At 68.0% G+C, this 112,415-nt stretch carries 110 protein-coding genes, 3 tRNA genes and 2 pseudogenes (2 of these 115 only partly in view); 73 read left to right on the top strand and 42 right to left on the bottom strand.

What is annotated here, in order from left to right; genetic code table 11:
• The 3 genes from AC1MGR_RS17215 to AC1MGR_RS17205 all read right to left on the bottom strand — a co-directional run.
• On the bottom strand, positions 1-20 hold the start of the coding sequence (locus AC1MGR_RS17215; protein ID WP_480234826.1) for a c-type cytochrome. Its footprint begins 301 nt before the window's first position; 20 of the gene's 321 nt are visible here — the first part of the coding sequence; it begins with the start codon at positions 18-20; the stop codon falls past the left edge of the window.
• 31 nt (positions 21-51) lie between these two features.
• Positions 52-1,341 carry a PQQ-dependent sugar dehydrogenase gene (locus tag AC1MGR_RS17210; RefSeq protein WP_108037405.1) on the bottom strand — a complete coding sequence of 430 codons (1,290 nt, stop codon included), beginning with the start codon at positions 1,339-1,341 and terminating at the stop codon, positions 52-54.
• 136 nt (positions 1,342-1,477) lie between these two features.
• Positions 1,478-1,894: an MAPEG family protein gene (locus tag AC1MGR_RS17205; protein ID WP_108037403.1), complete on the bottom strand. Its 417-nt coding sequence runs from the start codon at positions 1,892-1,894 to the stop codon at positions 1,478-1,480.
• A gap of 214 nt (positions 1,895-2,108) precedes the next feature.
• Between AC1MGR_RS17205 and alaS the strand changes: the two genes are divergently transcribed.
• Positions 2,109-4,772 (top strand): alanine--tRNA ligase, encoded by a 2,664-nt coding sequence (gene alaS, locus AC1MGR_RS17200; RefSeq protein WP_480232350.1) that lies wholly within the window; start codon positions 2,109-2,111, stop codon positions 4,770-4,772.
• Positions 4,773-4,820: 48 nt separating this feature from the next.
• Here the strand turns inward: alaS and AC1MGR_RS17195 are convergent, their stop codons facing one another.
• The 5 genes from AC1MGR_RS17195 to AC1MGR_RS17175 form a co-directional block, all read right to left on the bottom strand.
• Complete coding sequence (locus AC1MGR_RS17195) at positions 4,821-5,249, bottom strand: DUF2147 domain-containing protein (protein WP_480232349.1); 429 nt, start codon at positions 5,247-5,249, stop codon at positions 4,821-4,823.
• Between the two features lie 98 nt (positions 5,250-5,347).
• On the bottom strand, positions 5,348-5,902 hold the full coding sequence (locus AC1MGR_RS17190; RefSeq protein ID WP_480232348.1) for a hypothetical protein: 555 nt from the start codon (positions 5,900-5,902) through the stop codon (positions 5,348-5,350).
• Between the two features lie 144 nt (positions 5,903-6,046).
• A tRNA-Ala gene (locus AC1MGR_RS17185) sits at positions 6,047-6,122 on the bottom strand.
• 246 nt (positions 6,123-6,368) lie between these two features.
• Positions 6,369-6,444, bottom strand: a tRNA-Ala gene (locus AC1MGR_RS17180).
• Positions 6,445-6,612: 168 nt separating this feature from the next.
• Positions 6,613-7,005, bottom strand: a complete 393-nt coding sequence (locus AC1MGR_RS17175; protein ID WP_108037397.1) for a TIGR02300 family protein — start codon at positions 7,003-7,005, stop codon at positions 6,613-6,615.
• 256 nt (positions 7,006-7,261) lie between these two features.
• Between AC1MGR_RS17175 and aroA the strand changes: the two genes are divergently transcribed.
• Together aroA and cmk are read left to right on the top strand one after the other, a co-directional pair.
• Entirely contained in the window at positions 7,262-8,611 is a 1,350-nt protein-coding gene (gene aroA / locus AC1MGR_RS17170) for a 3-phosphoshikimate 1-carboxyvinyltransferase (protein ID WP_480232347.1), read from the top strand.
• Between the two features lie 5 nt (positions 8,612-8,616).
• Complete coding sequence (gene cmk / locus AC1MGR_RS17165; protein ID WP_480234825.1) at positions 8,617-9,249, top strand: (d)CMP kinase; 633 nt, start codon at positions 8,617-8,619, stop codon at positions 9,247-9,249.
• Between the two features lie 104 nt (positions 9,250-9,353).
• Here the strand turns inward: cmk and gltA are convergent, their stop codons facing one another.
• Entirely contained in the window at positions 9,354-10,643 is a 1,290-nt protein-coding gene (gene gltA / locus AC1MGR_RS17160; RefSeq protein ID WP_108037393.1) for a citrate synthase, read from the bottom strand.
• 249 nt (positions 10,644-10,892) lie between these two features.
• Positions 10,893-12,314, bottom strand: coding sequence for a glutamate--tRNA ligase (gltX, locus tag AC1MGR_RS17155; protein WP_108037391.1), 1,422 nt, complete (start codon positions 12,312-12,314; stop codon positions 10,893-10,895).
• A gap of 166 nt (positions 12,315-12,480) precedes the next feature.
• Between gltX and AC1MGR_RS17150 the strand changes: the two are divergent.
• A pseudogene (locus AC1MGR_RS17150) lies at positions 12,481-13,350 on the top strand (DUF4131 domain-containing protein); the annotation flags it as partial.
• A 252-nt stretch (positions 13,351-13,602) separates the two neighbouring features.
• Here AC1MGR_RS17150 and AC1MGR_RS17145 read toward each other — a convergent pair.
• The gene (locus AC1MGR_RS17145; RefSeq protein ID WP_480232346.1) at positions 13,603-14,892 is read right to left on the bottom strand and encodes a Y-family DNA polymerase; all 1,290 of its coding nucleotides are present in this window, start codon (positions 14,890-14,892) and stop codon (positions 13,603-13,605) included.
• Positions 14,889-15,317 carry a LexA family protein gene (locus tag AC1MGR_RS17140; protein ID WP_480232345.1) on the bottom strand — a complete coding sequence of 143 codons (429 nt, stop codon included), beginning with the start codon at positions 15,315-15,317 and terminating at the stop codon, positions 14,889-14,891. Before AC1MGR_RS17140 ends, AC1MGR_RS17145 begins: the two co-directional genes overlap by 4 nt.
• 325 nt (positions 15,318-15,642) lie before the next feature.
• Here AC1MGR_RS17140 and AC1MGR_RS17135 point away from each other — a divergent pair, with 325 nt between their 5' ends.
• On the top strand, positions 15,643-15,888 hold the full coding sequence (locus tag AC1MGR_RS17135; protein WP_480232344.1) for a DUF6894 family protein: 246 nt from the start codon (positions 15,643-15,645) through the stop codon (positions 15,886-15,888).
• A 119-nt stretch (positions 15,889-16,007) separates the two neighbouring features.
• A complete protein-coding gene (locus AC1MGR_RS17130; RefSeq protein WP_480232343.1) occupies positions 16,008-16,751 on the top strand; it encodes a Crp/Fnr family transcriptional regulator in 744 nt (247 codons plus the stop codon).
• On the opposite strand, the gene AC1MGR_RS17125 is transcribed toward AC1MGR_RS17130, so the two are convergent.
• From AC1MGR_RS17125 to AC1MGR_RS17110, 4 genes are all read right to left on the bottom strand, one after another.
• Entirely contained in the window at positions 16,726-17,001 is a 276-nt protein-coding gene (locus AC1MGR_RS17125) for a DUF6894 family protein (RefSeq protein WP_056379116.1), read from the bottom strand. The two genes, AC1MGR_RS17130 and AC1MGR_RS17125, sit on opposite strands and share 26 nt — an antisense overlap.
• A gap of 109 nt (positions 17,002-17,110) precedes the next feature.
• Positions 17,111-17,539: a response regulator gene (locus AC1MGR_RS17120; protein ID WP_200930223.1), complete on the bottom strand. Its 429-nt coding sequence runs from the start codon at positions 17,537-17,539 to the stop codon at positions 17,111-17,113.
• Between the two features lie 42 nt (positions 17,540-17,581).
• On the bottom strand, positions 17,582-19,051 hold the full coding sequence (locus AC1MGR_RS17115) for a PAS domain S-box protein (protein ID WP_480232342.1): 1,470 nt from the start codon (positions 19,049-19,051) through the stop codon (positions 17,582-17,584).
• Positions 19,052-19,195: 144 nt separating this feature from the next.
• Positions 19,196-19,366 carry a hypothetical protein gene (locus AC1MGR_RS17110; protein WP_480232341.1) on the bottom strand — a complete coding sequence of 57 codons (171 nt, stop codon included), beginning with the start codon at positions 19,364-19,366 and terminating at the stop codon, positions 19,196-19,198.
• A 304-nt stretch (positions 19,367-19,670) separates the two neighbouring features.
• Between AC1MGR_RS17110 and AC1MGR_RS17105 the strand changes: the two genes are divergently transcribed.
• The 4 genes from AC1MGR_RS17105 (at position 19,671) to AC1MGR_RS17090 (ending at position 23,983) form a co-directional block, all read left to right on the top strand.
• The gene (locus tag AC1MGR_RS17105; protein WP_480232340.1) at positions 19,671-22,214 is read left to right on the top strand and encodes an HWE histidine kinase domain-containing protein; all 2,544 of its coding nucleotides are present in this window, start codon (positions 19,671-19,673) and stop codon (positions 22,212-22,214) included.
• Positions 22,215-22,406: 192 nt separating this feature from the next.
• A complete protein-coding gene (locus AC1MGR_RS17100) occupies positions 22,407-22,760 on the top strand; it encodes a hypothetical protein (protein ID WP_480232339.1) in 354 nt (117 codons plus the stop codon).
• 69 nt (positions 22,761-22,829) lie between these two features.
• On the top strand, positions 22,830-23,111 hold the full coding sequence (locus AC1MGR_RS17095; RefSeq protein ID WP_480232338.1) for a hypothetical protein: 282 nt from the start codon (positions 22,830-22,832) through the stop codon (positions 23,109-23,111).
• A 686-nt stretch (positions 23,112-23,797) separates the two neighbouring features.
• Positions 23,798-23,983 carry a hypothetical protein gene (locus AC1MGR_RS17090; protein WP_480232337.1) on the top strand — a complete coding sequence of 62 codons (186 nt, stop codon included), beginning with the start codon at positions 23,798-23,800 and terminating at the stop codon, positions 23,981-23,983.
• Between the two features lie 443 nt (positions 23,984-24,426).
• Here the strand turns inward: AC1MGR_RS17090 and AC1MGR_RS17085 are convergent, their stop codons facing one another.
• Complete coding sequence (locus tag AC1MGR_RS17085; protein ID WP_480232336.1) at positions 24,427-26,106, bottom strand: methyl-accepting chemotaxis protein; 1,680 nt, start codon at positions 26,104-26,106, stop codon at positions 24,427-24,429.
• 661 nt (positions 26,107-26,767) lie between these two features.
• On the opposite strand from AC1MGR_RS17085, the gene AC1MGR_RS17080 reads away from it, so the two are divergent.
• From AC1MGR_RS17080 to AC1MGR_RS17070, 3 genes are all read left to right on the top strand, one after another.
• A complete protein-coding gene (locus AC1MGR_RS17080) occupies positions 26,768-27,121 on the top strand; it encodes a hypothetical protein (RefSeq protein WP_480232335.1) in 354 nt (117 codons plus the stop codon).
• Positions 27,122-27,738: 617 nt separating this feature from the next.
• Positions 27,739-27,981 (top strand): hypothetical protein, encoded by a 243-nt coding sequence (locus tag AC1MGR_RS17075; RefSeq protein ID WP_480232334.1) that lies wholly within the window; start codon positions 27,739-27,741, stop codon positions 27,979-27,981.
• 253 nt (positions 27,982-28,234) lie between these two features.
• Positions 28,235-28,450, top strand: coding sequence for a hypothetical protein (locus AC1MGR_RS17070; RefSeq protein ID WP_480232333.1), 216 nt, complete (start codon positions 28,235-28,237; stop codon positions 28,448-28,450).
• A 191-nt stretch (positions 28,451-28,641) separates the two neighbouring features.
• On the opposite strand, the gene AC1MGR_RS17065 is transcribed toward AC1MGR_RS17070, so the two are convergent.
• From AC1MGR_RS17065 to AC1MGR_RS17055, 3 genes are all read right to left on the bottom strand, one after another.
• The gene (locus tag AC1MGR_RS17065; RefSeq protein ID WP_480232332.1) at positions 28,642-30,711 is read right to left on the bottom strand and encodes a GAF domain-containing protein; all 2,070 of its coding nucleotides are present in this window, start codon (positions 30,709-30,711) and stop codon (positions 28,642-28,644) included.
• Entirely contained in the window at positions 30,708-31,718 is a 1,011-nt protein-coding gene (locus tag AC1MGR_RS17060; RefSeq protein WP_480232331.1) for a sensor histidine kinase, read from the bottom strand. Before AC1MGR_RS17060 ends, AC1MGR_RS17065 begins: the two co-directional genes overlap by 4 nt.
• A 529-nt stretch (positions 31,719-32,247) precedes the next feature.
• Positions 32,248-33,879, bottom strand: a complete 1,632-nt coding sequence (locus AC1MGR_RS17055) for a putative bifunctional diguanylate cyclase/phosphodiesterase (protein ID WP_480232330.1) — start codon at positions 33,877-33,879, stop codon at positions 32,248-32,250.
• Between AC1MGR_RS17055 and AC1MGR_RS17050 the strand changes: the two genes are divergently transcribed.
• Positions 33,838-34,530 (top strand): hypothetical protein, encoded by a 693-nt coding sequence (locus tag AC1MGR_RS17050; RefSeq protein WP_480232329.1) that lies wholly within the window; start codon positions 33,838-33,840, stop codon positions 34,528-34,530. The genes AC1MGR_RS17055 and AC1MGR_RS17050 overlap by 42 nt on opposite strands.
• 234 nt (positions 34,531-34,764) lie before the next feature.
• Here the strand turns inward: AC1MGR_RS17050 and AC1MGR_RS17045 are convergent, their stop codons facing one another.
• On the bottom strand, positions 34,765-36,552 hold the full coding sequence (locus tag AC1MGR_RS17045) for a recombinase family protein (protein ID WP_480232328.1): 1,788 nt from the start codon (positions 36,550-36,552) through the stop codon (positions 34,765-34,767).
• Between the two features lie 64 nt (positions 36,553-36,616).
• Between AC1MGR_RS17045 and AC1MGR_RS17040 the strand changes: the two are divergent.
• Positions 36,617-38,035: pseudogene (locus tag AC1MGR_RS17040) on the top strand (ComEC/Rec2 family competence protein); the annotation flags it as partial.
• Here AC1MGR_RS17040 and lexA read toward each other — a convergent pair.
• A complete protein-coding gene (gene lexA, locus AC1MGR_RS17035) occupies positions 38,029-38,781 on the bottom strand; it encodes a transcriptional repressor LexA (protein ID WP_108037387.1) in 753 nt (250 codons plus the stop codon). The pseudogene AC1MGR_RS17040 and the gene lexA sit on opposite strands and share 7 nt — an antisense overlap.
• Positions 38,782-38,970: 189 nt before the next feature.
• On the bottom strand, positions 38,971-39,768 hold the full coding sequence (locus AC1MGR_RS17030) for a DUF937 domain-containing protein (RefSeq protein ID WP_480232327.1): 798 nt from the start codon (positions 39,766-39,768) through the stop codon (positions 38,971-38,973).
• A 142-nt stretch (positions 39,769-39,910) separates the two neighbouring features.
• Between AC1MGR_RS17030 and sfsA the strand changes: the two genes are divergently transcribed.
• Entirely contained in the window at positions 39,911-40,618 is a 708-nt protein-coding gene (gene sfsA, locus AC1MGR_RS17025) for a DNA/RNA nuclease SfsA (RefSeq protein ID WP_480232326.1), read from the top strand.
• 31 nt (positions 40,619-40,649) lie between these two features.
• Here sfsA and AC1MGR_RS17020 read toward each other — a convergent pair whose 3' ends face one another.
• Positions 40,650-41,480 carry an FkbM family methyltransferase gene (locus AC1MGR_RS17020; protein ID WP_108037382.1) on the bottom strand — a complete coding sequence of 277 codons (831 nt, stop codon included), beginning with the start codon at positions 41,478-41,480 and terminating at the stop codon, positions 40,650-40,652.
• 345 nt (positions 41,481-41,825) lie between these two features.
• On the opposite strand from AC1MGR_RS17020, the gene AC1MGR_RS17015 reads away from it, so the two are divergent.
• Together AC1MGR_RS17015 and AC1MGR_RS17010 are read left to right on the top strand one after the other, a co-directional pair.
• Entirely contained in the window at positions 41,826-43,103 is a 1,278-nt protein-coding gene (locus AC1MGR_RS17015) for an outer membrane beta-barrel protein (protein ID WP_480232325.1), read from the top strand.
• A gap of 151 nt (positions 43,104-43,254) precedes the next feature.
• Complete coding sequence (locus AC1MGR_RS17010) at positions 43,255-44,019, top strand: alpha/beta fold hydrolase (RefSeq protein ID WP_480234824.1); 765 nt, start codon at positions 43,255-43,257, stop codon at positions 44,017-44,019.
• 17 nt (positions 44,020-44,036) lie between these two features.
• On the opposite strand, the gene AC1MGR_RS17005 is transcribed toward AC1MGR_RS17010, so the two are convergent.
• The 9 genes from AC1MGR_RS17005 to AC1MGR_RS16965 all read right to left on the bottom strand — a co-directional run bounded on the left by AC1MGR_RS17005 (position 44,037) and on the right by AC1MGR_RS16965 (position 50,137).
• Positions 44,037-44,798, bottom strand: coding sequence for an ABC transporter permease (locus tag AC1MGR_RS17005; protein ID WP_480232324.1), 762 nt, complete (start codon positions 44,796-44,798; stop codon positions 44,037-44,039).
• Entirely contained in the window at positions 44,795-45,721 is a 927-nt protein-coding gene (locus tag AC1MGR_RS17000; RefSeq protein ID WP_108037374.1) for an ABC transporter ATP-binding protein, read from the bottom strand. Before AC1MGR_RS17000 ends, AC1MGR_RS17005 begins: the two co-directional genes overlap by 4 nt.
• 128 nt (positions 45,722-45,849) lie before the next feature.
• Complete coding sequence (locus tag AC1MGR_RS16995) at positions 45,850-46,335, bottom strand: F0F1 ATP synthase subunit B family protein (RefSeq protein WP_181259694.1); 486 nt, start codon at positions 46,333-46,335, stop codon at positions 45,850-45,852.
• Between the two features lie 92 nt (positions 46,336-46,427).
• Positions 46,428-46,991, bottom strand: coding sequence for a F0F1 ATP synthase subunit B family protein (locus AC1MGR_RS16990; RefSeq protein ID WP_108037370.1), 564 nt, complete (start codon positions 46,989-46,991; stop codon positions 46,428-46,430).
• Positions 46,992-47,100: 109 nt separating this feature from the next.
• A complete protein-coding gene (locus AC1MGR_RS16985; RefSeq protein WP_018044493.1) occupies positions 47,101-47,328 on the bottom strand; it encodes a F0F1 ATP synthase subunit C in 228 nt (75 codons plus the stop codon).
• A 108-nt stretch (positions 47,329-47,436) separates the two neighbouring features.
• On the bottom strand, positions 47,437-48,192 hold the full coding sequence (locus AC1MGR_RS16980; RefSeq protein ID WP_108037369.1) for a F0F1 ATP synthase subunit A: 756 nt from the start codon (positions 48,190-48,192) through the stop codon (positions 47,437-47,439).
• Positions 48,193-48,307: 115 nt separating this feature from the next.
• Positions 48,308-48,682, bottom strand: coding sequence for an AtpZ/AtpI family protein (locus AC1MGR_RS16975; protein WP_480232323.1), 375 nt, complete (start codon positions 48,680-48,682; stop codon positions 48,308-48,310).
• Positions 48,683-48,909: 227 nt separating this feature from the next.
• Positions 48,910-49,563, bottom strand: coding sequence for a thioredoxin domain-containing protein (locus AC1MGR_RS16970; protein WP_480232322.1), 654 nt, complete (start codon positions 49,561-49,563; stop codon positions 48,910-48,912).
• 88 nt (positions 49,564-49,651) lie between these two features.
• Positions 49,652-50,137 carry a DciA family protein gene (locus AC1MGR_RS16965; RefSeq protein WP_108037363.1) on the bottom strand — a complete coding sequence of 162 codons (486 nt, stop codon included), beginning with the start codon at positions 50,135-50,137 and terminating at the stop codon, positions 49,652-49,654.
• A 159-nt stretch (positions 50,138-50,296) separates the two neighbouring features.
• Between AC1MGR_RS16965 and mutY the strand changes: the two genes are divergently transcribed.
• Positions 50,297-51,652: an A/G-specific adenine glycosylase gene (gene mutY, locus AC1MGR_RS16960; protein WP_480234823.1), complete on the top strand. Its 1,356-nt coding sequence runs from the start codon at positions 50,297-50,299 to the stop codon at positions 51,650-51,652.
• Positions 51,653-51,661: 9 nt separating this feature from the next.
• Here the strand turns inward: mutY and AC1MGR_RS16955 are convergent, their stop codons facing one another.
• On the bottom strand, positions 51,662-52,771 hold the full coding sequence (locus AC1MGR_RS16955) for a DNA methyltransferase (protein ID WP_480232321.1): 1,110 nt from the start codon (positions 52,769-52,771) through the stop codon (positions 51,662-51,664).
• 693 nt (positions 52,772-53,464) lie between these two features.
• Between AC1MGR_RS16955 and AC1MGR_RS16950 the strand changes: the two genes are divergently transcribed.
• From AC1MGR_RS16950 to AC1MGR_RS16920, 7 genes are all read left to right on the top strand, one after another.
• Entirely contained in the window at positions 53,465-53,815 is a 351-nt protein-coding gene (locus tag AC1MGR_RS16950) for a septal ring lytic transglycosylase RlpA family protein (RefSeq protein WP_480232320.1), read from the top strand.
• A 77-nt stretch (positions 53,816-53,892) separates the two neighbouring features.
• Positions 53,893-54,207, top strand: a complete 315-nt coding sequence (locus tag AC1MGR_RS16945; RefSeq protein ID WP_108037357.1) for a polyhydroxyalkanoic acid system family protein — start codon at positions 53,893-53,895, stop codon at positions 54,205-54,207.
• A 103-nt stretch (positions 54,208-54,310) separates the two neighbouring features.
• On the top strand, positions 54,311-54,538 hold the full coding sequence (locus tag AC1MGR_RS16940; protein WP_480232319.1) for a hypothetical protein: 228 nt from the start codon (positions 54,311-54,313) through the stop codon (positions 54,536-54,538).
• An 81-nt stretch (positions 54,539-54,619) separates the two neighbouring features.
• A complete protein-coding gene (locus tag AC1MGR_RS16935) occupies positions 54,620-56,443 on the top strand; it encodes an ATP-binding cassette domain-containing protein (RefSeq protein WP_108037354.1) in 1,824 nt (607 codons plus the stop codon).
• Between the two features lie 101 nt (positions 56,444-56,544).
• Positions 56,545-58,533 (top strand): BON domain-containing protein, encoded by a 1,989-nt coding sequence (locus AC1MGR_RS16930; protein ID WP_480232318.1) that lies wholly within the window; start codon positions 56,545-56,547, stop codon positions 58,531-58,533.
• 22 nt (positions 58,534-58,555) lie between these two features.
• Positions 58,556-58,837, top strand: coding sequence for a hypothetical protein (locus AC1MGR_RS16925; protein ID WP_480232317.1), 282 nt, complete (start codon positions 58,556-58,558; stop codon positions 58,835-58,837).
• A 163-nt stretch (positions 58,838-59,000) separates the two neighbouring features.
• Positions 59,001-61,562: an HWE histidine kinase domain-containing protein gene (locus tag AC1MGR_RS16920; protein ID WP_480232316.1), complete on the top strand. Its 2,562-nt coding sequence runs from the start codon at positions 59,001-59,003 to the stop codon at positions 61,560-61,562.
• Here AC1MGR_RS16920 and AC1MGR_RS16915 read toward each other — a convergent pair.
• Positions 61,559-62,158, bottom strand: coding sequence for a biliverdin-producing heme oxygenase (locus AC1MGR_RS16915; RefSeq protein WP_480232315.1), 600 nt, complete (start codon positions 62,156-62,158; stop codon positions 61,559-61,561). The two genes, AC1MGR_RS16920 and AC1MGR_RS16915, sit on opposite strands and share 4 nt — an antisense overlap.
• Positions 62,159-62,317: 159 nt before the next feature.
• On the opposite strand from AC1MGR_RS16915, the gene AC1MGR_RS16910 reads away from it, so the two are divergent.
• The 47 genes from AC1MGR_RS16910 to rplQ all read left to right on the top strand — a co-directional run bounded on the left by AC1MGR_RS16910 (position 62,318) and on the right by rplQ (position 102,294).
• On the top strand, positions 62,318-62,761 hold the full coding sequence (locus AC1MGR_RS16910) for a DMT family transporter (RefSeq protein WP_108037344.1): 444 nt from the start codon (positions 62,318-62,320) through the stop codon (positions 62,759-62,761).
• Positions 62,762-62,857: 96 nt separating this feature from the next.
• Positions 62,858-63,319, top strand: coding sequence for a tellurite resistance TerB family protein (locus AC1MGR_RS16905; RefSeq protein ID WP_108037342.1), 462 nt, complete (start codon positions 62,858-62,860; stop codon positions 63,317-63,319).
• Positions 63,320-63,463: 144 nt separating this feature from the next.
• Entirely contained in the window at positions 63,464-64,654 is a 1,191-nt protein-coding gene (gene tuf / locus AC1MGR_RS16900; RefSeq protein WP_055949261.1) for an elongation factor Tu, read from the top strand.
• Positions 64,655-64,858: 204 nt separating this feature from the next.
• Positions 64,859-64,935: transfer RNA gene (locus tag AC1MGR_RS16895), tRNA-Trp, on the top strand.
• Positions 64,936-65,151: 216 nt separating this feature from the next.
• Complete coding sequence (gene secE / locus AC1MGR_RS16890) at positions 65,152-65,454, top strand: preprotein translocase subunit SecE (protein WP_108037340.1); 303 nt, start codon at positions 65,152-65,154, stop codon at positions 65,452-65,454.
• A 66-nt stretch (positions 65,455-65,520) separates the two neighbouring features.
• Positions 65,521-66,054 carry a transcription termination/antitermination protein NusG gene (gene nusG / locus AC1MGR_RS16885; protein WP_056218143.1) on the top strand — a complete coding sequence of 178 codons (534 nt, stop codon included), beginning with the start codon at positions 65,521-65,523 and terminating at the stop codon, positions 66,052-66,054.
• A gap of 215 nt (positions 66,055-66,269) precedes the next feature.
• Positions 66,270-66,719 (top strand): 50S ribosomal protein L11, encoded by a 450-nt coding sequence (gene rplK, locus AC1MGR_RS16880; protein WP_018044245.1) that lies wholly within the window; start codon positions 66,270-66,272, stop codon positions 66,717-66,719.
• Positions 66,720-66,731: 12 nt separating this feature from the next.
• The gene (rplA, locus tag AC1MGR_RS16875; RefSeq protein ID WP_108037338.1) at positions 66,732-67,430 is read left to right on the top strand and encodes a 50S ribosomal protein L1; all 699 of its coding nucleotides are present in this window, start codon (positions 66,732-66,734) and stop codon (positions 67,428-67,430) included.
• 187 nt (positions 67,431-67,617) lie between these two features.
• A complete protein-coding gene (locus AC1MGR_RS16870; protein ID WP_480232314.1) occupies positions 67,618-67,887 on the top strand; it encodes a hypothetical protein in 270 nt (89 codons plus the stop codon).
• A gap of 192 nt (positions 67,888-68,079) precedes the next feature.
• Entirely contained in the window at positions 68,080-69,705 is a 1,626-nt protein-coding gene (locus AC1MGR_RS16865) for a B12-binding domain-containing radical SAM protein (RefSeq protein WP_480232313.1), read from the top strand.
• Between the two features lie 566 nt (positions 69,706-70,271).
• On the top strand, positions 70,272-70,802 hold the full coding sequence (gene rplJ / locus AC1MGR_RS16860; protein ID WP_480232312.1) for a 50S ribosomal protein L10: 531 nt from the start codon (positions 70,272-70,274) through the stop codon (positions 70,800-70,802).
• Between the two features lie 57 nt (positions 70,803-70,859).
• Positions 70,860-71,240 carry a 50S ribosomal protein L7/L12 gene (gene rplL, locus AC1MGR_RS16855; RefSeq protein WP_055954704.1) on the top strand — a complete coding sequence of 127 codons (381 nt, stop codon included), beginning with the start codon at positions 70,860-70,862 and terminating at the stop codon, positions 71,238-71,240.
• A gap of 249 nt (positions 71,241-71,489) precedes the next feature.
• Positions 71,490-75,614 (top strand): DNA-directed RNA polymerase subunit beta, encoded by a 4,125-nt coding sequence (gene rpoB / locus AC1MGR_RS16850; RefSeq protein ID WP_480232311.1) that lies wholly within the window; start codon positions 71,490-71,492, stop codon positions 75,612-75,614.
• A gap of 172 nt (positions 75,615-75,786) precedes the next feature.
• Positions 75,787-79,995: a DNA-directed RNA polymerase subunit beta' gene (gene rpoC, locus AC1MGR_RS16845; RefSeq protein ID WP_108037332.1), complete on the top strand. Its 4,209-nt coding sequence runs from the start codon at positions 75,787-75,789 to the stop codon at positions 79,993-79,995.
• A 449-nt stretch (positions 79,996-80,444) separates the two neighbouring features.
• Positions 80,445-80,816 carry a 30S ribosomal protein S12 gene (gene rpsL / locus AC1MGR_RS16840; protein ID WP_018044234.1) on the top strand — a complete coding sequence of 124 codons (372 nt, stop codon included), beginning with the start codon at positions 80,445-80,447 and terminating at the stop codon, positions 80,814-80,816.
• Between the two features lie 105 nt (positions 80,817-80,921).
• On the top strand, positions 80,922-81,392 hold the full coding sequence (rpsG, locus tag AC1MGR_RS16835) for a 30S ribosomal protein S7 (protein WP_056183508.1): 471 nt from the start codon (positions 80,922-80,924) through the stop codon (positions 81,390-81,392).
• Positions 81,393-81,422: 30 nt separating this feature from the next.
• A complete protein-coding gene (gene fusA, locus AC1MGR_RS16830) occupies positions 81,423-83,498 on the top strand; it encodes an elongation factor G (RefSeq protein WP_463779999.1) in 2,076 nt (691 codons plus the stop codon).
• Between the two features lie 70 nt (positions 83,499-83,568).
• Positions 83,569-84,759, top strand: a complete 1,191-nt coding sequence (gene tuf, locus AC1MGR_RS16825; RefSeq protein ID WP_055949261.1) for an elongation factor Tu — start codon at positions 83,569-83,571, stop codon at positions 84,757-84,759.
• Between the two features lie 89 nt (positions 84,760-84,848).
• Positions 84,849-85,157 (top strand): 30S ribosomal protein S10, encoded by a 309-nt coding sequence (rpsJ, locus tag AC1MGR_RS16820; protein WP_018044230.1) that lies wholly within the window; start codon positions 84,849-84,851, stop codon positions 85,155-85,157.
• Positions 85,158-85,207: 50 nt separating this feature from the next.
• Positions 85,208-85,948: a 50S ribosomal protein L3 gene (gene rplC / locus AC1MGR_RS16815; protein ID WP_108037328.1), complete on the top strand. Its 741-nt coding sequence runs from the start codon at positions 85,208-85,210 to the stop codon at positions 85,946-85,948.
• Positions 85,948-86,568 (top strand): 50S ribosomal protein L4, encoded by a 621-nt coding sequence (gene rplD, locus AC1MGR_RS16810; protein WP_108037326.1) that lies wholly within the window; start codon positions 85,948-85,950, stop codon positions 86,566-86,568. The genes rplC and rplD overlap by 1 nt, the downstream gene beginning before the upstream one ends.
• On the top strand, positions 86,565-86,861 hold the full coding sequence (locus AC1MGR_RS16805) for a 50S ribosomal protein L23 (protein WP_018044227.1): 297 nt from the start codon (positions 86,565-86,567) through the stop codon (positions 86,859-86,861). The genes rplD and AC1MGR_RS16805 overlap by 4 nt, the downstream gene beginning before the upstream one ends.
• Positions 86,862-86,888: 27 nt before the next feature.
• The gene (gene rplB, locus AC1MGR_RS16800) at positions 86,889-87,725 is read left to right on the top strand and encodes a 50S ribosomal protein L2 (protein ID WP_056219866.1); all 837 of its coding nucleotides are present in this window, start codon (positions 86,889-86,891) and stop codon (positions 87,723-87,725) included.
• 5 nt (positions 87,726-87,730) lie between these two features.
• Positions 87,731-88,009, top strand: coding sequence for a 30S ribosomal protein S19 (gene rpsS, locus AC1MGR_RS16795; RefSeq protein ID WP_055949278.1), 279 nt, complete (start codon positions 87,731-87,733; stop codon positions 88,007-88,009).
• 2 nt (positions 88,010-88,011) lie between these two features.
• Positions 88,012-88,398 (top strand): 50S ribosomal protein L22, encoded by a 387-nt coding sequence (rplV, locus tag AC1MGR_RS16790; protein ID WP_055949281.1) that lies wholly within the window; start codon positions 88,012-88,014, stop codon positions 88,396-88,398.
• A 10-nt stretch (positions 88,399-88,408) separates the two neighbouring features.
• Positions 88,409-89,149: a 30S ribosomal protein S3 gene (gene rpsC / locus AC1MGR_RS16785; protein ID WP_055949284.1), complete on the top strand. Its 741-nt coding sequence runs from the start codon at positions 88,409-88,411 to the stop codon at positions 89,147-89,149.
• 47 nt (positions 89,150-89,196) lie between these two features.
• A complete protein-coding gene (gene rplP, locus AC1MGR_RS16780) occupies positions 89,197-89,610 on the top strand; it encodes a 50S ribosomal protein L16 (RefSeq protein ID WP_055949287.1) in 414 nt (137 codons plus the stop codon).
• 13 nt (positions 89,611-89,623) lie between these two features.
• Positions 89,624-89,839: a 50S ribosomal protein L29 gene (gene rpmC / locus AC1MGR_RS16775; protein ID WP_018044221.1), complete on the top strand. Its 216-nt coding sequence runs from the start codon at positions 89,624-89,626 to the stop codon at positions 89,837-89,839.
• A gap of 10 nt (positions 89,840-89,849) precedes the next feature.
• Positions 89,850-90,110: a 30S ribosomal protein S17 gene (gene rpsQ / locus AC1MGR_RS16770; RefSeq protein WP_108037324.1), complete on the top strand. Its 261-nt coding sequence runs from the start codon at positions 89,850-89,852 to the stop codon at positions 90,108-90,110.
• 210 nt (positions 90,111-90,320) lie between these two features.
• Positions 90,321-91,697, top strand: coding sequence for an AAA family ATPase (locus AC1MGR_RS16765; protein WP_480232310.1), 1,377 nt, complete (start codon positions 90,321-90,323; stop codon positions 91,695-91,697).
• A gap of 237 nt (positions 91,698-91,934) precedes the next feature.
• Positions 91,935-92,303 (top strand): 50S ribosomal protein L14, encoded by a 369-nt coding sequence (gene rplN, locus AC1MGR_RS16760; protein ID WP_055949294.1) that lies wholly within the window; start codon positions 91,935-91,937, stop codon positions 92,301-92,303.
• On the top strand, positions 92,303-92,617 hold the full coding sequence (gene rplX, locus AC1MGR_RS16755) for a 50S ribosomal protein L24 (RefSeq protein WP_108037321.1): 315 nt from the start codon (positions 92,303-92,305) through the stop codon (positions 92,615-92,617). Before rplN ends, rplX begins: the two co-directional genes overlap by 1 nt.
• Positions 92,610-93,176, top strand: a complete 567-nt coding sequence (rplE, locus tag AC1MGR_RS16750) for a 50S ribosomal protein L5 (protein WP_108037319.1) — start codon at positions 92,610-92,612, stop codon at positions 93,174-93,176. Before rplX ends, rplE begins: the two co-directional genes overlap by 8 nt.
• Positions 93,177-93,216: 40 nt before the next feature.
• Positions 93,217-93,522: a 30S ribosomal protein S14 gene (gene rpsN, locus AC1MGR_RS16745; RefSeq protein WP_056183527.1), complete on the top strand. Its 306-nt coding sequence runs from the start codon at positions 93,217-93,219 to the stop codon at positions 93,520-93,522.
• 12 nt (positions 93,523-93,534) lie between these two features.
• Complete coding sequence (gene rpsH / locus AC1MGR_RS16740) at positions 93,535-93,930, top strand: 30S ribosomal protein S8 (protein ID WP_055881679.1); 396 nt, start codon at positions 93,535-93,537, stop codon at positions 93,928-93,930.
• Between the two features lie 24 nt (positions 93,931-93,954).
• Complete coding sequence (gene rplF, locus AC1MGR_RS16735; protein ID WP_055949306.1) at positions 93,955-94,488, top strand: 50S ribosomal protein L6; 534 nt, start codon at positions 93,955-93,957, stop codon at positions 94,486-94,488.
• A gap of 12 nt (positions 94,489-94,500) precedes the next feature.
• Positions 94,501-94,863, top strand: coding sequence for a 50S ribosomal protein L18 (gene rplR, locus AC1MGR_RS16730; RefSeq protein WP_056171336.1), 363 nt, complete (start codon positions 94,501-94,503; stop codon positions 94,861-94,863).
• 93 nt (positions 94,864-94,956) lie between these two features.
• Positions 94,957-95,544 (top strand): 30S ribosomal protein S5, encoded by a 588-nt coding sequence (rpsE, locus tag AC1MGR_RS16725; RefSeq protein ID WP_055949312.1) that lies wholly within the window; start codon positions 94,957-94,959, stop codon positions 95,542-95,544.
• A gap of 12 nt (positions 95,545-95,556) precedes the next feature.
• Positions 95,557-95,748: a 50S ribosomal protein L30 gene (rpmD, locus tag AC1MGR_RS16720; protein ID WP_055949314.1), complete on the top strand. Its 192-nt coding sequence runs from the start codon at positions 95,557-95,559 to the stop codon at positions 95,746-95,748.
• Between the two features lie 11 nt (positions 95,749-95,759).
• Positions 95,760-96,263 carry a 50S ribosomal protein L15 gene (gene rplO, locus AC1MGR_RS16715; RefSeq protein WP_108037317.1) on the top strand — a complete coding sequence of 168 codons (504 nt, stop codon included), beginning with the start codon at positions 95,760-95,762 and terminating at the stop codon, positions 96,261-96,263.
• Positions 96,264-96,410: 147 nt separating this feature from the next.
• Positions 96,411-97,748: a preprotein translocase subunit SecY gene (gene secY / locus AC1MGR_RS16710; RefSeq protein WP_108037315.1), complete on the top strand. Its 1,338-nt coding sequence runs from the start codon at positions 96,411-96,413 to the stop codon at positions 97,746-97,748.
• Positions 97,749-97,861: 113 nt separating this feature from the next.
• A complete protein-coding gene (locus AC1MGR_RS16705; protein WP_108037313.1) occupies positions 97,862-98,464 on the top strand; it encodes an adenylate kinase in 603 nt (200 codons plus the stop codon).
• 246 nt (positions 98,465-98,710) lie between these two features.
• Positions 98,711-99,079 carry a 30S ribosomal protein S13 gene (gene rpsM, locus AC1MGR_RS16700; RefSeq protein ID WP_019904471.1) on the top strand — a complete coding sequence of 123 codons (369 nt, stop codon included), beginning with the start codon at positions 98,711-98,713 and terminating at the stop codon, positions 99,077-99,079.
• 162 nt (positions 99,080-99,241) lie between these two features.
• On the top strand, positions 99,242-99,631 hold the full coding sequence (gene rpsK, locus AC1MGR_RS16695; protein WP_055949325.1) for a 30S ribosomal protein S11: 390 nt from the start codon (positions 99,242-99,244) through the stop codon (positions 99,629-99,631).
• 44 nt (positions 99,632-99,675) lie between these two features.
• Positions 99,676-100,551 carry an MBL fold metallo-hydrolase gene (locus tag AC1MGR_RS16690; protein ID WP_480232309.1) on the top strand — a complete coding sequence of 292 codons (876 nt, stop codon included), beginning with the start codon at positions 99,676-99,678 and terminating at the stop codon, positions 100,549-100,551.
• A gap of 120 nt (positions 100,552-100,671) precedes the next feature.
• Positions 100,672-101,691, top strand: a complete 1,020-nt coding sequence (locus AC1MGR_RS16685) for a DNA-directed RNA polymerase subunit alpha (protein ID WP_108037309.1) — start codon at positions 100,672-100,674, stop codon at positions 101,689-101,691.
• Positions 101,692-101,883: 192 nt separating this feature from the next.
• A complete protein-coding gene (gene rplQ / locus AC1MGR_RS16680; protein WP_055949338.1) occupies positions 101,884-102,294 on the top strand; it encodes a 50S ribosomal protein L17 in 411 nt (136 codons plus the stop codon).
• Between the two features lie 74 nt (positions 102,295-102,368).
• Here the strand turns inward: rplQ and AC1MGR_RS16675 are convergent, their stop codons facing one another.
• The 7 genes from AC1MGR_RS16675 to AC1MGR_RS16645 all read right to left on the bottom strand — a co-directional run.
• Positions 102,369-104,225: a response regulator gene (locus tag AC1MGR_RS16675; protein ID WP_480232308.1), complete on the bottom strand. Its 1,857-nt coding sequence runs from the start codon at positions 104,223-104,225 to the stop codon at positions 102,369-102,371.
• Between the two features lie 2 nt (positions 104,226-104,227).
• Positions 104,228-105,934: a response regulator gene (locus AC1MGR_RS16670; RefSeq protein WP_480232307.1), complete on the bottom strand. Its 1,707-nt coding sequence runs from the start codon at positions 105,932-105,934 to the stop codon at positions 104,228-104,230.
• Complete coding sequence (gene cheB / locus AC1MGR_RS16665; protein ID WP_480232306.1) at positions 105,931-107,004, bottom strand: chemotaxis-specific protein-glutamate methyltransferase CheB; 1,074 nt, start codon at positions 107,002-107,004, stop codon at positions 105,931-105,933. The genes AC1MGR_RS16670 and cheB overlap by 4 nt, the downstream gene beginning before the upstream one ends.
• Positions 107,005-107,027: 23 nt before the next feature.
• Positions 107,028-109,259, bottom strand: coding sequence for a hybrid sensor histidine kinase/response regulator (locus AC1MGR_RS16660; RefSeq protein WP_480232305.1), 2,232 nt, complete (start codon positions 109,257-109,259; stop codon positions 107,028-107,030).
• A gap of 132 nt (positions 109,260-109,391) precedes the next feature.
• Positions 109,392-111,062 carry a methyl-accepting chemotaxis protein gene (locus tag AC1MGR_RS16655; RefSeq protein WP_480232304.1) on the bottom strand — a complete coding sequence of 557 codons (1,671 nt, stop codon included), beginning with the start codon at positions 111,060-111,062 and terminating at the stop codon, positions 109,392-109,394.
• 104 nt (positions 111,063-111,166) lie between these two features.
• Positions 111,167-111,712 carry a chemotaxis protein CheW gene (locus tag AC1MGR_RS16650; RefSeq protein ID WP_480232303.1) on the bottom strand — a complete coding sequence of 182 codons (546 nt, stop codon included), beginning with the start codon at positions 111,710-111,712 and terminating at the stop codon, positions 111,167-111,169.
• Positions 111,709-112,415, bottom strand: partial view of a CheR family methyltransferase gene (locus AC1MGR_RS16645; RefSeq protein WP_480232302.1) — the final stretch only. The gene runs 787 nt beyond the window's last position; 707 of the gene's 1,494 nt are visible here — the last part of the coding sequence; its start codon lies off the right edge, out of view — the gene reads right to left on this strand; its stop codon occupies positions 111,709-111,711. Before AC1MGR_RS16645 ends, AC1MGR_RS16650 begins: the two co-directional genes overlap by 4 nt.

Here is a 112,415-nt window from a genome sequence, read left to right as displayed (position 1 = left end):
CCGAGGAAAGCCGCCCGGATGCGCCCCGCGGTTCGGGAGACAGGCCGCACGCTACTTGCCCTCGTAGGAGATGCGGTAGATCGCGCCGGCCGTGTCGTCTGCCACGAGGAGCGAGCCGTCGAGGAGCACCGCGACGTCGGTCGGACGGCCTAGGTACTCGCCGTCCTGGGTCAGCCAACCCTCCGCGAAGGGCTTCGGCGTACCGGCCTTGCCGTCCTTGTCGACCGGCACGAACATGATCCGGGCCCCGAGCGGCTGAGTCCGGTTCCAGGAGCCGTGCTCGGCGGTGAAGATGCCGCCCTTGTAGGATTCGGGGAACATGCGCCCATTGTAGAAGACCATGCCGAGATCGGCCGCGTGGGGCGGCAGCTCGGCCTGCGGGAACACCACGTCCTTCGGCGGCGTCTCGTCCTTGTACTCGACCGTGCGGACATGACCGCCCCCGAACCACGGGAATCCGAAGTTCTCGCCGGCCTTCGCGATGCGGTTCAGCTCGCCCGGCGGAATGTCGTCGCCCATGCCGTCGACCTGGTTGTCGGTGAACCACAGCGCCTTGTCGGCGGGGTTGAAGTCCATGCCTACCGAGTTGCGGATGCCGGTGGCGTAGACCTCGCGGTTCTTGCCGTCGGCATCCATGCGGATGATGCCGCCGATGCCGGCCTTGGCGTAAAGGTCGCGCTTGGCGGCCGGGGGCACGTTGTAGGGCTGGCCGAGGGAGATGTAGGTCTTGCCGTCGGGCCCGACCCGGCACATCCGGGCGGTATGGTTGTAGCTCTCCTCGGCGGCCGGGATCAGGTCGCCCTGCTTCACCAGGACGCCGGCGGCGACGTCTGGGCTCTCGTAGAAGAATTCGGCGGCCGGGAAGGACAGGACCCGGTTCTGCTCGACGATGGTCAGGACGCCGTCTTTGGAGAAACAGACGCCGTTGGGGATCTTGAAATCGATGCCGGCCGCGAAGGCGCGAACCTCGTCGGCGACGCGGTCCTTGTCCCGGTCGGTGACCGTGTAGACCTTGCTCTTGCGGGTTCCGACGAACAGCACGCCGGCATTGGGCCCGACCGCGATCGAGCGGGCGTCCGGCACCACGGCGTAGAGGTCGATCTTGAACCCGTCGGGGAGCTTGATCTTGGCGAGCGTCTTGCGCAGGGCGTCGGCGCGCCGGCCGGTCTGGGGGATTTCCGGCGCTTCCGCGGTGCCGGTGCTCTGCATCCCCGTGAGCTTCTCGAGCGCGTCGGCTTTCGCCTTGGTCTCGGCGGGGGCTGCCCCCTGCGCGAGGGCGCCGGCGGTGAACGCCAGGGCGGCGCACCCGGCCAGCAGCGTTGCGGTGAGGACCGATCGCATGGATGTCTCCCGAAGTCCGCCCGCATTGTCGGGGCGGTTGAGCCCCGACGATATGCGCCTGCCGAGCGCGCCGGCAAGGGGAGGGCGAAGGGTCCGGCGACCGGGAGGGTCAGGACGGCGACGGCGCCCGCGCCCCTCAGGGCGTGTAGGGCAGGAGCTTGATGAACAGGCCCCACAGCACGAAGAGGATGCCCACGATCGAGACCAGCCAGACCAGCGAGCGGACCTTCGGGACGCCGAATCCGTAGACGGGCAGGTAGACCAGCCGGGCGAAGAAGTAGAGGTAGGCGCCCAGGACCACCGCCGTGTTGTGTCGGCCCGTCGCCACGCAGGCGAGGACGAGGGCGGCGAAGATCGGGAAGGTCTCGAAGAAGTTCTTGGAAGCCTTCTCCAGCCGGCTCGCGGCGCCCGTCACCTCGGGCGTCGGCCCCTCGCGGTTGCCGGAGGCCCAGCCGAAGCCGCCCCGCTGCTGAACGCCGCTCGCGGAGGCGGCGATGATGTGGACCAGACCGAGCAGGCAGGCCCAGGCAAGGAGGCGGATTTCGACCGGCATGGCGGGTGTCCGTGTTGGGGAGGTGGGAGATGCGTTCCTAGCTCGGCCGTGCGCAAAAGCGAAACGACCGTGACTTGCGCCGGAACGCTCCTTATGAGTGCGCCAGCGCGGGACACTCCCAACAGGCGGGGCGATCCGCGCGCGGCATGCGTGCGCGACCGACCAGCCCGGCGCGTCCGCATCCGGCGGCACCCTACGACAGAGTTGTGATGCGATGAGCGGCGTCAACGAGATCCGGTCGACCTTCCTCGACTACTTCGCAGCAGCGGGCCACGAAGTGGTGCCGTCCTCGTCGCTGGTGCCGCGCAACGACCCGACGCTGATGTTCACCAATGCCGGCATGGTGCAGTTCAAGAACGTCTTCACCGGCGTCGAGAAGCGCCCCTACGACCGCGCCACCACGGCGCAGAAATGCGTCCGCGCCGGCGGCAAGCACAACGACCTCGACAATGTCGGCTACACCGCCCGGCACCACACCTTCTTCGAGATGCTCGGCAACTTCTCCTTCGGCGACTACTTCAAGCCGCGGGCGATCGAGCTGGCCTGGAACCTGATCACCAAGGAGTTCGGCCTGTCGAAGGACCGGCTGCTGGTGACCGTCTATGCCGACGACGACGAGGCCGCCGGCCTCTGGCGCAAGATCGCGGGCTTCTCGGACGACCGCATCATCCGCATCGGCACCTCCGACAATTTCTGGCAGATGGGCGATACCGGCCCCTGCGGCCCGTGCTCCGAGATCTTCATCGACCAGGGCCCGACGCTCCAGGGGGGACCGCCCGGTTCGCCCGAAGAGGACGGCGACCGCTTCCTCGAGTTCTGGAACCTCGTGTTCATGCAGTACGAGCAGGTGGAGCCGGGCAACCGCCTCGCCCTGCCGCGCCCCTCCATCGACACCGGCATGGGCCTGGAGCGCATGGCGGCGATCCTCCAGGGCGTGAAGAGCAACTACGACACCGATCTCTTCCGCGCCCTCATCGACGCCGTCAGCCACGCGGTCGGTCGCCCGCCGGAGCCCGGCAACGTCGCGTCCTACCGGGTCATCGCCGACCACCTGCGCGCCGCCTCGTTCCTCGTGGCCGACGGCGTGCTGCCCGGCAACGAGGGCCGCGGCTACGTCCTGCGCCGCATCATGCGCCGCGCCATGCGCCACGCCGAACTCCTCGGCTCGCGCGAACCGATGATGTACCGCCTCGTGCCGACGCTCCTGCGCGAGATGGGCCAGGCCTATCCGGAACTGACCCGCGCGGAGGGGCTCATCGGCGAGACCCTGCGCCTGGAGGAGACCCGCTTCCGCCGCACCCTGGAGCGCGGGCTCGCGATCCTCGACGCCGAGAGCCGCGACCTGAGCACCGGCCAGAACCTCTCGGGCGAGACGGCCTTCACCCTCTACGACACCTACGGCTTCCCCCTCGACCTGACGCAGGACGCCCTGAAGGCGCGCGGCATCGGCGTCGATACGGACGCCTTCGGCCAGGCCATGGAGCGTCAGCGCAAGGCCGCCCGCGCCGCCTGGACGGGGTCGGGCGAGGCCGCCACCGAGACGGTCTGGTACGGCCTCAAGGAGCGCGTCGGTGCCACCGAGTTCCTCGGCTACGAGACCGAGAGCGCCGAGGGCATCGTCACCGCCCTGCTGCGCGACGGCGCCGAAACCGAGAGCCTGCAGGCGGGCGAGACCGGCCTCGTCCTGGTCAACCAGACCCCGTTCTACGGCGAGTCCGGCGGACAGGTCGGCGATACCGGCACCCTGTCGGCGACCGGCCTCAAGGCCCGGGTCACCGCCACCGAGAAGAAGCTCGGCGATCTCTTCGTCCACCACGTCACGGTCGAGGATGGCACGCTGTCGCTGAACCAGGCCGTTGAACTCGCCGTCGACCATGGCCGTCGCTCGGCGATCCGCGCCAACCACTCGGCGACGCACCTGCTGCACGAGGCCCTGCGCCAGGTGCTCGGCGACCACGTCGCCCAGAAGGGCTCGCTGGTCTCTCCCGACCGCCTGCGCTTCGACTTCAGCCACCCGAAGCCCATGGACGAGGCCGAGATCCGCGCCGTCGAGGATATCGCCAACGCGGTGCTGCTGCAGAATACGCCGGTGGTCACCAAGCTGATGGCCGTGGACGAGGCGATCGAGTCCGGCGCCCGCGCCCTGTTCGGCGAGAAGTACGGCGACGAGGTCCGCGTCGTCTCGATGGGCGACCCGATCACGGGCGAGGGCGGCCGCACCAAGGCGTTCTCGGTGGAGCTCTGCGGCGGCACCCATGCCCGACGCACCGGCGAGATCGGCCAGGTCTCGGTGGTGGCCGAGAGCGCCGTCGGCGCCGGCGTGCGCCGTATCGAGGCCCTGACCGCCGATGCCGCACGGCGCCACCGTGCCGAGGAGAGCCGGACGCTGGCCCAGATCGCCGGGCTGCTGAAGGCCGCCGCAGCCGACGTTCCGGACCGCCTCGCGGCCCTTATCGAGGATCGCCGCCGCCTCGAGCGCGACCTCACCGACGCGCGCAAGAAGATCGCCATGGGCGGAGCGGGCTCGGGGGGCGACGACGGCATCGCCGAGATCGCGGGCGTGAAGGTCATGGCCCGGGTGGTCGAGGGCGTCGAGATGCGCGACCTCAAGAGCTTGGCCGACGAGGGCAAGACCCGCCTGGGCTCCGGCATCGTCGCCATCGTGGGCGTCGCCCCCGACGGCAAGGCCGGCCTCGTGGTGGGCGTCACCCCGGATCTCACCGAGCGCTACGACGCCGTGGCCCTGGTCCGGGCCGGCGCGGGGCATCTCGGCGGCAAGGGCGGCGGCGGGCGCCGCGACATGGCCCAGGCCGGCGGTCCGGAGGGTGCGGGGGCCCAGGCCGCCATCGACGCCATCCGCGCCGCCCTCACGGCCTGATGCCTCACGCGCCCGCCCCTCGGCTTCGGCCCGAGGGGCGGCGCGCGCTCATTTCACGCGCTTCCAGGTCTGGCTCTTGCAGAACACGCTCATCACGCAGCCCGAGACCTCGACGACGTCGGGCCCCTTGATGGTCATGGTCCCTGCGTAGGTCTTGCCGTCGTTGGGGTTGTAGAGCGTTCCCTCGTAGCCGCTCGCCCCGGCCGTGCGGGTATTCATGATCTGCACGCCGACGAGGCTGCGGGAACGCAGGGCGGGATCGGGGTTCTTGGCGTCGAGCCCCGGGCCGGCGACGCTCGCCAGCGTCCCGCAATAGCCGTCGCCGCAGCGGCTGATCCGCACCTTCGAGGCGCCGGTCTCGGTCAGCCACAGGCCCGAGGCGTCCCGACCCTGCTGCGCCGAGACCGCGCCGCCCAGCAGAAGCACGATCGCCCCTGCGCCGCCCGCCCTCCGCAACGCCCGTCCCGTGATCGCCATGTCGGAAGTCCTTGCCCTGTGCGTTCGTCGGGCGAGGGGCATAGCCTGCGACGTCCGCACTGGCCAGACCTTCGGTCGGTCATGAGGCTGGCGCGATTTCAGGGACGCACCAGGACGGCCCCGGTATAGACCTCGCCGACCTCGCAGAGAGGCAGGCCGTCCGCCCGCAGCAGGAGCGCCTCGATCGCGAAGAGCGGCTCCGCGCGCCCGGCCGTGGCCGGACGGTCCCCCGCGGGTAGGAGGCGCAGGGACAGGGTCCGGCGCGTGGGCGACAGGTCGTGCACGACCCGGCCGAAGGGCACCTCGCTGGTCTCCAGCAAGCGGTTCATCGCAGGCGTCAGGCGCGACGGGACGTACCAGTTCTCCGCCTCCGACAGGACGAGATCGCCGCAGGTCAGGCGGACCCGGCGGTAGCGCACCGGCGCCTCGCGCGGCACGGAGAGGCGCTCCCGCTGCACCGGGCTCGCCGGCCGCTCCGGTCCCTGGACCGCATGGGCGATGAGGCCTGGGACCTCGGCGAGCCCTCGGGCGCGACACCAGTCCTCCAGGACCGCCGTGGCACTCGGGCCGGCGCTCAGGCGGTCACACAGGTCCTTCAGAAGCGTGGCCGCAGCCGGGATCGTGACCGGGTCGCTGGGGAGGGACGTCGCCATGAACACCGAACCACGCCCAATTCACCTGCACCGCGCGCCGTCGTGGCCGCCGCACGTGCCCACACCGCACCGCCATACGCAGCACGTGCGGAAAGGTCTACGTCGATGTCGGAGAGGGATGCCGGCAAGGGCCGAAAGGAAGTTTGGTGGAGCCTAACGGGATCGAACCGATGACCTCTTCCATGCCATGGAAGCGCTCTCCCAGCTGAGCTAAGGCCCCACTCTCAACACCCTGGGGTCTGGATCACCCGGGGTGGTGGTCCGCAGCGGCGTGGCGTGAGCCGCACCGGCGATGGCGGTGACATACTGGGATCGGGCCGCCGCCTCAACCCCTATTTCGCGGTCCGGACGATTTCCTGACGGATCGCGATCCGACGGCGCAGCGGAGGCCGAACGCCGAAAACCGCACGACGCGGATGCATCGGGCGGAACCAGGCGTGCAGCGATTTCTGAACCGAGCGAGAGTTGGTGGAGCCTAACGGGATCGAACCGATGACCTCTTCCATGCCATGGAAGCGCTCTCCCAGCTGAGCTAAGGCCCCACTCTCAACACCCCGAAATCTGGAAGGCTCGGGGTGGTCTTCGTCGGCGGGTGTGTCGCCCGCCGCCGATAGCGGTCATGTACTGGGGCTTGTCCGCGGCCTCAACCCCCTTTGTGCCCCGCCGGCAAACTTTTTTGCCGGCGGGTGGGCGGAGAGGGCGGCCGGGCGTCAGCTCTCCTCGTCGTTCTCGATATCGCCGTCGATGAGGTCGGCCACGTCGTCGTCGCCGGTGTCCTCTTCCTCCAGGAAGGTGTCGTCCGTATCGTCGTTACTGTCGCCGTCGACGTCCTCGGTCGTCGTATCCGCGTCGTCCTCGGCGGCTTCGACCTCGTCGAGGGACACGATCTCCGGACCGCCCTTCTCGGCATCCGTATCCTCGTCGTCATCCGCGGGGGCGGCGTTGGCACGGGCCGCGAGGGCCGGAGCGGCACGGCTGGAGGCTGCCGCGACCTGATAGATCGTTCCGCATTTCGGGCAGGTCGGCGGGTCGTTGTCGAGGTCGTAGAACTTGGCGCCGCAGCTCATGCATTGACGCTTCAAGCCGAGTTCCGGTCTGGCCACGGGCGAACCTCTAGTACGTGCGATCTTTTGGGAGAGGCGCCCCGTTAGTCGCGTGGGACGCTCCTGTCAAATTCTGTTGCGGATGACGTGCGTTCCGGGTCCACCTTCGGCGTTCCAGGGGCGTTTTCCGGGCGGGACGGACCGAGATGCGCGCCCCTCGGATGACGGCGGCGGCGACGCATGTTAACCGGCGCCCTGATCGGCGCGCCTGCCATGCTCGCAGGCGCCCCTGCGCCCAGCTGAAAAGTCGACGCCCGTGTCCCATGATTCCCAGCCGCACCCCCTGACCGCCCATGCGGGCCTGCCCCTCCAGGGCAGCCTGCGGCCTCCGGGGGACAAGTCCATCTCGCACCGCGCGATGATTCTCGGATTGCTCAGCATCGGCGAGACCAATGTCGAGGGCCTTCTCGAGGGCGACGACGTTTTGCGCACCGCGGCCGCCGCCAAGGCCCTCGGGGCCGACGTGGAGCGGGTGGGCGAGGGGCGCTGGCGCCTGCGCGGCGTCGGGATCGGCGGGCTGAGCGATCCCGAGGACATGCTCGACTTCGGCAATGCCGGCACCGGCTCGCGGCTGATGATGGGCGTCGTCGGCGGGCAGCCCGTCACCGCGACCTTCGACGGCGATGCCTCCCTGCGCAAGCGGCCGATGCGCCGCATCCTGGATCCGCTGGTGCGGATGGGGACCGAGGTGGTGAGCGAGGAGGAGGGTGGCCGCGTGCCCCTGACCCTGCGCGGCCCCCGCGAGGCGATCCCGATCACCTACGAGACGCCCGTGGCCTCGGCCCAGATCAAATCGGCCGTGCTGCTGGCTGCCCTGAACGCCCCCGGAACCACGACGGTGATCGAGGCCGCGGCCACCCGCGATCACACCGAGCGGATGCTGCGCCTGTTCGGCGCAGAGGTGACGGTGACCCCCCACGGCCCCGACGGACACGGGCGGACGATCACGCTCACGGGGCAGCCCAGGCTGCGGGGCACCAAGGTGATCGTGCCCGCCGATCCCTCGTCGGCGGCCTTCCCCCTGGTGGCGGCGCTGATCGTGCCGGGCTCCGAGGTGACGCTGGAAGGCGTCATGATGAATCCCCTGCGGATCGGCCTCATCACCACCCTGATCGAGATGGGCGCCGACATCGAGCGCCTGCGCGAGCGGGAGGAGGGCGGCGAGACCGTCGCCGACCTGCGCGTGCGGGCGAGCCGCCTCAAGGGCGTCGACGTCCCCCCGGAGCGCGCGCCGGCGATGATCGACGAGTACCCGGTGCTCGCCGTGGCCGCCGCCTTCGCGGAGGGCACCACGCGGATGCGAGGCCTGCACGAACTGCGGGTGAAGGAATCCGACCGCCTCGCGGCCGTGGCGGACGGACTCAGCGCCAACGGCGTCGCCTACCTCGTCGAGGGTGACGATCTCGTCGTTCACGGCACCGGCGAGCCGGCCCGGGGCGGCGGCACGGTGGCGACCCACCTCGACCACCGCATCGCCATGGCGTTCCTGGTGATGGGCCTCGCCACCCGGGAGCCGGTGACGGTCGACGACGGCGCGATGATCGCCACGAGCTTCCCGAGCTTCCTGCCGACGATGCAGGGTCTCGGCGGCCGGATCGAGGGGTGAGCGCGATGCCGATGGTGATCGCGATCGACGGCCCCGCCGCCTCCGGCAAGGGCACCCTCGCCAAGCGGCTGGCCGCCCATTACGGCCTGCCGCACCTCGATACCGGACTGCTCTACCGGGCCGTCGCCCTGACGGTGATCGATTCCGGCCACAGCCTCGACGATCATCAGGCCGCGGCGCGGGCAGCCTCCAGCCTGATCGCAGACCGGCTCGCCGATCCGCGCCTGCGCGAGCGCGCCATGGGCGAGGCGGCCTCCCGCATCTCGGCGGTGCCCGCCGTGCGGGCCGCCCTCCTGGCCTGGCAACAGCGCTTCGCCGGCGATGCCAGCGGCGCGGTGCTCGATGGGCGCGATATCGGGACCGTGGTCTGCCCCAACGCGCAGGTGAAGCTCTTCATCACGGCAGCACCGGAGGAGCGCGCCCGGCGCCGCCACCTCGAATTGCTGCGGCGCGGGGAATCGGCGAGCCTCGGCGCCATTCTCGACGATATCGTCGCCCGGGATGCGCGGGACGCGCAGCGGTCCACGGCGCCGCTGAAGGCGGCGGCCGACGCCGTCATTCTCGATACCACCGAACTCGACCCCGACGAGGCCTTCGCGGCCGCCCGGGCCATCGTCGACCGCGCGCGCCCGCACTAGGCGGGCGGCGCCGCGGGTCGCCGCACGTTTCGCGACGGACGAACAAGTCGCGACGGACGGACGAACGCCGCGCCGGAGGGTCTCCGGCGCGGCGCGGGGTCGGATCAGGCGCGCTGATCGATCGGGGTGTATTCGCGCTTGTCGGGACCGATGTAGAGCTGGCGCGGACGGCCGATCTTCTGCGAGGGGTCCTCGATCATCTCGGCCCACTGGGCGATCCAGCCGGTGGTGCGGGCCAGGGCGAACAGCACCGTGAACATCGAGGTCGGGAAGCCCATCGCCTTCAGGGTGATGCCCGAGTAGAAATCGATGTTCGGATACAGCTTCTTCTCGATGAAGTAGTCGTCCTTGAGGGCGATCTGCTCCAGCTGCACCGCGACCTCGAGCAGCGGGTCGTCCTTGATCCCGAGCTGGCCCAGCACCTCGTGGGTGGTCTTCTGCATGATGCGCGCGCGCGGATCGTAGTTCTTGTAGACGCGGTGGCCGAAGCCCATCAGGCGGAAGGGGTCGTTCTTGTCCTTGGCCTTGGCCACGTACTTGGCCACGTTCTCCGGATGCCCGATCTCCTCGAGCATCTTCAGGGCCGCCTCGTTGGCGCCGCCATGGGCGGGTCCCCAGAGGCAGGCGATGCCGGCCGCGATGCAGGCGAAGGGATTGGCCCCCGAGGAGCCCGCCAGACGCACGGTCGAAGTCGAGGCGTTCTGCTCGTGATCGGCGTGGAGGATGAAAATCCGGTCGAGCGCGCGCGCGAAGATCGGGTTGACCTTGAACTCCTCGCACGGAACCGCAAAGCACATCCGCAGGAAGTTCGAGGTATAGTCGAGATCGTTCTTGGGATACACGAACGGCTGGCCGATCGAATACTTGTAGGCCATCGCCGCCAGGGTAGGCATCTTGGCGATCATCCGCATCGACGCGACCATGCGCTGCTGGTCGTCCGAGATGTCGGTGGAGTCGTGATAGAAGGCCGAGAGCGCGCCGACGCAGGCGACCATGATCGCCATCGGGTGCGCGTCGCGGCGGAACCCCTGGAAGAAGCGGTTCATCTGGTCATGCACCATGGTGTGGCGCGTGATCCGGTAGTCGAAATCCGCCTTCTGGGCCGGGGTCGGCAACTCGCCGAACAGCATCAGGTAGCAGGTTTCGAGGAAGTCGCCGTGCTCGGCGATCTGCTCGATGGGGTAGCCACGATAGAGGAGAACGCCCGCATCGCCGTCGATGTAGGTGATCTTCGACTCGCAGGAGGCGGTGGAGGTGAAGCCGGGATCGAAGGTAAACTTGCCCGTCTTCGCGTAGAGCTTGCCGATATCGATCACGTCCGGCCCGATGGTGCCGGTCTTGATCGGAAGTTCGACGTGGTTGTCGCCCACGGTGATCGTGCTGGAGGCGCTCATGGAGACCTGGACCCTTTCGTGGCAGCGGGGCGGCGTCGGCCCGCGTGGCGATGCAATCGACCACCCGGGTCCGGGGTGCAAAGGCAGCGCATGCTGCACTTGCTCACACGAGCATGGGGGTAGCGGATCGGCGGACCGTCATCAACCGACGGCCCGGCTCACCTCGACGTCGAAGCGAAATCCGGGCCGATTTGTCATTCTTCCACCCTGACCGGGGAGACGAACCGGCATTTTGGTGCAGTGCGGTGGTCAGCCGATCTGATCGCCGAGCCGGCCGAGGCACTCCTCCCGGCCGAGCACGGCCATCACGTCGAAGACCGGCGGTGAGGTCGCGCGGCCGGTGAGCGCCGCCCGGAGGGGCTGCGCGATCTGGCCGAGCTTCAGGCCATTCGCCTCGGCGAACTGTCGGACGGCGCCCTCGGTGGCGGCGGCGGTCCACGCGGGCAACGCCTCGAGGGCCGGCAGGAGGGCCGCGAGGCGACCCCGGGCCTCCTCGCCGAGCAGACCCTTCGCCTTCTCGTCGGGCACGAGGGGTCGGGACGCGGTGAGATAGTAGGCGCTGTCCAGGAGCTCGACGAGAGTCTTGGCCCGCTCCTTCAGGCCGGGCATCGCGGCGGTGAGGGTCTCGCGCAGAGCCGGGCTCATGGGCACCGCGATCCCCCGTGCCGGACCGAGCGCCGGCAACACGTCGTCGATCGCCGCCACGAGGTCCGCATCGGCCGCGCCGCGGATGTAGAGGCCGTTGAGGTTTTCCAGCTTCGCGAAGTCGAAGCGTGCGGGCGATCGTCCGATGGCCTTCAGGTCGAAGGCGGCGATCATCTCCTCCGTGGAGAACACCTCCTGATCCCCGTGGCTCCAGCCCAGGCGCACGAGGTAGTTGCGCAGGGCGCTCGGCAGGTAGCCGAGGTCGCGGTAGGCATCGACGCCCAGGGCCCCGTGGCGCTTCGACAGCTTGGCGCCGTCCGCCCCGTGGATCAGCGGGATATGCGCCATGGCCGGCGCCGCCCAGCCGAGCGCGTCGTAGATCTGGCGCTGCCGCGCCGCGTTGGTCAGGTGGTCGTCGCCGCGGATGACCTGGGTGACACCCATGTCGTGGTCGTCCACCACGACGGCGAGCATGTAGGTCGGGTTGCCGTCCGAACGCAGCAGGACGAGGTCGTCGAGATCCTTGTTCTGCCAGACGACCCGTCCCTGCACGCCGTCCTCGACCACGGTCTCGCCATCGGTCGGTGCGCGCAGGCGAATCACCGGCTTGACGCCGGCGGGCGCCTCGGACGGGTCGCGGTCGCGCCAGCGGCCGTCGTAGCGCAGGGGGCGTCCCTCCGCCCGCGCAGCCTCGCGCATCGCCGTCAGTTCGTCGGGCGTCGCGTAGCAGCGATAGGCATTGCCGGAGGCCAGCAGGCCCTCGGCGGCTTCGCGATGGCGGGCGGCGCGGGCGTACTGGTAGATGACGTCGCCGTCCCAATCGAGCCCCAGCCAGCGCATGCCGTCCAGGATCGCGTCGATGGCGCCCTGCGTCGAGCGTTCACGATCGGTGTCCTCGATGCGCAGCAGCATGCGGCCGCCGAATCGGCGGGCATAGAGCCAGTTGAACAGGGCCGTGCGAGCCCCGCCGATGTGAAGGTAGCCCGTGGGCGAGGGCGCGAAACGCGTGACGACGGCTGACGACATCAATCTGGACTTGAGTGGCTCGTGATACGGGCGGGAAGCGGATCGACCGGCCCGGAACCGCGCGTGTAGCATGCGCGCGGGCATGCGTTAAGAAATCGTCCTGTTCCAAAGCGCGCAGGGCGGATCACCGGCCTCGGGTCACGGGCGCAACCCTGGAGGTCTCGCGATGGCGCAGGCGCGTGCGGCGGCGGCGATGGGGCGCATCACGCGCCACCTCGCGGCGCGTCGACCGAGCGCCGGGTCGATCCGCGACTGGCTCCGTGCCGGATGGAACCGTGAGATCGAGCAGCGTCGGCTCTTCGCCTGGCTCGCCGTGGCGTTCGGATGCGGCATCCTCGCGTACTTCCTCGGTACGCAGGGGACACCGTCCCTCCTGGCGCCGCTCTTCGCTGCCGCTTTGCTCGCCGCGACGACGCCGTTCCTCGTTGCGCGCCCGTTCGGTCTGGCCCTGGTGCTCGCGGTCATCGCGGCCCTCCTGGGCTTCGCGGCGGGCGCCGCGCGGGTCCGCTGGGTCGACGCACCGATCCTCGCCCGCACCACGATCGGTCCCATGGTCGGCACCATCGAAGGGCTGGACGAGCGAGAGGCGGGGGCACGCCTGATCATCCGCGTCGAGAGCTTCGCCAATCTCGGCGTCGAGGTCCGCCCGGTCCGGGTGCGCGTCTCCTACCGGAAGGCGAACACCTTGAAGCCGGGCGACCGCATCGCCGCAACGGCGCGCCTGCTCCCGCCCCCCGAGGCGGCCCGCCCCGGAGGCTACGACTTCGCCCGGGATGCCTTCTTCCGTGGGATCGGCGCAGTGGGGTCCCTCGTCGGCAAGGTCGAGTTGCGGCCTCCAGCAGAGATTGCGGACTGGGAGATTCGCCTCGCGGCCGCCGTCGACACGGCGCGAAATGCCCTCACGCGCCGCATCACCGATGCCAATGGCGGGCAGGCCGGAGCGGTGGCGGCCGCCCTGGTGACGGGCAAGCGCGGGCTGATCAGCGCCGAGACCAACGACATCCTGCGTGCCGCCGGCATCTATCACGTCGTCACGTGGTTGCGGATTGGCTTGCACAGATCCGTCGTGCCGGTCGTAGGCATCCAGTGATGGGAATCCGAGGTGAAGAAAGTTTGGGTCATTGAAGCCTCTCGCGTTGGCGGAGGCTGGGCACGAGGCGTCGCTCTCCGGGGTCAGTCGTTCGGAAGCAGCGGCATGCGTTTCATGGTTAATGATTCCTTCGGGTGGCCGTGATCGCCTGGACTTTGGTCAGAGGCAAGTCCTTGCCCCTGGCGTCCACAATGCCAGTCAGGCCGCCAGGACGACCGGGATCTCGTCGACCCTGGTGGTGTAGCGCGGCGAGCGCATCTCGAACTTGGTCGACCATTCGCGCTTGGGCGCGAACCCCGCGGCGGCCGGAACGACGGCCCCGCGCCCGAAGCGGCGATTGCAGGCGTCGAGCGCCTCCATCAGGGCCGCCCCCATCTCGCGGTCGAGCTGGCCCAGCCCCGGCATTGCCCGTTGCGAGGTCGCAAGCGGCGTCAGGTCGGTGGTGACCACGCCAGCCTTGGAATAGCGAAACCCGTCCCGCCAGGTCTTGCGGACGCCATGCGTCGCCGCCTTCACCAGCGCCAGGGTGTCGTTCGTCGCCTCGGGCAGGCTCACCACCGTCGAGACCGAGCGCTGCGGCCGGCCCCGGTCGTGCTCCGACGTATGGAAGAAGACGGTGACGTGGTTCGTCGCCAGGCCCTCGCGCCGGAGTTTCTCGCCGAGCCTGGACGCGTGCGTGGCAACGGCTTCCTCCATCGTCACCCGGTCCTCGACCCGGTTCGAGAACGACCGGGTCACGGCGCAGCCCTTCCGCGTCGGTGCCACCGTTTCCAGGTCGAGGCAGGGCGTGCCCCTGAGCTCGTGCACCATACGCTCGCCCACCACCGTCATCGCCTTGCGAGCCACGCGCGGGTCTAAGTCGCGCACGTCGGCGACGCTGTCGCATCCGAGCGCCTGGAGCCGCCGTGCCGAGGCCGCCCCGATCCCCCAGAGGTCCTCCAGCGGGATGCGCACCATCCAGTGGTCGTACTGGACCGGGTCGGTCAGGTCGCACACGTCCCCGAGCTCGGGCACCTTCTTGGCGATGTGATTGGCGAGCTTGGAAAGTGTCTTGGTCGGGCCAATGCCGACACAGGTCGGGATGCCCGTCCAGGCGCGCACGGTCTCCCGCATGTCCCGGCACAGGGTCTCGCGGTCGGACGGGCGCACGTCCGAGATGTCCAAAAAGCTCTCGTCGATGGAGTAGATCTCGATGCGTGGCGAGAAGCCCCGGTAGATATCATTCACCCGGGCCGACATGTCTCCGTAGAGGGCATAATTCGACGAGTAGACCCGCACGCCTTTCGCCTTGCACATGTCCCGGATCTTGAACCAGGGCTCGCCCATGCCGATGCCGAGCGCCTTGGCCTCCGAGGTTCTGGCAATCGCGCAGCCGTCGTTGTTGGACAGCACGATCACGGGCACCTTGGCGAGCCGGGCGTCGAACACCCGCTCGCACGAGCAGTAGAAGCTGTTGCCGTCCGAGAGGGCGTAGGCCCGGGCGCTCATTCCCCGCGGCGCCTTGGGTTCACCGAGCCCGAGACCACGCCCCAAACCTCGATGACGGCATCGGGCGAGAGCCGGAACTCCGGGAAGCGCGGGTTGGCGAAGTGAAGGGTGATTCGCGGCCCCTGCCGCTTCCAGATCTTGAACGAGCGCTCGCCGTCGATGTCCACCACCACGATGTCGCCGTTGCGCGGGGTCAGCGAGCGGTCGACCACGGCCAGATCCCCGTCGAACAGGCGCGCGAGGATCATGCTGTCACCCGAAACCCGCACCACGAAGGTCGCCGGACGGTTCGCGATCAGCAGGCGCTGAAGGTCGATCTCCTCCTCGATGAAGTCGTCCGCCGGGCTCGGGAAGCCCGCCCGCACCGCCTTTGCCAGAATGGGAACCGGCATGGGCATGCCGATGACGACGTCGATGACCTGCATGCGCCTGCTCCGCGAATCCACGAACAAAACATGAACACGCAGGGCGGGTTCCGTACAAGCGGCCACGCTTGAGCCGGCTCGTGGCGCTGTGGATCCCTGGGGAGAACCGAACATTTTCCTTGCGTTAGAGGGAAGGGTTCGGACGGCCATCGGCAGCCATGTCCTGGGACGGCATCGCCCCGGTTTCGAAGGAACGCCGGCGGGGCCAACGCCCCGGGTGCAATTCCACGAGAACCGTATAGAACCGTACCATCGCGGCCCGATCCTTGGCTCTCCGCGCCTGTGAGACCGCGTGTGCTCCCGCCCGCTGCGTGTGGAGACCGGCATGGCCCGCTATTTCTTCGACATCCATGACGGCTCGTTCCGGCTCGACGAGGACGGCTTGGAATGCGCGGACTTCGATGCCGTCCGCCGCGAGGCAAAGCGCGCCCTTCCTGCCATCGCGGGGGAGATACTCCCCGAGGACGGCGACCACCTCACCCTGACCGTCCGCGTCCGGAACGAGAGGCACGAGACCGTCTACACGGCGACGCTGATGTTCAACGGCCTGATTGTCCCGAGCCAGGAATAATCACTGATCTCGCTTTCGTGATGCCTGTATCATCGAACGCAATTTCGAATAAAATCCTTTCTGAGACGCGCCTGGACATTGTGTCGAGAGGTTCGCGCCAACGGGAGCATTGAGCGGCCTTGGACGAACGCTCGGTGCAGACGAGGCCGAACCCTGCCATCCGGAAGCTGGAACGCTTGGTCGTCCTATCCGCCGCGGACAGGGAATGGCTGGGACGCGTCGAGGCCGAAGCACGGCCCGTCGGCGCCAGGACGGATTTGATTGTCGAGGGGAGCGATCCGGACGGCGCCATCCTCATCCTTGAGGGCATCGCCTGTCGCTACAAGCAGCGCTCCAACGGCCGGCGTCAGATCACGGCGTACCTGCTGCCAGGGGATTTGAGCGATCTCGACGCGGTCTTCCAGGACCGGATGCCACATGGCGTCTCAACGATCACGCCCTGCCGGATCGCGCGCCTGTCGCCCAGGGTCCTGAATGAGACGATCTACCAATCGCAGGCTCTGTCCCAGGCCGCGCGAATGCTGTCGCTCATCGAGGAAGCCACCTACGGCGAGTGGTTGCTCAACCTCGGCTGCCGGTCCGGCGTTGAGCGCCTCGCCCATCTGATCTGTGAGCTCTTCCATCGCCTCCGCGCAGTCGGGCTCACGAACGGCAACAGCTTTTCCCTGCCCGTCACGCAGGTCGATCTGGCCCACACGCTCGGTCTGTCCGGCGTCCATACCAACCGCTCGCTGCAGGAGCTTCGTCATCAGCGCATCATCCGGCTCGCCGAGCGTCGCCTCACGATCCTCGACCTACCGAGGCTGACGTCCATCGCCGAGTTCGACCCGACCTACCTCAACCTCGCTCCCGAGGGCGGCTGACAGGGTCGATGGATGTCGGGTGCCACGTGCCGGTAACCGTCACCGTCGCCGTGTAGGCGACATGCCCATTCGCATCCCGGATGGACGCACGCAACGTCTGCTCGTCCCCCTTGGACAGCGCCTCCCTGGCGACCTCGCCCAGGGTCCTCAGCGCCTCGCGCCGACCGGTCTCAAGGCCCTCCAACTCGACGCCCTCCTCATCGTCGATGCGTGAGGTTCCGTTCTGGAAATCGAAGTAGAATCGGGGCATCGCATGTCGCTCGGAATGGTTCTTCGGCCGGGATCTTAGCCCTGCACGTCCGACGCAATCCGTCCCTGTCGTAGATCAAGTTCGGCGGCTTGTGTCGGATGGAACACCGTCAGTGGCTGGACGCCTGCTTCTCCCTCAGGGGCGCAGGCTTCCGCTCGTCGGGCATGATCCGCTGCAGATGTGCATGGACGATCTCCGCGCTGAAGGGCTTTTCGATAAAGCAGGCGGTGTCCGGCAGCTCGCCCGGACCCGGCCGGTCATGGCCCGAGGCCACCACCACGCTGATGTGCGGGTGGTCCGCCGCGGCTCGGCGTGCCAGCGCGAACCCGTTGTGGGTGCCTTGAAGCCCGACGGCCGTAAACAGCAGGTTCAACTCGTGGCCGTGCCGCTGCAGGACCTGCATGGCCATATCGGCCGTCGCGACGTCGAGGACCCGGAAGCCCGCCTGCTCAAGGATGTCCGCGGCGTCCATCCGCACGAGGATGTTCCCCTCGACCACGAGGGCAAACGGCGGCAGGGAGGCAGGGGAGGCGTCCATGGATGCGATACGTCCGAACCGACAAAAAGCTCCCGCCGTCGCTCAGTCCCGCGTGATCTCCGGCAGCGGCGCCTCGGCCGTGAACACGACACCGCGCGGCCGATACTCGATCTCCGCCTTGCCGCCGATCTCTCGGGCCAGGGCCCGCTCGATCATTCGAGAGCCGAAGCCTGTTCGCGTCGGGGGCGAGACCCGGGGGCCGCCTACCTCCTGCCACTGGAACCAAAGCCGGTCCGGATTGGAGCCGTCCACGACGTCCCAGCTCACGATGACGCGTCCATCGTCCGATGAGAGGGACCCGTACTTGACGGAGTTCGTCGCGAGTTCGTGGATCGCGAGGCTGAAGGCCAGGGCGACGCGCGGCGCGAGGCGCAGGATCGGGCCGCCGATCTTGAAGCGGTGGTCCTGCTCGACGCCGAACGGGTGCAGGGCCGCGATGACCACCTCCGTCAGGGTCGCCCACTCGCCGCTGCCGCGGGCCAGCATCTCCGTGGCGGCCGACAACGACCGCAGCCGGGCCTCCATCGCGACCCCGGCCTCTTCCAGCGAGGCCGCCCCCCGCAGCGTCTGCCGGGCGATGGACTGCACCGTCGCCAGGGTGTTCTGGATGCGGTGGCTGAGTTCGCCCGCCAGGAGGTCGCGGTGCTCCTCTGCCCGCTTGCGGTCCGTGATGTCGAGGCTGATGCCGGCGATGCTCAGGGGCGTCCCGTCCGCCCGGTACGAGGCCTGCCCGCGGAACTGCAGCCAACGGGTCTCGCCATGAGGGGTGATGACCCGGATCTCGACGTCATAATCCGAATGCCCGGCGATGGCCGCGTCTCGGGCCGCGAGCTTCCTCGGGAGGTCCTCCGGATGGATGGCCGCGAGCATCTCCTCGTAGGTCAGCGTATCGTTCGGCGAGCGCCCGAGGTTCTCCTTGAACCCATCCGACGAGATCAGGCGCATGACGCCGAGGTCGAGGGTCCAGGCTCCGAGGCGGCCGGCCTTCAGGGTGAACCGGAGGCGCTCCTCGCTCTGCAGCAGTTCCAGGGACCGGCGCGCGGCCTCGGCTTCGAGCGCATCCCGGTCCTTCTTCAGGAGCACGAGCCGCTCCTTTTCGAGGGTCACGTCGTACTGCGAGGCGAAGAAGTAGGTGAGCTCGCCGTCGGGCGCGAAGACGGGCGAGACGAGGAGGCGGTTCCAGAAGGCCGTGCCGTCCTTGCGCCGGTTCTTCAGGTCGATCTCGATGGTCACGCGCCGCTCGATGGCGTCCCGCACCCGCGCGACGTCCCCGCGGTCCGTCTCGGGGCCCTGAAGGAAGCGGCAATTGCGGCCGAGGATCTCGTCGCGCGCGTAGCCCGTCAGTTTCACGAAAGCGTCGTTCACGTAGACGATGGGATTGTCGGGCAGCCGCGGGTCGGTGATGACCATCGGCATGCGCGTCGCGCGGACGGCGGCGGCGAAGGGGTCGGAGCCGACGACGGTGCTGGTGATCTCGGCGTCGATCCGGGCGCCGTCCTCAGTGTCGTTCAAGCTTCGCCAATCCCGTTGATCGGAATCGTTCTAGTGAACAATCCAGATCAGTCCAGGGGTAAGGAAGTCACATTGGGGTTCGGCGCATCGTTGGTGGAGCAAGGCGTTCCATCTCACGCGAACGTCATCGCGGCTGGCGCCCATTCAACGCAAGGCGATGAAGCTTCGGACCTCTCGCAGGGCCGTGAGGGCATCCATCTCGCCCCACAAGGCCTGGATGGCCTCGGACGCATCGTACCCCGTCCGAGAAAGGATGCGGACCGTGGCGGCCTGGGCGGAGGAGGACGCCTCGGCCTCGGCGATGCAGGCGCTCAACTCCGTCAGGCACGCTGCCCGGTCAAACCCTGGTCGTGAGGGTATCCTGATGGGCATGGTCGCCTCCCGGCACACGATGTGGTCGACTGCATCCGGAGCCGACGCAAGTACAACGTATGAAACTATACAATGGTCCGTTCCCGCATGATTAAACCACGTCCTCGATCCGGAACGAGAGCGTATTGACGGAACGGGCATCTCCGCATTTTCTCTACATTGACCGCCATGGGTTTGCCGTGAATGCCTTGGAAGAGAATTCAAGGCGGACCGAAAGGCGGTCCGCGTGCCCCAAGCTTCCCGAGACATGACCCAGACGATTGACGGCCAGCCCCCCGCATCCGTCGACCTGAGCTCGTGCGACCGCGAGCCGATCCACATCCTCGGGGCCGTCCAAGGCTTCGGCTTCCTGCTGGCCGTGTCCCCGGACTGGATCGTGGCGCGGGCGAGCGCGAATGCATCGGGATGGCTGGGGCGTCCCGTCGAGGCGATGCTCGGCCTGCCGCTGGACGAGCTCATCGACGGCGAGGCCATCCACGTCCTGCGGGGACACCTTCAGACCCTGCGCGGCCCCGATGCCGTCGACCGGGTGTTCGGGGTCCGGTTGCTGCTGGACCAGCCCCTGTTCGACGTCGCCCTACACCTTTCGGGCCGCTCCATCGTCATCGAGGCCGAACCCAGCGCGCCGGAGCACCTCAGTGCCGGCAACCTTGTGCGCAGCATGGTCACCCGTCTCCAACAGACGGCCGGGTTCGAGCCGCTCTGCCGCGAGGCCGCCCGGCAGATGCGGGCGCTGACCGGCTTCGACCGGGTCATGGTCTATCGCTTCGCGCAGGACGGATCGGGTGAGGTCGTCGCGGAGGCGGTGCGCTCCGGCCTCGACCGCTACGTCGGCCTGCACTATCCGGCCTCCGACATCCCGAAGCAGGCCCGCGCCCTCTACGAACGCAACTGGCTGCGCATCATCGCCGATGTCGACGCACCCGGCGCCGCGGTGGTGCCGGCGCGCGACCCCGACGGCGAACCGCTCGACCTCTCCCTCTCGACCCTGCGCACGGTCTCGCCGATCCACCTCGAATACCTGCGCAACATGGGCGTGGCCGCCTCGCTTTCGATCTCCATCCTGCGCAACGGGCGTCTCTGGGGCCTATTTGCCTGCCACCACATGGAGCCGCGCCACATCTCCCTGGAGCGCCGGACCGGCGCGGAGCTGTTCGGGCAGATGTTCTCCTGGATCCTGGAGAGCCGCGAGCGCGAGGTCGAGGCCGCCCAGGAGGGCCGCTCGCGCGAGATCCACACCCGCCTGATGAGCGCGCTCGCCTCGGGCGGGACCAGCCTTGAGGAGCTCTCCGGCTTCCTCGACGAGCTCTCCGGCATCGTGCCCTGCGACGGCATCGGGCTCTGGGTCAACGGCGAGGTCACGCTCCAGGGCGCGACGCCGACGGCGGAGGAGTTCGCCGGCCTCGTACGCTTCCTCAACCGGACCGCGGCGAGCCGACCCTATGCCATCGACGAGATCGGGCGGGTGCACGAGCCTGGACGGGACTTCACCGAACGCGCCGCCGGAATGCTCGCCATCCCGGTCTCCCGTACCCCGCGCGACTTCCTCGTGTTCTTCCGCTCCGAGGTCTCGCGTACGGTGACCTGGGCGGGCAATCCCGAGAAGCCCGCGATCCCGGGCCCGAACGGCGTGCGCCTGACCCCGCGCAAGAGCTTCGAGGCTTGGCGCGAGGTCGTGCACGGGCGATCCCTTCCCTGGGCCGAGGTCGAGTTACGGACTGCCGAAGCACTCCGGGTCACCCTGCTTGAGGTCATCCTGCGGCTCACGGATTCGGCCGAGAAGGAGCGCAAGGGCGCCCAGGAGCGGCAGGAACTCCTTATCGCCGAGCTCAATCACCGCGTCCGCAACATCCTCAACCTGATCCGGGGCGTGGTCACGCAGAGCCGCTCCAGCGAGCTCAGCGGCGAGGAGTTCGCGGCCCTGGTCGGCAGCCGCATCCAGGCCCTTGCCCGGGCGCACGACCAGATCACCACCTCGAACTGGGGGCCCGGCTCCCTGCGCAATCTCATCCTCCTGGAGGCTGGCGCCTATCTTGGTGAGAAGGCTGACCGGCTGGTGCTGGAGGGGGGCGACGTCCTCCTGGAGCCGCAGGCGTTCTCGACGATGGCGCTCGTCGTGCACGAGATGATGACGAACTCAGCCAAGTACGGCGCTCTCTGCGACCGGCACGGCCGGGTCGACATCCGCTGGGAGCGCGACGCGCTCGACTACCTCGTCCTGCACTGGCGTGAGAGCGGAGGACCGACGGTGCGCGCACCGAAGCGGCGTGGCTTCGGTACCACCATCATTGAGCGGTCGATCCCGTACGAGCTCCAGGGCGAGGCCGAGATTCGCTACGAGCTCACCGGCGTCGAGGCGCGGTTCTCGCTGCCACCGGTGTACCTTCGGGCCGCCTCGCCTGTCTCCGCGTCCCCCGTCAAGCGCGAGCAGCCGGTTGTCCCTCTCCAGCTGACCGGCACGGTCCTGGTGGTCGAGGACAACATGATCATCGCTCTGGAAGCCGAGGAGGTGCTGACCGCGCTCGGCGCCGAGACCGTCGACATGGCGGCATCGACCCGGGACGCCCTGCGCCTGATCGAGGCATCGCCGCCCGACCGGGCCCTCCTCGACGTCAACCTCGGTTCCGAGACCAGCATCCCCGTCGCGCGTCGGCTGGCCGAACTCGGCATCCCCTACGCCTTCGCGACGGGCTATGGCGAAAGCTTCAGGATCCCGGCTGACCTCGGAACCGTGCCTGTAGTCAAGAAGCCCTACGACGCCGATGCCCTGCGGCGAGCTTTCGCGGTCTGAGGGCACTTAAGTCTGACGGTTCGTCGCGTCGCCCAATGCAGGGCAGCCCCGCGCCTCATATTGCGATGCAACACAAAGCGCTGGCGAGCCGTTGAGTGGACGCTACCCTCGCATCGCCGCGTGAGGGACGGCATCCGGTTACCCGTTCGTGGAACGAGACTGGGATGCTGCCACCTCCCGGGAAGTCTCAAGATGCGCCCAGCCCACATTCTCGCGACCCTTGCCATCGCCGTCCTGCCGCTTCCGGCGCTCGCCTCTTCCTGCGCCGAGCAGATCGGCACCATCGAACGGCGCCTGGACAGCGCCGGTGCCATCCAGGTCACCGGCCTGCAGGAAGGCCACACGCTCCGCGTCGGTTCGCCCCGAGGCATCCAAGTGGCTCGCATCGACGAGCCGAGCGACCCCGGGATGGTCTCGACGGCCGCTCGCGTGGCGGAGGCCCGAACCCTCATTCTCCGTGCAGGCGGTGAGGACCGCAGCGGCGACAAGCATGCCTGCGAGAACACCATGAGCGAGGCCAAGGGCATGATCGGTGCATTGCCGTAGTCCCGGCAGGACGGGGTCGGTTCGGCATCCGCCGGATCGACATGGCTGTGACCTGGGAGCGCCTTGCCGATGCTCGGACCCGCTGAATTCGAGGACATGCGGCTGGATTTCCTCGCTGCCGAGCAGGCGCGCCTGTACGACGTCGCCTTCGCCAGCCTGAACCGCTACTGGACCAGCCGCGGCGCGACGTCCATTGGGAGCGTCACGCGCATCTGCGAACTCGTCTATGAACGGGCCGCCGAGCGCCATCCTTCGGACTGGAAAGCCATCGTCTCGGAAGCGACCGCCGAGGCCGGCTTTCAGGTGCGGTGGCATGGCGACGAGGTGGTGTCCCTTGAGGCCAGTCCCTGAGCGTACGATCCGTGGGTCGGTACGTCGGTCCACCGGCTTGCGGCCTCGACGGACGCGGAGCATGATCGCCGACGAAAGGGGCGGGCCCATGTGCGCGCACCGCAGTCATCCGCGGAAGGCAACGATGCCCGCCATCTCGGGCGTGGGAACGGCCTTGCCGTGGGGAGGCTGCCCGAATCCCCCTGCGAACGACGACATGCCCATGCCGGGGCGGCGACCGGCATACGTCGGTCATACGTTGGCCCTCAACGTCGTGGGACGTCTCCTGCTCGGCGCCGGGGGCATCGCCCTCATTTCCGTCGGTACGAGCCTGACCGGGTGCGGCCGGTAGACGGCATCCAGGCGGGGACATGGGTTGGGGCCAAGGGGCCGTCCGCGGTGGCGCTCGTCGCATGAGGAGGCCGGCGGGCAGCCTGCGCCTGTGGGACCTATGCGCCGCGCTCCCGCCGGGGCGAGGCAAGGGTCCCGCCGGCGTCGAGCCTGTTGCAGGATGCTTCTGGCATTACGGTCCGGCCGGGATCGACCCTTCGCGCCCCGGGCTTCCCGTTTCGCGCCCATCGCCACCACGATGGCAAGGACGAACGTGCGGACCTTGGCCGAATGGCTGCGGCGAGCCAGATGGACCGCGTGCGCGTCCATGGCCCTCGCGACCGGCTTACCATCACGGTCACACGGAAGGCCAAACCATGGAGGATCCCGTCCTCGCCGCACTCTGCGCTTCCCGGCACTTGAGCCCGGACGACCTCGCCTTCCTTCGCCGTCACGGCAGGGCCTTCGCGGCCCGTGCCCTTCCGAGCGGCATCGGGATGAGGGAGCCGGGGACGTGCTTCGCGGTCGCCCGCGAGCTCGCCCAGGCCGGTTGGGGCGTCTAGACCCGAGGTTTCGCGCTTAGGCCCCGCAGCACGGAACCGCTGGTTCATGCCTGGGTCTCGAATGGGGATGTCGCCCTCGACGCCTCCTGGACGCAAGCCACAGCGTGCTCGTACTGGGGACTATCAGGCATGCGGAACGAGGAAGAGATGAAGAGGATGTCGAAGCCTTTCCTGCGGCGCGACCTCGGCTTCGGGCTTCGCCCCTAGGAAGGTGCCGTCGATGATGGTCATGGCCTCGCGGGGATCCTATCTGCCGGTGCGTCGGGAACCGCGCCGGGCGTGCCCGGGACCGCCACGCGGGCTACGTCGAACAAGGACGCGACGTCGCCCGTCGTCGATGGTCCTCGCGCCCGCTCCGGCTCCGGCAAGGAAGCCGCATCGGCCAACCCTGTCGGATCTTCGAGGTCGGATGGGAACTGGCGTCGTCGGAACGCCGATCCGCCTCAGGCCGCACGCACGGTTGCCAGGAACCGCGCCATCTCGGACGAGAGTTGCTCTGCGTGCCTTGCCACCTCGCCCGACGAGCTCAGCACCTGGGTAGCCGCCGCCCCGGTCTCGCCGGAAGCCGTAGCGACCGAGGTGATGCCTGAGGTCACCTCGCCGGCGCCCTGGGCGGCCTGAGCCACGTTGCGCACGATCTCCTGCGTCGCCGCGCCCTGCTGCTCGACCGCTGTCGAGATGGACCCCGTCGAGGCGTCGATCTCGCGGATGCGCCCCGCGATCTGGGCGATGGCGTCCACCGCCTGGCCCGTCACGGCCTGCATTGCCGCGATTTGGCGCCCGATCTCCTCCGTCGCCTTCGAGGTCTGCGAGGCCAGCTCCTTCACCTCGGAAGCCACGACGGCGAAACCCTTGCCCGCCTCGCCGGCGCGCGCCGCCTCGATGGTGGCGTTGAGCGCCAGGAGATTGGTCTGGCTGGCGATGCCCGAGATCATCCCGACCACGTCCCCGATCCGGGACGCGCCCTGGCTGAGCTCCCGCACCAGTCCGGCCGTCTGATCGGCCTGACCGACGGCCTGGGCCGCGAGCGTCACCGAGCCCTCCACCTGACGGGCGATCTCGGAAACCGAGGCTCCGAGTTCCTCGGCCGCGGCCGCGACGGTGGAAACGTTGGCAGAGGTCTGCTCGGCTGCGGCGGCGACGCTGGTGGACTGGGCCGCCCCTTCCGTGGCGCTGCCCGTCAGGGTGTGGGCGGTGGCGTGCAGCTCGGTGGCGGCCGCCGAGAGCATGCCGGCGATGGAGCCGACGGCCGCCTCGAAGCCGGCCGCCATCTCGTTCAGGCCGGCCTTGCGCCGTGCCTCGGCCTCGATGCGGCCACGCTCGACCTCGGCCTCCAGCGCGCGTCCCCGCAGGAGGTTCTCCTTGAACACCTGCACCGCCCTGGCCATCGCGCCGAGCTCGTCCCGGCGCTCGCGTCCAAGCACCTCGACCGAGGCGTCGCCGGAGGCCAGCCGGTCCATGGTGGCGGTCATACGGTCGAGGGGCCGCACGACACGCAATACGCTGACGAGCACGGCGATGGAGCCGACGAGGAGAAGGACGCCGAGGTTGACGATGCCCACCAAACGGGCGCGAGCCCCGACGATGGCGGCTTCCTCGCTCGCGGCGGCGACCTGCCGCTGGTTGAGCGCGATACCTTCCTCCAGCACCGCCAAGGCGGTATCGTAGGTCTTGCGGCCCTCGCTGCGGAAATGGCGCATGGCTTCGTCATGCCCGGAGCCATCGCCCAATCGCACCACCTCGGCCCATGTCGCCTCGCTCGCCGCCCAGGCGGTACGGAACCGGTCGAGGAGGGCTCTCTCCTCGCTGCTCGTGGCGCGTGCCTCGTACGCCGCGAGCAGCCCCCCCAGATGGTCCGCCTCCTTCCGGAGCAGGCCGGCCGAGGTGGCGCGGATCTCCGGGGTTTCGCTTGTCATGTAGCGGTAGTGCCGGATGCGGTGGGTGGCCACTGAGGTCTCGACGTTGCCGAGGATAACGGCCGCCGGCATGCGCATCCCGGTGACCTCGGCGATCTCGGCGTTCAAAGTGCCGATGGAGTGCAGCGACCACCCGATGGCCCCCGTCGCCACCACGCATAGGGTCAGCACGAGACCGACGAGTGTGATCTTCAGGTTGAGCTTCACGATATTCGTCCCTACGGTTTCCATAGGGCAAAAATACACCGAAGAAGTTTCGGCGCGCCTAGCCCGATGAACGGGAAACTTCGGTAACACGGGAATTGCAAGATACGTTTCACGCCACGTCAAGATGAATATCTCGTTCGCCTGATGCGATTGATCGATTACCTCTCAGTTAGTCAGGCGGCTAAGGCGCGGAGATCGGCGCCGATGCGACGGCACTCCGCCCTCGACATGGATACAGGCGTATGCGGTGTTGAAGCCGGCAAACCGTCTACATGCAATTTCGCGCAATGTATTCAATGGCATAAATTGCATCACGGAGCGCGAAGAATCTCACAATAACTACCGTTATGAAGTCTTTCGTAGCTGGACAAGCGCGGGCGTATTGGTTCTAGTCGCACCGCAACCCACGAACCCCGCCCTGGATTCGGATGCGCCCGACGACGGGCTTCGTGCCGTCCGGCGGACGTCGGCGATGCGTACGAACAACCTCGATCCAACCCCTTCAATGGAGTGACCGTCAGCACGTCAGGTTTCCCCGTCACCTCGGTTCATCCCCGCCGGTCCTCGGCGCGGGCATCACACAGGGGGACGTCGAGGCCGCTTCGGCTCGTCCGTACCCCGACCCCAAGCCAAACGCTCAGTTCCCCCATGGAGAATGACGATGGCACAGAGCATCATCCTATCGCTCGTCGACACGGACCAGAGAGCCGTTGAGGAGAAGGGGCGCGAGGTCGGCGTCGACATCCTGCAGCAGTATCGGCACCTCGCCACGAGGCTACGCCAGCAAGCCTGGTATGAATTCGCAGGGATCGGGTCCGCATCCGACCCGACCGAGCGCGCGTCCCGGCGCTGCGCCTTCCAACTCTACACGACGGCCGCTTCCGAGCTCGACGGGATCATCGCGGACCTGCGCGGCGAACCCGACCATCCGGGGATCGGGGGACCACCCCCAGCGACCCTTCGGATCGCCTACGACGTGCGCGCGGATGCGCTTCGGACCGGGGGGGCGACATGAGCGACGCCTTCCTGCAGACGGTCGCCGACTGGCAACGCTCCGGCCATCGGGGCCTGCGCATCCCACACTGTCCAAGCTGCCGGGTCTCGACCTGGGCCACCTGGGAAGAACTCGACGCGGGCGCTTCGGAAAGCGTCGTGACGGTGGCGCGACGTCTCACGTGCACGATGTGCGGACAGACCCCGGCCGGACTGGCGGTCGTAGTCTGCAGTGGCCCTTTGCAGTAGCACTGCGGAGCTTCGATGAAGCCGTCGCGCCCATGCCGGGCCCAACCTTCGAAGCGTTCGCCCGCCCTTGGGACTGGCGACCACGCGCGGCGGGCCCCGCATCCCTGCCTCGATCCAAGGCGACGCGAGCGCATCGAGCTGATCGCACGCATCCTCGTGGCCTACGTGGCGGAGGACCCGTTCGGGTCACGCCCCCTGCCACCCCTGCTGGACCGTGTGAGGAACGCGCTCGGCGCATTCGAAGCCATAGGCAAGCCGGATCACGGACTGCGGGGTCGTCGCCCGGGCGCGGCCGTGGGCCGTTCCGGAGGGCCTTGACCGTACGGAAAGCCGTCAGGAAGCAATCGACGTTCCCAGGCAAGAAGGGTTCCGACAGGATATGAATTCGCCATGTCCCATGACCCAACCGATCTCCTGACGGTCCGAGCCGAGGCCGTCGGCATCGCCCCCGCGCCATGGGCCTGGGCGATCTATCGTGGACCACCCCGTCTGCTGATCCTTCGGTCGCGTCCGGAATACCACGCGCGCGCGGACGCGGTGCAGGCGGGCCTGAAGGCGGCCGGCGAGGTCGGCCGAAAGCTCCGCGCGCCCGTCATCGTCGAGGACGCCCTCCCGCATGGCGAGGCATCATGAGCCCCATCCTGTCCGTGTTCCGGAGGATGCGCACCCATTGCTCGGCTCGCATCGGCCGCGTCACTTGGTTAGGCTCGGCGCGCCTTGGGATGCCCGGGGTCGCGGAGAACGCCGATGCCAAGTTGAGGTCCGACCGCGGCATCGGCCCCGGGAAGAGTTGCGGTCGCTTGATCTGGCTCAACGAACGTTCGAACCCTTACGTCATGGACCGCCTTGCGGCCTTCCGGCTGCAAGACGTCTTTCGGAGGCCGCCATGAGGCAGACTTTCTCGTTAGACAATCCGACACGGGTCGCCCGGCGCCACAACCTGCGGCGCAGGGTTGCGCTGCGACCGGTACCCTTCCCGGTGCCTTCCGGACTGGCCAAGCCCGATGCCGGTCCCACGCAGGCCAAGGACATGGCGTGGCTGGCGCCCTTGGACGAGGAGGAAACGAGGGCGCTGCGCGCGGCCTGGTCCTTCGTCGAGTAAGGCCCTGCCCGAGACACGTTCGGGAGCCCGCGATGGCGAACGGCACGATACCACCGGACCTCGGACCGTCCCCGGTTCGCGCCCTACGAACGGGAAGGGGCACGGGACCGACGTCGAGCGGCGCGCGAGATTGCCCCGGCCACCGGTGTGCCGGTGTCGGAACCCACGACCCGTAAGACCCATCCCCAGCCTCAGTCCTCGACCTCGAAGGCCGCCACGGAGGCCTCGACCGAGAAGACGAGGCCCGTCGCGGCATAGGAGACCTCGGCGACGGCTCCGACCCGACCGGGAAGCCCACGCTCGATCAACCGGCTCCCGAACCCCTTTCGCGATGGGGGTGAGACGGGTGGGCCGCCGCTCTCGCGCCAAGTCAGGCGCAGCCTCGCCGCGTCGCCCTCGCCGTGCACCTGCCATGACAGGCTGACCCGGCCGGTGTCGTTCGAGAGTGCGCCGTACTTGACGGCGTTCGTGGCCAATTCGTGCAGCATCAGGGAGAACGGCAGAGCGACCTTGGCGCCGATCCGCACCTCCGGTCCCGAGACGTCGAAGCGCGATGCCGCCTCGGCGTGCAGGTCGAGGGCGCGCGTCGCCATGTCGAGGATCGAGCTGCCGCCCATGCGCCCGTCGAGCAGCAGGTCCTGGGATCGCCCCAAGGCCGCCAGGCGCCCGGCCAGAACCTCCGTCGCGGCGGACAGGTCGTTGGCCGAGCGCATGGTCTGGGTGGCGATGGCCTGGACCACCGTCAGCAGGTTCTTGAATCGGTGGCTGACCTCCTGCGTGCGCAGCCGCTGCTGCTCCTCGGCGGCGATGCGTTCCAAGGCGAGGCGGGCCCGTTCCGCCGCGGCCTTGGCGAAGGACAGCTCCTCGTCAGTCCAGGCACGCGGTTCCCCGTCGTGCAGGCAGAGGACGCCGACGAGGCGCCCGGCCGCCATCGCCGGAACGTTGACGAGCGCGCCGATGCCGTAGCGCCCGAGCGCCTCCAGGTTCGACGCCGTCCGCGGGTCCGTCCGTACGTCGGCGATGGCGACACACCGCCCGAGACGCAGGTCGTCGACGTAGCTTCCGTAATCCGTGTAGCGGTGCCGCCCGACCACGCTGGCCTGCCCGGGCCTAGCGTAATCGCGGTTGAAGGCGATGGTGCTCTCGGTAGCGTCGACGGTGCCGTAGGCTGCCCGGGTGAGCCGGAGCGCCCAGGCCGCCGCCTGCGCCACCTCCGCCGCGACCTCATCGGGCTCGTCGAGCTCCCTCAGGCGTTCGCCGAGGCTCGTCAGGGCGTCCTGCCGCCGCCCGGCCTCGTAGGCGTCCGTCTGGTCGCGCGACACGGCGAGGAGACGCTCCGGCCGGCCCTCGGCGTCCTTGATCGGGGACACCACGACCTCCCAGTATTTGGGAACGCCCTTGCGCGTATCGGCCCAGCCCTCGAACCGGCCGACGCCACCCGTGCGCGCCTTCGCGACCGCCGTCCGTGCCTGGGCGGCGTACGGCCCGGTCCAGAACCGATGCCAGGCGGTTCCGGCGACGGTCGAGAAATCGTCGATCCCCATGACGCGCTGGCCGGGCTCGTTCATAAAGGTGAGGCGGCCTTCGAGATCGAGCACCTTGATGCAATCCGGCGACGCCGACAGGATACTCTTCAAGAAGGCTTCGCTCGCTTGAAGCCGGGACGACGTCTCTTGCTGCGTACCCAGGGCACGTCGTGCCTCCATCAGGCTGCGCCGCGCCTGCATCAGGGCCATGACCTGGTCGCCGAGGGATCTCAGGACCTGGGCCTGTCTCCCGCTCAGACCGCCCTCGCGGGGGCTACGGTCGATCACGCATAGCGTACCGAGACCGTGCCCCGATGCGTCCCGCAAGGGGGCGCCGGCGTAGAAGCGCATCGCCGCCGGACCCGTCACGGACAGGTTCGCCCGGGTGCGGGGATCCTCGCTCAAGTCGGGAATGACGAGGAGGGCCGTCTCGGTCAGGGCATGCGCGCAGATCGCGTGGTCCAGCGGCGTCTCGGCATGCTCGACCCCGACGCGGGCCTTGAACCACTGCCGGTCCGCGGCGACGAGGGTGATCATGCCGACCGGCGCCCCGCAGAGCTCGGTCGCCAGCCGGACGATGGCGTCGAAGGCTTCCTCCTGCGCGGTGTCGAGGATGCCGTAGCTCGCCAGGGTCGCCAAGCGGTCCGGATCGGCGATGCCGTCAGGGAGGAGGGAACCTCCATCGGTGCCGGTCGCCCCATCGGGACGGTGGTCGGTTCCGACGTCCCTTGTCATGGGCCGAACGCGGACGACCGCAGCGCTTCCAAGGGAAGGTCGAGATGGCAGCGCAACCCCTTGGGCCGGAAGGTCAGGGCGACGCTGCCACCGAGCTGCCGTCCGAGGGCATCTTCCAGGTAGCGGCGCCCGAACCCCTTCCGGGTCGGGGTGGCGATGGGCCGCTCCAGGCGCTCCAGCCAGTCGAGACGCAGGCACGGGCCGCGCCCGTCGCCGCTGTCGGCCGTCTCCCAGGTCACCGCCAGGCGGCCATCCGGTCCGGACAAGGCACCCGCGGCCACGGCGTTGAGGGTGAGTTCGTTGAAGGCCAGGCCGAGGGACACGGTCGCTTCCGGACCAAGCTGGACCGAGGGGCCACCCATCCGGATGCGCGCGACATCCGCGAGCGGCGCGAGACTGCGCGCCAGCACATCCGCGAGCTCGACCGATGCCCACCGGCCCATCTCCAGCAGGTCATGGGCCCGCGACAGGGCGTTGATCCGCGCCTCGAAGGCGCGCCGGAACGCGGCCGGCTCGGGCGAGTTGCGCAGCGTATGGCTGGCAATCGACTGGACGGTCATCAGGGTGTTCTTTACCCGGTGGTTCAGCTCGTCCTGCAGACGGCGCCGGTGCCGCTCGGCCGCGCGGCGCTCGGAGATGTCGCGCGCGATCTTGGAGGCCCCGACCACCCGTCCGTCTCCGTTACGGATCGGTGAGACGCGCAGCAGGATGTCGATGACGGAGCCGTTCTTGTGCAGGCGCTGGGTCTCGTAGGCCTCCACCCGCTCGCCGTGCCGGATGCGGTCGAGGATCAGCGACGCCTCGCCCAAGCGATTTTCCGGTACCAGCATGGCGACCGGCTGGCCCATGGTCTCCAGGCCGGAATACCCGAACAGGCGCTCGGCAGCCGCGTTCCAGGTCGTGATGCGACCGTCGAGGGACTTCGAGATGATGGCGTCGTCGGAGGACTCGACGATGGCGGCCAGCCAATGCTCGGCGGTACCCAAGTCCGAAGCATCCAGGGGCATCGGTGCCGGCTTCCTGCGTCCCGGGAACGGTAGCCACCCGCCTTCGGGACCGAAGGTCGGTTTCATCGCGAAGCATCGCCCGGGCGCCGACACCAACGGTTCGTCGAGGCGGCGAGGATCCGGAAGGCAGCGTTGCGTTCCCACGACGAAGCCCATCTCGGGCGAGCGTCTCCCATTCAAAGCCCGACCCGACTACGAGGCGTGGACGGGGGCGTCGAAAGGGTTCGGCCCGTCAAATTCGGAGTTCGTTACCCAAGCTCGACATTAGACTGCGTTCGGCCCAACGCAATGGGCTAACGCGCAAAAACTTTCAATCCAAAGCTAAAATGGCATGAAAACTGTCTTTCAGACCACCCCTTGTACCGCAGCGCCGATTTGACAGATTTCATGACATCGGCTTCCAAAACTCGCCGTCGTTTCGATGACCTCACGGCGACCCGGTCACATCGGCCTGCATTCATCGACCGGAGCCTCCCTCGTCCTGGGCGCGGGTCGACCGGCGGCACGGGTCCCGAGACCGCCCGGGGACCTAGACAAGGGCGAACTCGGTGCGCATCCTCGCCTGGTTCCGGGATGCACTCATGGCCGGGGCGGCGTCTTCGATGCGGTCGATGAGGGCCAGGATCTCCGAGGCGGGCCGCGCCGGGCTGTAGAGGAAGCCCTGCGCGATGTCGCAGCGCTTGGCCCTCAGGACGTCGAGCTGCGCCTGGGTCTCCACGCCCTCGACCGTCACGTTCATCGAGAGGGCCCGGGCCATGCGGGCGATGGCGTCGACGACCGCCACCTTCTCGGGCCGTCCCTGCAGGTCGCGCACGAAGGAGCGGTCGACCTTCACCTTGTCGAAGGGGAATTCCGTGAGGTAGCTCAGGCTGGAATAGCCCGTGCCGAAATCGTCGAGGGCGATGCGCACGCCGGTGGCGCGCAGCCGTTTCAGGTTCTCTAGGACCTCCTCGCCGTGGTCGAGCAGCACGGACTCCGTGATCTCGATCTCAAGCCGTTCGGGGGCCAGCCCCGTCTCCCGCAGGATGGCGGCGACCTCCTCGTGGAAGCTCGGCATGCGCACGTGGATGGAGGAGATGTTCACCGCGACACCGAGGTCCGGCCAACGGCGCGCGTCCGTGCAGGCGCGGCGCAGGGCCCAGCGGCCGATCTCGACGATGAAGCCCGTGGCCTCGGCGATGGGGATGATCTCGCCCGGCGAGACCCAGCCGTGCCCGGGCTTGTCCCAGCGCAGGAGCGCCTCGAAGCCGGTGACGCGACCGCTGCGCATGTCGACCAGCGGCTGGTAGTGCAGCTCCATCTGGTCGGCAGCCAATGCATCGCGCATGTCCGTGTCGAGCTCGCGCTGACGCTGGACGCGCTCCTCCAGGGACGGGTCGAAGCGCTGCCAACGGCCCTTGCCTCCGGCCTTGGCGCCGTAGAGAGCGAGATCGGCGCGTGCGAGGAGGGTCTCCGGGTCCATGGCGTCGTCCGGCACCGAGGCGATGCCGATGCTGACCCCGATCTCCAGGCGTGCCTCGTCGATGAGGAAGGGCCGTCGGATCTCGGCCACGATGGCCGTGGCCAGTGTAGCCGTCTCCTCCTTGCCGAGGCCGCGCGCGACCACGGCGAACTCGTCGCCGCCGAGGCGGAACGCGGCGGCATCCGGTCCGCACAGGCCCGTCAGGCGCCGGGCGACCTCGCCGAGGAGGCGGTCGCCGACGACGTGTCCACGCCGGTCGTTCACGGCCTTGAAGCCGTCGAGATCGAGGTAGAGCAGCACGCCCCGGCCTGCGTCCGGTGCCGCCGTGCCGCAGAGGGCCTGAAGCGCCTCCTGGAAGGCGGAGCGGTTCGGCAGGCCCGTCAGGTTGTCGTGACCCGCGAGGAAGGCGATGCGCTCCTGCGCCTCGCGGCTGGCCGTCTCGTCCGATCCGACGCCGCGATACCCGACGAAGGTCCCGTGGCCGTCGAAGACCGGCCGTCCGTTGAGGGTGAGCCAGCGCCGGCCGGCCGGCGTCCGGAGCCGAATCGTGCGGTCGCGGAAGGGCATGCGGCTGCCGATGGCCTCCAAGACGGCATCGACGCCGGTGCCGCCCTTGGTCTCATCGGCGAACTCGCCGAGCAGGCCCTGGAGGGTCCGATGGCGAAGGGCGGCCGGATCAAGGCCGAGCAGGTTGGCCAAGGTCTCGCCGGACTGCCGCAGACGCCCGACGTTGTCGGTCTCCCAGTCATCGCCGCGCTGCAGTCGAACGTCGATTATCGGGGGAAGGCCGACGCGCGCGATTTTTTCGACGTCCTGCTTTTGGACGTCACCCGGTTCGTGGTCTCCCGTTACAACTACAGCACGGCGACCTTTCCTGGGGTCGGCTACCTCTTCAACAGGGACAAGGCCAAACCGCCGCTGGAGGCCGAACTCCAGCACGACTTCGTCAATTACCTGATGGGCTCCCGCCTCGCGGAAATCTGCCGGCCCGAGGCTCGGGATCTCGGTGGAGGTCGCGTCGACGTCTTGTTCTCGTTCAGGTGGATCAAGACGACGTCCGAATTGAAGCGCTCCTTCCCGAAACTCGCCTCGTCCGACCTCGTCGACAGGTACGGGCCGCAAGCGATCTCATACCAAGGCACGAACGTCGCGCTCTCCATGCTGATGGTGCTCGACTTGTACGACCGCGCCGGAGCCCAGCCCGACATACGCGACCAGATCGACGTCCATCACCGGACCGTGGCGGATAGCTCCGTCGAGACTGCGGTGGTCCTCTTCCGCATCCAGGGGAAACGGCACACGCCCTCGGACATTCCCGCGGCGGCCTTGACCTTGCCGCCGGTCCTTTAGCCTGTGCCGGCGCAACTGCGGGTGCCCCATCGCGCGGTCCGCGTAGCGACCATTCGCGCCTTTGGTCCGCCCCCCCGGACACGGAAACCGGTGCGCCGACAGCATCGATGTCGTCGGGATCGGCTGGCGGCCATATCCTCGCCGTCGCGGTGTCCACCAAGGTTCTGGCCTCCGACGGATACCATGGCCAGCCCAGGCCTGACGACCGACGTGGGCCCTGGCCTCGGTGAACGTTCAGTCCTCCGACCCGGCGTCGCGATACTCCTCGGGGCGCCTGAGCTTGCGGGCCTCGTCCTCCGCATCCGTCCAGATGCGGCGCCGGGCCATCTCCGGCCGGGTGGCGAACTGCCCACCATGCATGAGTGCCCTGGAGGAGGGGATCCAAAGATCGTCCTCCTCGTTCCACCAGAAGCCATCGCGAAAGAAGTTGAGTTCGTTGTCGATGGTGTGGACCGAGATGTCCCCCAGCGGGTAGCAGTCCATGTGGACAAAGGTGTCGCGGATCATCTGGCGCAACCGCGACCTGACCGCGTACACATCCTCGGCCGGGGCCCCCATCCTTCTCAGGTCATGGAGGATCCCGACAGCGGTCTCCCGTTCGTCGCGGTTCCCTGCCCCCTTGAGGGCCGTGATCCTGCCCGTGATGTCGGCGATCTCGACGTCCAGGGCCGCCCGTCCGGCCTTCAGTTCGGCGAAGGGCCCCTCGGCGAAATCCATGAAGTCGCTGAGACTGCGAACCATGGCCTCGCCGCGCGCCTTCAATTCCTCCCGCTTGGCGATCTTCCCGAGGAGTTCCTTCTCCTTCGAGGCAAGTTCGCTCTTGGCCCCTCCGGAGAGGTCGACCTTCACGATCCACGACAGGATGACCTCTTCCGTGTCGAGATACGGGAAGCGGTAGTCGTTCTTGCAGGCTCCGACGCGTTGGCTTGAGCAGCGAAGCACCGGCGTCGACCGGGGTCCCCGGTCACGATAAACCATCGGGTTCCGGCAAAGACCGCAGACCGCGACCCCTCCGAAGAGGTTCGAGCACACGACCCCGGTGCGTCCGCCCGAGTTCCTCCCCCGGCCCAGCCGTCGCTTGTCGGCGACGAGGCGAGCGCTGTTCCATAGCTCTTCGCTCACGACGCGCGGGAAGTAATCAGGGATGGGCGGACCTACCGCGACCCTTTTCGAGGTACGGACCCCGTCCACGTCCTTGATGTCGAGCTTGTGCGGCTGGAATTCGCCGATCAGCGCCCGGTTGTCGGTCACCTTCTGGATCGTGCCCCCGTGCCATTGGCGGCCGTGCCCCCAACACTCCGCGCCGTCCGCGTTCAGGACCGCGGCGATGCGGTCGCGACCGTAACCGTCGGCCAGCATGCGCAGGATCTCGCGCACGGTCTCGACACGATGCTCGATGGGTTCGAACTTGCCGTCGACGAGGCGGAGCCAGCCCGGGGCTCGGGCGGTCAGTTTCACCTGGGCGACCTTCTTGCGCTTTTCCTCCCAGGTCGCCTGGAGCCGCCTGGATTTGACCTTGGATTCCTCGTGCGCCCGCATCAGGGTCATCACGGAAAAGAGGAAATTGGCGCCCTGGGCCGGGTCGTCGCCGTCGGCGTCGTAACGCTTATTGTCCGTGAGCGAGACGACGATGATCCCTGCGTTGATGAGCCCAAGCAGCGCGTGCTGCGCGATGTTGACGTCGGCGCGGGAGAAGCGATCCAGGCTTTCGACGAGAAGGTAGCTGCCCCTCGCCACGCGTCCATCCTCGACCGCTCGCTGGAAGGCCGCGAGCTTGCCGCCCTTCTTCGGATTGATGTTGTCGCGGTGGAATGCGGAAACGCCGATGTCGTGCAACACCAAGGTGGTGTCGAGCGTGAGGTGCGGGTTCTCCGCGAGGTAATCCTCACGCATCTGCACCTGACGCCGGAAGCCGTCACGATACTTCTGCTGGTCCTCGGCGTTCGCCTGCCGCTTCGAGCTCAGCCGGATGTAGGAATAGGCAACGGCGGGGGCGGGGGCGCTTGCAGTCTTGGAAGCCATCGGATCGCCCAGGGTTTCGTACCTTCAGCCGTCGTAGCGCCTGTGCAAGCCAATCCGCAACCTCGTGGTCTCGATCTCGGGCCTTCACATGGTCCTGGCCGCCGGCGTGGTGTTCTGGCTCGTGCGGGCACTGCTGGCCATCGTCCCGTTCGCGGCTTTGAACTGGCCCATCAAGAAGATCGCCGCGGCCGTCGCCATGGTGGGCGTGACGGCCTACTGCGTCTTCTCCGGCTGGGACATCGCCGCCGAGCGATCGCTGATCATGACCCTGGTGATGCTCGGCGCGATCCTGGTCGACCGCCCAGCGCTCAGCATGCGCAACCTGGCGATCGCCGCCCTGATCGCCCTGGCCCGGGAGCCGGACGGTCTCCTCGGCCCGAGTTTCCAGATGTCGTTCGGAGCGGTCGCGGGCCTGATCGCCTGCGCGCCGCTCATCACCGGACGCGCGCTGCGACGCGACGGTGCCGGCCCGCTGCCCCGGATCTTCGCCCTCGCGATCACGGCGGTCCTCGGCACGCTGGCGACGACCCTCGTGGCCCAGATCGCCACCGCGCCCTTCGCCACCTACCATTTTCAGACGGTGCAGCCGTTCGGGCTCATCGGAAATGCGCTCACCTTGCCGCTGGTCTCCCTCGCGGTGATGCCGTCGGCGGTTCTGGGCATCCTGGCCTATCCGTTCGCCCTGGATCAGCCGGTCTGGTGGGCGATGGGCCTCGCCGTGCGGGGAATGCTGACCATTTCCACCTGGATCGCGGGTTTCGGAAACGCCGTCGTGGTGGTCCCGGCCTTCGGCACCGGTGCCCTCGGCTGTCTCGCGGCCGCGCTGATCGTCCTGACCCTCCCGGCCTCGTCGCTGCGCTGGCTCGGCCTCATTCCGGCAGCAATCGGCATCGCCTGTGCGGCCCTTCCGGATCGCTACGACGTCTACATCGATCGTGAGGGGACGGGCGCGGCCGTTCGCGAACGCAACGGGCGCCTCGCCACCCTCGGACGGCCGCCCCCCTTCGTGCTCGCACAATGGCTCAAGGCCGACGGAGACGACCGACGAGTGCAGGACGTCCTCGGGTTCGAGGGCTCGCGCTGTAATCGCCTGGGTTGTACCCTGACGACGCCCGACGGCCGCGTGCTCGCCCTGACCACCGACAAGCGTGCGCTCGGTGAGGACTGCGCCAGGGCCGCGATCCTGATCACCCGGCAATCCGCACCGGCAGGCTGTGCCGCCTCGATCATCGTCGACCGGGATTTCTTAGGGTCGCACGGCGCGACGTCGATCCGATTCACCCGCGATGGGCCGTCTCTCGCCACGGCGAAGCATTCCGGCGAAATCGTACCCTGGCGCGCGACACCGTTGCGGAAGCCGATGGAACCGTCGGGTACGCCGGTTCCGCCCTCGACACCGTCGACGGTGGCAGAGACCCTTGAGCGGGCCGGCGATCCGTCGGATCCATCCGGCGACGAACCGGACGGGGAACCCCTTCAGTAGCGGCGTACGAGGCTGACGAGGCGCCCCTGAATCTGTACCCGATCCGGGCCGAGGACCCGGGTCTCATAAGCCGGGTTGGCCGCTTCCAGGGCGATGGACGATCCACGCCGACGGAGACGCTTCAGGGTCGCTTCTTCGTCGTCGATGAGAGCCACGATGATGTCGCCCGTATTGGCCGTGTCCTGCTTACGGATCACCACCAGATCACCGTCGAGGATCCCGGCATCGACCATGGAATCCCCGCGAACCTCCAGGGCGTAGTGCTCGCCACCGGCCAGGAAATCCGGAGACATCGTCACCGAATGGCTCTGCTCCTGAATGGCCGAGATGGGCGTACCGGCCGCGATCCGCCCCATGACCGGGATCGTCACGGCCCGGCCGCTCTCGTCGGTGGCCTGCGTGGTCGGCAGGCGGGACACCGAGGCGCCGGCCGGCAGACCCTTGCCCTTGCCGCCTTCGACGACGCTCGGCGTGAACCGACGAACCTCGGGAACCGGGGCTGCGCGGGGGGCGCCCGCATGACCGCCCAGGCTCTCCGGCATCCGGATGACCTCGATGGCCCGCGCCCTGTTGGGCAGCCGGCGCAGAAAGCCGCGTTCCTCCAGAGCCGTGATCAGGCGGTGGATACCCGACTTCGACTTCAGGTCGAGGGCGTCCTTCATCTCGTCGAACGACGGGGGAACGCCGCTCTCGCGCATCCGGAGCTGGATGAACTGGAGCAGGTCCAGCTGCTTACGCGTCAACATGCGGGACACTCTTCGTTAGCGCCACGGAGCGCGGCGGATGGCACCAGAAACAAACCACGAACACGTTAAACGTTCCGTAAGTGTTCTGCAAGGGTTCCTGCTGGGAGCCTCGAAGAGGAAGGGTGCGATAGCCGAAAATTGCTTCGCTCGGGCCTGCCCCTGCCGACATCGCCGGAAGCGGGGCCCGGCCTAGTGCTGTCCTGTCCGGCCTGCCTTCGGCTGGTCTCCGGAGTCATTCCCGCCCGTCCCGGTGGAGTCGCGGGGCTTCTGCCAGAAGGTGTCGAACAAGCGCTGCATCGCGCGGGCATTCTCCTGCTGCACCTCCAGGCCCGTCTGAAACATCTGCTGCATCATGTCGAACGGCGCCTCCGCGGCTGACCTGTCCGGTGCAGCGGGCTCGGGCCGGGGCGGGGCCGCGAGCCGTGCCGGCGCGGGACGCGACCGCGTCTCGGGTGCGGCGGCCGGGGCACTGGCGCCGGATTTCAGGAACGCCTGCATCATCTCCGACCAGGCAGTGGCCGGGAAGCCGAACGGGTTCGCCTCGGCACGGGGGGCCGGCGCGGCGGCAGGCGCCTGGTTGATCATGACGTGGACGATCCCCGCCACCACCATGCCGGCCATGACCGGCAGCATCTGCTTCAAGGCCGGCATCGCAACGCCGCTGACGGCGGCGGCCTGCTGCAGAACCGCCTGACTCAGATGCGGCGAGCCGAAGAGTTGCTGGACCAGCATGTCCATCTGCGGCGTCGCGCTCGTCGCCTTCGGTGCGCTGGGGCCGACGAGATTGAAGAGATGGGCAAAGCCGGTCGGATCCTGAGCGACGTTCCGCTGCAGCCCCATGGTCAGGGCCGGGAGCAGGGCTTCCATCGCGCGCAGGCTCTGTTCCGGCGACAGGCCGAACTGCCGTCCGAATCCCTGCGCGTTGGCGCCCGCCTGCGCCTGGAGGATGTCGAACAGATTGAACATGGCGGCCTCGCGGACGAACAACGGCTTTCCCGGTCATCGACCCGGGCGCGCCCTGCGAATTCTGTCGCATCCGGTCAGCACTGACCAGCCCGGGCGCCTCATGACCGCCCGATTCCCCGCCGACGGGAGCCCGCATCAACCTGTTTCTTGCCCCGGACCCGCGATGCGCTTCCCTTCGCCCCTGCTCGAGGCGCGCCTGGTGCGTCGCTACAAGCGTTTCCTCGCCGACCTGCAACTCGCCGATGGGTCCCTGATCACGGCCCACTGTCCCAATCCGGGGGCGATGCTGGGACTGGCGGTGCCGGGCGCGCGGGTCCTCCTGGCCGACGTCCGGAGCCCGACGCGCAAGCTCCCCTTCTCGTGGGAACTGGTGGAGGCCGACCTGCCCGGCGGCCGGCAGTGGGTCGGGATCAACACGATGCGGCCGAACGCCCTGGTGGCGGAGGCCTTCGCCGCTGGCGGGCTGCCGTCCCTGGCCGGCTACACCGCCCTGCGCCCCGAAGTCCGCTACGCCCGGGCCAGCCGGGTCGACTTCCTCGCCACCGGGGAGGGGATGCCGCCCTGCCATGTCGAGGTGAAGAACTGCCACCTGATGCGCAGCCCGGGTCTCGCGGAATTTCCGGATTGCGTCGCCGCCCGCAGCGCCCGCCACATGACGGACCTCGCGGCCGTCGTCGCGGCCGGGGGACGCGCCATGGTCATCATCGTGGTGCAGATGTGGGCAGACCGCTTCGACGCCGCCCGGGACCTCGATCCCGCCTTCGACCGCGCCCTTCAGATCGCTCGGGCAGCCGGCGTGGCCGTTTACGCCCATCGCTGCCGCATCGAGCCGGGTGGAATCACCGTGGCCGACGCCATCCCGGTGCTTTAGGGGCGCGTCCGAGAAAGGCGGCGCGAGCCCGTCAGTCCGCCCGCTCGAAGATCAGGTTGAGGCGGGTCCGGGCGATCCGGCGATAGCCGTTCTGCTCGAGCAGGGCCGGCAGGTCGATCTGCCATTGATCGGTGCCGTTCTCGACGATGAGCAGCCGCGGATGGAGGCTTGCGGGTGCGGCCCGCAGGAAGGGTTCGAGGATCAAATCCTCGGCGCCCTCGACGTCGAGCTTCATCGCGTCGATGCGCGCGATGCCCTCTCCGAGCGCGAGATCCAGCAGGGGGACGGCAGGCACACGGATCTGCGCGCCCTCGTTCGTCCCGACGATCTTCAAACTCGATTCGCCGCGGTTGCGCGGGTCCACGAAGAGGGTGAGTTCTCCGGCCTTGTCGGCAATCGCGCAAGCCACAGCCTTGACCGTCCCGAACGGATTCTGACCGATGTTGTAGGTGAGGCGGTCGAACACGTCGGGCTGCGGCTCGACGGCCAGGATCCGGGCCCGGGGCCCGGCGAAGGCCGCCACGAACAGTGCGTAAGCGCCGATGTTCGCACCGATATCCAGGAACGTGCAGCCGGGCTGAAGCTTTGCCCGAAGGAGTTCGCGCTCCTCCGGGTCGAAGAACTGCGGCGTGAAGAGCACCTTCTTCTCGCAGTTGTTGTTGTAGGGGTAGAGCCGCATGCGCGCGCCGTAGCGCTCCACGTCCAAGGGCGCGCCGCGCAAGAGCCCGATCGCCACCCGACGCAGGAACAGGGCGAGGCGTCGCCCTGCCCAGCTCGCATACGAGATCCGTCCCGTCTGCTGAGCGATGCGCGCGACGAGGCCGGTGGGAGCGTAGGTGCCGTAGGGCTGCGTGTCTTTCATCGTGCGTGCTGATGCCAGCGCACGGGCGCGGCGGCAAGCGAAGGCGTCAAGAGATGGCGGCAGGGCGCTGGAAATCCGGCACTGAGTTGCGCGCCGCAGCGGGTTCAAGCGAAGGGAGGCGGTCGCAATCGAGACCGAGCCTGCGAAACGCCTGGGAAGCTGCCGGAAATCCTCGAGGCCGGATGTGGTGGTCAGACCTGTTCCATTGTGGCAACACCACGACTGAAACCAGTTTCGAGCAGCCTAAATTGCCTGAAAAATAGGCGTCTGCACAAAGGATAGCTTTGCCGTAACAGGGAACCTTTGAGAACGTCACGCCAACGCAAATTCTCCTGCAGAGTTCCCATGGCCATGCACCGCTCGCTCCTTGCCCTTTCCGCCGTCCTGCTGTCCTCGGTCTGCGCCTTCGCAGCCGACATGCCGGCGAAGGTGCTGGCGGTTCCCGCCCCGCCCGCGCCCTGCAAGGCCGAGATCACCTTCCCGGCCTATGGCGGCGTCATCAAGCAGAACCCGAACCCATCCTGCCTGACCCTCGGCGCCTTCGGCGACATCTATGTCGGCGGTGCGGTGAGCGGATACTTCTACACGCAGACGAACCAGCTTTCGGCCGCCTTCTCGCCCCCGGGCATTCCGCTCGACCGTGGTGCGCGCGCCGACTTCTCGAACCTCATGGGCTTCATCCAGAAGGCCGACGGTCCGTTCCAGTTCTATGCTGCCTTCGGCGCCTACACGATCCCGGGCCTCGGCGCACCGATCTTCAGCGCCTTCGATCAGACCGACCTGCTCTTCTCCCCGGTTCCGATCGTGTTCGGCAAGTACGTGATCAACGACAACTGGTCGGTCCAGGGCGGCCGCATGCCGACCCTGATCGGCTCGGAACTTCCCTTCACCTTCCAGAACCTGAACATCTCGCGCGGCCTCCTGTTCAACCAGGAGAACGTGATCAACCAGGGCGTTCAGGTGAACTACTCGGACGGTCCGTGGGCCGCCTCGTTCGCCGCGACCGACGGCTTCTACTCGGGTGAGATCAACTGGATCACGGGTGCGATCACCTACAAGATCGATGCCGCCAACACGGTCGGCATCAACGGCGGCACGCACTTCTCCAGCTACACCAACTTCGACGGCCTCACCTCGCGCGGCCTGCGCTACCAGTTCGCCACGCCCCAGACGCTGCAGAACAGTAGCATCATCAGCGCCAACTACACCTACGCCGATGGTCCCTGGATCGTGACGCCGTACGTCCAGTACACGAACGTCGAGAGCAATACCGTTCTCGGCCTCGCCGGTGCCGAGACCGTCGGCGGCGCGCTGCTCGCCAGCTACGCCTTCACCGACAACTTCGCCCTGGCCGGCCGCGTCGAGTACATCACCCAGAGCGGAACCCGCGGCAACTTCGCCGGTCAGTCGAGCGTCCTCTACGGTCCCGGCAGCTCGGCGTTCTCCTTCACGGTGACGCCGACCTTCACCTTCGACCGCTACTTCATCCGCGGCGAGTTCTCGACCGTTCAGCTCTACAACATCAGCACCATCGTCCCGGGTCTCGCCGGCACCGGCTTCGGCCGCACCGGCCTGAAGACCTCGCAGGAGCGCTACATGATCGAGACCGGCATCACCTTCTGATCCGATCCGACGGTCCGGTTCGACGAAACGCGGCGGCAGGGAAACCTGCCGCCGCTTTCATTTGCGGCCTCGCGTCACCGAAGGGCTTCCGTCCGCGCGCGCAGCGGTCCAAGGAGGCGGGACCATGCCCCGCCCGATAAGGCCCGAGCTTATGCAGCGCTTCGATTCCGACGGTATCACCCTCGCCTATATCGACGTCCCGGCCGTCGGCGGGTCGGGTGATCCCGTCCTGCTGATCCACGGCTTCGCGTCGAACCATGCGGTGAACTGGGTCAACACGCTGTGGGTCCGGACCCTGACCCAGGCGGGCTATCGCACAATCGCCTTCGACAACCGGGGGCACGGCGAGAGCCAGAAGCTCTACGACCCCGAGGCCTACGGCGCGGATCTGATGGCCCAGGATGCCCGCCGCCTGCTCGACCATCTCGCGATCCCCAGCGCCGATATCATGGGCTACTCGATGGGCGCACGCATCGCCGCGTTCCTCGCCCTCGATGCGCCGGAGCGCGTCCGTTCGCTGCTGCTCGGCGGCCTCGGCCTGCACCTCGTGGAGGGCAAAGGCCTGCCGGACGGGATCGCGGAGGCCCTGGAGGCGGAGCCCGGTGCCCCGGCCCCGAATCCGACGGCCGCCGCGTTCCGCACCTTCGCCGAGCAGACGAAGAGCGACCTGAGGGCCTTGGCCGCCTGCATGCGCGGATCGCGCCAGGCCCTGTCACGGGCCGAAGTCGCCGAGATCCGGGCACCGGCCCTGGTGACGACCGGCACCCTCGACACCGTCTCGGGCTCCGGTCCGGCGCTGGCGGCCCTGTTCCCGAACGGCACGGCCCTCGAACTGCCAAACCGCGACCACAGCACGGCCGTGGGCGACCGTGGCCACCGGACGGGTGTCCTCGATTTCCTGGCCAAGCGCCCCTGAATGGGCGACGCCGCGCCTCAGCTCTTCAGGCGGTAGCCGGTCCGGAAGATCCAGGTCACGCCGGCCAAGCACAGGATCAGGAAGACCAATGCCATCGTGAGGCTGATGCCGACACCGACATCCGAGGTGCCGAAGAAGGCCCAGCGGAAGCCGCTGATCAGGTAGACCACCGGGTTGGCGAGGCTCACGGCGCGCCAGAACGGCGGCAGCATCTCGATGGCGTAGAAGCTGCCGCCGAGGAAGGTCAGCGGCGTCACGATGAGGAGCGGCACAAGCTGCAGCTTCTCGAAGCCGTCGGCCCAGAGGCCGATCAGGAAGCCGAACAGGCTGAAGGTGACCGCCGTCAGGAGCAGGAACAGCGCCATCACGAAGGGATGCTCGATCCGCAGGGGTACGAACAGGGCGGCGGTAGCCAGGATGATGAGCCCGATGAGGATCGACTTCGACGCCGCCGCGCCGACATAGCCGAGTACGATCTCGAGGGGCGACACCGGAGCCGACAGGATCTCGTAGATCGTGCCGGCGAAGCGCGGGAAGTAGATGCCGAACGAGGCGTTGGCGATGCTCTGGGTCAGGAGCGAGAGCATCATCAGCCCGGGCACGATGAAGGCACCGTAGGCGACCCCGTCCACGGACGCGACCCGCGATCCGATGGCCGCCCCGAAGACCACGAAGTAGAGGGAGGTGGCGATGACCGGCGCCACGATGCTCTGCAGCGCCGTGCGCCAGAAGCGCGCCATCTCGAAACCGTAGATGGCGCGGACCGCGTACCAGTTCATGCGCGTTCCTTCACGAGGTCGACGAAGATCTCCTCCAGAGAGGACTGGCTGGTCTGGAGGTCGCGGAAGCGGATGCCGGCGGCGGCGAGGTCGGCCAGCAGCGCCGTGATGCCGGTGCGCTCGCCCTTGGTGTCGTAGGTGTAGACCAGATCCTGCCCGTCCGGCTTCAGCGTGAGATCGTGCCGCGCCAGGGCCGGGGGCAGGGCGGCGAGCGGCTCCTGCAGGTTCAGCGTCATCTGCTTCTTGCCGAGCTTGCGCATCAGCTCGGCCTTCTCCTCGACCAGAATGATCTCGCCCTTGCGGATCACGCCGATGCGGTCGGCCATCTCCTCGGCCTCGTCGATGTAGTGCGTGGTCAGGATGATGGTGACGCCGGTGTCGCGCAGCGAGCGTACGAGCCGCCACATGTCGCGGCGCAGTTCCACGTCGACGCCGGCGGTGGGTTCGTCGAGGAAGAGGATCCGCGGCTCGTGGCTGAGGGCCTTGGCGATGAGGACTCGCCGCTTCATCCCGCCCGACAGGGTCATGATCCGCGCGTCGCGCTTCTCCCACAGGGAGAGGTCGCGCAGGATACGCTCGATATGCGCCGGATCCGGCTTCAGGCCGTAGAGCCCGCGGCTGAAGCTCGTCGTCGCCCACACCGTCTCGAAGGCGTCGGTGGTGAGTTCCTGCGGTACGAGGCCGATCAGCCGACGGGCCCGGCGGTAGTCCCGGGCGATGTCGTGCCCGCCCGCGAGGATGCGGCCGGCGCTCGCCGTGACGATGCCGCAGACGATGCTGATCAGCGTGGTCTTGCCGGCTCCGTTCGGCCCGAGCAGCGCGAAGATCTCGCCCTCGGCGATATCGAGGTTGATTCCGTCGAGGGCCTTGAGGCCCGAGGCGTAGACCTTGGACAGGTTCTGGATCGAGATGATCGGCTGCATCGGGACTCCGCTGCGGCATGGTGCCGGCGCGATCGGGGCGGCCTTCTAGCACGCCGCCGACGTGGGACGGCCCCAAAAACGAGAAAGCCGCCTCGCGGCGGCTTTCCGTGGTGTCGCAGAGGGAAAAATCAGGCCCGCAGACGGGTCCGGACCTCGCCGAGGCTCTGGCGAACGAGACCTTCGGCCGTCTCACCCTGCATGCGCTCGCGCAGGATGACTTCCGAGACCTTCACGGCTGCGTCGGCGGCGGCGGCCCGGACCTGGGCGGTCGCCTGGACCTCGGCCTGTGCGATCTTGGTCTCGGCCGACTTGGTGCGGCGAGCGATAAAGTCGTTCAGGCGGGCGTGACCCTCGTCGGCGATCCGCTGGGCCTCCTCACGGGCGGACGCCACGATGGCCTCGGCCTCGCGCTCGGCGTCGGCGCGGCGCTTCTTGTAGTCGGCGAGGACGCCGGCAGCCTCCTCACGGAGGCGGCGGGCCTCGTCGAGCTCGTGGCGGACGCGCTTGGCGCGGCCATCCAGTCCCTTGGTGACCTGGTTGAATCCCCCGACCTTCCAGACCACGGCCATGAACAGGACGAAGGCGACTGCGACCCAGAATTCGGCTTCCAACAACATGCTCGTCGTCCCAACTCGATGGTGTCCGGCGGTCCGGCGGGGTCTTCGACCCTCGGGTCCTGCCGGTCAGGTGTGGTTTGGCGTCCGTCTCAGTGCGGGAAGGAGACGCTGTCGAGGGCCTTGGCGAGGGCGGCCTCGTCCGGGCTCCGGCCCGTCAGACGCTCGACGATCGCCGACGCCGTCTCACCGGCGATGCCGCGGACGTTGCCCATGGCCTCGGTGGTCCGCGTGCGAAGGGTCGCTTCAGAGGCGGCGATGCGAGCGTTCAGCTCGGCCTCGAGGGCCTTGCGCTTGGTCTCGGCTTCCTGCGTCAGGGCCGTGCGGGTCTCGAGGGCGATCGCCTGCGCCTTGGCCTGCGCATCGCTCAGGGACTTCTCGTAGGCGGCTCCGGCGGCATCCGCCTCGGCCTTGAGGCGCTGCGCCTCGTCGAGATCACCGGACAGACGCACGGCACGATCATGCAGGATGGCCTGGATGCGCGGCAGCGCGATCTTGTCCATCAGGTAGTAGAGCAGCCCGAAGGCGAGGGCGAGCCAGATGAGCTGGGATGCGAAGGTGTGGCTCTCGAAGGGCGGGAAGCCGCCGCCGTGCTCGGCGGCCGGCGTCGCGGCGAAGCCTTCATGCGTTGCGGTCGAATGGGCCGGCTGAGCCATGACGTCCTTCGCGTAATTTCAAGGAGTGGGGACCGGACGCGCGTGCCATCCCGTCGGGAGGCGGCGTCCGGCCCGGTATCGGTTCGAGATCCGAGACGGCGAGGGTGTCTTAGACGGCGAACAGGAGCAGCAGCGCGACGAGCAGCGAGAAGATGCCGAGCGCTTCCGTGAGGGCGAAGCCGAGGAGCAGGTTGCCGCGCTGGCCATCGGCAGCCGACGGGTTGCGGAGCGCGCCGGCGTAGAACTGGCCGAAGAGGTTGCCGAGGCCGATGGCGGCGCCCGCCATACCGAGACAGGCGAGGCCGGCACCGATGTACTTGGCAGCTAAGGGATCCATCAAATTGCTCCTAGTGTCCGTGTCGTCGTTGCGTGGAGAGAAATCCGGCCGCGATCGCGAACCGGGGACGGAAGGGGGTGTCCCGGCCCTCGGCCGGGATGACCCGGCTCAGTGGCCGGGATGCAGGGCGTCGCTGAGATAGATCGAGGCGAGCGTCGCGAAGACGTAGGCCTGCAGACCGGCGACGAGGAACTCGAGGGCCGTGACGGCCACGCTGAGGGCCAGGGGCAGCGGCGAGATGGCACCCCAGGCACCGGCGGCGAGCAGCGCCGGCACGAAGCCCGCGAAGATCTTGAGCGCGATGTGACCGGCGAGCACGTTGGCGAAGAGACGAACCGCGAGGCTGATCGGGCGCGAGATGAAGGACACGATCTCGATGGCGACGATCATCGGCATGAGCCAGCCGGGCACGCCCGACGGGACGAACACCTTCAGGAACTTCGTGCCGTGGGCCATGAAGCCGTACACGATGACGGTGCCGATCACGAGGAGGGCCAGCGCGAAGGTGACGATGATGTGGCTCGTCACCGCGAAGGCGTAGGGGATCATGCCGAGCATGTTCAGCACGAGCACGAACATGAAGAGCGAGAAGATCAGCGGCATGAAGCGCTCGGAGCCGTGGCCCGCGGACTGGCGCAGGGTCGAGCCGATGAACTCGTAGAAGATCTCGGCCATGGACTGCATGCGGCCCGGCACCACCGAGCGGCGGGCGGTGGCCACGACGGTGATCAGCGCGATGATCCCAACGGCGGCGAACATGTAGAGCGCGGACTGGGTGAACGCGATCTCCTGGTTGCCGATATGACCGAAGGAGACCAGCGGCTTGAGCTCGAACTGGTGGATCGGATCCATCTTTACGGCCATTGCCGCTCCCGCCCTTCTGACTCTCGGCCGGCCAGACGGCCCGCCACCACCGGTGCCGCGCGAGCGGCATGATTCGAATTTGGTTCGCCGCGTGCGCGGCGCTCCCCGAGGACCGCTAGCGGTCCTCTTCCTTCGTCGACGCCTTGGGCAGAGACCCCGAGACGCGCATGACGTTGTAGACGCCGGTGACGAACCCCAACATCAGCAGGACGATCAGTCCCCAGGGTTTCGTCCCGAGGTAATGATCGAACATCCAACCGAGAATGCCCCCGGCGAGGACGCCCGCGATGAACTCGGTCGAGAGCCGCATCGCTTGGCCGAGAGGAGAGGGCCCGGCCGCAGAACCGGGACGCGACGAATGATCGGGAGGGGCACTCGGCCGCTTCCGCTCAATCTGCGTCTCAAGACGTTTGAGCCTCTGAGAGAGGTCCGCGTCCAGTGCTTTCTTCCGCCCGTCCCCGCCTTCGTCCGCAGTTTCGTTGCCGCTCACGGCGAGAACTCACATTGGCGAGAGCGGAGGGAACCGGCGGAACGCCTCCTTCAAGCGGGGCGCACCATAGTTTCGCCCACCTTGGGTGTCAAGGCGCCCCAGACCTCACGTAAGATATTGTCACGTCACGGGAAATCGGTGTTTTGCCGATCCGCCCCCAGGTGTTCTCACACCCGGTCGCCGGCGCCATGCGAGGCCGTTCCCGCTTCGGCCCCGCTTCGCGGGTCTCACGCGCCCAACAGAGGCTTGATCACCTTCTCCATGCCCTCGATGGTCATCTCGCCCTTGAAGCGCTCGCCGTTGATGAAGAACGTCGGAGTCGAATCGACCTTGAAGGTGTCCATGCCCTTCTGCTTCACCGCGTTGACGGCGCTGTAGAGCTTCTGGTCCTTCAGGCAGGCCTCGAACTTCTCCTTGGAGAACCCGGCCTGCCGCAGCATCTGCTCCATGGCATCCACCGGCGATTGCGGCTTCTGCACGTAGGCCCAGGCCTGCTGCTGGTCGAAGAGCAAATCAGTGATGGGATAGTACTTCGCGTCGCCGTCGCAGCGCGCCAGCATGAAGGCGGCGGTGGCCAGCGGATCGAGGGGGAACTCGCGCAGCGTGAAACGCACCTTGTTGGTGTCGATGTAGCGCTCCTTCAGGGCCGGCCAGGTGTATTTGTGGAAGGCGGCGCAGTGGGAACAGGTCATCGAGGCGTACTCGATGATCGTGACCTTGGCGTCCTTCGGACCGAGCCAGACGTCGCCGAGGGGCCCGGGCTCCATCAGAGTCGAGAGGTTCACCTCCTCAGCCAGCGCCGGAAGGCTGAACCGGGGCAGGAGAACCGCGGCGCCGACGGCAAGGCCGGTGGCTTTCAGGGCATCGCGTCGGGTGATCATGATCGGGGAGGCTCCGGTCGCGGACCAAATCGTCTGGAGCGATGCGGTAGAATCCTGCAGGCGTCCTGACAAGGCGGCGCGCGGCGCCCTAGCGCTTGTGTGTTGTCGCGACGATCGCCGTCCCGAGCCGGTCCAGGGCGTCGCGCAGGGCGTCGTGCTCGATCGTCCGGACCGCAAGCGCCACTTCGCCGCGGCGGACGGGATCCACCACCGGCGGTGCAGGGCGGCGCCCGGTTCGATCGACCCGCCCCTGGCGCATCACGATCTTGCCGACGCAGGCCCAGCCGTAATGGGCGTTGATGCGCTGGATCACCACCGGAGCGAGGTGCTGCAGTTCGAGGGCGAACACACCCTCGACCCGGACCACGAGGGTGCCGGGGTCCGGGCGCCCCTCCTCCTCGCGCCGACGCCGGCGCGGCCATTCGAGCTTCGAGGGCTGGCAGTAGCGCGCGAGTCGCTCGCCGACGATCTCGGGCCACGCGGCCAGGATGTCGGTGGAGGCGAACCCTTGCGCCGCGAAGGCGGGGCCGATGCAGCCCTCCAGCAGCTCGGCGAGGGGTTTGACACGCGCCATGCGCAAGGTTTCCGTGTGTCCGACCGGGACGGGACCGAGGCTCCGGTATCGGCCGTAATGGTTAGCACGCCGTTCCGCCCAGCCGAAGCGGGGTGCCCGGACCCTGCTCGAGAAGCACGTCCGGACAGGTCGGCCTTGGACGCACCGGGCCGGCGGTCTATGGACGGGCATCCCCATCACGCGCCGGTGCCCGTGCCCCACACCACAGCTCCAGCCCCCGAGGCCGCGGACCTCCTGACCTGGTACGACCGGCATCGCCGGGTCCTGCCCTGGCGGGCGCTGCCGGGGGAGACGCCCGATCCTTACCGGGTCTGGCTCTCGGAAGTGATGCTGCAGCAGACCACGATCGCGGCGGTCAAACCCTATTTCGCCAAGTTCCTGGCCCGCTTCCCCACCGTCGACGATCTTGCGGCGGCGCCCGAAGAGGCCGTGATGTCGGCCTGGGCCGGGCTTGGCTACTATTCCCGAGCCCGCAACCTTCACGCCTGCGCCAAGGCGGTGGCAGCGGCCGGGCGATTTCCCGACACGGCCGCTGCCCTGCGCAAGCTGCCGGGCGTCGGCGCCTACACGGCGGGCGCCGTCGCGGCGATCGCGTTCGACCGCCGGGAGGCGGCGGTGGACGGCAATGTCGAGCGGGTGATGACGCGGCTCTTCGCCATCGAGACGACCCTCCCGGCGGCCCGCCCCGAGATCCGTACGGAGACCCAGGCGCTCGTACCGGAGGAACGCCCCGGCGATTTCGCCCAGGCGGTGATGGATCTCGGCGCGACCCTGTGCACGCCCAAGCGTCCGGCCTGCGCCCTCTGCCCCTGGATGGCCCCCTGCCGCGCCCGGGCCCTCGGACTGCAGGAGACCTTTCCGAGGAAGGTGAAGGCCGTGAAGGGCAGTTTGCGCCGGGGCGCGGCCTTCGTGGCGATCCGCAGCGGCGACGAAGCGGTTCTGCTGCGCACCCGGCCGCCCGAAGGCTTGCTGGGGTCCATGGCCGAACCGCCCACGAGTCCCTGGGAGCCCGGCTATGATCCGGCCCAGGCCCTCCTGGACGCCCCGCTCGACGCGCGCTGGAAGCGGCTACCGGGCCTCGTCCGGCACGGCTTCACGCATTTTCCCCTGGAATTGACGGTCTTCGTCGCCAAGGTGGCACTCAGCACGGCGCCGCCGCCGGGCCTGCGGTTCACGCCGCGCCGCGATCTCGAGACGGAACCGCTGCCGGGCGTGATGAAGAAGGTGCTGGCACACGCCTTCGATCCGAAGCCCGAGGCGGTGGAACCGCCGGTGGAAAAGGCTGCGAAGCGCGGCCGGCCGAAGGCCATGCGGAGCGTGGCGGATACGCCGCTCTTCGCCGAGCCGGAGCCGGAAGCGCCCGCTCCGTCGCCGCGGTTCCGCCCTGTGCCGAAGCCCACCCCGCGCCCGATGCCGGCTCCGAATCCCGACGAGGCCGCGGACGAGTTCGAGAGCCCGGTCGAGGAGGCGCCCCCGGCCGCGCTCCGCAAGCGGGGACGGCCGAGAACGCGTTGAGCGGCCTCCTCAGGCGGCCGAGCCCATGGCGGAGCGCATCTTGGCCCGGAACACGTCGATGAGGACCGGCTTGCCGTTCCGGGTCGCGTGCCAGAAATCCCAACCGTTGCAGGCGGGAAAGCCCTGCACCAGGGCACCGATCTTGTGAATCGAGCCCGTGGCCGGTCCGGCCATCAGGGTACCGTCGGGGCGCACGATCGCGCTGTGCCGGCCGCGCGCATCGGTCAGGGTCTCCCCGGCGCGGATATGTCCGGCCTCGATGACGCTGAGGAAGGCGACGCGGGGTTCGGCGCGCTTGCTCGGGGCCACCAGCAGGGCGGCCTGCGACAGGGGTTCGACGGCATCGATGCGGGCGCGGGCCGCCTCGGCGTAGACCGTCTCGCGCTCAATGCCGATGAAGTGCCGGCCGAGGCGCTTGGCGACGGCGCCGGTGGTTCCGGTCCCGAAGAACGGATCGAGCACCACGTCGCCGGGGTTCGTCGCCGAGAGGAGCGTGCGGGCGAGCAGCGCCTCCGGCTTCTGCGTCGGGTGGACCTTCTGCCCGTCGGCGCCCTTCAGGCGCTCGTCGCCGGTGCAGAGGGGGATGAACCAGTCGGAGCGCATCTGGACGTCGTCGTTGCCGCCCTTCAGCGCCTCGTAATGGAAGGTGTAGCCCTTCGACTCCGCGGAGCGGGAGGCCCAGATCAGGGTCTCGTGCGCATTGGTGAAGCGCTTGCCGCGGAAGTTCGGCATCGGGTTGGCCTTGCGCCAGACGATGTCGTTGAGGATCCAGAATCCGAGGTCCTGCAGCGTGGCGCCGACCCGGAAGATGTTGTGGTAGGAGCCGATGACCCACAGGGTGGCGTTCGGCTTCATCACCCGGCGCGCGGCCGCGAGCCATTCGCGGGTGAAGGCGTCGTAGGCGGCGAAGGTCGAGAACTTGTCCCAGTCGTCGTCGACCGCGTCGACCCGGCTCTGATCGGGACGCAGCAGCGAGCCTTCCCCGAGCTGGAGGTTGTAGGGCGGGTCGGCGAACACGCAGTCGACGCTGGACGCCGGAAGGGCGTTCATCGCAGCGATGCAGTCTCCGACGAGGATCTCGTCGAGAGGAAGACGCTGAGCGGGGGGTACGAGACCCATCCGCGGCGCCGACACGGGCCGCCCGGTACGCGAGACACTTTTCCGGGCGACGGTGTCGGCAACCGCGGTACGCAGGGAAGCCATGGCAAACACCGGTTACGCGACTGACCGGCAGACCTTGGCCCCGTTAACGTAAAGGGCGGGTTGCCAGGATGAAGAGAAAGCGTCTCGTTTTGGGGCTGCAGTTTTTGCCGGGCTGATCGCGCGAACGGTCCGAAGGCTATTGCGAAAGCATCTCCAAGGAAACGATCTGGTCCTGACAGGTTGCGAGGACACGTCCACTTCGTCTTCGAAAACACAGTAGTATCCCGTACGGCGTCGTGACCGGCTCAAGGGCACGCGTGCCCAAGGCCCACCAACGCCTGGAAGGAGAAGATTCGTCTCCATCGAGGCTTTCCATCTCGCCGCAGACCAGGGTTTCGCTCAGCGCAACGCTGATTTCATTTCTTCGCATCCCGACGTTGTGCGGCGACGCCGTCTGCAACGCGTTCTCGGCGCTTGCAATGGTCTTCCAGCATTGCCGTTTCGTCACCGCAAAGCCCATCGTTCTTCGACAATATGGCCACACACAACCGTTGATTAAGAATTGGTTATAGCCTCAAATTTGGCAGTTCACGCCACATTTGACCGGTCTCATTTTGGCCCTGTTCCGCTTCATTTTGCCGGCCATCCGAAACAACAAAGGGAATGCGGATGACCATCAAGCCTGTTCGTGGGGCCGCTGCTATCATCGGGACCGTTGTGACACTTGCCGCCGTTCAGCCAGCCAGCGCCCAGAGCGGCGCCGCCTCCTGGTACGCGAGCGGCCATCGGACGGCGAATGGCGAGCGCTTCAATCCGAACGGGATGACCGCCGCCCATCGCACGTTGCCGTTCGGCACCCGGGTCCGGGTCGAGAACAAGCGCAACGGCCGTTCGGTGGTGGTACGCATCAACGATCGCGGCCCGTTCGTTCGCGGCCGGATCATCGATCTCGCCAAGGGCTCGGCCCGCGCCCTCGGCATGGGCGGCACGACCTACGTCGCCTTGAGCGTGGTGAACTGAGCTTATCGGGCCGGTCGGCGTTGTGAGAGGGACCGGCCGGCCCCATCTGGACGGCGGAACCGAGAGCTCAGACCCCTATGGCAAAGCCGCTGATCGTCGAAATCCCCCATGAACTCGGCCTGGCCGAGGCCCGTCGGCGCATCGCGGACGGGATCACACAGGCCGACGGACTGTTCGCCAAGGCGGGCGTCGCCGTCGAGAAGATGGCATGGACCGACGACCGCCTCGACTTCGCCATGGCGGCCCTGGGCCAGAAGGTGGACGGTCAGGTGGATGTCCGTCCCGAGACCGTTCGGGTCGAGGTCCGGCTGCCGCTGCTGCTGGCCCTGTTCGCGCAGCAGATCCAGAAGAAGCTCGGCAGCGAGGGCAATTTGCTCCTGACCAAGAAATGACGGGAGGAAATGACGGGAGCCGGCCGTCTTGCGCCCGGAACCTCCTTCGGTGACGGACTGTTCCACCGGTCCGTCCCCCCGAGGCTCCTGAGAGGCGCACGCGATGTCGAATCCCGGTCCGATCCCCGAAGCCCCGGTCCCCGAGACGCCCTACGAGGCGCCTCAGACACCGTCCCCGGGCCCGGATACCCCTGGCATCGATGTTCCGGAGACGACTCCCACTGAGGCGCCCGACGTGACGCCCACCGAGATTCCGGTGAACGATCCGGATATCGGCCCCGCCATCGCCCCTGACCCGATGCCGACGGGCCCCGCCAACCCCACCATGTGAGCAGAGCGCGACCGCGGGTTTAGACAGGCGGCCCGATTCCGGGTTTGTTCGGAAGCGCGGTCGCTGCCATAAGCCGGCCCCATGGCCGCTCCCCCGCTCCTCACCCTCCAAGACGTCGCGCTCACCTTCGGCGGCACACCGCTGATCGAGCGCGCCGAACTCGCGATCTCCCCCGGCGAACGCACCTGCCTCGTGGGCCGTAACGGCTCGGGCAAGTCCACCCTGATGAAGATCGCCGCAGGGCTCGTCGAGCCGGACCGTGGCGTGCGCTTCGTCCAGCCCGGCACGACGATCCGCTACTTGGCGCAGGAGCCCGACTTCTCCGGCTTCGAGACGACCCTGGACTTCGTGGAGTCCGGGCTGACGCACGGGGACGATGCCTACCGGGCCCGCTATCTCCTCGAGAGCCTGGGCATGACCGGTGCCGAGAATCCGAGGAGCCTCTCGGGCGGGGAGGGGCGGCGGGTCGCCCTGGCCCAGGCCCTGGCGCCCGAACCCGACATCCTGCTGCTGGACGAGCCCACCAACCACCTCGACCTGCCCGCGATCGAGTGGCTCGAATCCGAGCTGAAGAGCGTGCGCGGCGCCCTCGTGCTGATCAGCCACGACCGGCGCTTCCTCTCGGCCCTCTCGAAGACCACGATCTGGCTCGACCGCGGCGTCACCCGCCGGATCGAGCAGGGCTTCTCCACCTTCGAGGCCTGGCGCGACGCCTTCTTCGAGGAGGAGGAGCGCGATCGGCACAAGCTGGAGCGCAAGATCGCCGACGAGGAGCACTGGCTGCGCTACGGCGTCACCGCCCGGCGCAAGCGCAACGTGCGTCGCCTCGGCAACCTCCATGCCCTGCGCAAGGAGCGGCGCGAGGATCGCCGGCCGGTCGGCACCGCGACCATGACCTCGACGGAGGCCGAGAGCTCCGGTGCCCTGGTGATCGAGGCCAAGCACGCGGCCAAGGCCTATGGCGCCCGCACGATCGTCGACGATCTCTCGCTCCGGGTGATGCGCGGCGATCGCCTCGGCATCGTGGGGGCCAACGGCGCCGGCAAGACCACGCTGATCAACCTGCTGACGGGACAGCTCGCGCCCGATTCCGGCACGGTGGCGCTCGGTACGAACCTGAAGATGATGCTCCTCGATCAGGCCCGTGCGGTGCTGGAGCCGACCATGACGGTGACGGAGGTGCTCACCGGCGGCAGCGGCGATTCCGTGATCGTCGGCGGCGTCAGCCGCCACGTGATCGGCTACCTCAAGGATTTCCTGTTCGCCCCCGAGCAGGCTCGCACCCCGGTGAGCGTCCTCTCGGGCGGCGAACGCAACCGCCTGCTCATCGCCCGCGCCCTGGCCCAGCCCGCCAACCTCCTCGTCCTCGACGAGCCCACCAACGATCTCGACCTCGAAACCCTCGACCTCCTGCAGGAAATGCTGGCGGATTATTCCGGCACCCTGATCCTTGTGAGCCACGACCGCGACTTCCTCGATCGCGTCGTCGGGAGCGTGCTGGTCAGCGAAGGGGAGGGCCGCTGGGTCGAGTATGCCGGCGGTTACACCGACATGATCGCCCAGCGCGGGGAGGGCGTGCAGGCTCGCGCGGCTGCCGTGCGAACCGAGAAGGCGGAGGCCCGCGCCGACACGAAGGACCGCGCCAAGAGCGGCGATGCCGGTGCTTCGGCCGGCAAGCCCAAGCTCGGTTTCAAGGACCAGCACGAGTTGAAGACCCTGCCGGACCGGATGAAGAAGCTCGAATCCGACATCGCCAAGCTGCGCGCAGTCCTGGCCGATCCGGGCCTCTACGCCCGGGATCCGGCCCGCTTCGCCAAGGCGTCGGACCTGCTCGGCGTCGCCGAGACCGAATTGTCCAAGGCTGAGGATCGTTGGCTCGAACTGGAGATCCTGCGCGACGCCTGAGTGAGGCGCGGGCAGCGCCCGGCCTTCAAGATGCCGCGAACGGCGTGTGAAATGCCGCCCTGGCGTTCGCTCGCGCGCGCCGCCTGCCATCGGGGTCCGACGTGTCCGCCGCTTCCGCACTCCGTGATCGATGCCGCCGTCTCGGCTGGGCTGCCGGCCTGCCTGGCCTCGCCTTGATCCTCGGCCTGTCCGCGGTCTGGTTCACGCCGCGCCTCGAGGCGCAGCTTGGTGCGGAAGCCGATGCGGTGGCCCGGGCGACGGCGACGCCGGGCGCCGAGCCGTGGCTGCGCGTCGCGGTCGAGGGGCGCGACCTCCTGGTGACCGGCGAGGCGCCGGATGCCGCGACGCGCGATGCGGCCCATCAGCGTCTTGCAGCCATCGACGGGGTCCGGCGCATCGTCGGCCCGGTCGGCGTGGTCGAACCGGCTTCGCCCTTCGTCTGGATCGCGACTAAGGGCAGTGACGGGGTCGACGTGACCGGCGTGCGGCCGGCCGAGATCGGCGCCGGCGCCCTGGCCGAGCAACTCGTCCCTGCCCTCGACCCCGGAACGGCCCTGCACGATCGCGCCCGCGCCGCCCTGGGCGCGCCGCCGGACTTCGCCGCGGCGGCCGCCTATGCTCTGGCGCGGCTGCGCGCCCTCGCGCCCGGGGGCCGGGTGATGCTGGAGGACATGCGCCTCTCGGTCATGGGCGAGGCGACGTCCGTCGCCGACGACGAGGCCTTGCGGACGGCCCTGGCCGAACTGCCGACCGGCTATGGTCTCGGCCGGGTCGAGATTCTGCCGGCCGTCGTTCCGGACTTCCGCTTCGTCGTGTCTCGGGAGCCCGGGGGCACCCTGACGCTCTCGGGCTACGTGGTCTCGGATTCGGCGCGCGCCGAGATCCGGACCCTGGCGCCCCAGGCCTCGGAGACGGGACAGGTCGAGGACCGGATGCGCAGTGCGCGCGGCCTCCCGGGCGGGGTCGATGCGGCCGCGATGGCGCGGTTTGTCCTGAAACTCGCGGCGTTGCTGCAGGAGGGCAGCGTCAGCGTCGCCGATGCGCGGATCTCGCTCAACGGCGTTGCCCTCGATGCCCAGGCAATCCCGGAGATCGAGGCCCTGTTGCGCGAAGCGATGCCCGCCGGCCTGAGCCGGGGCGACATCGCCCTCAGTACCCGACCACTCTCGCCGTATCGAATCCTGCTGCGGCGCGACGCGGACGCCGTGACGCTGTCCGGCCATCTGCCGGATGCCGAGGCGCGCGAGGGTCTCCTCGGGACCTTTCGCCCACGGCTGTTCCGTGAGCGCCTGATCGACCGCACCCGTCTCGGCGATGGAGCGCCGCCGGAGCTCGCTCGCGCGCTGCGCGCAACCGCCACGGCCCTGGTCCTCCTGGCGCGGGGCGAGGCCCGGTTCGCCGACCGCTCGATCACCCTGACGGGCGAGAGCCTGTATGCGCAGGGTGGCCGGCGCGTCTCCGATGATCTGTCGGCCGCGATGCCGCCGGGCTGGACGGCGGAGGTCTCGGTGACGACCCCCGACGCAGCATCGGCCGGGGCACCGGAGAACTGCGTCGCCGCGCTCGGTGCCAAGCTCACCGGCCAGACCCTTCTCTTCCCGGCCGGGAGCACGACCCTGGCGCCGGCCTTCTATCTGCTGCTCGATGGCATTGCCGCCCTGGGCAAGACCTGCCCGACCCTGCGCCTGGTGGTCACGGGCCATCCCGATCCCAGCGGAGCCACCGCGGCACCGAAGCCAGTCGTCGAGACCGCAGTGGAGAGCACGGCCTCGCTCGACGCCGGCAAGGATGCGGGCAAAACCCAGAGCAAAGGACCGAGTAAAGGACCGAGCAAGCCACCGACCAGACCCTCCGGCTCGAATGCCCCGGATCAGGGGTCCGGCAAGTCCAACTCTAAGGATAAGACCGTCAAGACCGAGGCCAAGGCGGCTGGCCAAGTGGAATCCGCCCCCGATCTTGCGCAAAGCCGCGCCCTCGCGATCGTGGAGTACCTGCTTCAGGCCGGGCTTCGTCCCGAACAGGTCGCTGCCGCTTCGGCCGGCACGCCGCGTTCGGCTGGCCAGGGTGTCGGGATCGCGCCACGGTCATGACGATGCGACGGAGGCGAACGGCGTGACTCTTCTGGCAACCCTGCTCTGGCCCCTCGTCGCCGCCAGTGCCCTCCTCGGCGCTGCCGTCGGCGGGATGACGGGTTTGCCGCGGACACCGACCGCGCGCTGGACGGCTGTCCTTCTCGTCCTGATAGCGGGTTTGGCCGGTGGCCTCGCCGTCGGGGGGCTTCTGCCGGGCCGGGCAGGCTTCTGGCTGGAGGGCGGGGGGCTCGGACTCGGGTCCTACCTGATCGGAGCGATCCTTGCGGCAGGGGTCGTCGACCGGATCGGCACGCGGCCATGAGGCAACGAATCAAGCCGGCTTCGCGCATGCCTGTGGCATTCGGAACACAATCGACCAGAAACTGTGTTCGTTGCCAGACCATCAAGGAGACTTTCTCGATGGTCTGTCGTTGTTCCCGACGCGCTTCTCCGAACGGACACGGGACTGGCGAATCAGAGACCTGATGATCGAACCTTCAGAACGCACCCGGCCTGTGGACCTTACATCCTGCGACCGGGAACCGATCCACATCCTCGGCGCGGTTCAGCCCTTCGGTTTCCTCATTGCGGTCTCCCCGGACTGGATCGTGGTCCGAGCCTCGGAGAATGCCGCCCGATGGTTAGGACAGGCGGACCTCGACCTGCTCGGGCTTCCCCTGGCCGACCTGATCGACGGTGAGGCAATTCATCTGATCCGTGGTCACCTTCAGGCCCTGCGCGGGCCGGATGCCATCGACCGGATTTTCGGCACCGTCCTGCAGCCCGGTGGGACTCCCTTCGACATTGCGCTGCACATTTCGGACGGCATCATCGTCCTCGAGGCCGAGCCGAGCGTCAGCGAACACCTCAATGCCGGCAATCTCGTGCGCAGCATGGTCGGACGCCTGCAGCAGACGGTCGGCTTCGACCCGTTCTGCCGCGAAGCCGTGCGCCAGATGCGCGCGCTGACCGGCTTCGATCGCGTCATGGTCTACCGCTTCGACCCGGACGGCTCGGGGGTGGTGATCGCCGAGTCGGCCCGGTCCAGCCTGCCGCCCTATCTCGGGCTGCACTACCCGGCCTCCGACATTCCGAAGCAGGCGCGGACCCTCTACGAGCGCAACTGGCTGCGCATCATCGCCGACGTCGACGCCGAGGCCGTCGCGGTGCTGCCGCAGCGCGATCCCCACGGACGTCCCCTCGACCTGTCGATGAGTACCCTGCGGACGGTTTCGCCGATCCACCTCGAGTACCTGCGCAACATGGGGGTGGCCGCCTCGCTCTCGGTCTCGATCCTGCGGGGCGGCAAGCTCTGGGGCCTGTTCGCCTGCCACCACACGGAGCCGCGCCACATCTCGCTGGAGCGCCGCACCGGCGCGGAACTGTTCGGACAGATGTTCTCGCTGATCCTGGAGAGCCGGGAGCGCGAAGCCGAGGCCGCCTACGAAGGCAGTTCCCGCGCATTGCACGACCGACTGATGGGCGCGCTCGCCTCGGGCGGAACGAGCCTGGAGAACATCACCGATTTCCTCGACGACATCGCCGGGATCGTCACGTGTGACGGTATCGGCGTTTGGGTCAACGGCGAGATCACCCTGCGGGGGGCGACCCCGACGGCGGAAGAGTTTACCGGCCTCGTGCGCTTCCTCAACCGGACGGCCACCAGCCGCGCCTTCGCCACCCACGAGATCGGCGCGGTCCATCCGCCGGCCGCCGACTACACCGAGCGGGCCGCGGGCCTCCTGGCGATCCCGATCTCGCGGGCGCCGCGGGATTTCCTGGTGTTCTTCCGTCGCGAGATCGCCCGCACCGTGACCTGGGCCGGCAATCCGGAGAAGCCGGCGAGCCTCGGACCGAACGGTCTGCGCCTCACGCCCCGCAAGAGTTTCGAGGCCTGGACCGAGGTGGTCCGCGGGCAGGCCGCACCCTGGAGTCCGGTGGACCTGCGCATTGCCGAGGCCCTGCGCATCACACTCCTCGAAGTCATCCTGCGCCTCACGGATTCCGCCGAGAAGGAACGGAAAACCGCGCAGGAGCGCCAGGAGCTGCTCATTGCCGAGCTGAACCATCGGGTGCGCAACATCCTCAACCTGATCCGGGGGATCGTCGCGCAGAGCCGCTCGGGGGCCGACAGCGTCGAGGATTTCGCCGGCGTCGTCGGTGCGCGCATCCAGGCCCTGGCCCGGGCCCATGACCAGATCACCACGACGAACTGGGGACCGGGTTCCCTGCGCGACCTCATCACCTTGGAGGCGGAAGCCTACCTCGATCAGCAAGCGGGCCGTGTCCGTCTGGAGGGCACCGACGTCCTCCTGGATCCCCAGGCGTTCTCGACCCTCGCCCTGGTCATTCACGAGCTGATGACGAACTCGGCGAAGTACGGCGCCCTGTCGGAGGCAGTCGGGCAGGTGGACGTCGCCTGGGAGCGCGACGTCTCGGAGTGCCTCGTGATCCATTGGCGCGAGAGCGGCGGGCCGCCGGTGAAGCCGCCGCGCCGGCGCGGCTTCGGCACCACGCTGATCGAGCGCTCGATCCCCTACGAGCTGAAAGGCGAGGCGGAGATCAGTTACGAGCTCACCGGCCTGCGCGGCCGCTTCACCGTGCCGGCGCGCTACGTGCGCGCCGCCCCGACCATCGCCGTCCCCCTGTCGCGGGAGCGCGACCGGACGCCCGAGCCCGATGCCGCGGCGTTGTCGGGGACCGTCCTGGTGGTCGAGGACAACATGATCATCGCCCTTGAGGCCGAGGAGATCCTGGCCACCCTCGGAGCCAGCGCGGTCGACATGGCGGGATCGGTGCACGAGGCCCTGCGGCAGATCGAGGCGGCGCGTCCGAGCTTCGCCCTCCTCGACGTCAATCTCGGCGCCGAGACGAGCCTGCCGGTCGCCCGTCGCCTGATCGCCGCCGACGTGCCCTTCGTCTTCGCGACGGGCTACGGCGAGAGCTTCCGAATCCCGCCCGAGCTCGGCACCGTGCCGATGATCAAGAAGCCCTATACGGCGGATACGTTGCGCCGGGCCCTGGCAAGCGCGCCCATTCGGGATTAGCCCCGCGCCTGGGCCGCCTCGAACAGCGCGAAGGCGCGCTGCGCACCGCGGATCGCGGCCGCGTGGTCGGAGGCCGGGCGGGTGCCGAGCCAGGTCGCGAAACTCGGCCAGAGGCGGAGCCCCGCGCCGTGCTGGAGAAAACCGGCGTTCCCGCGCACCAACGGGTCCGGGCTGGCCAGGACCTGGCGGAGGAGAACCTGGCCGCCGAGGCGCGACCCTTCCAGAACGTAGAGGAGACCCGGCGCCTCGGCACCCGACAGGGTGCGGGGCAGGGGAGTGGGGGCAACCTCCGGAGCAAGGATCGCCAGCCCGCCCAGGTCGGCCTGCAGGACCGCGGACCGGCGACGGGACGGCCAGTCCGGCGGCAGGTCGGCAGCATCGGCCCCATCGAGCCAAGTCTCGATCTGCACGAAGGGGTCCCGCATCGCCGACAGGAAGCGGATGTAATCGTCCCGCCGACTCAAGTCATGGGTGGTAAATCCCAGATCAAGGCGCCGATGGGCGGCATCGGTCGCGGCGCGCAGGGCGAAGCGAAGATCGCGCGGAGCATCCGCAGCAACGTCCCTCGGCTCGGGTTCTCCTGCATCGACGGACATCCTGGCCGTCCCATCCATACCGAGTTTCCCTGCTGTTCGGCACCGTCGCCGTTCTTAGACGATCTCGAACCCTCGCCAAGGACTTATCACAGGCTACCTCCCAGACGCCGGCCTCGCCCTCGCGGCTCGGCCCACCACGCTGAAGACCCAGGATCGCCCATGTGGTTCCTCTACGGTTTCGCCCTCGTGGCCGGCATCGCGAACGCGGTGCAGTCGGGCGTGAACGCGACCCTCTCCAAGAACCTGGCGCAGCCCTTCGCCGCAGGCATCGTCGTCTCGCTGGCCGGCGGCGCGACGCTGCTCGTCATCGGGCTGGTCCTCGGTCGTTTCGCCCTGCCGAGCCTTGGCGACATGCGGGCGGTCCCGCTCTGGGCTTGGTTCGGGGGCGTGGTGGGGGCTTTCCTCATCCTCTCCCAGCTGTTCGTGGCGCAGCAGATCGGGGCCGCGCCCTATCTGGGGCTTCTCATCACCGCCGGCGTCATCACCTCCATCCTGCTCGACCATTTCGGCTGGATTGGGTTCGAGCAGCATCCGCTGACCCTCTGGCGCGCCCTCGGGGGCGTCCTGATGATCGGCGGTATCGCCCTGGTGGCGCTGTTCTGACCCGGCGGACGCTTGTCATCGGTGCGCGGAACCGCGATGCCTGCCGCAGCGTCGATGCCGCGCCCCGCAACGATCCCGTCCGTGTCCAGAGCCCCCATGAACATCTTCCAGGACATCGTCAGCCGCTTCAGCCAGACCGTGACGGCCTATGCCGGCGACAAGATCCTCATGCAGGCGATGGTCTCGGCCGCAGCCAACGTGATGGTCGCGGACGGGGAGATCGCCAGCGCGGAATTCGATACGGCGCTGGCCGGGCTGCAGGCCAATCCCATCCTCGAGAAGGGGTACGACCGGCTGATGCTCGAGAGCGAACTCTATGACGGGATCGCCCGCGCCCGGACCCGCGCCGGCCGGGCCGAGAACCTGCGCCGCGTCGCGGCCATCGACGGCCGGGGGCAGGAGGAGCGCGAAGCGACATTCCTCGTCGCGGCCGACGTCGCCGACCTCGACGGCATCGCCGACGTGGAGGCGCAGGCCCTCGAAGAAATCGCCGCCGCACTGGGGCTGGACCGGGCCGCGCTGCTCGCCGCATCCCCTGTCCGGCGTCCGGTTCCGTAGGGCGCCGGAACGCCTTATCCTGCAAGGCCCTTGATCAAAGGACGGCAAGCCTCTAAGCGGGCCCCCGTCTTTCGCCCGGCTCGACACCTCGTCGAGCGACAGCCCGGGCGACCGCTCGTGTGAGCTTGCCGCAGGAAAGAGACGATGGCCAAAGAGAAATTCGCGCGTACGAAGCCGCACTGCAACATTGGCACGATCGGTCACGTGGATCACGGCAAGACGTCGTTGACGGCGGCGATCACGAAGGTTCTGGCCGAGACGGGCGGTGCGACGTTCACGGCCTACGACCAGATCGACAAGGCGCCGGAGGAGAAGGCGCGCGGGATCACGATCTCGACGGCGCACGTGGAGTACGAGACCACGAACCGGCACTACGCGCACGTGGATTGCCCGGGCCACGCCGACTACGTGAAGAACATGATCACGGGCGCGGCGCAGATGGACGGCGCGATCCTGGTGGTGTCGGCGGCCGACGGCCCGATGCCGCAGACCCGCGAGCACATCCTGCTGGCCCGTCAGGTCGGCGTGCCGGCGCTGGTGGTGTTCCTCAACAAGGTCGACCTGGTCGACGACGCCGAGCTCCTCGAGCTCGTCGAGATGGAGGTGCGCGAGCTTCTCTCGAAGTACGACTTCCCCGGCGACGACATCCCGATCACCAAGGGCTCGGCCAAGGTGGCGCTGGACAACGGCGACAAGGCGATCGGCCACGACGCCGTGCTGGCGCTGATGGCGAGCGTGGATGCCTACATCCCGCAGCCGGAGCGTCCGATCGACAAGCCGTTCCTGATGCCCATCGAGGACGTGTTCTCGATCTCGGGCCGCGGCACGGTGGTGACGGGTCGCGTGGAGCGCGGCATCGTCAAGGTCGGCGAGACGGTGGAGATCGTGGGCATCCGCGACACCCAGACCACGACGGTCACGGGCGTCGAGATGTTCCGCAAGCTGCTCGACCAGGGCCAGGCGGGCGACAACGTCGGCGTGCTGCTGCGCGGCACCAAGCGCGAGGACGTGGAGCGCGGCCAGGTCGTGTGCAAGCCCGGCTCGGTCAAGCCCCACACCAAGTTCAAGGCCGAGGCCTACATCCTGACCAAGGAGGAGGGCGGCCGCCACACGCCGTTCTTCACCAACTACCGCCCGCAGTTCTACTTCCGCACCACGGACGTGACCGGCGTGTGCGTGCTGCCCGAGGGCACCGAGATGGTGATGCCTGGCGACAGCGTCACCATGGACGTCACCCTGATCGTGCCGGTGGCCATGGAAGAGAAGCTGCGCTTCGCCATCCGTGAAGGCGGACGCACCGTCGGCGCCGGCGTCGTCGCCGCCATCAACGAGTAATCCCCACGCCGATCGGGCTACCCGACGGGTGACATGAGAGGACGCGGCGCCCCGGATCGGTCCGGGGCGCCGTTGTCGTTTTCAGGGTCCGTGCCGGCCTGAGAGACGCCGCGAAGGTTCTTCGCCGACGATGCTGTTTGACCATTGCGAAGCCGCCGCGAGCGGTCTATAGCAGCGCCGCGGCGGAGGACTCGTCCTCTGCATAGGAGTGTAGCTCAACTGGTCAGAGCGCCGGTCTCCAAAACCGGAGGTTGCGGGTTCGAGTCCCTCCACTCCTGCCATTTGGCCGCGTCAGACCTGTCGACCCTCCCAGCTCTCTTCCCTTCCAGTAGATCGCTCCTCAGCGAAGTCCGGCCGGGCGTAGTCGACAAGCCCGACGACTTGCGTTAGAGCGGTCGCCTTCCGAGATCGATGAAGGCCGTCGATGCAGGCTCCTCCCCGGAGCCGCCGCGTCGCGCTTTCCCGAAGCTCGGGCCGATCTCCCTGTTGTTGGCGCCATGGCATCGAACGAAGCATCGAAGAAAGTGGACCTCGCGCGCGCCCCGCAGCGCGGCTCCACCACGCCGACGCCCCCTCGGGCGACCCCGCCCGCGCGTCCCGCACAGAAGCGCGTCGGCCCGGCCGAGTTCCTGGCTCAAGTTCGCGACGAGGGCCGCAAGGTCACGTGGCCGACCCGCAAGGAGACCGTCGTGACCACCGTAATGGTGTTCATCATGGTGGTGGTGGCGAGCATCTTCTTCACGGTGGTGGACCAGGCGCTGCGCTATCTCGTGACCCTGATCCTCGGGGTCGGCGCGTAACAACTTCTCGGCCCGGGCGCGCTGCGGCGTGATCGGGCTGACTGACGTCAGGATTTGGTGAGAACCGTGTCGAAGCGCTGGTACATCGTCCACGCCTACTCGAATTTCGAGAACAAGGTCGCGCAGTCCATCAAGGATCAGGCGGCCCAGCGTGGCCTGATGGAGCTGTTCGACGAGGTCATGGTCCCGACCGAGAAGGTCGTCGAAGTGCGCCGCGGCCGTAAGGTCGATGCCGAGCGCAAGTTCTTCCCCGGCTACGTCCTGGTGAAGTGCGACCTGACCGACGAGGTCTACCACCTCATCAAGAACACCCCGAAGGTGACGGGCTTCCTCGGCGCCGACAAGTCGAAGCCGGTGCCGATCCCGGATGCCGAGGCCGAGCGCATCAAGGGTCAGGTCGCCGAGGGCGTCGATCGCCCGAAGCCCTCCGTGTCCTTCGAGATCGGCGAGACGGTCCGCGTTTCCGACGGTCCCTTCGCCTCCTTCAACGGCACCGTCGAGGAAATCGACGAGAGCCGCTCGCGCCTCAAGGTTGCCGTCTCGATCTTCGGCCGCGCCACGCCGGTCGAGCTGGAATACGGCCAAGTCGAGAAGGTCTGATCCAATCCATTTCGGGTGAGCCGTCGCTGGCTCACCGGCTTCGTCCCGCCCGGCCCTGGCCGGGCGCGAAACCACCGTCCCTCGCGACGGTGTCACACGCGGGAGGCCTGCCCGGTTCGCCACCGGGGTTCACGGGCCGAACCGCGACCTGCAACCGCCCGTTCCGTCCGCGCTGAGGCCAGCCGGGGACCGGGCATTCTTTGGGAGCAGTCCCTATGGCAAAGAAGATCACGGGCTACGTGAAGCTTCAGGTTCCGGCCGGCGCCGCGAACCCGTCGCCGCCCATCGGCCCCGCGCTCGGTCAGCGCGGCCTCAACATCATGGAATTCTGCAAGGCCTTCAACGCGAAGACCTCCCAGATCGAGAAGGGCACCCCGATCCCGGTCGTCATCACGGCGTACCAGGACCGCTCCTTCACCTTCGAGATGAAGCAGCCGCCGGTCACCTTCTTCCTGAAGAAGGCCGCCGGCCTGAAGATCGGCAAGAAGCCGGCTTCGGGTTCGAAGACCCCGGGCAAGGGCCCGACCGTGGGCAAGGTGACCGAGGCGCAGCTGCGCGAGATCGCCGAGAAGAAGATGCCCGACCTGAACTGCGACTCGGTTGACGCCGCCGTCGCCATGATCCGTGGCTCCGCGCGGGCCATGGGTCTCGACGTCGTCGCTTAAGGGGAGGGCACAATGGCACACGAAGGCAAGCGCATCCGCGCCGCCCGCGAGGGCATCGACGCGCTCAAGCTCTATCCCATCGACGAGGCGATCAAGCTCGTGAAGGAGAAGGCCAGCGCCAAGTTCGACGAGACCGTCGAGATCTCGATGAACCTCGGCGTCGACCCGCGCCACGCCGACCAGATGGTCCGCGGCGTCTGCAACCTGCCCAACGGCTCCGGCCGCACGGTGCGGGTGGCGGTGTTCGCCCGCGGCGCCAAGGCCGACGAGGCCAAGGCCGCCGGCGCCGACATCGTGGGCGCCGAGGACCTCCTCGAGATCGTCCAGAGCGGCAAGATCGAGTTCGATCGCTGCATCGCGACCCCTGACCTGATGCCGCTCGTCGGCCGTCTCGGCAAGGTGCTCGGCCCGCGCGGCCTGATGCCGAACCCGAAGGTCGGGACCGTGACCATGGACGTGAAGGGTGCCGTCGCCGGCGCCAAGGGCGGCTCGGTCGAGTTCCGCGTCGAGAAGGCCGGCATCGTCCACGCCGGCATCGGCAAGGTCTCGTTCGACGCCGACAAGCTCGTCGAGAACATCAAGGCGTTCGCCGACGCGGTTTCCAAGGCGAAGCCCGCCGGTGCCAAGGGCCAGTACGTCCAGCGCGTCGCCGTGACCTCCTCGATGGGTCCAGGCGTGAAGGTCGAGCCCGCGAGCGTCATCACCGCCTGATCCGTCAGGCTTCGACAGCGTTGAAGCGCCCGGCCTCGCGGCCGGGCGTTTTCGTTCGTGCTCAAGCTCGCCAGAACGGCTTCTCGGCGCAGCGCAGGGACATCGAGATCGAGATCGCGTAATTGCTCCGCGCCTCGGGGCGGCCAAGCGCATCGATGCCGCAACCCGGCACAGCCTGGCCAGGGAGATGCTCGACGGCCTGGATCTCCAGGGCGATCCACGGGCCTATCACTTCTGGCTCGGACTTCCCGACCCTTGGACACCGGAGCGCTTCGCCATGGCGGCAGCGCGCAACGGCGTCGCCGTCTCCCCGGCCAGCGCCTTCGCGGTCGGTCCGGACCCGGCGCCGAACGGGGTTCGGCTCGCCCTCGGGTCACCCTCCATGGGACGGCTGACCGTCGCGCTGCAGACGCTGGGACGCCTCGTCCGCGACGGGGATGACAGTCCGGTCGAGTAGCGACGGGTCCGAGCAGGGGGTGACTGCGCGCTCGGGTCACCGACGGAGCGGCAGCTTGACCGCGGGCACGATCAAAGAGCCGTGAGGGATGCCCACCCGGCTCCATCGCAGGAGCGGACGCGGGCCGGAGCCCGCAAGAAAACCACACGGGAGGGTGACGCCTTCGCGTAGGCCTGTGCTAGGTATGCATTCATGCGATGCTCCCTCTCCGTGACCTCGAAGCGACGCATCCTATGCGTCTTTCCCGCCTATACGCCGTCCTTCGGGACCTTCTCTCACGCCTACCCCCTGATGGGCGGCGTGAAGGCCTTCATGCCCCCGCAGGGGCTCCTGCTGATCGCGGCCTACATGCCCGAGTCGTGGGAGTACCGGTTCATCGACGAGAACATCGCCCGGGCCGGCGCGGCGGACTTCGGCTGGGCCGATGCCGTGTTCGTGTCCGGCATGCACATCCAGGCCCCGCAGATCCGGGACATCTATGCCCGCGCCCACGCGGCCGGGAAGGTGACGGTGCTCGGCGGCCCCTCGGTCTCCGGCTCCCCCGAGCAGTATCCCGAATTCGACTACCTGCATCTCGGCGAGATCGGTGACGCCACCGACGAACTCGTAACGATCCTCGACCGGGACGTCTCGATCCCGGCGGCGCAGGTCCGCCTGGAGACCAAGGAGCGCCTGCCGCTCTCCGACTTCCCGGCCCCGGCCTACGAGGCGGCGCCGCTCAAGCGCTACCTCATCGGGTCGCTGCAATTCTCGTCGGGCTGTCCCTATCGCTGCGAGTTCTGCGACATCCCGCAGCTCTACGGCCGGCAGCCGCGCCTGAAGAGCCCCGAGCAGATGCTCGGCGAGCTCGACGCCATCATCGCCCAGCCCGGTCATCCGGCGGTGGTCTACTTCGTCGACGACAACTTCATCGGCAACCGCAAGGCCACGAAGGACATGCTGCCCCACTTGGTGGCGTGGCAGAAGAAGAACGCCTATCCGCTGCAGTTCGCCTGCGAGGCGACCCTGAACATGGCCAAGCAGCCCGACATCCTCGAGCTGATGCGGCAGGCCAACTTCATGACGGTTTTCGTCGGCATCGAGACGCCGGAAGAGGACGCCCTTGCGGGCATCGACAAGAAGCACAACGCCGCCGTGCCGATGTACGAGGCGATCGAGACCCTCAACCGCTACGGCCTCGAAGTGACCTCGGGCATCATCCTGGGCCTCGACACGGATACCGACCAGTCGGAGCAGAAGCTGATCGACTTCATCGACAAGTCGGCCGTGCCGGTCCTGACGATGAACCTCCTCCAAGCGCTGCCGAAGACGCCGCTCTGGGACCGCCTGACCCGCGAGAACCGCCTCGTCCACGATGCGGCCCTCGAATCGAACGTGCTGTTCAAGCGCCCGCACGACGACGTCGTGGCCTCCTGGCGCCGGGCCATCGCCCATGCCTACGAGCCGGCGCAGATCTTCGAGCGCTTCCGGCACCAGGTTGAAGTGACCTACCCGAACCGGATCAAGACGCCGGTGAAGGGCAAGCTTACCCGTACCAACCTGCGTCGCGGCCTCGTGCTCGGCTTCAACATCGCGGTGCGCGTCGGCCTGCTGTCCGACTACCGACGGGTGTTCTGGCGGGCCGCCGGCCACGCCCTGAAGCGCGGACAGATCGAGGCCGTGTTCAACATGGGCTTCGTCGCGCACCACCTCATCCGGTTCACCCGAGAGGCCCTTCGCGGCGAACACAACGCCTCGTTCTACGCCGCCAAGGCGGAGCAGAAGCTGAACGCCCGCGAGCCCTGGTGGCGGGCGGCGCGCAAATTCCTGCCGACCTGACAGGCTCTTACCACTCCTGAACCGGCCGCTTCGGATCCCGGTCCGAGGCGGTTGGCGGCGTCAAGGGAAAAGCAGCGCCTGCGACGGAATAATCGTCCCGAAGCCCTTGGCAGGCTGCTTGCAAGGCTCTATAGACCCCGCTCAACGTTTTCATACATGAGAAAGGAATCGGCCGATCGGTCGCATTCCGATTGAGAGATCGCCCGGGCAACCGGGTGGTGTTGGCCGGAAGGCTTCGAGGGGCATAAAACCCCTTCTGAGCTTTGTCCGGCCATGTCCTGTCCGAGACTGCAGGCGCCGGGTCACCGGCTTAATCCACGAGCCTGCACAGACTGGGAAGACCGAAATTCTACTGCCCTCGCCGGGTCCGCAGCGCGCGGACAGGGTGAGGCATCGGTTTGAACCATCTCACCCATGTCGTCCACCCGTTCCGGGGGGCGGTAGGGGACAGGGCCGTGAAGCGTCGCCAAGGACGTTCCGGCTTCTTGTTAAGCCGAGTTCCGTCCCGGGCGGCATGTGCAACCGGCGGACCCGTTCTCGGGTTCCGCCAACCGGAGAGAGCCCCAGTGGACAGGACAGCCAAAGCTGATCTCGTCTCGACGCTCAACGGCGTGTTCGCGAACACCGCCGTCGTCGTCGTGGCCCACTACAAGGGCCTCACGGTCGCCGACATGCAGAAGCTGCGCTCGCAGATGAAGCAGGCCGGTGCCACCGTGAAGGTCACCAAGAACCGCCTCGCCAACATCGCTCTCGATGGCACGGACGTCGCCTCCATCAAGCCCCTCCTGAAGGGCCCGACCCTGCTCGCCTATTCGAGCGACCCGGTCGCGGCCGCCAAGGTTGCGGTGGACTTCGCCAAGGTCAACGACAAGCTCGTGATCCTCGGCGGCGCCATGGGCACGACTGCCCTGAACCCGGACGGTGTGAAGGCGCTCGCCTCGCTGCCGTCCCTCGACGAACTGCGCGGCAAGATCGTGGGCCTCATCCAGGCTCCCGCGACCAAGATCGCCCAGGTCGTCAACGCACCGGCGGCCAAGCTCGCCCGCGTGTTCGGGGCCTATGCCAACAAGGACGAGGCTCAGAGCGAAGCGGCCTGAGGCCGCATCGCCCTTCTCAACCCATCCGTTCAAACCGATATCCAAGGGAATACCAACATGGCTGATCTTGCCAAGCTCGTCGACGACCTGTCCTCGCTGACCGTTCTCGAGGCTGCCGACCTCGCCAAGATGCTCGAAGAGAAGTGGGGCGTCTCCGCCGCTGCTGCCGTCGCCGTGGCCGCCGGCCCGGCCGCCGGTGGTGGCGCTGCCGCCGCCGCCGAGGAGCAGACCGAGTTCACGGTCATGCTGACCGCCGCTGGCGACAAGAAGATCGAGGTCATCAAGGAGGTCCGCGCGATCACCGGCCTCGGCCTGAAGGAAGCCAAGGACCTCGTCGAGGGCGCTCCGAAGGCCGTCAAGGAGTCCGTCAACAAGGAAGAGGCCGAGAAGCTCAAGGCTCAGCTCGAGAAGGCTGGCGCCAAGATCGAGCTCAAGTAAGACGCTTCGATGGGCCGATCCGGCCCATCACCTTCCGTCAGGTCCCTCCGGGCCTGACGGCACCAACGGCCCGCGGGTTCACGCCCGTGGGCCATGGTCGCTTCAGGCGGCCCGACCGGTCCACGCGAGGGCCACGGGATTTTCAGTTCGGGAGGGCGTCGTCCGGCGGGGCGGGCCCGAAGCCTGGTTGCGGGAGGCAGACGCCTTCCCCGGGCACCCGGTACGCGGGACGTAGGAGCGAGGTCACCCATGGCCAACACGCTGGTCGGTCGCAAGCGGATTCGCAAATTCTTCGGCAAGATCAAGGAAGTCGCCGAGATGCCGAACCTCATCGAGGTTCAAAAGGCGTCCTACGACCAGTTCCTGATCATGGATGAGCCGGAAGGCGGACGGGGCGACGAAGGCCTGCAGACCGTGTTCAAATCGGTCTTCCCAATTTCGGACTTCTCCTCGACGGCTCTCCTCGAGTTCGTGAAGTACACGTTCGAGCAGCCGAAATACGACGTCGACGAGTGCCGTCAGCGCGGTATTACCTTCGCGGCCCCGCTCAAGGTCACGCTGCGCCTCATCGTGTTCGATGTGGACCCGGATACCGGCGCGAAGTCGGTCAAGGACATCAAGGAGCAGGACGTCTACATGGGCGACATGCCCCTGATGACGGAGAACGGCACCTTCATCGTCAACGGCACCGAGCGCGTCATCGTCTCGCAGATGCACCGCTCCCCGGGCGTGTTCTTCGACCACGACAAGGGCAAGACCCACTCGTCGGGCAAGCTCCTGTTCGCCGCCCGCATCATCCCGTATCGCGGCTCCTGGCTCGACGTCGAGTTCGATGCCAAGGACATCGTGCATGTCCGCATCGACCGGAAGCGCAAACTGCCGGTGACGTCGCTGCTGTTCGCCCTCGGCCTCGACGGCGAGGAGATCCTGTCGACCTTCTACAACCGCGTGGTCTACGACCGTGACGGCGCCGACTGGCGCGTGCCCTACGACGCCGAGCGCCTGAAGGGCTTCAAGGCCTCCGTCGACCTGATCGACGCCGAGTCCGGCGAGGTCGTGCTCGAGGCCGGCAAGAAGCTGAATGCCCGCAACGCCCGGCAGATCGCCGAGCGCGGCGTGCAGTTCCTCAAGGCCACCGACGAGGACCTGATCGGCCAGTACATCGCCGAGGACCTCGTCAACGCCAAGACCGGCGAGATCTGGGCCGAGGCCGGCGACGAGATCTCCGACAAGCTCCTCAAGAGCCTGGAAGAGGTCGGCGTCTCCGAGCTGCCGGTGCTCGACATCGATCACATCAACGTCGGTCCCTACATCCGCAACACCCTCGCGGTGGACAAGAACTCGGGCCGCGAAGGCGCGCTGTTCGACATCTACCGGGTCATGCGTCCGGGTGAGCCGCCGACCCTCGACACCGCCGAGGCGATGTTCCACTCGCTGTTCTTCGATCCCGAGCGCTACGACCTCTCGGCCGTCGGCCGCGTGAAGATGAACATGCGCCTTGACCTCGACGCCGAGGACACCGTGCGGACGCTGCGCCGCGAGGACATGCTCGCGGTCGTAAAGGCGCTGGTGGACCTGCGCGACGGCAAGGGCGAGATCGACGACATCGATCACCTCGGCAACCGCCGGGTGCGCTCGGTCGGCGAGCTGATGGAGAACCAGTACCGCCTCGGCCTGCTCCGCATGGAGCGCGCCATCAAGGAGCGGATGTCCTCCGTCGACATCGACACGGTGATGCCGCAGGACCTCATCAACGCGAAGCCCGCTGCGGCCGCGGTGCGCGAGTTCTTCGGCTCGTCGCAGCTCTCGCAGTTCATGGACCAGACCAACCCGCTCTCGGAAGTGACGCACAAGCGTCGCCTCTCGGCGCTCGGCCCGGGCGGTCTGACCCGTGAGCGCGCCGGCTTCGAGGTGCGCGACGTGCACCCGACCCATTACGGCCGCATCTGCCCGATCGAGACGCCGGAAGGCCCGAACATCGGCCTGATCAACTCCCTCGCCACCTTCGCGCGGGTGAACAAGTACGGCTTTATCGAGACCCCGTTCCGGCGGGTGAAGGACGGCGTCGTCACCACCGACGTCGCCTACCTGTCGGCCATGGAAGAGGCGAAGTACTACGTCGCCCAGGCCAACGCGCAGATGGACGAGAACTTCAAGCTGACGGAGGATCTCGTGGTCTGTCGTCGGGCCGGCGACGTCATCGTCGTGCCGCCGGATCGCGTCGACCTGATGGACGTGTCGCCGAAGCAGCTCGTCTCGGTCGCGGCCGCGCTCATCCCGTTCCTCGAGAATGATGACGCGAACCGCGCGCTGATGGGCTCGAACATGCAGCGCCAGGCGGTGCCGCTGGTCCGCGCCGATGCGCCCTTCGTCGGCACCGGCATGGAGGCCGTGGTCGCCCGCGACTCCGGCGCCGCCATCGCGGCGCGGCGCACCGGCATCGTCGATCAGGTGGACGCCACCCGTATCGTCATCCGGGCCACCGAGGAGGCCGACGCCAACAAGCCCGGCGTCGACATCTATCGCCTGCAGAAGTTCCAGCGCTCCAACCAGTCGACCTGCATCACGCAGAAGCCGCTGGTCCGCGTCGGCGAGGCCGTGAAGAAGGGCGAGATCATCGCCGACGGTCCCTCGACGGAGTTCGGCGAGCTGGCGCTCGGCCGGAACGTGCTCGTCGCGTTCATGCCGTGGAACGGCTACAACTTCGAGGACTCGATCCTGCTGTCCGAGCGGATCGTGAAGGATGACGTGTTCACCTCGATTCACATCGAGGAGTTCGAGGTAATGGCCCGAGACACCAAGCTCGGTCCGGAAGAAATCACCCGCGACATCCCGAACGTCTCGGAAGAGGCGCTGAAGAACCTCGACGAAGCGGGCATCGTCTATATCGGCGCCGAGGTGCACGCCGGCGACATCCTGTGCGGCAAGATCACGCCGAAGGGCGAAAGCCCGATGACGCCGGAGGAGAAGCTCCTCCGCGCCATCTTCGGCGAGAAGGCGTCCGACGTGCGCGACACCTCGCTCCGGGTCCCCCCGGGCGTGACCGGCACGATCGTCGAGGTCCGGGTGTTCAACCGCCACGGCGTCGACAAGGACGAGCGCGCCCAGGCGATCGAGCGCGAGGAGATCGAGCGCCTCGCAAAGGACCGCGACGACGAGCAGGCGATCCTCGATCGCAACACCTATGCGCGTCTCGCCACGGTGCTCATCGGTCAGGCGCCCATCGCCGGTCCGAAGGGCTTCAAGAAAGAGACCACGCTCAGCCGTGAGCTCCTCAGCGAGTATCCGCGTTCGCAGTGGTGGCAGTTCGCCGTCATCGACGACCGTCTCATGACCGAGATGGAAGCGATGCAGAAGCAGTACGACGAGTCGAAGAAGCGCCTCGAGCAGCGCTTCCTCGACAAGGTCGAGAAGCTGCAGCGCGGCGACGAGCTTCCGCCCGGCGTCATGAAGATGGTCAAGGTCTTCGTGGCGGTGAAGCGCAAGATCCAGCCCGGCGACAAGATGGCCGGCCGCCACGGCAACAAGGGCGTCGTCTCGCGGATCGTGCCGATCGAGGACATGCCGTTCCTGGAAGACGGGACGCATGCCGACATCGTGCTGAACCCGCTCGGCGTGCCTTCGCGCATGAACGTCGGTCAGATCCTCGAGACCCACCTGGGTTGGGCTGCGGCCGGGCTCGGCCGCAAGGTCAGCCAGGCGGTGGATGCCTACCTGCGCAGCCAGGACATCGAGCCGCTCCGCGACGAGATGAAAGCGATCTACTCGCCGTCCGAGCTCGAAGGCCTGTCCGACGAGGAGCTTGCCGAGGCCGCCAACAACGTGCGCCGCGGCGTGCCGATGGCGACGCCGGTGTTCAACGGCGCCAAGGAAGCCGACATCGAGCAGATGCTGGAGATGGCCGGCCTCGACCGGTCGGCCCAGTCGACCCTCTATGACGGCCGCTCCGGCGAGCCCTTCGACCGCAAGGTCACGATGGGCTACATCTACATGCTGAAGCTGCACCACCTGGTGGACGACAAGATCCACGCCCGGTCGATCGGCCCGTACTCCCTGGTCACCCAGCAGCCGCTGGGCGGAAAGGCGCAGTTCGGCGGTCAGCGCTTCGGCGAGATGGAGGTCTGGGCGCTGGAGGCCTACGGCGCCGCGTACACGCTGCAGGAGATGCTCACGGTCAAGTCGGACGACGTCGCCGGCCGGACCAAGGTCTACGAGGCCATCGTGCGCGGCGACGACACCTTCGAGGCTGGCATCCCCGAGTCGTTCAACGTGCTCGTCAAGGAGATGCGCTCGCTGGGCCTCAACGTGGAGCTCACCTCCTCGAAGAAGCTCGCCAACGACCAGATCGAGCCGCCCGCAGAGGCGGCCGAATAACCACCGCATCACGCTCCCGCGCCGGGTTCGACCCCGGCGCGGTCCGAGCGGGGAGGGGCAGGGCCTCCCGTTCTACGGTCAGCGACGATCCGGCCGGTCGTCGCGCCGCATCCGTTTTCAGCACGCGGTCAGCCCCTCGGCGGAGGGTGCGCCTCGTCAGCAGGAGTAGATCATGAACCAAGAGGTCATGAATCTTTTCAACCAGCAGGCTCAGCCCCAGAGCTTCGACCAGATCAAGATCTCGATCTCGTCGCCGGAGAAGATCCTCTCGTGGTCTTTCGGCGAGATCAAGAAGCCCGAGACGATCAACTATCGCACGTTCAAGCCCGAGCGTGACGGACTGTTCTGCGCGCGGATCTTCGGACCGATCAAGGACTACGAGTGCTTGTGCGGCAAGTACAAGCGCATGAAGTACAAGGGCGTCATCTGCGAGAAGTGCGGCGTCGAGGTCACCCTCGCGCGCGTCCGGCGCGACCGCATGGGCCATATCGAGCTCGCCGCGCCCGTCGCCCACATCTGGTTCCTGAAGTCGCTGCCCTCGCGCATCGGCCTGCTGCTCGACATGGCCCTCAAGGACCTCGAGCGAATCCTCTACTTCGAGTCCTACTGCGTCATCGAGCCGGGCCTCACCCCCCTCAAGGAGCGTCAGCTCCTGTCGGAGGAGGAGTACCTGCGCGCCCAGGAGGAGTACGGCGAGGACAGCTTCACCGCCATGATCGGCGCCGAGGCCATCCGCCGGATCCTGCAGGAGCTCGACCTCGACGGCATCGCGGATGCCCTGCGCGAGGAAATCGCCACCACCACCTCCGAGCTGAAGCCCAAGAAGCTCCTCAAGCGCCTGAAGATCATCGAGGCCTTCCAGATGTCGGGCAACAAGCCCGAGTGGATGATCCTCACCGTGGTGCCGGTGATCCCGCCGGACCTGCGCCCGCTCGTCCCCCTGGACGGCGGCCGCTTCGCCACGTCCGATCTCAACGACCTCTACCGCCGCGTCATCAACCGCAACAACCGCCTCAAGCGGCTGATCGAGCTGCGCGCGCCGGACATCATCATCCGCAACGAGAAGCGCATGCTTCAGGAGGCGGTGGACGCGCTGTTCGACAACGGCCGCCGCGGCCGCGTCATCACCGGCGCGAACAAGCGTCCGTTGAAGTCGCTCGCCGACATGCTGAAGGGCAAGCAGGGCCGCTTCCGCCAGAACCTGCTCGGCAAGCGCGTCGACTATTCCGGCCGCTCGGTCATCGTCGTCGGTCCGGAGTTGAAGCTGCACCAGTGCGGCCTGCCCAAGAAGATGGCGCTGGAACTGTTCAAGCCGTTCATCTACGCGCGCCTCGACGCCAAGGGCTTCTCCGCCACGGTGAAGCAGGCGAAGAAGCTCGTGGAAAAGGAGAAGCCGGAGGTCTGGGATATCCTCGATGAGGTGATCCGCGAGCACCCGGTGATGCTGAACCGCGCACCGACCCTGCACCGCCTCGGCATCCAGGCTTTCGAGCCCAAGCTGATCGAGGGCAAGGCGATCCAGCTGCACCCGCTGGTCTGCACCGCCTTCAACGCGGATTTCGACGGCGACCAGATGGCCGTGCACGTCCCCCTGAGCCTCGAGGCTCAGCTGGAAGCGCGCGTCCTGATGATGTCGACCAACAACATCCTGCACCCGGCGAACGGTCACCCGATCATCGTGCCGTCGCAGGACATCGTGCTCGGCCTCTACTACCTGTCGATCGTGGCCGAGGGGGCGATCGGTGCCTTCGACCCGACCAACAAGCAGAACCCGATGCAGGGCGTCTTCGGCAACATCGGCGAGCTCGAGCACGCCCTTGCGGCCAAGACCGTCAAGCTGCACTCGAAGATCCGCTGGCGCTGGAACGGCATCGGCCCCGATGGTGAGCCGCTGACGAAGACCTACGACACCACGCCGGGCCGGGTGATCCTGTCCACGGCCCTGCCGCAGCACGCCAAGGTGCCCTTCGACGTCGTCAACAAGCTAATGACAAAGAAGGAGATCTCAGCGATGATTGACACCGTCTACCGCCACTGCGGTCAGAAGGAGTCGGTGATCTTCTGTGATCGCATCATGGCGCTCGGCTTCAACCACGCGTTCAAGGCCGGCATCTCGTTCGGCAAGGACGACATGGTGGTGCCGGCGAACAAGTGGTCGATCGTTGGATCGACCCGCGACCTGGTCAAGGAGTTCGAGCAGCAGTTCAATGACGGCCTGATCACCCAGGGTGAGAAGTACAACAAGGTCGTCGATGCCTGGGGCAAGTGCTCGGCCCGTCTCGCGGACGAGATGATGGCCGCGATCTCCGCGGTCCAGAAGGACGAGAACGGGACCGACAAGCAGGTCAACTCGGTCTACATGATGGCGAATTCCGGCGCCCGCGGCTCCCGTGAGCAGATGCGCCAGCTCGCCGCCATGCGCGGCCTGATGAGCAAGCCCTCGGGTGAGATCATCGAGACGCCGATCATCTCGAACTTCAAGGAAGGCCTCGACGTGCTCGAGTACTTCAACTCCACCCACGGCGCCCGCAAGGGCCTCGCGGACACGGCATTGAAGACCGCGAACTCGGGTTACCTGACCCGTCGTCTCGTTGACGTGGCGCAGGACGCCGTCATCCGCGAGGTCGATTGCGGCACCACCAACGGCATCCGCATGCGCGCGATCGTGGATGCGGGCCAGGTGGTCGCTCCGCTCGCCATCCGCATCCTCGGCCGCGCCACCGCCGAGGATCTCGTGGCCCTCGACGGGACGGTGATCGTCAAGACCAACGAAACCATCGAGGAGAAGCACCTGCCGGCCATCCAGGCCGCCGGCATCCAGGAGGTCAAGATCCGCTCGGTGCTCGTCTGCGCCACCAAGAGCGGCGTCTGCGCCACCTGCTACGGGCGCGACCTCGCCCGCGGCACGCCCGTGAACATGGGCGAGGCCGTCGGCGTCATCGCGGCACAGTCGATCGGCGAGCCGGGCACCCAGCTCACCATGCGCACCTTCCACATCGGCGGCGCCGCCCAGATCTCCGACTCGTCCTTCATCGAGTCGAGCTTCGAAGGCACGATCAAGATCCGCAACCGCGCCCTGGCGCGGAACTCGGATGGTGATCTCATCGCCACCGGCCGCAACGTCTCGATTGTCATCGTCGGGGCCGACGGTACCGAGCGCGCGAACCACCGCCTGCAATACGGCGCGAAGCTGCGCGTGGACGAGGGCGACACCGTCAAGCGTGGCCAGCGCATCGCCGAGTGGGACCCCTACACCCGTCCGATCATCACCGAGACGGACGGCGTGGTGGCCTACGAGGACCTCATCGACGGCCAGTCGATCACCGAGACCACCGACGAGTCGACCGGCATCGCCAAGCGCGTCGTCATCGACTGGCGTGGGACCGCCCGCACCGCCGACCTCAAGCCGGCGATGCTGGTGCTCGATGCCGACGGCAAGCCGATGAAGCTGCCGCGCGGTTCGGACGCCCGCTACTTCCTGCCCGTCGACGCCATCATCGGCTACGATCCGGGTGCGAAGGTGAAGGCCGGCGACATCCTCGCCCGCGTCTCCGCGGACTCGGCCAAGACCCGCGACATCACCGGCGGTCTTCCGCGGGTGGCGGAGCTGTTCGAGGCTCGTCGTCCGAAGGATGCGGCCATCATCGCGGAGAAGTCGGGCACGATTCAGTTCGGGCGCGACTACAAGAACAAGCGTCGCTTGACGCTGACGCCGCATGATGGGTCCGAGGCGGTCGAGTACCTGATCCCGAAGGGCAAGCACATTCACCTCCAGGACGGGGACGTGGTCGAGCTCGGCGACTACATCGTCGACGGCAACCCGGCACCGCATGACATCCTGGCGATCAAGGGCGTGGAGGAGCTCGCGGCCTACCTCGTCAACGAGATCCAGGAGGTCTACCGACTGCAGGGCGTGTCGATCAACGACAAGCACATCGAGGTCATCGTCCGGCAGATGCTGCAGAAGGTCGAGATCACCGACGGCGGTGACTCCGACATCCTGACCGGCGACCAGATCGACCGGACGGAGCTGGCGGAGGTCAACGAGAAGCTGCTTGCCGAGGGCAAGAAGCCGGTCGTCGGCGTGCCGGTCTTGCTCGGCATCACCAAGGCGAGCCTGCAGACGAAGTCGTTCATCTCGGCGGCCTCGTTCCAGGAGACGACCCGGGTGCTCACCGAGGCGGCCGTCAACGGCAAGATCGACTACCTCGAGGGTCTCAAGGAGAACGTCATCGTCGGGTCTCTCATCCCGGCCGGTACGGGCTCCATGGCTGCCGAGATCCGCGCCGTGGCGCGCCGTCGCGACAACCTCATCCTGCAGCAGAAGGCTGCGGAAAGCGGCGCCCAGCCCCTCTCCGAGCTGCCGCCCGCCGCGGAATAAGCCGAACGACACCGAACGGTCGGAACAAAGGGGGCTGCCCACCGGGCGGCCCCCTTTTTCGTGCGGACTCCGACCTGAATTCCCCAGACCCCCGAACCCCGCAACTTCATGAACTTGTAACGGAATGGGTTGACGCCGGGCGAATCCGCCTCTATCAGGCCCTCATTGAACGGCTGGCCGTAGGCAGCAATCGATCATGAGGCCCAGAGCCTCGATCCAGGCTTCCTAAACGCATCCGACTTCAACAGACGAACACGTGTCAGCCCGGCACGATCGCTTGCTCCCATGCAGGTGATCCTCTGCTTGCAACGGCGCGCCAAAGGCTGACATCAGCCTGGGGCGCGGTTTTGCGTTTCGTCGCACACGCATGTGCGATGCCGGGGCCGGCCAGAACGAGATTTGGATTTCGACGGTCACCGACGCAGGTGACGCGTTTCGAGAGGATTGGCATGCCGACGATCAACCAGCTGATCGCTCAGCCGCGCAAGGCGCAGAAGAGCCGCAACAAGGTGCCGGCGCTCGACGCTTGCCCGCAGAAGCGTGGCGTCTGCACCCGCGTCTACACGACGACCCCGAAGAAGCCGAACTCGGCGCTCCGTAAGGTCGCCAAGGTTCGTTTGACCAACGGCTTCGAGGTCATCGGATACATCCCGGGCGAGGGTCACAACCTTCAGGAGCACTCCGTGGTGATGATCCGCGGCGGCCGCGTGAAGGACCTTCCGGGCGTGCGATACCACATCCTGCGCGGCGTGCTCGATACGCAGGGCGTCAAGGGTCGCAAGCAGCGCCGTTCCAAGTACGGCGCCAAGCGTCCGAAGTAAGAGCAATATTCGCGCACCCTGTAAGGATGTCGCCGGCCTCTCTGAGGCTCAAGGCGGCCTGCGCAGGGTGGTTTCAAGAAGACCAAATTCAAGACGGAGCGAGCGATGTCCCGCCGCCATTCTGCCGAGAAGCGTGAGATCATCCCGGACCCGAAGTACGGGGACATCGTGCTGACCAAGTTCATGAATTCGATCATGTACGAGGGAAAGAAGTCGACCGCTGAGCGCATCGTCTACGGTGCCTTCGACATCGTCGAGAACCGCGCCCGCGCCAACCCGATCGAGGTCTTCCGCGCCGCCCTCGACAACGTCGCCCCGGCAATCGAAGTCCGCTCCCGCCGCGTCGGCGGCGCGACCTACCAGGTCCCCGTCGAGGTGCGCACCGAGCGTCGTCAGGCTCTCGCCATCCGTTGGCTGATCCAGGCCGCCCGCGGCCGCAACGACCGCACCATGGTCGAGCGTCTCTCCGCCGAGCTGCTCGACGCCGCGAACAACCGCGGCAACGCCGTCAAGAAGCGTGAAGACACGCACCGGATGGCGGAAGCCAACCGCGCCTTCTCGCACTACCGCTGGTAAGCGGACCCGGACCCTTTCAGGAGCAATCCGATGCCCCGCACGCACGCGATCGAGGACTACCGCAACTTCGGCATCATGGCTCACATTGATGCCGGCAAGACCACGACCACCGAGCGGATCCTGTACTACACCGGCAAGTCCCATAAGATCGGCGAAGTCCATGACGGCGCCGCGACCATGGACTGGATGGAGCAGGAGCAGGAGCGTGGCATCACGATCACCTCGGCTGCCACCACCTGCTTCTGGCGCGACAAGCGCCTGAACATCATCGACACCCCCGGCCACGTGGACTTCACCATCGAGGTGGAGCGTTCGCTCCGCGTGCTCGACGGAGCCGTCTGCGTGCTCGACGGCAACCAGGGCGTCGAGCCTCAGACCGAGACGGTCTGGCGTCAGGCCGACAAGTACGACGTTCCGCGCGTCGTGTTCGTCAACAAGATGGACAAGATCGGCGCCGACTTCTTCAAGTGCGTCGCCGACATCATCGACCGCGTCGCCGGCAAGCCCGTGTGCCTGCAGCTGCCGATCGGCGCCGAGAACACCTTCAAGGGTGTGATCGACCTGATCAAGATGAAGGCCGTCGTCTGGACGTCCGAGCAACTCGGCGCCGACTTCTCGGAGACCGAGATCCCGGCCGATCTCGCCGACCAGGCCGCCGAATACCGCGTCAAGCTCGTCGAGGCCTGCGTGGAGATGGATGACGACGCGATGGCCGCGTACCTGGACGGCGTCGAGCCGGATCAGGAGACGATGCACCGCCTCGTCCGTACGGCCGTCCAGCGCCGCGCCTTCCATCCCGTGCTCTGCGGCTCGGCCTTCAAGAACAAGGGCGTGCAGCCCCTGCTCGACGCCGTCGTCGACTACCTGCCGTCTCCCGCCGACCGCGGCGAGATCAAGGGTATCGACTTCAAGACCGAGGAAGAGACCGTCCGTCACCCGACGGATTCGGATCCCTTCTCCATGCTCGCCTTCAAGATCATGGACGATCCGCACGTCGGCACGATCACCTTCTGCCGCGTCTACTCGGGCAAGATCGACTCGGGCGCCAACGTCATCAATTCGACCCGAGACAAGAAGGAGCGTGTCGGTCGCATGCTCCTGATGCACGCCAACAACCGCGAGGACGTCAAGGAAGCCTATGCCGGCGACATCGTCGCTCTGGCCGGCCTCAAGGACACCCGTACCGGCGACACCCTGTGCGACCCGGTCAAGGCCGTGATCCTCGAGAAGATGGAGTTCCCTGAACCCGTCATCGAGATCGCCGTCGAGCCGAAGTCGAAGGCCGATCAGGAGAAGCTCGGCATCGCGCTCTCGAAGCTCGCGGCCGAGGATCCGTCCTTCCGCGTCTCCACCGACCAGGAGTCGGGCCAGACCATCCTCAAGGGGATGGGCGAGCTCCACCTGGACATCAAGGTCGACATCCTGCGCCGGACCTACAAAGTCGACGCGAATATCGGCCAGCCGCAGGTGGCGTATCGTGAGAAGCTCACGAAGCGCACGGAGATCGATTACACCCACAAGAAGCAGACCGGTGGTACCGGTCAGTTCGCCCGGGTGAAGTTCGTCGTCGAGCCGAACGAGCCGGGCAAGGGCTTCGAGTTCGCCTCGAAGATCATCGGCGGCGCGGTGCCCAAGGAGTACATCCCGGGCGTCGAGAAGGGCCTCAACTCGGTGCTGGGCGCCGGTATCCTGGCGGGCTTCCCCGTCGTGGACATCCGCGTCGAGCTCGTGGACGGCGCCTACCACGACGTCGACTCGTCGGCCCTCGCCTTCGAGATCGCCTCGCGGGCAGCGCTCCGTGAGGCCCTCCAGAAGGGCGGCTCGGTGCTGCTCGAGCCGGTGATGAAGGTCGAGGTCGTCTCGCCGGAAGAATATACCGGTTCGGTGATCGGCGATCTCAACTCCCGCCGTGGCCAGATCCAGGGCCAGGACATGCGCGGCAATGCGAACGTCATCAACGCGATGGTGCCGCTGGCCAACATGTTCGGCTACGTGAACCAGCTCCGGTCCTTCTCCCAGGGCCGCGCCAACTTCACGATGCAGTTCGACCATTACGAAGAGGTGCCGCGCGGCGAGGCCGAGAAGGTCGTCGCCAAGTACGCCTAAGCCGGCGGCGCCCCCCCGGGGCGCCTCCCGCACCCCTTCAGACGCAACATCAGAACAGACGGAGGCTATCATGGCCAAAGAGAAATTCGCGCGTACGAAGCCGCACTGCAACATTGGCACGATCGGTCACGTGGATCACGGCAAGACGTCGTTGACGGCGGCGATCACGAAGGTTCTGGCCGAGACGGGCGGTGCGACGTTCACGGCCTACGACCAGATCGACAAGGCGCCGGAGGAGAAGGCGCGCGGGATCACGATCTCGACGGCGCACGTGGAGTACGAGACCACGAACCGGCACTACGCGCACGTGGATTGCCCGGGCCACGCCGACTACGTGAAGAACATGATCACGGGCGCGGCGCAGATGGACGGCGCGATCCTGGTGGTGTCGGCGGCCGACGGCCCGATGCCGCAGACCCGCGAGCACATCCTGCTGGCCCGTCAGGTCGGCGTGCCGGCGCTGGTGGTGTTCCTCAACAAGGTCGACCTGGTCGACGACGCCGAGCTCCTCGAGCTCGTCGAGATGGAGGTGCGCGAGCTTCTCTCGAAGTACGACTTCCCCGGCGACGACATCCCGATCACCAAGGGCTCGGCCAAGGTGGCGCTGGACAACGGCGACAAGGCGATCGGCCACGACGCCGTGCTGGCGCTGATGGCGAGCGTGGATGCCTACATCCCGCAGCCGGAGCGTCCGATCGACAAGCCGTTCCTGATGCCCATCGAGGACGTGTTCTCGATCTCGGGCCGCGGCACGGTGGTGACGGGTCGCGTGGAGCGCGGCATCGTCAAGGTCGGCGAGACGGTGGAGATCGTGGGCATCCGCGACACCCAGACCACGACGGTCACGGGCGTCGAGATGTTCCGCAAGCTGCTCGACCAGGGCCAGGCGGGCGACAACGTCGGCGTGCTGCTGCGCGGCACCAAGCGCGAGGACGTGGAGCGCGGCCAGGTCGTGTGCAAGCCCGGCTCGGTCAAGCCCCACACCAAGTTCAAGGCCGAGGCCTACATCCTGACCAAGGAGGAGGGCGGCCGCCACACGCCGTTCTTCACCAACTACCGCCCGCAGTTCTACTTCCGCACCACGGACGTGACCGGCGTGTGCGTGCTGCCCGAGGGCACCGAGATGGTGATGCCTGGCGACAGCGTCACCATGGACGTCACCCTGATCGTGCCGGTGGCCATGGAAGAGAAGCTGCGCTTCGCCATCCGTGAAGGCGGACGCACCGTCGGCGCCGGCGTCGTCGCCGCCATCAACGAGTAATCGTCCGTCCTAACGGTCACGTCTGCAGGGAACGATTGAGGGGCGGGTCCTCGCGCCCGCCCCCCACCGCCCCGCCAAGGTTTCAGGTCATGAACGGTCAGAATATTCGTATCCGCCTCAAGGCGTTCGACCATCGCATCCTCGATGCGTCGACCCGCGAGATCGTCTCGACGGCCAAGCGCACCGGCGCCACCATCCGTGGCCCGATCCCGCTGCCGACGCATATCGAGAAGTTCACCGTCAACCGCTCGCCGCACATCGACAAGAAGTCGCGCGAGCAGTTCGAGATGCGCACCCACAAGCGCGTCCTCGATATCGTCGATCCGACGCCCCAGACCGTGGACGCGCTGATGAAGCTCGACCTCGCCGCCGGCGTGGACGTGGAGATCAAGCTCTAAGTCCCGCGGGGATTTAGAGCTTACCGTAGAATCGCGCGAGGGAGACACCTATGCGCTCAGGCGTCATCGCACAGAAGGTCGGCATGACCCGCATCTTTACGGATGCAGGCGAACATGTCCCCGTCACCGTGCTTAAAATCGATCAATGCCAGGTGGTTGCCCACCGTACCGTCGAAAAGAACGGCTACGTCGCCCTTCAGGTCGGCGTCGGCAAGGCCAAGGTGAAGAACGTGTCGGCTGCCGAGCGCGGCCGGTTCGCAGTCGCCAAGGTCGAGCCCAAGCAGAAGCTCGCCGAGTTCCGCGTGTCCGAGGACAAGCTGATCCCGGTCGGCGCCGAGATCACCGCCGATCACTTCATCCCGGGCCAGTTCGTCGACGTGACGGGCACCACCACGGGTAAGGGGTTCGCCGGCGGCATGAAGCGCTGGAACTTCGGCGGCTTGCGCGCCACCCACGGCGTGTCCATCTCGCACCGTTCGATCGGTTCGACCGGTGGCCGTCAGGATCCGGGCAAGACCTTCAAGAACAAGAAGATGCCCGGTCACATGGGCGTCGATCGGGTCACGACCCAGAACCTGCGCGTCGTGCGCACGGATCCTGAGCGCGGCCTCATCCTCGTCGAAGGCGCCGTCCCCGGCGTCGCCGGCGGCTGGATCCAGATCCGCGACGCGGTGAAGCGCAAGCTCCCCGCGGACGTTCCGCAGCCTGGCAAGTTCCGTGAGCAGGGCGCCTCCGCCGCTGCCACCGAAGCGCCGGCTCCCGAGGCTCCCGCTTCCGAGGAGAACGCGTGATGAAGCTCGATATCACCACGCTCGACGGCGCCGGTGCCGGTTCCGTCGACCTGGACGAGACCATCTTCGGTCTCGAGCCCCGCGCTGACCTGCTCCAGCGCATGGTCCGCTGGCAGCTCGCCAAGCGCCAGGCCGGCACCCATGCGGTCAAGAACCGTTCGGACGTGAACCGGACGCGCAAGAAGTTGTACAAGCAGAAGGGCACTGGTAACGCCCGTCACGGCGCCGCCTCCGCACCGCAGTTCCGCGGCGGTGGACGCGCCTTCGGGCCAGTCGTGCGCAGCCATGCCCACGACTTGCCGAAGAAGGTGCGTGCGCTCGCCCTGAAGCACGCCCTGTCCGCGAAGGTGAAGGATTCGACCCTCATCATCGTCGATGACGTGAAGCTCGCCGAGGGCAAGACCAAGACGCTCGTGGAGCGTTTCGAGAAGATGGGCCTGTCCAGCGCCCTGATCATCGGCGGTGCCGAGGTGGACGTGAACTTCGCGCGCGCCGCCCGCAACATCCCGCAGATCGACGTGCTGCCGATCCAGGGCATCAACGTGTACGACATCCTGCGTCGCGAGAAGCTCGTGCTGACCCGCGCAGCGATCGATGCGCTGGAGGCGCGTTTCCAATGAGTGCCGATCCGCGCCACTACGACATCATCGTCTCCCCGGTCATCACCGAGAAGGCGACGAATCTCACCGAGCAGAACAAGGTCGTGTTCCGGGTTTCCCCGAAGGCGACCAAGCCGCAGATCAAGGAAGCGGTTGAGAAACTGTTCGACGTCAAGGTCACGGGCGTGAACACGCTCGTCACCAAGGGCAAGAAGAAGATCTTCCGCGGGCTTCGCGGACAGCGCTCGGACGTGAAGAAAGCGATCGTGACCCTCGCCGAGGGTGAGACGATCGACGTCACGACCGGCCTCTGAGACAAGTCGGGTTAAGGATTACCACCGATGGCCTTGAAGACATTCAAACCGGTCACGCCGAGCCTTCGCCAGCTCGTGCTCGTCGACCGCCGTGAGCTCTACAAGGGCAAGCCGGTCAAGAAGCTCACCGAGGGCAAGTCGTCGTCCGGCGGCCGCAACAACCTCGGCCGCATCACGGTCCGCTTCCGGGGCGGCGGTCACAAGCGCACGCTCCGCAACGTGGACTTCAAGCGTCGCGAGCAGATGGGCGTGTCCGCCACGGTCGAGCGGATCGAGTACGATCCGAACCGCACCGCGTTCATTGCCCTGATCGCCTTCCCCGACGGCACACAGAGCTACATCCTGGCTCCGCAGCGCCTGTCGCCCGGCGACAAGGTGGTGGCGGCCGAGCAGGTCGACATCAAGCCCGGCAATGCCGGTCCGGTCGGCAACATGCCAGTGGGCACGATCGTCCACAACGTCGAGCTCAAGATCGGCAAGGGCGGCGCGATCGCCCGCTCCGCCGGCAACTATGCCCAGATCGTCGGCCGCGATCAGGGCTACGTGACGCTCCGCCTGAACTCGGGTGAGCAGCGTCTGGTCCACGGCCAGTGCTTCGCCAGCGTCGGCGCGGTGTCGAACCCGGACCACATGAACATCTCGCTCGGCAAGGCCGGCCGCAATCGCTGGCTCGGCAAGCGCCCGCACGTTCGCGGCGTTGCCATGAACCCGGTCGACCACCCGCACGGCGGCGGCGAGGGACGGACCTCCGGCGGCCGTAACCCGGTCACGCCCTGGGGCGTTCCCACGAAGGGGAAGAAGACCCGCTCGAACAAGCGGACCGACGTCTTCATCCTGTCCAGCCGTCATAACCGTAAGAAGTAACGCCCATGGCACGCTCGCTCTGGAAGGGGCCGTTCATCGACGGCTACCTCCTCAAGAAGGCTGAAGCCGCTCGCGGTTCCAGCCGTAACGAAGTCATCAAGATCTGGAGCCGCCGCTCCACGATCCTGCCGCAGTTCGTTGGCCTCACCTTCGGTGTGCACAACGGGCAGAAGCACATCCCGGTCTACGTCTCCGAGGAAATGGTCGGCCACAAGTTCGGCGAGTTCTCGCCGACCCGCACCTTCCACGGTCACGCAGCCGACAAGAAGTCGAAGAGGCGCTGATCATGGGCAAGCCCGCCACTCCCCGCGCGCTCCCCGAGAACGAGGCTCAGGCCGTCGCGCGCATGCTGCGCGTCAGCCCGCAGAAGCTCAATCTCGTCGCGCAGCTCATCCGCGGCAAGAAGGTCGACTCGGCGCTGGCCGATCTCGAATTCTCCCGCAAGCGGATCGCCCGCGAGGTCAAGAAGTGCCTCGAGAGCGCCATCGCCAATGCCGAAAACAACCACAACCTGGACGTCGACGACCTCGTCGTCTCCCAGGCTTTCGTCGGCAAGGCGCTCGTGCTGAAGCGGTTCCACGCCCGTGCGCGTGGCCGCGGCGCCCGTATCCTGAAGCCCTTCGCGAACCTCACCATCGTGGTGCGCGAAGTCCCGACCGCCGAAGCGGCGTGAGGAGGACCTGATGGGCCAGAAAGTCAATCCGATCGGTCTGCGGCTCGGTATCAACCGGACCTGGGACTCCCGCTGGTTCGCCCAGAAGGGTGAATACGCCAAGCTCATGCACGAGGACGTCGCGATCCGCGCCGCCCTCATGAAGCAGCTCAAGCAGGCTGCCGTCTCGAAGATCGTCATCGAGCGTCCGCACCGGAAGTGCCGTGTCACCATTCACTCGGGTCGCCCGGGCGTGGTCATCGGCAAGAAGGGCGCGGACATCGAGAAGCTGCGCAAGTTGGTCGGTACGCTGACCAAGGCCGACGTGACGATCAACATCGTCGAGGTGCGCAAGCCCGAGATCGACGCCACCCTGGTGGCCGATTCGATCGCCCAGCAGCTCGAGCGCCGCGTCGCCTTCCGTCGCGCCATGAAGCGCGCCGTCCAGTCGGCGATGCGTCTCGGTGCCGAGGGCATCCGCATCAACTGCTCGGGCCGTCTCGGTGGCGCCGAGATCGCCCGCCAGGAATGGTACCGCGAGGGCCGCGTGCCCCTGCATACCCTCCGCGCCGACGTCGATTACGGCGTCGCCACCGCCTTCACGACCTACGGGACGTGCGGCATCAAGGTGTGGGTGTTCAAGGGCGAGATCCTCGAGCACGACCCGATGGCACAGGACAAGAAGGCGCAGGAAGAGGGTGGCCGTTCGGGCGGCCGTCGCGAGCGCGATGGTGAGGGTGGCCGCGAGCGCGGCCGGCGCGAACACGCCTGAAGGCGTGTTCGTGACCCCGTCACCCAGAAAGGTGTTGAGAGGCTGCCATGTTGCAACCCAAGAAGACCAGGTTCCGTAAGCAGTTCAAGGGTCGCATCCACGGTGCGGCCAAGGGCGGCTTCGACCTCAACTTCGGGACCTTCGGCCTGAAGGCCGTCGAGCCCGAGCGCATCACCGCGCGCCAGATCGAGGCGGCCCGCCGCGCGATCACCCGCGAGATGAAGCGCCAGGGCCGCGTCTGGATCCGGATCTTCCCGGATGTCCCGGTCACGGCCAAGCCCACCGAAGTCCGCATGGGCTCCGGCAAGGGTGCACCCGAGTTCTGGGCTGCCCGCGTGCATCCCGGACGTATCATGTTCGAAGTCGACGGCGTGGCCGAGGACGTTGCGAAAGAGGCCCTGCGCCTCGGCGCGGCGAAGCTCCCGATCCGCACGCGCGTCGTTCAGCGCATCGCTGATTGAGAGGGAGGGGATCATGAAGTCGTCGCAGAGACAGTCGGATCTGGCCGCCCTGTCGCCCGATCAGCTGAACGATGAGCTGCTGAACCTGAAGAAGGAGCAGTTCAACCTGCGCTTCCAGGGCGCCACCGGCCAGCTCGAGAACGTCGCGCGCGTCCGCGAAGTCCGCCGCGATATCGCCCGCGTTCGCACGCTCCAGCGTCAGAAGACGCTGAAGTCGGCGCAGGCCTGAGGAGTACATCATGCCGAAGCGCGTATTGCAGGGCGTCGTCGTCAGCGACAAGGGCGAGAAGACCATCGTCGTGAAGGTGGAGCGTCGCTTCACCCATCCGGTGATGAAGAAGACCGTCCGTCGTTCGAAGAACTACCACGCCCATGACGAGGCCAACGTCGCCAAGGTCGGTCAGACCGTGTCGATCGAGGAGTGCCGTCCGTTCTCCAAGACCAAGACCTGGAAGCTCGTCGAGGGCACCAGCGCGGAAACGGTCTCCGCCGAAGCTTGATCGTCATGCACGGTCGATGAGACGGGCGCAGGGTTCTGCGCCCGTTTTTTTGTGCCCGTTCCGTCTCGATGCGCCGGTTCCACCCGTCGGCCGCAGATCTTTTCGCGTCGGCGGTATCAGATTCCGGATCTCGTTCGACAAGGTCTTTGAGGATCCGCCGTGCTCCGGCGTTCCTCGCGTGCCTTGATGCGAGATGGCGGGGACGGTCGCGTGGCTGACAGCCTGAACAGCGCCTGCGGAATTCTCGTCGCATTCTTCGGTGCGCGTGAGATTGACGGGATCGTCAGTGCTCAGCGCACCTACTGTCAGCACTTGCTGCCGGACATCCAGACGGCGGCCCTCGAAATGCTTTCGCGGCTCAATGTCGTTCGGACGGGCCTTCATCAGCCCGACCGGCGCAGCGCCCTCACGATCTCGACCCTCCTGGTCCGATGCGGGGCCCAGCCGGTCGGGATCACTCCCCTGCAGTTCCACCATCTCGACCTCGGCGACACAGAGCCCTTCCCAGCTCTGAACAACGCCCTCTGGCTGTTCCGGGTCTCGGACCGGCCGGTGGCGGTCCTGCTCTCCCGGTCATCGGATGGACCGATCGTCCAGATCGAGGTTGCGACCCTGCCCCACGCCGCCTCGGCCCGATTCACGGACCAGTTCCTGAGCGCGATCCAGGACGCCGCCCTGCGCTCGGTGCGCTATCGCGGGAAGGTCATCTCCCTCGATCCTCCCTTCGAGACGACCACGCAGCCGATGATGCGGGTCCACCGGCCGCCACCGGTAGGGCGGACGGAGGTGATCCTCGACGAACCGACGATGGCGCGCATCGATCGGCACGTCTTCGCCTTCGATCGCCATCGGGAAGATCTTAGGGCGCTCGGCCAATCGACGTGCCGAAGTCTGCTTCTCTACGGGGCTCAGGGGAACGGAAAGACCCACATCACCCGGTACATCGCCGCGAACTTGCCTGGCCGGACCACCGTGCTGGTCACGCCGGATCGGACGGGTAGCCTGGCCGCCTCGCTGCGGCTCGCCCAGGCGTTTCAGCCCAGTCTGGTGATCCTCGATGACGTCGATCAGATCGGTCGAGGAGGCGAAGATACCGGCGGCTCGGTGGGCCAGGACAGGCTTAGCCACCTGTTCACCGAGATGGATCGCCTCGGTGCCGACGCAGATATCCTGTTCCTGCTCACGGCGACCCATCCGCGGGCGCTCGACCGGTCCTCGCTTCCGAAATTGGGCCGGGTCGACGAGGCGATCGAGCTCCCGTTTCCGGATGCCCAGTGCCGCGCCCGCCTGGTCGCCCAGTTCGGCGCGTCCCTGGTTTTCGAGCCTGGCGCCGTTCCGGAAATGGTGTCGGGAACCGAGGGTGCGACCGCGGCCTATCTGAAGGAGATGGTCCGCAGGCTCGCCCTGGCGGCCCTCATGAACGAGAGGGAAAACCGGGTCAGCCGCCGCAGCGTCGCGGTCGTCCTCGGCGAGGCGACCGACAGCCAGATCCGCATCGCGCGTCGCGTCGTCGAGCTTGCGGACACCCCTTCGCGCCGTCCGGAGCTGCGCATGGCGGTATCGGGCGGACGGAGCGCCGATCTCTGATCGCGGATCCGAATTGACCCTTGCGCCGATCCACGCCGTGGTGTATCCGGCGTGCCTTCGCGACATTTGAGAAGGGTGTTCGCACCCTTCGTACGCGGCGGCCGCGCCGGTGTGTCAAACACCGATTGCGCGGTGCTTTACATGAGCCGGGGACATCAGATCCCCATCAGGCGTCGTCCGCCGGACAATACCGTCCGCGTGCGGAAACCCGCCTGAAACAAGGAAAGGTCACTGCCCGTGATCCAGATGCAGACGAATCTGGACGTCGCCGACAACTCTGGTGCGCGCCGCGTGATGTGCATCAAGGTTCTGGGCGGGTCGAAGCGTAAATACGCCGGTGTCGGCGACATCATCGTGGTCTCGGTCAAGGAAGCGATTCCCCGTGGTCGCGTGAAGAAGGGCGACGTCATGAAGGCGGTCGTCGTGCGCACCGCGAAGGAAGTGAAGCGTCCCGACGGTTCGGTGATCCGCTTCGACAAGAACGCGGCGGTTCTGATCAACAATCAGAAGGAGCCGATCGGGACCCGTATCTTCGGACCGGTGCCCCGTGAGCTGCGCGCCCGCAACCACATGAAGATCATCTCGCTCGCGCCGGAGGTGCTGTGATGGCCGCCAAGGTCAAGAAAGGCGACAAGGTCGTCGTCCTTACCGGTCGTGACAAGGGTCGCTCCGGCGAGGTCATCCAGGTGCTCCCCAAGGAAGATCGCGCGTTCGTCCGCGGCATCAACCTCGTGAAGAAGCACCAGAAGCAGACGCAGAACCAGGAAGGCGGCATCGTCTCCAAGGAAGCTGCGATTCACCTTTCGAATCTCGCGTTGCAGGACGCGAACGGCAAGCCGACGCGCGTGGGTTTCCGCGTCCTCGATGACGGCCGCAAGGTCCGCTTCGCCAAGACCACGGGGGACCAGATCGATGGCTGAGGCAAACAAGGACAACTACGTCCCGCGCCTGCGCAAGCACTACGATGAAGTGGTGCGCCAGAAGCTGATCGAAGAGTTCGGCTACAAGAACCCCATGCAGGTTCCGGTCATCGAGAAGATCGTGATCAACATGGGCGTTGGCGAGTCGACCGCCGATTCGAAGAAGGCCTCCGTCGCCGCCGGCGACCTGGCGCTGATCGCCGGCCAGAAGCCTGTCATCACCAAGGCCCGCAAGGCCATCGCGACCTTCAAGGTCCGCGAGGGCATGCCGATCGGCTGCAAGGTCACCCTGCGCAAGCAGCGCATGTACGAGTTCATGGACCGCCTGATCACGATCGCGCTCCCGCGCGTCCGCGATTTCCGTGGCCTGAACCCGCGTTCCTTCGACGGCAACGGCAACTACGCGCTGGGCCTGAAGGAGCACCTCGTGTTCCCGGAGATCTCGTACGACAAGGCCGAGGCCACCTGGGGCATGGACATCGTCATCCAGACGACGGCCCGCACCGATGCTGAGGCGCGCGCGCTCCTCACGCAGTTCCGATTCCCGTTCCGGCAGTGAGCCCCCGCTAGGGTCTCAGACGCGGACACCGGAGAGAGAAATGGCAAAGAAAAGCTCGATCGAGAAGAACAAGCACCGCGAAGCGCTGGTGAAGCTCTACGCTCCCAAGCGCAAGGCGCTGCTTGCCACGGCGAATGACGAGTCCCTCGAGATGGAGGAACGCTTCGAGGCGCGCCTCAAGCTCGCGGAACTGCCCCGCAACTCGTCCCCCACCCGCATCCGCAACCGCTGCGGCATGACCGGCCGTCCGCGCGCCTTCTATCGCAAGATGGGCATCTCGCGCATCGCGCTGCGCGAACTCGGCAACCAGGGTCTGATCCCCGGTCTCGTCAAGTCGAGCTGGTAAGGAGCAACCACCATGGTCAACGATCCCGTGGGTGATATGCTCACCCGCATCCGCAACGGTCAGCAGCGCCGCCGCAACGTCGTCCAGACGCCCGGCTCCCGCCTGCGCGCCAGCGTTCTCGACGTCCTCAAGTCCGAGGGCTACATCCGCGACTACGCGACCACGGATTACGGCAACGGCCGCACCGAGTTCGCGATCGAGCTGAAGTACTACGACGGCCAGCCCGTCATCCGCTCGATCCAGCGCGTGTCGAAGCCCGGCCGCCGCGTCTACTCGTCGGTCGGCGAGCTGCCGCGCGTCGCCGACGGTCTCGGCGTCACCATCGTGTCCACCCCGCAGGGCGTCATGGCCGACCACGAGGCGCGCGAGCGCAACGTCGGCGGCGAAGTGCTCTGCAAGGTGTTCTGATCTCGGACTTGGAGGAATAAGGCGATGTCTCGCGTAGGCAAGAAGCCCGTTCCCGTCCCGTCCGGCGTGACGGCCACGGTGACCGGTCAAACGGTGAAGATGAAGGGCTCCAAGGGCGAGCTCCAGTACGTCGTCCCCAACGTGGTCGACGTGAAGTTCGAGGACGGTGCCGTCTCGGTGCAGCCCAAGAACCAGACCAAGGAGGCCCGCTCGCTCTGGGGCACCTCCCGCGCTCAGGTGGCGAACCTCGTCGAGGGCGTCTCCAAGGGCTTCGAGAAGAAGCTCGAGATCACCGGCGTGGGTTACCGCGCCGCGATGGCCGGCAAGGCTCTGAAGCTCTCGCTCGGCTACAGCCACGACATCGAGTACGAGATCCCCGCGGGGATCACGATCGCGGTGCCGAAGCCTACCGAGATCGTCATCTCCGGCATCGACCGGCAGGTGGTCGGCCAGGTGGCCGCCGAGATCCGCGACTATCGCGGTCCCGAGCCCTACAAGGGCAAGGGCGTGAAGTACGCGGGCGAGTTCATCTTCCGCAAGGAAGGCAAGAAGAAGTAAGGGCCGCCGAACATGTCACGCAAAATCGATGCACTCGACCGCCGCAAGGCGCGTGTGCGCCGCGCGCTGCGGGCGGCGGCCAATGGACGGCCCCGGCTCTCGGTGTTCCGTTCCTCGAAGCAGATCTACGTTCAGGTCATCGACGACGCGGCGGGCAAGACCCTCGCTGCGGCCTCGAGCCTCGACAAGGATCTGCGCACCGGCCTCAAGACCGGTGCCGACGTCTCGGCCGCCCAGGCCGTCGGCAAGCTCGTCGCCGAGCGCGCCAAGGCCGCGGGCGTCACCCAGGTGATCTTCGATCGCTCGGGCTACCTCTATCACGGGCGCGTCAAGGCGCTCGCCGACGCCGCCCGTGAGGGTGGCCTCGAGTTCTAAGATTGGCGGAGGAGGGCGGCCCATGCCGCTCTCCCGTCCGGACGATTCAAGCGAGCGGGTCCGCCACCCGCGTCAGTGAGATGGATATTCAGTATGGCACGTGAACGTGAAGGCGGTGGCCGCGGCCGCCGCGATGAGCGCGAGGAGCGCGACAGCGAGTTCGTGGACAAGCTCGTCCACATCAACCGCGTCGCCAAGGTGGTGAAGGGCGGCCGTCGCTTCGGCTTCGCCGCTCTCGTCGTCGTCGGCGACCAGAAGGGCCGCGTCGGCTTCGGTCACGGCAAGGCCCGCGAAGTTCCCGAGGCGATCCGCAAGGCGACGGAAGCCGCCAAGCGCGGCCTCGTCCGCGTGGCGCTCCGCGAGGGCCGCACCCTGCACCACGACGTCTACGGTCGTCACGGCGCCGGCAAGGTCATCCTCCGCGCCGCCCCGCAGGGTACCGGCATCATCGCCGGCGGCCCGATGCGCGCCGTCTTCGAGACGCTGGGCATGCAGGACGTTGTGGCGAAGAGCCTCGGCTCCTCGAACCCCTACAACCTCGTGCGCGCCACCTTCGAGGCGCTCAAGAACGAGGACAGCCCGCGCTCGGTCGCGGCCCGTCGCGGTCTCAAGGTGTCGGCCCTCCAGGCCCGTCGCCGCGATGCCGATCCGTCCGACATGTCCGAAGCCGCCGTCGCGTAAGGGGAGGGTCCAATGGCACAGAAGACTCTCCGCATCGAGCAGATCGGTTCGCCGATCCGCCGCGAAGGCGACCAGCGCGCGACGCTGATCGGCCTCAAGCTCAACAAGCTGCACCGGGTGTCCGAGCTGGAGGATACCCCCTCCGTGCGCGGCATGATCCGCAAGGTGCAGCACCTCGTGCGCGTCCTTGGCGACGCGGCCTGAGGGAGGGCATCATGAAACTGAACGAACTCCGCGACAACGACGGCGCCACCAAGAACCGGATGCGCGTCGGACGGGGCATCGGCTCCGGCAAGGGCAAGACCGCGGGACGCGGCGTGAAGGGTCAGAAGGCCCGCACCGGCGTCTCCATCAAGGGCTTCGAGGGCGGCCAGATGCCGCTGCATCGTCGCCTTCCGAAGCGCGGCTTCAACAACCTGTATTCCACGGATCTGAACGAGGTGAACCTCGGTCGCGTCCAGCAGGCTGTCGACGCCGGCCGCATCGAGGCGGGCGCCACCGTCACCGTCGAGACGCTGATCGCCGCTGGCATCTGCGCCCGCGCCCGTGACGGCGTGAAGCTCCTCGGTGTGGGTGAGCTCACCACCAAGCTGACCTTCGAGGTCACCCGCGCGTCGAAGTCGGCGATCGAGGGTGTCGAGAAGGCCGGCGGCTCGGTCAGCGTGACCTACGGCGACGGCGTGTCGACCCGCGGCAAGCCTGCCCGCGTGGTTGCGTAGCCTCGAGTCTGACTTTAAGTCGAAGCTCTGAGCGGCGGCCCGTGCGACCTCGCGCGTGGCCGCCGTTCCCGTTTTATCAGGGACCGTCATCGTCTTTCGAGAGAAGACGACCCAGTCTCGTATGACCCATTTCCAGGAACCGGTGTCATGGCCTCAGCCGCCGAGCAGCTTGCCGCGAACCTCAATTTCGGGGCCATCGCCAAGGCCGACGAGCTCAAGAAGCGCATCTGGTTCACGCTGGGTGCGCTCATCGTGTTTCGGCTCGGAACCTACATCCCGATCCCCGGCATCGACCCGGAGCAGTTCGCACGGAACTTCCAGCAGCAGTCGGGCGGCGTGCTCGGGCTGTTCAACATGTTCTCCGGCGGTGCCGTCGAGCGCATGGCGATCTTCGCGCTCAACATCATGCCGTACATCTCGGCCTCGATCATCATCCAGCTCCTCACCTCGGTGATCCCGAGCCTCGAGGCGCTGAAGAAGGAGGGCGAGTCGGGCCGCAAGGTCATCAACCAGTACACCCGCTACCTCACGGTGGTGCTGGCGCTGGTGCAGTCCTGGGGCATCGCCTTCGGCCTCCAGGGATCCAGTGCGGCGATCGAGCCCGGGCCGTTCTTCATCCTGTCCACGGTCATCACCCTGACGGGCGGCACGCTGTTCCTGATGTGGATCGGCGAGCAGATCACCTCGCGCGGCATCGGCAACGGATCCTCGCTCATCATCTTCGCCGGCATCGTCGCCCACCTGCCCGTGGCGATCGTCGGCGCCCTGGAGCTGAGCCGCACCGGCGCGCTCTCCTCGGCCGTCATCCTCGGCATGGGCGTCGCCGCCGTTGCCCTGGTCTATTTCATCGTGTTCATGGAGCGGGCTCAGCGCCGGCTGCTGATCAACTACCCGAAGCGCCAGGTCGGCAACCGGATGTACGAGGGCCAGACCTCGTTCCTGCCGCTGAAGCTCAACACCGCCGGCGTCATCCCGCCGATCTTCGCCTCCTCGCTGCTCCTCCTGCCTGCCACCGTGGCGAGCTTCTCGGCCAATAACGGCGGCACCGGCATCCTGGCGACGATCACCACCTATATCGGCCATGGCCGGCCGCTCTACATGGTGCTCTACGCGGCCCTGATCATCTTCTTCGCCTTCTTCTACACCGCCGTGGTCTTCAACCCGGAAGAGACGGCAGACAACCTGAAGAAGCACGGCGGCTTCATCCCCGGCATCCGTCCGGGCGAGCGCACCGCGGCCTTCATCGACAAGGTCCTGACCCGCATCACCCTGATCGGGGCGCTCTACCTGACTTTTGTCTGCCTGGTGCCCGAGATCCTGGCATCGTATTCCTCGGCCGCCATCGGTTTCGGCGGCACCTCCCTGCTCATCGTGGTCTCGGTGACGATGGACACGGTGGCGCAGATCCATGGGCACCTGATGGCCCATCAATACGAAGGCCTCGTCAAGAAGGCGAAGCTGCGCGGGGCGACCCGCCGGCGCTGAGGGGAACGCGCGGCGGGCTTCAAGCCCGCCCCGGCCCTTGCTAGAGTTCAGAGACCCGGCGCCGCGCAGGATCGCCGGATATCCAAGCAGAACGGACCTGAGGAAACGACACCATGCGCATCATCCTGCTTGGGCCGCCCGGCGCGGGGAAGGGGACGCAGTCCGAGCGGATCGTGGCACGCTATGGCATTCCTCAGCTCTCCACCGGCGACATGCTGCGGGCGGCCGTCGCCGCCGGCACGCCGGTCGGCCTGCAGGCCAAGAGCGTGATGGAATCGGGCGGCCTCGTCTCGGATGCCATCGTGGTCGGGATCGTCGCCGATCGCATCGAGGAGGCGGACGCCAAGCCGGGGTTCATCCTGGACGGCTTCCCCCGCACGGTGGAGCAGGCCAAGGCCCTCGATGCGATGCTGGCGCAGAAGGGCATCGCCCTCGACACCGTCATCGAGTTCGTCGTGGACGAGGAGGCCCTGGTCGGACGGATCGCCAAGCGTGCCGAGGAGACCGCGGCCCGCGGTCAGCCCGTGCGCAAGGACGATACCCCCGAGGTGTTCAAGACCCGCCTCGACGCCTATCGCAAGCAGACGGCGCCCCTGTCCGACTACTACGCGGGAACCGGGCTCCTGCAGACCATCGACGGCATGAAGCCGGTCGATGGGGTCACCCAGGACCTGGTGTCGATCCTGGACCGTCACACCGCCCCGGCGGAATCCTGACCGACCCGTCCGCGAGCGGTCGCGGATCCGAAATCCCGCCGGGCGGATCGGTTCGCCCGGGTTGACACATCCCCCGGCCCGCGCTAGTGGGCCGGTCTTCGTTCAGAGGAAGTGGGTCCGGATCGCCTCTCCAAGAGGCCGATGCGGGCCGATTTGTCGTTTTGGACGGCGCGCAGGGGCCGGTCTCCACCGGACGCGCGTGACACCCGGCCCGGCCTCAGGTCCGGCGCCCCATGGAGAGACACCTTGGCTCGTATCGCTGGCGTTAACATCCCGACCAACAAGCGCGTCGTCATCGCGCTGCAGTACATCCACGGCATCGGCCCCAAGAAGGCCGAGGAGATCACCGGCAAGGTCGGGATCCCGGCCGAGCGTCGCGTCAACCAGTTGACCGATGCCGAGGTTCTGTCGATCCGCGAGACCATCGACCGCGACTACATCGTCGAGGGCGACCTGCGCCGCGAAGTCTCGATGAACATCAAGCGCCTGATGGATCTCGGCTGCTACCGCGGCCTGCGCCATCGCCGCAACCTGCCGGTCCGCGGCCAGCGCACGCACACCAACGCGCGCACCCGCAAGGGCAAGTCCAAGCCGATCGCCGGCAAGAAGAAGTAAGGTTTTCCATTGGGAGGCCGGGTTCGACCCGGCCTCCCCTTCGCGTCGTCGGGGCCCCGCACGGGCCCGGCGGGGCGGCCGACCCATCCGGATCCGGCCGCCGACACCAGAAGACTCCCGAGCGCCTGGAATGACGGGCGCGCCTGAAGGACGAAAGTACACATGGCCAAGGAAACCACCCGCGTCCGTCGCCGCGAACGCAAGAACATCGTCTCGGGCGTCGCGCACGTGAACGCGTCGTTCAACAACACGATGGTCACCATCACCGACGCCCAGGGCAACACCATCTCGTGGTCGTCCGCCGGCGCCATGGGCTTCAAGGGCTCGCGCAAGTCGACCCCGTACGCCGCCCAGGTCGCGGCCGAGGACGCCGCCCGCAAGGCTGCCGAGCACGGCATGCGCACCCTCGAGGTCGAGGTCTCCGGTCCGGGTTCGGGTCGTGAGTCGGCCCTGCGCGCGCTCCAGGCCGCCGGCTTCACCGTGACGTCGATCCGCGACGTGACCTCGATCCCGCACAACGGCTGCCGTCCGCGCAAGCGTCGTCGCGTCTGAGCGGACGCCGTCGCGAACCTTTGGGGCCTGTCACGGAGACGCGCGTGTCGAATGCTCAGAATCCGCTTCCGGGTGTGCTGCGGTGGAGCTTGGGTGATCTGACGATCACGGTGATGAACGACGGCTACCTCCAGGGGTCGCTGGATCTCGTCACCGGGATCGATCGCTCGGAGGCCGGCGCCCTACAGGCCGCCGGCTTTCGCGCGCAGGATCCCCGGATCACGCTCAACGCGTTCCTGATCACGGGTCCCGGGCGCAAGCCGCTCCTCATCGACAGCGGGATGGGGCATTTCGGTGGCCGGTCCCTGGGCCGCGTTCCGGCCGCCCTCGCGGCGGCCGGCGTCGCGCCGGAGAGCATCGAGACCGTCCTGCTGACACATCTGCATCCCGACCATGCCGGCGGCCTGATCACGGATGACGGCGCCGCGGCCTACCCGAATGCCGAGCTCGTGGTGCATGCCGACGAGGCCGCGCACTGGCTCGACGACGGCGCCCTGTCGCGGGCGCCCGAGGGCGCCAAGCCATATTTCGAGATGGCCCGCCAGGCGACGGCACCCTATGGCGGCCGCCTCCGCACGGTCTCCGGCGGCAGCGTGGCCCCGGGGATCGAGGCGGTCCCGCTGCCGGGGCACACGCCGGGGCATACCGGTTACCGCATCACCTCGGGCGACGCGTCGCTTTTGATGTGGGCGGACATCGTTCACCTGCCGGCGATCCAGTTCAAGCAGCCGGAAGCCGGTATGGTCTTCGACGTCGACGGGGATCAGGCACGCGCCGTGCGTCGCCGGATGCTCGACGCCGTCGCGTCCGACCGGACCTTCGTGGCGGGCGCCCATCTGGAGTTTCCGGCCCTGGGCTACGTCGCCCGGGACGGGTCCGCCTACAGTTTCGTCCCGGAACTGTGGGTCGCGGCCCAGTAACGGTCCGCGCCTGACGCGGACGCAACAGTTTCCAGCCCGCCGGGCGCCGATGGCGCGGTGTCGACGGGCAATGCGTGGACCACCCAAGTGGCCCGCGCCGATCTTGCGAGAGGTAGCATCGTGGTCATTCAGAAGAACTGGCAAGAGCTCATCAAGCCGAACAAGCTCCAGGTCTCGACCGGGCACGACCCCAAGCGGGTCGCCACCGTCGTCGCCGAGCCCCTCGAGCGCGGCTTCGGCACCACGCTCGGCAACTCCCTGCGCCGCGTGCTGCTGTCCTCGCTCCAGGGCGCGGCCGTGACGTCGGTGCAGATCGACGGCGTGCTGCATGAATTCTCGTCGATCCCCGGCGTGCGCGAGGACGTCACCGACATCGTCCTCAACATCAAGACCATCGCCATCCGCTCGCAGACCGACGCTCCCAAGCGCCTGACCCTGCGCAAGACCGGCCCCGGTATCGTCACCGCCGGCGACATCGGCACGGTGGGCGATGTCCAGATCCTCAACCCCGACCTCGTGATCTGCACGCTGGACGACGGCGCCGAGATCCGGATGGAATTCACGGTCGCCACCGGCAAGGGCTACGTCCCGGCCGAGCGCAACCGTCCCGAGGACGCACCGATCGGCCTGATCCCGGTGGACGCGCTGTTCTCCCCCGTCACCAAGGTGTCCTACCGCATCGAGACCACCCGCGAGGGCCAGGATCTCGACAAGGACAAGCTGACGATGACGATCGAGACCAACGGCGCCGTGTCGCCGGAGGATGCCCTGGCCTACGCCGCGCGCATCATCCAGGACCAGCTCCAGGTGTTCGTGAACTTCGAGGAGCCCCGCAAGGAGGAGGCGCAGCCGCTCGCGCCGCAGCTCCCCTTCAACCCGGCCCTGCTCAAGAAGGTCGACGAGCTCGAGCTCTCCGTGCGTTCGGCGAACTGCCTGAAGAACGACAACATCGTCTACATCGGCGACCTCATCCAGAAGTCCGAGGGCGAGATGCTGCGCACCCCGAACTTCGGCCGCAAGTCGCTCAACGAGATCAAGGAAGTCCTCGCGGCGATGGGCCTCCACCTCGGCATGGACATCCCCGGCTGGCCGCCGGAGAACATCGAGGACCTCGCCAAGCGCTTCGAAGAGCACTACTAGGCAAGCCAATCGCATCCCGGGTCCGCCTTCGGTTCCCCGGGATGTCGGCCTGAATCGAGGCCGGCCCCGGCCGGTCTCGCGACATACGGAATCCCGCCGCGGGGTCATGCGGAATGAACAGCCTCGAAGACCGATTCGGAGGGGCGCTTGGCCGTACCGTGGCACGGCGGCCATCAACCAAGGACAGCCATCATGCGTCATGGATTTCGCGGTCGTCGTTTCAACCGCACCACCGAGCACCGCAAGGCGATGTTCGCCAACATGTCGGCCGCGCTGATCAAGCACGAGCAGATCGTCACCACCCTGCCGAAGGCCAAGGACCTGCGTCCGGTCATCGAGAAGCTGATCACCCTCGGCAAGACCGACAGCCTGCATGCTCGCCGCCTCGCCATGTCGCAGATCCGCGACGAGGCCATGGTTCGCAAGCTCTTCGCCGTGATCGGCCCGCGCTACAACACCCGTCCGGGCGGCTACTGCCGCATCATGAAGGCCGGCTTCCGCTACGGCGACAACGCCCCCCTGGCGGTGATCGAGTTCGTCGACCGTGACGTCGACGCGCGCGGCAAGGATTCCGGCCCCGTGCTGGTGGACGACGCGGCGTAAGCCACGGCTCCGAGCAATGATGCAGAAGGCGGCCTCCGGGCCGCCTTTTTTGTTGCCCGGAGCGCGCCTGCGCTTCAGGCGGCCCGATCGAGGAGACGCGAGACCTCCGCCGCGAGATCGGCCGATTCGAAGGGCTTGCGCAGCACGGGCAGGTCGGCCGGGATCGGAATCGCCTCGGCGTGGCCGGTGACGATCAGCACGGGCACGTCGGACCAGCGCGCGCGCACGATCTCGGCGAACTCGACCCCGGTCATGCCCGGCATCGCCAGGTCGGCGACCACGAGGTCGAAGGTCCCCTGTTCCATCAGCGACAGGGCGGACGAGCCGTCGCTGGCCTCGCGCTCGCTGTAGCCGAAGCTCGACAGGAACGAGGCCGTCACGTGCCGGACCTCCGGGTCGTCGTCGACGACGAGGATGCGGGCGGCTCGGGCGGCCGGCGTTGCGGCGCCGGGCACCGCGATCTCCTCGGGGCCGGCCGCTTCGACCCGCGGCAGGATGATCTGGACGCGGGTGCCTTCCCCCGGGGCGCTCTCGATGCGCAGGCGCCCGTGGGATTGCTGAGCGAGGCCGAAGACCATGGCGAGGCCGAGGCCCGTACCCTGGCCCACCGCCTTGGTGGTGAAGAACGGCTCGCAGACCCGGGCGAGGATCTCCGGGGCGATGCCGCTGCCCGAATCGGTGATCTCGACCGACAGGTAGGCGCCGGCCGGCAGGTCCGGATCATCGTCCAGGGCAAGGGTGTGGGTGGCGACAACGATCCGGCCGCCCTCCGGCATGGCGTCGCGGGCATTGATGCACAGGTTCAGGATCGCGAGTTCGAGCTGGTCCGGGTCGACGCAGGCGGCCGGCGCCTCCGGGGCGAGGATCGTCTCGACGGTGACGAGGCCGCCGAGGCTGCCCGCAAGGAGGTCGTGCATCCCGGTGATGAGCCCGTTCACGTCGACGGCGCGGGGGCGCAGGTCGCGGGAGCGGCTGAAGCTGAGGAGTCGCTTGGTCAGGGAGGCGCCGCGCTGAGCCGCCTGCATCGCATTGCCGACGAGGCGCTGGACCCGCGGCTGGTCGGCGACCTTCGGCGCCACGAGCTCGAGGCTGCCGAGGATCGCCATCAGCAGGTTGTTGAAGTCATGGGCGATGCCGCCGGCCAGGGTCCCCAGGGCCTGCATCTTGTCCGACTGGCGCAGGCGCGCCTCCAGGGACTTCTGGTCGGTGACGTCGCGCTCGATGGTGGCGAGATGGGTGATCTCGCCCGCCCCGTCGCGGATCGGCACACGGGTGACGTGGCGCCAGCGCTCGGCCCCGGTCGCGCCCTCGGCCACAAGGCTGTCGCTCGGCTCGCCGGCCGCGATGGCGGCGGCATCCGCGCTGCGGATCGCCGCGCCGTCGCCCAGGATCGCCTCCTCGGTGCGTCCGAGGCAGCCGGCGACGTCGCCGCCGAGACCGGTGGCCTTGCGGGCGTTGAGGCGCACGAAGCAGCCCTCGGCATCCTTGAAGGAGATGGCATCCTCGGCATTGTCGAGGAGGCCGCGCAGGAGCGCCCGCTCGGTGGCGAGGTCCCGCCCGAGCTGGTGGCGCTCGTAGGCCTGGCGCACGGTGTTGCGCAGCAGGTTCGCGTCCCAGGGCTTGGTGGCGTAGCCGGTGATGCCGCCCTGGTTCAGGGCCGCCACCACCGCGCTCATGTCGGCGTAGCCGGTGAGCAGGATGGCCTGGGCGTCGTGGAGCTTGCGCGCCTCGGCCAGCATGGCGTCGCCGGTCATGCCCGGCATGCGCTGGTCCGACAGGATGACGGCGATGTCCGGGTTCGCGGCGAGGATCTGCAGCGCCTCGGCCGGCTTCGTCGTAGTGAGAACGCGGTACTGGTCCTCGAACAGGTCCTCGAGGGCGATGAGGATGTCCGGTTCGTCGTCGACGGCGAGGATCGTGCCCTGTGACATGGTCAACCCGTCTGCCGTGGAATGCCGATCACGAAACAGGCCCCACCTCCGGGAGCGGCCTCGACGCTGAGCGTGCCGCTATGCGCCTGCACGACACTGTAGGCAATCGCGAGGCCGAGACCTGTCCCCGAGCCGACGGGTTTCGTGGTGAAGAACGGTTCGAAGATCTTCTCCCTCAGCGTTTCCGGGATGCCGGGGCCGGTGTCGCTGATCCGGATGATGTCGGTGTCGGGGAGACTGCGCGTCTCGATGGTGATGGTGCCGGATTCGGGCATCGCGTCCGCGGCGTTGCCGAGGATGTTCATGACGACCTGGTTCAGGAGCGCCGGCGTGCAGTGGATTTCCGGCCGGCCGGCGAAATCCCGCATCACCGCGATCCGGTCGCCGAGCTTGTGCTGGATCAGCGCGAGCACCGTCTCGATCGCCTCGGGCACGTGCACCAGGGTGCGCTCGCCCTCGTCGAGCCGGGAGAACTTGCGGAGGTTGAGGACGAGGTCCTGGATGCGGGTCAGGCCCATCCGCATGGCACCGACGCGGTCGCCGCACTTCTTGAGCCGGCGCGGGCTGTCGGGTGAGTCCGGCGCCGCTGCGACCTCGCCGAGGATGCGCTCCACCGTGCCCTGATGGGCGAGGATGAAGGCGAGGGGATTGTTGATCTCGTGGGCGATGCCCGCCACCAACTCGCCGAGGGAGGCCATCTTGGCGGCCTGGACGAGCTTGGCCTGGGCGTCGGTGAGCTTGCGATTGGCGGTGGCGAGGTCCGCATTGGCCTGCTCCAGGGCCCCGGCCAGGGCTGCGCGCGCCTCCGCCGCCTCGGCCTCGGCCCGGGCCCGCTCCAGGGCCCGCTCGCGGGCTCCGAATTCACCCGCGATGCGGCGGTTGTCCTCCTCCAGGAGTTTGCGGCGCACGAGGCTGCGCACCCGCATCACCAGGATCTCGCCGTCGGATTTCGAGACCACGTCGTCGGCACCCGCGGCGAAGGCCTCCACGAGGAAGTCCTTGGCCGGGTTGGAGCCGGCGATGCCCACCACCTGAAAGGTCGGGGCGCCGGCCTCCCGGCCCGCGAGCCCGGCATTGCGGTGATCGCTGATCGCCCGGCAGAGCGCGAGCCCGTCGTAGGTCGTGGCGAGGAGGTCGATCGTCACGCAGTCGAAGGCAGCGCCGTCCGCCTCCAGGGCCGCGACGGCGGCCGCGTGGCTGTCCGCGGTGGTGACCTCCTGGCCCTCATGGGCGAGGAGGCCGGCGAGGAAGGTGCGGTAGGTGGCACTGGCATCGACCACGAGCACGCGTCCCCGCCGGAAGGCGGAGATGCCCGGCCCATCGCTGCCCCCCATGCGCTCGCGCAGGAGAGCCCGGATGCGCAGGACGAGCAGATCGCGATCGGCGGATTTCGCCACGTAGGCGTCGGCGCCGCTCTCCAGGCCCTGGCGCTCGCCGTCGCGGGCGCCGGTGAGCATCAGGAGGGGCAGGGCGCGGGTGCGGAGGGAGAGCCGGAGCTGGCGGGCGAACTCGTCGCCATTCATGCCCGGAAGATGGTGGTCCGCCACCACGAGGTCGGGCAGGCGGGTGTTCAGGTGGTCGAGGGCCGCCTCGGCGGTGGCGCAGCGCTCCACCGCGAAGCCCTTTGATTCGAGCAGGAGCCGCAATTCCAGGGCCTGGGTCTCGGAATCCTCGACGAGGAGGAGGCGGGGCGCAGGAGCCTCGGTCACGGCGCGGCCTCCGCCACGCGGGTCAGGTGGGCGGCGATCCGGTCCAGGGGCAGCACGGTACCGGCCGCCGCGAGGCGGATCGCGGCGGCCGGCATGCCGAACACCACCGCGGTGCTCTCGTCCTCCGCGACGGTGAGCCCCCCGGCCCGGCGCATGTCGAGGAGGCCGACGGCCCCGTCCTCGCCCATCCCGGTGAGCAGGACACCGATGCCGCGCGCACCGGCATGCCGGGCGACCGAGCGGAACAGGGCGGTCGCAGCCGGGCGTTGGCCGCCCACGGGAGCGGCATCGGTGATGCGCAGGTGGCCGCCGCCGCCGAGCTCGAGGTGCCGGTCCCCCGGCGCCACGTAGACGCGGCCGGCCTCGGCCCGCTCCCCCTCGCGGGCCAGGGCGACCGGCAGTCCGACGACTCCGTTCAACCAGGTGGCGAAGCCCTCCATGAAGGCGGGACCCATGTGCTGGACGACCAGAACCGGAAGGGGGAAACCGGCCGGCAGCGCTCCGATGACCCGGGCGAGGGCCGGCGGCCCGCCGGTCGAGGCCGCGATCGCCAGCACGCTGGCGGATTCAGGCACCTTGAGGGCGGCCGCCACCGGTGGCGGCGTGGCGACGCGACCGGCCCATTCCGACCCGATCGGCCGGCGCCGGATAACCGGAACGGCGGCCATGATGCGCAATTGCGTGCAGATCTCGCTGGCGGCGGCGTCGTAGCCGGCATTGGTGGTGGCCACCGGCTTCTCGACCACCGAGAGCGCCCCGGCCCGCAGGGCGTTCATGGAGATCCGCAGGGACGAATCCTCGATGGCGTCGGCAATGACGACGATGGGCGTCGGCCGCTCGGCCATGATCCGCCGGGTCGTCTCCAGTCCGTCGATGCCGGGCAGGCGGATATCCATCGAGACGACGTCCGGGCGGACCTGGCCGATCGTCGTCAGCGCCTCCTCGCCGGAGGCCACGGCCGCCACTACTTCCAGGCGCGGATCCCGGCCGACGATGTGGATGAGGAGCTGGCGGACCACGAGGGAATCCTCGACCAGCATCACCCGCACCCGCGCGGGCGCTTCCGGCATCGTTTCGTCCCGCTCGTGTCCGCTCACAGCAATTGCCCGATGGTGTCGAGGAGCTTGCGCTGGTCGAAGGTCTGCTTCGTCAGGTAGGCGTCCGCCCCAAGGTCGAGGCCGCGGGCCACATCCTCGGCATCGCCGCGCGAGGTCATCAGGATGATCGGCAGCGTCGCGAAGGCTTCCTCGGCACGCAGGGCCTTCAGGAGCCCGAATCCGTCGAGACGCGGCATCTCCACGTCGGCGACGACGAGATCCACGGGTTCAATGCCCGCCCGCAGGCGGTCGAGTGCATCCTGGCCGTCGACGCAGACGACGACGCGGTATCCCGCCGCTTCCAAGATACCCTTCTCCAAGGTTCGCGTGGTGATGGAATCGTCCACTACGAGGATCGTCGAACGTGGCGCCTGCGCGATCGTTCCGCGGCTCCCGGTGGGTTGCGGTGCCGCGACCGACCCAGCCTCGGCCGCCCGTGCGACCAGCCCCTCGGCATCGAGGACCAGGGCGGGCCGGTCCCCCGGGAGGATCACGGTCCCGGTGATCAGCCGCGGATCGGTCCCGATCGGCGGGGCCGGCAGAACGCGCAACGTCGTCACGTCCGACAGTGTATCCACGGCCAGGACGCACCGGCGCCCGTGGCCGCGGAGCAGGATCGCCGGGCAGGTGGCCCCAGCCTCCTCCGCACGATCCGGCAGGCCGAGAAGGCTCGCCAGATCCAGCACCGGCACGCTGACGGAGCCGCCGCCGATCTCCACCTTCGCCACGGTGCGACCCATGACCTGCGCCAGGTCGCCGCGATCCAGGCGCAGCAGGCGCTCGGCCGAAGCACTCGGGATCGCGTAGGTGATCCCGCCGGCGCGGACGAGGAGCATCGCCCGGCGGGCGGCCGAGAGCGGCAGCGCCATGACGAGTTCGGTGCCGAAGGGGTGGCGTGGCAGGAGGCGAACCGTGCCGCCGAGCCGGCGCGCCGCATCCGCCACCACCGAGAGACCGATGCCGCGTCCCGAGAGGGTGTCGACGGCGGAGGCAGTGGAGAAGCCGGGCTCGAAGACCAGGGCGAGGAGCGCTTCGGGCCCGGGATCGGCGTCGGCCGCGAGCAGGCCCCGGCGCCGTGCGGTTTCGGCGATGGCGGCGAGGTCCGGCCCGCGGCCGTCATCGTGGACCCGGACGACCAGGCGTCCCCCCTGGACCTCGACGTCGAGGCCGATGGCCAGGGCGTCCGGCTTGCCGAGGCGTCGGCGTGTCTCCGGGGGTTCGGCGCCGTGGCTCAGGGCGTTGCGCAGGGCGTGCAGGACGGGGTCCTTGAGGACTTGGAGCATCCCGCGATCGACCGGCAGGTCCAGGCCGCGCGCGGTCACCGTGATGGCGCGGTCCGCCTCGCGTGCATGCTCGCGCAGGGCCCGCGCGAAGCCCCCGAAGGCGGTCTCGGCCGGGACCAAGGCGAGGCGCTCGGCCTCGCCGGCGACCCGGGTCATGGCGCCCTCGACCGAAGACGCGAGGGCGCTGCGAACCCGCGCGAGGTCGGCGGCGTCGCGCGCCAGGGCAAGAAGCCCGGTCTCCAGCGCCCGCGCATCACCCTGCGGTTCCGATCCAGTGGCGCCGCGCCGGCGCTCCGCGAGGCGGGCGAGGTCGGCGGCCCGGCGGCCCAGGCGGGCGATGCCCTCGGCCAGGACGGCTTCGCCCCCGAGGGCGCTGGCCAACTCGTGCGTGGCCCGAGTCAGCGCTTCGACCGCGTCCGCGGGTACCCGCAGGAGTGTCTGGGCGACCTCGGCCGGAGCCTCGGGCGGTACGGGTTTCGGATCCGGAGCGGTCGGCGGAACAGAGGCAGCGGCCGGCCCCGCGGCTGCGACCGGGTCCGGCACCCGGTCCGTCTCGGATGGCGCGGCAGCCTGCGGATCCAGGGCGCGATCCAGCGCCGCGAGGGCATCGGCCGGCATGTCCGGCCCCGCCCCGTCGGTCAGCCCTGCGACGTAGGCCTCGATCCGGTCGAGGGCGAGGTGCACGGCGGCGGTGGCGGTACGAGGGAGCCCGCCTTCCTGCGCCACCACGCGCTCGAACAGGGTCTCCAGGCGATGGGCGACGGCCTCCACCGCCGGCAAGTCGACGGCCCGGGATGCTCCCTTGAGGCTGTGCGCGCGCCGGAACACGTCGTTCCAGTCGGGCGCGCGCTCGCCGTCCTCGTCCCCGAGAGCGGAGCGGATCGCGTCGATGTGTTCGCGGTGCTCGACCTCGAACGCCGCGAGTAGAAGCTGGCGAATGTCCATCCGTCGCCTAAGGCCGCCCCAGGGTTGCGTCGGGATCCGAACGTCCGGAACCCGCGCGAAGCCATTCGTCCATCATGCGTTTTTCGCGAAACCGGAGGACCCGGAAGCGCGAATTCCTTGTCAATTACCCTGTCAGTGCCGGTAGCGCTCGGCGAGCGTCATCAGGGCCTGGGCGAGTTCGGTAAGATTGGCGGAGGCCGCCTCGACCTCGCGGGTGCCGGCCGCCGTCTGCTGGCTCGCCTGCCGGATGTTCTGCAGGGCGCCCATCACCTGCTCGATGCCGAGCTGCTGTTGATTCGTCGAGGCGACGATCTGCTGGAAGGTCTGGACGCTCTCCTCGACCCGGGCGGTGATCTCCTCGATAGTCCGCTGGGTGGTGTCGGAGCGGGCCTTGCCCGTGGCCGCGCGCTTGACCGCCTCCTCGGTGAGCATGACCGAAGTGTTGATGCCGCGCTGGATCTCGCCGAGGATCGTCCGGACCTGACCGGTGGCCGCCTTGGCCTGGTCGGCCAGGAGCTTCATCTCCGAGGCGACCACCGCGAAGCTGCGCCCGCTCTCGCCGGCTGCCGCCGCCTCGATGGCGGCGTTCAGGGCCAGGAGGTGGGTCCGCTCCGAGATGTCATTGACGGTGGTGATGATGTCGCCGATCGCCTGGGTCTTCTCGGAGAGGGCGACGATGTTGCCGGCCACCGCCTCGGCCTGCTCCCGGATCGAATCCATGGCCCGGGCGGTATCCGCCACCGCGCGCAGGCCGGCGCGGGAGGTCTGGGCCGTCGACTGCGCCGTGGCGATAACCTCGCCGGCCCGCTTTCCGATCTGCGCGCCGGAATGGGTGATCTCGTCGACCGTGGCGGCGGTTTCCTGCACGGCGGCGAACTGTTCCTCGACGCTGGCCGCCTGTTCCTGGGCGGAGGCGCGGATCTCGGCCGCCGCCGCATTGAGGTCGGAGGTGGCGACCCGGTTGGTCCGGGCGAGGTCGGCGAGGCCGGCCACCATACGGTTGAGGGTACGTCCGAGACGGCCGATCTCGTCCTTGCCCCGCGCCTCGAGGGTTCCCGAGAGGTCGCCCTCGCCGACCCGCTCCGCGAAGGCCATCACCTCCTCGAGGGGCCGCACCACGGCCCGGCTGATCAGCAGGGTGATGAGAATGCTGAGAACGATGCAGGCGCCCAGCGTGAGCAGGATGGAGAGGCGGCTGCGCTCGTAGAGGTCGGCGACGCTGCGCTGGCCAGCGGCGATGCCCTCGTCGAGGGCGCTGCGGGTGCGGTCGATGTCGCTGAGGAACATCTCCTGGCTTCGGTTCAGCGCCTCGTTGCGGGCCTCGACCCCGTCCACGTCCTTGGCGGCGATCGAGGCGAGCTGCGCCTCGCTCGCGCTGCGCAGCTCGCGCAGTTCGGCCACGGCCTCGATGGCGACGGCGTTCACCTTGCGCCAGGCGAGGCTGCGCTCTTCGGAGACCGACCGGGCCCGGTAGCCGTCCGTCGCGCGCACGAGTTCGGCGAGGATTGCCTCGGCCTCGGTGGCGGACCGGCGCCAGGAGGCGGAGCCGTCATCCCGCTCCGGGCCGCCTCGCGCCCGCATCAGCAGCGCGATGATCGCGTTGCGGCGCTGGAGGCCCATGTCGCGGGCCTTGTTGGCGAGATCGTCGAGCTGGCGCGCCACCGTGAGGTCGCGGGTGACGATGCCGTCGGTCGTGTCGCGCACCACGCCGATCTGCCCGAGGGCGTAGAAGCCGAGCGCCACGATGACGATGGTGATGGCGACGAAGCCGAGGAGGATGCGTTTTCCGATCGAGATCGACACGAGGGGCTCCAGGCTTCGGGAAATCGTCCGAGGCCGGGGCAGGGCGCCCGGGCCTTGGCAGCACGCGTGGTCTCACCGCCGGAGCGGTGTCGGGGCGGGGACGGTCACGGCAGGTACCGGCGCAGCAGGCGCGGCAGATCGACGACGACGAACCCGGGTTCCCCATCCGGTCCGGCGCCGGGCGGGGCATAGCCCGAAACCGCCTCCGTGCTCAAACCCGCCCCGGCGAGGGCTGGAACGTCCGCCGCCTCGGCGATCTCGGCCACGCCGAGGACGCGGTCGACGGCGAGGGCGACCGGAACCCCCGCCCCCCGGAGGAGGACCACGTGGCCCTCGTCGCTCGCGGAGGCGCCGCGTCCGAGGGCGCGGGCGAGAGCGATCAGGCTGACGACGCGACCGGAGATGGCGATGAGCCCGAGAATTGCCGCCGGGGCGCCTGGCAGGGGGGTCACCGGCCGAGCCGGCAGCACCTGGGCCACCTGGGCGAGGGCGAGGGCGAAGCGGTCGTCGCCACAGGCGCAGACGAGGAAGGCCCGCGTCGGCCCGGTGGCCTCCGCCATCCCCCGTCCCCGCCGGGCGAGCAGATGGGAGCGTTCGGCGCGCAGGGCCTGCAGGCGGGCGGCGGGGGCTTCGGCCCGGGTCTGCGTCACGGCCCTTCTCCTGTCACGCCGGCACGGGCCAGGGCGGCGCTGCGCGCGATCTCATGGGGGCCGAGCCCGTCGCCCTCGGCCACCAATGCATCCGGCGCCAGGGATTGGGCCAGACGGATCGCGTTGTCGAGGGCCCGCACCGCGTCCGCGCGCCGGCCGAGACCGATCATCAGCAGGCCGAGCTGGTAATGCGCCATCACGAAGGCGCGGTCGAGGTAGAGCGCCCCCCGCCAGGCTCGCTCGGCCTCGGCCTCGCGCCCCAGGCTGTGGGCGAGGAGGCCGTCATAGTAGTGCAGGACCGGATCGGTCGGCGCAGCGCGAAGCGCGACCCGGACCGCCCGCCAGGCCTCCGCAGTCTCGCCCGCATCGGCTAGGGCCCGGATGCGGCTGAGATGGTCCGATCCTCCCGAATAGTCCGGGGATTCGACGGCCGCGGTGCCGTGGACCTCGGTGGTGGCAAACAAGGTCGCGTCCAGCAGCCCTGTTCCGGACGAACCGGGCTCGGCCGCCTCCGGCGGGCCGAGGGCAGGCACGCGCGCGGCGACGGGGGCGGGCTCGGGGACGAATTCCGGCATCCAGGCCGTCGGCGGAACGACCGGAGGATTCGCGCCCCGTGGCCGATAAGCGACCGTTCCGGGCAGGTTCACGGGCTCCAGCATCGCCGCGATGGCCGGGTTGGGCTCGGCATGCCCGATCAGGAGCC

The organism is Methylobacterium sp. BI1 (assembly GCF_056680125.1).
The sequence above is the reverse complement of the archived record's forward strand: the minus strand, read 5'-3'. Positions and strand labels throughout refer to the sequence as shown.

Excerpts from the sequence above, each read along its gene's own strand:
- AC1MGR_RS16990 (WP_108037370.1), bottom strand. The coding sequence starts at position 46,991 with ATGGCTCAGCCGGCCCATTCGACCGCAACGCATGAAGGCTTCGCCGCG.
- AC1MGR_RS17090 (WP_480232337.1), top strand. The coding sequence starts at position 23,798 with ATGGAGGATCCCGTCCTCGCCGCACTCTGCGCTTCCCGGCACTTGAGC.
- rpmC (WP_018044221.1), top strand. The coding sequence starts at position 89,624 with ATGAAGTCGTCGCAGAGACAGTCGGATCTGGCCGCCCTGTCGCCCGAT.
- rplE (WP_108037319.1), top strand. The coding sequence starts at position 92,610 with ATGGCTGAGGCAAACAAGGACAACTACGTCCCGCGCCTGCGCAAGCAC.
- rpsL (WP_018044234.1), top strand. The coding sequence starts at position 80,445 with ATGCCGACGATCAACCAGCTGATCGCTCAGCCGCGCAAGGCGCAGAAG.
- secY (WP_108037315.1), top strand. The coding sequence starts at position 96,411 with ATGGCCTCAGCCGCCGAGCAGCTTGCCGCGAACCTCAATTTCGGGGCC.
- AC1MGR_RS17140 (WP_480232345.1), bottom strand. The coding sequence starts at position 15,317 with ATGCAGGTCATCGACGTCGTCATCGGCATGCCCATGCCGGTTCCCATT.
- secE (WP_108037340.1), top strand. The coding sequence starts at position 65,152 with ATGGCATCGAACGAAGCATCGAAGAAAGTGGACCTCGCGCGCGCCCCG.
- AC1MGR_RS17190 (WP_480232348.1), bottom strand. The coding sequence starts at position 5,902 with ATGGCGACGTCCCTCCCCAGCGACCCGGTCACGATCCCGGCTGCGGCC.
- tuf (WP_055949261.1), top strand. The coding sequence starts at position 63,464 with ATGGCCAAAGAGAAATTCGCGCGTACGAAGCCGCACTGCAACATTGGC.
- rpsJ (WP_018044230.1), top strand. The coding sequence starts at position 84,849 with ATGAACGGTCAGAATATTCGTATCCGCCTCAAGGCGTTCGACCATCGC.
- rplL (WP_055954704.1), top strand. The coding sequence starts at position 70,860 with ATGGCTGATCTTGCCAAGCTCGTCGACGACCTGTCCTCGCTGACCGTT.
- AC1MGR_RS16980 (WP_108037369.1), bottom strand. The coding sequence starts at position 48,192 with ATGGCCGTAAAGATGGATCCGATCCACCAGTTCGAGCTCAAGCCGCTG.
- alaS (WP_480232350.1), top strand. The coding sequence starts at position 2,109 with ATGAGCGGCGTCAACGAGATCCGGTCGACCTTCCTCGACTACTTCGCA.
- AC1MGR_RS17205 (WP_108037403.1), bottom strand. The coding sequence starts at position 1,894 with ATGCCGGTCGAAATCCGCCTCCTTGCCTGGGCCTGCCTGCTCGGTCTG.
- AC1MGR_RS16955 (WP_480232321.1), bottom strand. The coding sequence starts at position 52,771 with ATGGGTCTCGTACCCCCCGCTCAGCGTCTTCCTCTCGACGAGATCCTC.
- AC1MGR_RS17100 (WP_480232339.1), top strand. The coding sequence starts at position 22,407 with ATGCGCCCAGCCCACATTCTCGCGACCCTTGCCATCGCCGTCCTGCCG.
- AC1MGR_RS16675 (WP_480232308.1), bottom strand. The coding sequence starts at position 104,225 with ATGTCACAGGGCACGATCCTCGCCGTCGACGACGAACCGGACATCCTC.
- rpmD (WP_055949314.1), top strand. The coding sequence starts at position 95,557 with ATGGCACAGAAGACTCTCCGCATCGAGCAGATCGGTTCGCCGATCCGC.
- AC1MGR_RS17045 (WP_480232328.1), bottom strand. The coding sequence starts at position 36,552 with ATGGCTTCCAAGACTGCAAGCGCCCCCGCCCCCGCCGTTGCCTATTCC.
- rpsG (WP_056183508.1), top strand. The coding sequence starts at position 80,922 with ATGTCCCGCCGCCATTCTGCCGAGAAGCGTGAGATCATCCCGGACCCG.
- rpsS (WP_055949278.1), top strand. The coding sequence starts at position 87,731 with ATGGCACGCTCGCTCTGGAAGGGGCCGTTCATCGACGGCTACCTCCTC.
- AC1MGR_RS17015 (WP_480232325.1), top strand. The coding sequence starts at position 41,826 with ATGGCCATGCACCGCTCGCTCCTTGCCCTTTCCGCCGTCCTGCTGTCC.
- AC1MGR_RS17075 (WP_480232334.1), top strand. The coding sequence starts at position 27,739 with ATGTCCCATGACCCAACCGATCTCCTGACGGTCCGAGCCGAGGCCGTC.
- AC1MGR_RS17125 (WP_056379116.1), bottom strand. The coding sequence starts at position 17,001 with ATGCCCCGATTCTACTTCGATTTCCAGAACGGAACCTCACGCATCGAC.
- AC1MGR_RS16970 (WP_480232322.1), bottom strand. The coding sequence starts at position 49,563 with ATGATCACCCGACGCGATGCCCTGAAAGCCACCGGCCTTGCCGTCGGC.
- AC1MGR_RS16905 (WP_108037342.1), top strand. The coding sequence starts at position 62,858 with ATGAACATCTTCCAGGACATCGTCAGCCGCTTCAGCCAGACCGTGACG.
- rplF (WP_055949306.1), top strand. The coding sequence starts at position 93,955 with ATGTCTCGCGTAGGCAAGAAGCCCGTTCCCGTCCCGTCCGGCGTGACG.
- rplA (WP_108037338.1), top strand. The coding sequence starts at position 66,732 with ATGGCACACGAAGGCAAGCGCATCCGCGCCGCCCGCGAGGGCATCGAC.
- AC1MGR_RS16920 (WP_480232316.1), top strand. The coding sequence starts at position 59,001 with ATGATCGAACCTTCAGAACGCACCCGGCCTGTGGACCTTACATCCTGC.
- rplK (WP_018044245.1), top strand. The coding sequence starts at position 66,270 with ATGGCAAAGAAGATCACGGGCTACGTGAAGCTTCAGGTTCCGGCCGGC.
- AC1MGR_RS17000 (WP_108037374.1), bottom strand. The coding sequence starts at position 45,721 with ATGCAGCCGATCATCTCGATCCAGAACCTGTCCAAGGTCTACGCCTCG.
- AC1MGR_RS17145 (WP_480232346.1), bottom strand. The coding sequence starts at position 14,892 with ATGAGCGCCCGGGCCTACGCCCTCTCGGACGGCAACAGCTTCTACTGC.
- gltA (WP_108037393.1), bottom strand. The coding sequence starts at position 10,643 with ATGAGCGCCTCCAGCACGATCACCGTGGGCGACAACCACGTCGAACTT.
- cheB (WP_480232306.1), bottom strand. The coding sequence starts at position 107,004 with ATGCCGGAAGCGCCCGCGCGGGTGCGGGTGATGCTGGTCGAGGATTCC.
- AC1MGR_RS16945 (WP_108037357.1), top strand. The coding sequence starts at position 53,893 with ATGGCAAAGCCGCTGATCGTCGAAATCCCCCATGAACTCGGCCTGGCC.
- AC1MGR_RS17060 (WP_480232331.1), bottom strand. The coding sequence starts at position 31,718 with ATGCCCCTGGATGCTTCGGACTTGGGTACCGCCGAGCATTGGCTGGCC.
- AC1MGR_RS16805 (WP_018044227.1), top strand. The coding sequence starts at position 86,565 with ATGAGTGCCGATCCGCGCCACTACGACATCATCGTCTCCCCGGTCATC.
- AC1MGR_RS16950 (WP_480232320.1), top strand. The coding sequence starts at position 53,465 with ATGACCATCAAGCCTGTTCGTGGGGCCGCTGCTATCATCGGGACCGTT.
- rplQ (WP_055949338.1), top strand. The coding sequence starts at position 101,884 with ATGCGTCATGGATTTCGCGGTCGTCGTTTCAACCGCACCACCGAGCAC.
- AC1MGR_RS17050 (WP_480232329.1), top strand. The coding sequence starts at position 33,838 with ATGGCGAAGGGCGGCCGGATCAAGGCCGAGCAGGTTGGCCAAGGTCTC.
- AC1MGR_RS17135 (WP_480232344.1), top strand. The coding sequence starts at position 15,643 with ATGGCCCGCTATTTCTTCGACATCCATGACGGCTCGTTCCGGCTCGAC.
- AC1MGR_RS17065 (WP_480232332.1), bottom strand. The coding sequence starts at position 30,711 with ATGACAAGGGACGTCGGAACCGACCACCGTCCCGATGGGGCGACCGGC.
- AC1MGR_RS17005 (WP_480232324.1), bottom strand. The coding sequence starts at position 44,798 with ATGAACTGGTACGCGGTCCGCGCCATCTACGGTTTCGAGATGGCGCGC.
- AC1MGR_RS16870 (WP_480232314.1), top strand. The coding sequence starts at position 67,618 with ATGCTCGACGGCCTGGATCTCCAGGGCGATCCACGGGCCTATCACTTC.
- sfsA (WP_480232326.1), top strand. The coding sequence starts at position 39,911 with ATGCGCTTCCCTTCGCCCCTGCTCGAGGCGCGCCTGGTGCGTCGCTAC.
- gltX (WP_108037391.1), bottom strand. The coding sequence starts at position 12,314 with ATGTCGTCAGCCGTCGTCACGCGTTTCGCGCCCTCGCCCACGGGCTAC.
- rpsE (WP_055949312.1), top strand. The coding sequence starts at position 94,957 with ATGGCACGTGAACGTGAAGGCGGTGGCCGCGGCCGCCGCGATGAGCGC.
- rpsQ (WP_108037324.1), top strand. The coding sequence starts at position 89,850 with ATGCCGAAGCGCGTATTGCAGGGCGTCGTCGTCAGCGACAAGGGCGAG.
- AC1MGR_RS16705 (WP_108037313.1), top strand. The coding sequence starts at position 97,862 with ATGCGCATCATCCTGCTTGGGCCGCCCGGCGCGGGGAAGGGGACGCAG.
- AC1MGR_RS17105 (WP_480232340.1), top strand. The coding sequence starts at position 19,671 with ATGACCCAGACGATTGACGGCCAGCCCCCCGCATCCGTCGACCTGAGC.
- AC1MGR_RS16865 (WP_480232313.1), top strand. The coding sequence starts at position 68,080 with ATGCGATGCTCCCTCTCCGTGACCTCGAAGCGACGCATCCTATGCGTC.
- AC1MGR_RS17120 (WP_200930223.1), bottom strand. The coding sequence starts at position 17,539 with ATGGACGCCTCCCCTGCCTCCCTGCCGCCGTTTGCCCTCGTGGTCGAG.
- rpoB (WP_480232311.1), top strand. The coding sequence starts at position 71,490 with ATGGCCAACACGCTGGTCGGTCGCAAGCGGATTCGCAAATTCTTCGGC.
- tuf (WP_055949261.1), top strand. The coding sequence starts at position 83,569 with ATGGCCAAAGAGAAATTCGCGCGTACGAAGCCGCACTGCAACATTGGC.
- AC1MGR_RS17095 (WP_480232338.1), top strand. The coding sequence starts at position 22,830 with ATGCTCGGACCCGCTGAATTCGAGGACATGCGGCTGGATTTCCTCGCT.
- AC1MGR_RS16915 (WP_480232315.1), bottom strand. The coding sequence starts at position 62,158 with ATGTCCGTCGATGCAGGAGAACCCGAGCCGAGGGACGTTGCTGCGGAT.
- AC1MGR_RS16940 (WP_480232319.1), top strand. The coding sequence starts at position 54,311 with ATGTCGAATCCCGGTCCGATCCCCGAAGCCCCGGTCCCCGAGACGCCC.
- AC1MGR_RS16985 (WP_018044493.1), bottom strand. The coding sequence starts at position 47,328 with ATGGATCCCTTAGCTGCCAAGTACATCGGTGCCGGCCTCGCCTGTCTC.
- AC1MGR_RS17210 (WP_108037405.1), bottom strand. The coding sequence starts at position 1,341 with ATGCGATCGGTCCTCACCGCAACGCTGCTGGCCGGGTGCGCCGCCCTG.
- fusA (WP_463779999.1), top strand. The coding sequence starts at position 81,423 with ATGCCCCGCACGCACGCGATCGAGGACTACCGCAACTTCGGCATCATG.
- rplC (WP_108037328.1), top strand. The coding sequence starts at position 85,208 with ATGCGCTCAGGCGTCATCGCACAGAAGGTCGGCATGACCCGCATCTTT.
- rpsH (WP_055881679.1), top strand. The coding sequence starts at position 93,535 with ATGGTCAACGATCCCGTGGGTGATATGCTCACCCGCATCCGCAACGGT.
- AC1MGR_RS17010 (WP_480234824.1), top strand. The coding sequence starts at position 43,255 with ATGCAGCGCTTCGATTCCGACGGTATCACCCTCGCCTATATCGACGTC.
- rplB (WP_056219866.1), top strand. The coding sequence starts at position 86,889 with ATGGCCTTGAAGACATTCAAACCGGTCACGCCGAGCCTTCGCCAGCTC.
- AC1MGR_RS16965 (WP_108037363.1), bottom strand. The coding sequence starts at position 50,137 with ATGGCGCGTGTCAAACCCCTCGCCGAGCTGCTGGAGGGCTGCATCGGC.
- AC1MGR_RS17020 (WP_108037382.1), bottom strand. The coding sequence starts at position 41,480 with ATGAAAGACACGCAGCCCTACGGCACCTACGCTCCCACCGGCCTCGTC.
- lexA (WP_108037387.1), bottom strand. The coding sequence starts at position 38,781 with ATGTTGACGCGTAAGCAGCTGGACCTGCTCCAGTTCATCCAGCTCCGG.
- rplV (WP_055949281.1), top strand. The coding sequence starts at position 88,012 with ATGGGCAAGCCCGCCACTCCCCGCGCGCTCCCCGAGAACGAGGCTCAG.
- cmk (WP_480234825.1), top strand. The coding sequence starts at position 8,617 with ATGCCGATGGTGATCGCGATCGACGGCCCCGCCGCCTCCGGCAAGGGC.
- mutY (WP_480234823.1), top strand. The coding sequence starts at position 50,297 with ATGGACGGGCATCCCCATCACGCGCCGGTGCCCGTGCCCCACACCACA.
- rplD (WP_108037326.1), top strand. The coding sequence starts at position 85,948 with ATGAAGCTCGATATCACCACGCTCGACGGCGCCGGTGCCGGTTCCGTC.
- rplX (WP_108037321.1), top strand. The coding sequence starts at position 92,303 with ATGGCCGCCAAGGTCAAGAAAGGCGACAAGGTCGTCGTCCTTACCGGT.
- rpsC (WP_055949284.1), top strand. The coding sequence starts at position 88,409 with ATGGGCCAGAAAGTCAATCCGATCGGTCTGCGGCTCGGTATCAACCGG.
- rpsK (WP_055949325.1), top strand. The coding sequence starts at position 99,242 with ATGGCCAAGGAAACCACCCGCGTCCGTCGCCGCGAACGCAAGAACATC.
- AC1MGR_RS16660 (WP_480232305.1), bottom strand. The coding sequence starts at position 109,259 with ATGGACATTCGCCAGCTTCTACTCGCGGCGTTCGAGGTCGAGCACCGC.
- AC1MGR_RS16910 (WP_108037344.1), top strand. The coding sequence starts at position 62,318 with ATGTGGTTCCTCTACGGTTTCGCCCTCGTGGCCGGCATCGCGAACGCG.
- rpsN (WP_056183527.1), top strand. The coding sequence starts at position 93,217 with ATGGCAAAGAAAAGCTCGATCGAGAAGAACAAGCACCGCGAAGCGCTG.
- AC1MGR_RS17195 (WP_480232349.1), bottom strand. The coding sequence starts at position 5,249 with ATGGCGATCACGGGACGGGCGTTGCGGAGGGCGGGCGGCGCAGGGGCG.
- rplO (WP_108037317.1), top strand. The coding sequence starts at position 95,760 with ATGAAACTGAACGAACTCCGCGACAACGACGGCGCCACCAAGAACCGG.
- AC1MGR_RS17080 (WP_480232335.1), top strand. The coding sequence starts at position 26,768 with ATGGCACAGAGCATCATCCTATCGCTCGTCGACACGGACCAGAGAGCC.
- AC1MGR_RS17070 (WP_480232333.1), top strand. The coding sequence starts at position 28,235 with ATGAGGCAGACTTTCTCGTTAGACAATCCGACACGGGTCGCCCGGCGC.
- AC1MGR_RS16935 (WP_108037354.1), top strand. The coding sequence starts at position 54,620 with ATGGCCGCTCCCCCGCTCCTCACCCTCCAAGACGTCGCGCTCACCTTC.
- rplP (WP_055949287.1), top strand. The coding sequence starts at position 89,197 with ATGTTGCAACCCAAGAAGACCAGGTTCCGTAAGCAGTTCAAGGGTCGC.
- rpoC (WP_108037332.1), top strand. The coding sequence starts at position 75,787 with ATGAACCAAGAGGTCATGAATCTTTTCAACCAGCAGGCTCAGCCCCAG.
- rplR (WP_056171336.1), top strand. The coding sequence starts at position 94,501 with ATGTCACGCAAAATCGATGCACTCGACCGCCGCAAGGCGCGTGTGCGC.